The organism is Actinacidiphila yanglinensis (genome assembly GCF_900107965.1).
In the GTDB taxonomy this organism is placed as follows: Bacteria; Actinomycetota; Actinomycetes; order Streptomycetales; family Streptomycetaceae; genus Actinacidiphila; species Actinacidiphila yanglinensis.
In genome coordinates this window covers 1,969-117,311 of the sequence record NZ_FNVU01000006.1, presented here as the reverse complement: position 1 = coordinate 117,311, position 115,343 = coordinate 1,969, and the positions used below count along the sequence as shown (strand labels likewise).

The window sequence follows — 115,343 nt, the reverse complement described above, 5'->3', positions numbered from 1 at the left end:
CCTAGGCGTCCTTGAGTTCCGGCATGCCGCCCTCGGTCGTCTTCATGTCGATGACCGTGAAGTTCGCGCCCTGCGGGTCGGTGAGCGCCGCGAAGCGCCCGAACGGGCTGGTCATCGGGCCGAAACGGAGCTGCGCGCCGCGGTCGCCGGCCTTCTTCACCGCCACGTCGCAGTCGTCGACGGCGAAGTACACGTTGACGTACGCCGGGACCGTCGGCGGGAACTCGTCGCCCATCCTCATCCGCCCGAGGACCGGGTTGGAGGTGCCGTCGATGCTGAACACCTTGAAGTCGACGTGCTCGTCGGCCATCTGCTGCGCCCGGTACGGGAACGCCTCCTTGAGGAACCCGTCCGTGCTCGCGGTGTCGCGGGTGAAGAACTCCGCCCACGCGTAGGCGCCCGGCTCCCCGCGCTTCTCGAACCCCCTGTGCTGACCTGCCTGCCAGACGCCGAAGACGGCGCCGCCGGGCTCCTTCGCCAGCAGCATCGTTCCGAACTCGCCCACCTGCATGGGCTCCATCAGCAGTTCCCCACCGGCGGCCTTGACCTTGTCCGCCGTGGCCGCCGCGTCGGGAGAGGCCAGGTACAGGCACCACGCCGACTGACCCTCGGACCCGGGCATCGGCGGGACGACGGCCGCGACCGCCTTCCCGTCGGAGTACGCCTGCGTGTAGTTGCCGTACTCGCCGGCGGCCTCGCCGAACGTCCAGCCCAGCACGTCACCGTAGAAGCTCTTGGCACCCTCCAGGTCGGAGAACATCGCGTCCGCCCAACACGGCGTGCCTTCCGGGAAATCGGTCATGATCCAGACTCCGTTTGCTCGATCTCGCGTGGTTTCGGGGTGGCGTGGCGGTCGCCGCGCCCGCCGGTGGGCGGGTGCGGCGACCCGGACGTCTCAGGCCCGCGGCGCGGGCTCGATGTTCTGGTTGGCGCGGAAGAAGTTGTCGGGGTCGTAGGTGCGCTTGACCGAGGCGAGGCGGTCGTAGCGGTCCCGGTAGGTGGCCCGGACCCGGTCCTGGCCCTCCTCGGTGCCCATGAAGTTCACGTAGCCGCCGCCCATGGAGTGCGGGTGCAGCTCCTGCCAGTAGTCCGCGCACCACTGCCTGATCGCATCGGCGTTGGCCGGGTCCGGATCGATGCCGGCCACGACACCGGACCAGAAGGCGTCGCGGTAGGCCCAGGCGGCGTCCGGGTGGGCCCCGTGGGCGGCGCCGTCGACCGGGTACATGTGCATGGTCGACAGCCCGGTCGGGATGGCCGCGGCGTACTTGGCGTGCACCGCGATCGCCTCGTCGGTGATGCGGTCGAAGAAGTCGCCGCGCCAGTACCACTGCAGGCCCGGCGGCATCAGGCCGTCGAACATCGTCTGCACCGCCGGGTAGGGCATCGGCGCGGTGAAGTGGAAGGCCGGCGGGGCGGCCGTGCCCGCCACCGACAGCGCGTCCTCGGCGTGGTCCAGGTCCCCGGTCCAGCACCACACGATGCCGCACATGGCCTGCCCGTGGAGGGACTCCGGGAACGGCGGCGCGGGCGGGACGACGAGTTCGGCGAAGAAGCCGGTGAGCTCCTCGGGTGCCTGCGGCAGGAAGTCCCGGTACCAGCGCAGGACGTCGGGGAGCCGCTCCAGCGGCCACAGCGTGATGCCGAGGCCCACGGTGTCCACCGGGTGCAGCCGGAAGGTGAAGGAGGTGACGACGCCGAAGTTCCCGCCGCCGCCGCGCAGCGCCCACAGCAGGTCCGGGTGCTCCTCCTCGGTCGCGGTCACGAACGTGCCGTCGGCGAGCACGACGTCCGCCGCGAGCAGGCTGTCGATGGTCAGCCCGTACCGGCGGGTGAGGTGGCCGTGCCCGCCGCCGAGGGTCAGGCCGCCGACGCCGGTGGTCGACACGATGCCGGCGGGTACACCCAGGCCGAAGGCGTGGGCGGCGTGGTCGAGATCGCCCAGCAGGCTGCCGCCCGCCACTTCCGCGATCCTCGCGGCCGGGTCGACGCGCACCCCCCGCATCGGCGAGAGGTCGGCGGTGACGCCGCCGTCCACCACGCACAGCCCCGGCCCGCTGTGACCGCCGCCGCGTACCGCGAACGGAAGCCCCTCGTCGCGGACCGCGCGCACCGCGTCCCGCACGTCGCCGGCGTCCCGGCAGGGCACGACCGCGGCCGGCCGCCGGTCGATCATCGCGTTGTAGATGCGCCGGGACTCGTCGTACTCGGGGTCCTCGGGGCTGACGACCGGACCGCGCAACTCGGTCCGCAACGCCTCGACAGTAGGCGTGGCGTTCATCGTGACTCTCTCCTCGCGGAGTCCCGGTACGGTCCGTGACCCGTCCGGGCCGTCCCTGCGGTACGCCGGTGGTCAGCTGCATGCCGGTGCGGCAGCACCCGTCACGGGCGGCACTGCAACCGGGCGCCACAGGGCTGATACCTCCAGCGTCTCGCTTCCGCACGCTGATCGCATCCCGGCGGGGGAGGGGCCCCCGATCCGGCCCCGACCCGCGACGCACGAGCGGGCCGGCGGGTCCGAGGACCCGCCGGCCCGCCCGTCGGCGCGCCGCCCCGGTGGTGCGCCCGGGTGCGGTCAGGAGGCGGTGCAGGTCGGCGTGGGAACGGTGAACGCGCCGGAGGACGTGCCCTGCAGGCCGAAGGTGGTGGAGCCGGAATCCGCGAGGGCGCCGTTGTAGGAGAGGTTCCTGGCGGTCACGGTGCTGCCGCTCTGGCTGACGTCCGCGCTCCAGGCGCTGGTCTCCTGCTGGCCGCCGGGCCACGCCCACGACACCGTCCAGCCGGTGGTGGCGGTGCTGCCCGCGGTCACCGTGACGGTCGCGGTGAAGCCGGCGTCCCACTGGTTGTCGAGGTGGATGGAGGCGGTGCAACCTCCGCCCGTGGTCCCGCCGGTGGTCCCGCTGGAGGTGCCGGACGAGGTTCCGGACGTGGTGCCGCTGGACGTTCCGCTCGACGTGCCCGAGGAGGCGCCGGACGTGGTCCCGCTGGAGGTCCCGCTCGACGTGCCCGAGGAGGTACCGCCCGTGGTGCCGGTGCCGCCGAAGCCCGGCGCCTTGATCGAGGCGAGGTAGCCGTCCTTGACGGTGTCGACGGTCTGCCAGTCGTCCTTGAGGATGCCGCCGGTGTCCCCCGAGTCGGGGTTCCACGACCAGAAGGTCCAGCTGAAGCTGTCACCCCCGTAGGTGGCGGTCGGGCGCATGTAGTCCACCAGCGCCTTCAGCCACGTCTGGTCGGTGGTGGACTGCAGCGTGGTGCCGAACTCGCCGACCCAGACCGGGGCGATGTTCTGCTTGAAGAGGTAGCCCCAGTACTTGTCCCATATGCCGGGCATGTTCGCCGGGAAGGTCGGGTCGGTGAACCAGGTCTGCTGGGCGACGCTGGTGGCGTAGTCGTGCGCGGAGTACACCACGCGGTTCGCCACGTTCAGTTCGACCGGGTACTGCCCGGCGCCCATGAGGTTGCCGCCCCACCAGCCGGAGACGCCGTTGTAGGTCTGGATGCCCTCGACGAAGATCAGCAGGTTCGGGTTGACGCCGAGGACGGCGTCGCCGGCCCGCTCGGCGGCCAGCCGCCAGTCGATGCTGGTGTCGCCGCAGCCCCAGCAGGCCGGGTCGTGGGGCTCGTTGTGCAGGTCGATGCCGACCACGGCGGTGTTGCCCTGGTAGCGGGTGGCCAGTGCCTTGAGGTCGGTGATCCAGGTGCTCTCCGGGACCGACGCGGTGTACCAGAGCGCCGACTGGCCGCCGGCGTCGGGCCGGTGGCGGTCGAGGATGACGCGCAGTCCGATGGACCCCGCGTAGTCGACGATCCTGTCCATCACCTGAAGGGACGTCAGGCCCTCCAGATCCTGGTTCATGTTGTAGAAGTTGATGCTGTTCGGCGTCGTGCCCGGCTTGAAGATGTCGTCGCTGTAGGGCAGCCGGATGGTGTTGTACCCCAGCGACTTCATCTGGTCCATCATGCTCTTGTAGTCGCGCGACCAGAGCCCGTGCGGCGTGTAGTTGGCGGTCTCGAAGCCGAACCAGTTGACGCCCGCGATGCGTACGGGCTGGTTGTCCGCGTCGAGGATCTGGCGGCCGCTGGTGTGCCAGTAGCCGCTGCCGGCGGCGGCGGGCGCGGCGGCGGCGCGGGTGGACGCGGCGGCCGCCGTGGCGGGCGACTGGCCCAGGAGTGCGAGGGCCGCCATGAGGGCCGCCGCGAGGGCGGCGGCCAGTACCGCCCGCAGCAGGCGGGTCGATCGGTGGGGGCTCGTCGATGAGCCCGGGTGGGGGACCACGATGGCGATTCCTCTCGGTGGGGGGACGGAACGCTGTCGTGCGTGGCGATGGTGACGGGTACGCGAATGGGAGCGCTCCCATTCGCATGTAAGCGACGTCGACGGTGGGGCGTCAAGGGTCCGGACGGCTTCAAGTAGTGAAGCCGTGAGCGCCGTTGGGCCCGCGGTCGGCGCCGCGCGGGCCGGTGGCGGGGGGTGCCCGGGAGGCGGCTCCGCGGTCGCGGGGGATCGGCTCGTGCCTACCCCCTAGGCATACCGACCGGTCGGTACTACCCTCACCGGAACCTCGGCCGCGACCTCGCACATGCCCGGGTCCCGCACCCCCCTGGAGGAGCCGTATGTCCGCCACCCCGACCTCGTTCGAAGCCGACAGACCCGGCCCCGGCGCGCCCGGCGCCGGCCGCCGCGGCGTACTCACCCGGCTCTACCGGCGTGACCTGGTCGGCTATCCGCCCACCGCGCAGCGGATCGGCTGCCTCGCGATCGTGGTGCTCACCACGATCGTGCTCTACTACATGCTCTACGTGCAGTACGCGGTGGCGACGTCGATCATCACCCACTTCGGGATGACCTACCGCTACTTCGTGTGGGTGTCGGTGATCGGCAACGCCATCGGCGCCTTCGCGTCGCTGCTGGCCGGGCTGGCCGACCGCTGGGGCCGGGCGAACATGGTGGTCTACGGGCTGCTGGTCGCCTCGGTGCTGGTCTTCTTCGGACTGCCGAACGCGGGCGGCAAGGCCACCTATCTGGTGTTGTTCGCCCTGGTCAGCTTTGTCGAGGGGATCGTGCTGGTGGCCACGCCGGCGCTGATCAGGGACTTCTCCCCGCAGCTCGGACGGGCCACGGCGATGGGCTACTGGACGATGGGCCCGGTGATCGGCAGCCTCGTCGTCACGATGGTCACCAGCCACACCCTGGACAGCGCCGGCTGGCAGGACGAGGTGCGCTACTCGGGCATCGCGGGGTTCATCGTCTTCGTGGTCGCCATCGTGGCGCTGCGCGAACTCGCCCCGGCCGTCCGCGACCAGATCATGGTGAGCCTGCGCGACCGCGCCCTGGTCGAGGCCCGGGCGAAGGGCATCGACCCGGCCGCGTCCCGGCGCGGCGAGTGGCGGCAGATGCTGCGGCTGGACGTGGCCGGCTCGGCGCTGGCGATCGCGCTGTTCCTGCTGCTGTACTACGCCGCCGTCGGCAACTTCGTGGTCTACTTCGCCACCACCTTCGGCTACAGCGAGCAGCGCGCGAACGCGCTGGCCAACTGGTACTGGGCGGCGAACGCCATCGCCCTGGTGGTCGTCGGACTGCTCTCGGACCGGCTGAAGGTCCGCAAGCCGTTCATGGTGGTCGGCGCGGTCGGCTCGATCGTGGTCACCGCGCTGTTCGCCGCCCGCGCCACCCACCCGACCACCGACTACTACACCTTCGCCTGGCTGTTCATCGGGATCGGCGTCTTCAGCGGTGTCGCGTACGGGCCGTGGATGGCGGGGTTCACCGAGACCGTCGAGAAGCACAACCCGGCGGCGACCGCGGCGGGTCTCGCGGTGTGGGGCTGGACGGTGCGGATCGTGGTCGCGGTCTCCACGGCCTTCCTCCCGGTCCTGGTCACCTCGGTGACGCCGCTGGTCGACCACGGCGCGCAGGTCACCGCGGCCAACCAGCAGGCCGGGCCCGCGCTGGCGATCGTCAAGCAGCATCCGCAGCTGTTCGCGGAACTCGGCAAGTACCCGGCGGGCAAGGCGCCGGCGGCCCTGACCGCGCAGGCCGTCCAGCAGGTGGGGCCGGCCGACCTGGCCGTCGTGCAGAAGGCCCAGCCGCAGCTCGCGGTGCTCAACGCGTACGGCGCGAAGGTGCAGAAGGCGTCCGAGCACGGCCCCGGGCAGTGGCGGGACTGGTGGTGGATCTGCGTCGGCGGGCAGGTGCTGTTCGTGCCGTTCGTCTTCCTGATGGCCGGGCGGTGGAGCCCGAAGCGGGCCCGTGAGGACGCCGAGGAGCACGAGCAGCTGGTGGCCAGGGAGTTGGCCGCGCTGTCGGCCGAGCGGGGGTGAACGCGGGGGCCGCGGCGCGCCGTTCGGTGCGCCGCGGCCCTGTCCGGGCGGCCGGCCCTCGGTGGCCCGGCGGTCGCTCGCCGATGGCTCGGCAGTTGCCGGTTGGTCGGGGCCCGATCCGCGAAAGCCGCCGTTCGACGCGGGAGCGGCGACTACAGTTCACGATCATGACCGAACGCCCGTTTGAGGCACTGGGGTTGAGTGCCGACGCGGACCGGGCCTATCCGCTGCTGGTGGCGACCCGGGGACTCGCGGTCGCCGAACTGGCCCGCCAGTCCGGGCTGCCGGCGGAGGCGGCCCGCGCCGCCTGCCGGGAACTGGCGGCGCGCGGCCTGGCCCGGCGCGGCCTGGACGACCGCTGGTACCCGCTGCCGCCGCACGAGGGGCTGCTGCCGCTGCTGTCCCGCGCGCAGGAGCAACTGGTGCGCGGCCGGGAGCTGCTGGACCGGCTCGGCGTGGAGTACCAGCGGGTGCACGAGGGCCACCGGGTCGAGGAGGTGGTCCAGGCGGTGCAGGGCGCCTCCGCGGTGCGGGCGCGGCTGGACCGGGTGCGCCGGCATGCCCGGGAGGAGTTACTGGTCTTCGCCCGGGGCGGGGGTGAGGAACCGGGGCCGGACGCGCCCGGCGAGCCGCCGGGCGGCAGCGGTACGGGCGCCGCGGGCGGGTCCGCCGTCCGCTACCGGGTGGTGGTGGAGCGCGCCGACGTGGAGAAGGACCCCGACGGCGCCGACGGCGCCCTCGACGGGGTGCCGCCCGGCGCGCAGGTGCGTGTGGTCGACCGGCTGCCGGTCCGGCTGTGCGTCGCGGACCGGGCGGTGGCACTGGTCCCGCTCGCCGCCGACACCCCGCCGCCCGACCCCGTGATGCTGGTGATCGGCGCGAGCGGGCTGCTGGACGCACTGGTGATGCTCTTCGAGAGCGTGTGGTCCGGCGGGGTGCCGCTCGCCCGTTCCGGTTCCGGCCACGCGGCGCTCCAGGAACGGATTCTCGGGATGCTCGTCATGGGCAGCACGGACGCGGCCATGGCCCGCTCGCTCGGGGTCGCGGTCCGCACCGTCCAGCGCCGGATCGCGGCGATGCAGCACGCGGCGGGCGTCGACAACCGGATCCAGCTCGTCTGGCACGCGGCCCGCAGCGGCTGGCTGGACTGATCGGGCAAGGCACCCACGTCAAGGGCCTGTTGGTGTGGGTCCGGTGCCGGTCGGTGACGGGTGTGGTGAGGGTGCCGTGTGGGCACGGCGAGCCGGGTGGCGCGAAAGCGACCGCCCGTGGCACGGCAACGATGTCAGGTATCCGTCAATACGTAAAGGATTCCCATGGGGTGAGTGATGCACAGGTATACGCCAGCGGTTCGATCGGGCCGCAGCCGGCGTACGCCCGGCATCAGGACACGCCCAAGGGAGACCCACCTTGCGCATACCCTTTATCAGACGCGGCGTGGTCGCCGCCCTCGCCACCACCGCACTCGCGGCCCTCGGGCTGCAAGTACCGCTGGCGGCGACGGCGTCGGCCGCACCTCCGGCCGCATCCTCGGCCAAGTCACAGACCAGCGCGGTCCGTACCTGCGGCACCGCGAAGCCCGGACAGTTCTCCTGCTTCGCGTTGCGGCGCACGGACATCCCCGCCAAGAAGGGGGTGCAGCCGGACGCCACCATCCCGGACGGCTTCGGCCCCGGCGACCTCCAGAGCGCGTACGCGCTTCCGGCGGACGGCGGCGCGGGCGAGACCGTCGCCATCGTCGACGCCTACGACGACCCGAACGCCGCCGCCGACCTCGCCGTCTACCGGGACCAGTTCGGGCTGCCCGCGTGCACCGAGGACAGCGGCTGCTTCCAGAAGGTCAGCCAGCGCGGCGGCACGGACGACCTGCCCTCGCCCGACCCCGGCTGGGCCGGCGAGATCTCCCTCGACGTCGACATGGTCTCGGCCGTCGCCCCGAACGCCCACATCCTGCTGGTCGAGGCGGACTCGGCCAACTTCGAGGACCTGGGCGCCGCGGTGGACGAGGCGGTCGCGCTCGGCGCGAAGTACGTCTCCAACTCCTACGGCACCGGCTACGACTCGACCCCGGGCAGCGGTGAGGACCCCTCCGAGCTGACCTCGATGGACCCGTACTACGACCACCCGGGCGTCGCGGTGGTCGCGTCGTCGGGTGACGGCGACTACGGGGTGAGCTACCCGGCCGCCTCGCAGTACGTCACCTCCGTCGGCGGTACCGCGCTCGCCAGGGACACCGGCGCCAGCCGCGGCTGGTCGGAGTCGGTGTGGAACAACGCCTACGGCGGCCCGGGTTCGGGCTGCTCGCTCTACGAGCCCAAGCCCGGCTTCCAGACCGACACGGCCTGCGACAAGCGCGCGGTCGCCGACGTCTCGGCAGTCGCCGACCCGGAGACCGGCGTCTCGGTCTACCAGACCTTCGGCGGCGGCGGCTGGGCGGTGTACGGCGGCACCAGCGCCTCGTCGCCGATCATCGCGGGCGTCTACGCGTCGGCGGGCACGCCCGGCACCGGCACCTACCCCAACGCCTACCCGTACGCCCAGAGCGGCGCGCTCAACGACGTGACCACCGGGAACAACGGCACCTGCGACCCGGACGCGCTGTGCACCGCGGGTGCCGGCTGGGACGGCCCGACCGGCCTGGGCACGCCCAACGGCCTGGCCGCCTTCCGCAGCGGCCCGCACGGCGTGATCACCGGCAAGGTCACCGACCACGCCACCGGCGACCCGATCGCCGGAGCGACCGTCAAGGCCGGTGACCACAGCGCCACGTCGTCAGCCGACGGCACCTACAAGCTGGACATCCCGCCCGGCAGCTACGACCTGACCGCGTCGGCCTACGGCTACGCGAACGGCACCGTCAGCGGTGTGCAGCTCGATGACGGGGCCACCGTCACCGAGGCGTTCGCCCTGGACGCGGTGCCGAAGCAGACCGTCTCCGGCAAGGTCACCGACGGCTCCGGCCACGGCTGGCCGCTCTACGCGAAGATCACCGCGACCGGCGTGCCCGGCGGGCCGGTCTTCACCGACCCGACCACCGGCGCCTTCTCGCTGTCGCTGCCCCAGAACAGCTCCTACACGCTGCACGTGACCGCCGACTACCCCGGCTACCAGGCCGTGGACAAGACGGTCACCGTCGGCACCTCCGACCAGACGGCGAACGTCTCGGTGCCGGTCGACCCGGCCTCCACCGACGCGCCCGGCTACTCCGTCTCGTTGAGCGGCCCGACCGAGCCCTTCACCTCCACCACGGCCGCACCCGACGGCTGGACCGTCAGCAACGCCGACGGCACCACCGGCGGTTGGACCTTCGACGACCCCGGTAACCGGGGCAACCTCACCGGCGGCGACGGCGGTTTCGCCATCGTCGACAGCGACCACACCGGCCAGGGCCTGAACCAGGACAGCTCGCTGGTCTCGCCGTCCTTCGACCTGAGCGGCGACAGCAGCCCGGAGATCGGCTTCGACACCGACTACAAGTCGTTCTCCAACTCCACCGCCGACGTCGACATCTCGGCCGACGGCGGCACCACCTGGACCACCGTGTGGGAGCAGGGCAGCACGGCCGCCAACGGCCATGTCGACCTGCCGCTGACCGACTACGCGGGCAAGAGCGACGTCAAGGTGCGCTTCCACTACACGGGCAGCTGGGCCTACTGGTGGGAGCTGGACAACGTCTTCGTCGGGCAGCGCAGTTACGACCCGGTGACCGGCGGCCTGGTGGTCGGCAACGTCACCGACGCCAACACCGGCAACGGCGTCAACGGCTCCACCCTCACCAGCACCGACGCGCCCGGCGACCACACCACCACCGTGGCCACCCCGGACGACCCGAACGTCGGTGACGGCTTCTACTGGCTGTTCTCGCACAAGACCGGGAAGCACGCGCTGACCGCGGCGGCCTCGCACTACACCACCGCGACCGCCAACCCGACCATCTCGGCGGACGGCACCGTGAACGCCGATCTCAGCCTGAAGGCCGGGCAGTTGACGGTCACTCCGGCCTCGGTCGCCAAGACCGTCGCGTGGGGCGCGAGCGCCACGCAGAAGGTCACGGTGAAGAACACCGGGACCGCTCCGGCCACCCTCACCGTCGGTGAGACGCCGGGCGGGGTCACCGTGCAGGACAAGGGCGCGCCGCTGAACCTGATCAAGGGCAGCTACTCGCCGCTGTCGGACGCCGCGCACGCCGCCGCGAAGGGCGCCAAGCCCGCCGCGGGCAAGGCGGGGGCGACGGCCGACGCGGTGACCGCTGCGCAGGGTGCGGCCGGTGACGCCTGGCAGTCGGTCCCCGACCTGCCGGTCGCGACCGGCGACAACACGGTCGACAGCTGGCAGGGCACCGTCTACTCGGCGTTCGGCTTCACCGGCGTCAGTGACACCAGCGACCTGTACGCGTACAGCGCGGACTCCGGCGCGTGGACGAAGCTGGCCTCGGCCGCCGACACCCGCGAGTCGCCCGCGCACGGGGTCATCGACGGCAAGCTCTACGCCGCCGGCGGCTGGGGCCCCAGCGGCTCTCCCGACTCCAAGCTGGAGATCTACGACATCGCGTCCAATACCTGGACGACCGGTGCCGCCTCGCCCAAGCCGTACGCCGGTTCGGGCACCGCGGTGCTGGACGGCAAGCTGTACTCGGTCGGCGGCTGCACCGCGAACGCCTGCGGTACCACCGACGTGACCGCGTACGACCCGGCCAGCGACTCGTGGTCGACGCTCGCCGCCTACCCGGAGTCGGTGGCGTGGGAGTCCTGCGGCGCGATCGCGGGCAAGCTGTACTGCTCCGGTGGCACCACCGACGCCGGCAGCATCAGCCACGCCTACGTCTACGACCCGGCGGCGGACTCCTGGTCGCCGATCGCCGACCAGCCCACCGACGCGTGGGGCTCGTCCTACGCGGCGGCGAACGGCCTGCTGCTGGTCAAGGGCGGCGCCATCAACAACAGCGCCGCGCTGACCAACCAGACCTGGGCGTACGACCCGACCGCCAACTCCTGGAGCGCGCTGCCCAACGCGAACTCCTCGCTCTACCGGGGCGGCGGCTCGGTCGGCTTCTACGCGGTCGGCGGCCTGGTCGGCAGCGCGCCGGACGGCACCGCCGAGGTGCTGCCCGGCTACGACCAGACCGGCTCCTCGGACGTCACCTGGCTCTCGGAGAGCGCCGACACGGTGACGGTCCAGCCCGGCCAGAGCGCCACCTTCACCGCCACCCTGGACGCGTCGGTGCCCGAGATCACCCAACCCGGCACGTACACCGCCTCGTTGAGCCTCGGCAGTGACACGCCCTACCGGATCACGCCGATCGGCGTCTCGCTCACCGTGAAGCCCCCGGCCACCTGGGGGAAGATCACGGGCACGGTGACCGCCTCCGGCGGCGCCCCCCTCGCGGGGGCGACCGTCCAGATCGACACCTGGGCCACCCACTACACCCTCAAGACCGGCACCGACGGGAGCTACGGGCTCTGGCTCGACGTCCGTAACAACCCGCTCCAGCTGATCGTGGCGAAGGACGGCTACCAGCCGACCGTGGCCACCGTGAAGATCAAGAAGGGGGCCACCACGACGTCGAGCTTCGTGCTGCTCAAGGACTGAGGACCTGACGGTCCCGGTCGCCCCCGCCCCGCCCTCGATCCCGAGGGCGGGGCGGGGGCCCGCGCGGTCACGGCCCGGGGAGGCCGGTGACCCGCAGGGTCAGGTTCAGCCGGCCGGACGCGAGCCCGGTCGCCGGATCGCCGGTGCCGGGCCGCACCCGGGGCACGCCGTGGAAGGCGTAGCGGGACGGCCCGCCGAAGACGAAGAGATCCCCGGACTCCAACTCCACGTCGGTGTAGGGCCTGGTGCGGGTCTCGGTGTTGCCGAAGCGGAACACGCAGGTGTCGCCGATGCTGAGCGACACCACGGGGTCCCCGGAGCGCTCGTCCTTGTCCTGGTGCATGCCCATCGTGGCGGCGCCGTCGTAGAAGTTGACGAGTGCGGTGTCGGGCGCGTACGCGGCTGCGGCGGCCGGGTCCTGGTACGCCTCGGCGACGGCCGCACGGCCCAACTCGCCCAGCCAGCCGGGGAACTCCGCCACCCGGGCGCCGTTCACGTCGGACGCGTCGCGCGAGTAGGCGTACGGACGCCAGTGCCAGCCCACGCAGACCGTCTGCACCGACATCACGCCGCCGCGCGGGAGGCGGGTGTGCCGCATCGGCACCGGACCCCTCGCCCACTCCCGGCAGGCCGCCACCAGCTCGCGCTGACGGTCCGGGTCGAGCCAGCCCGGCACGTGCACCGCGCCCGGCGCGGGGCTGCTACGGGGCCTCGGCAGCAAGGAGTTCACGACGGGTCCCGCTCCTCCTGAACCTGCCGATCCCTCAGATGTTCCTGGGTGGCGGAGAGTTCGGCCAGCAGCACGCGGGCGGCCGGGTCGGGCTCGCCCGCGGCGATCGCCTCCACCAGCGCGGTGTGCGCGGCCTCGCCGTGCTCCTCGTCGTGCGCGCGCACGTCGATCAGGTCCAGCAGCGCCAGCAGGTTCTCCCGCAGCGCCGGCGCGAACTCCGCGAACAGGTCGGTGAGTACGGGGTTGTGCGCGGCGGCGACCACCGCGGTGTGCAGCGCGATGTCCGCGTCGATGAAGGCCGCGCCGCTCGCCCCGTAGGTGCCGTGCGCACCCTCGCCGTCGGCCGTCGCGTCCCCGCCGGCCCCCGCGTCCTCCTCGCCGGCCCCGCCCGCGGAACCGGCCGCCGCCTGCTCCGGGCCCGAAGCGGTGCGCGCCCCGGCCGCCGTGCGCAGGGCCAGGGCCGCCCGCAGCGCCTCCACGTCCTCGGGGGTGCGGCGCACCGCCGCGAGCCGGGCGGCCTGCACCTCCAGCATCGCCCGCACCTCGTAGACGTCGACCAGGGCAGCGCGCCGCAGCCGGGCCGGCCAGTCCTCGACCGGACGGGTGGCGATCACGAAGACCCCCGCGCCCTGCCGGGTCCGCACCATCCCGGCGCCGGCCAGCGCGCGCAGCGCCTCGCGCACGGTGGAACGGCCCACGCCGAGCAGGGTGGCCAGCGTGGTCTCGCCGGGCAGTTTCGTGCCCACCGGCCACTGCCCGCCGGTGATCTGCTCCCGCAGCCGCTCCGCCGCCTGCTCCACCAGCGGGCTGGGCCGCAGCGAACCGAGCGCCATCGCTGCCTCACCTCTCCGTTCCACCCCTCGGAGCCCTGACTCTATCGGTTCCGCCGACCTCTCAGCTTGTCTGAGGACCTGAGGGGTGACTAGGCTGTCCGCCATGACGCAGCGGAGCCTTCTTCTCGGCCGCCGCGGCGGGGCCTGATCCGACCGGCACCCCGCCGCGGGGTTTCGTGACGCCGGTCGACCACCGGCAACCACGAACGGAACGGCCCAGGATGACCACGCACACCGCAGACCACCCGACCGGCGGCGCCCGCCCGGGCGACCCGCACCCCTCCCCGCCGCGCGGCACCGGCAGCGGACCCGCCGCCACCGCGCTCCCGGCGCTGCGCACCCCGTCCGGGCCCGTACCCGACGGCGCGCCCTGGTGGAACCCGCAGCGGGGCAGCGCGATGCCCTCCCACCGCTACCGCCCCGCGCGGGAGCGGGTGGAGGTACGGACCGAGGGCGGACGCCACTGGCCCTCCCGGCGGATCGAGCACGCGCCGCTGTGGGTCCCGGTGGACCTGCGGGACGGCAACCAGGCGCTCGCCGAGCCGATGGACCCCGCGCGCAAGCGCCGGATGTTCGACGTCCAGGTCGCGATGGGCTTCAAGGAGATCGAGGTCGGCTACCCGTCCGCGAGCCGGGCCGACTTCGACTTCGTCCGGCACCTGGCGACCTCCGGCGCGGTGCCCGACGACGTCACCGTGGTCGTGTTCACCGCCGCCCGGGCCGACCTGATCGAGCGGACCTTCGCCGCGACCGAGGGGATGCCGCGCGCGGTGGTGCACCTGTACACCGCGACCGCGCCGGTCTGGCGCGAGGTCGTCATCGGCCGCGGCCGGGCCGAACTGCGCGCGCTGATCGAGGAGTCGGCCACCCTGATGGCCAGGCTCGCCGACCGCCGGCCCGGCGTGCGCTTCGAGTTCTCACCCGAGGTGTTCAACCTCACCGAGCCCGACTACGTCCTGGAGGTGTGCAACGGCCTGACCGCGCTGTGGGACGCGGCACCGGACCGGCCGGTGATCCACAACCTGCCGGCCACCGTGGAGATCGCCACGCCCAACGTCTACGCCGACCAGATCGAGTACATGCACCGCCACCTCGACCGCAGGGACGCGGTGATCCTCTCGGTGCACCCGCACAACGACCGCGGCACCGGTGTGGCCTGCGCCGAACTCGCCCTGCTCGCCGGGGCGCAGCGCGTCGAGGGCTGCCTGTTCGGCAACGGCGAGCGCACCGGCAACGTCGACCTGGCCACCCTTGCGCTGAACCTGCACACCCAAGGCGTCGACCCGATGCTGGACTTCTCCGACATCGACGGGATCCGCGCAACCGTCGAGTACTGCAACCGCCTGCCGGTGCACGGCCGTCACCCCTACGTCGGGGACCTGGTGCACACCGCCTACTCCGGCACGCACCAGGACGCCATCAAGAAGGGCTTCGAGCACCACGCCCGCCGGGCCGCCGAGTCGGGCCTGCCGCCGGCTCAGGCGCCGTGGGAGGTGCCGTACCTGCCGATCGACCCCGCCGACCTCGGGCGCGACTACGAAGCGGTGATCCGCGTCAACAGCCAGTCGGGCAAGGGCGGGATCGCCTACCTGCTCAAGGACCGCCACGGGCTGGACCTGCCGCCCGCGCTGCGCGCCGACTTCTCCCGGATCGTGCAGGCCGCCGCCGACGACAGCGGCGAGGAGGTCACCGCGAAGGAGTTGGGGGACCTCTTCCACGCCGCCTACCTCGCCCCCGCCGAGCACGGGCCACTCACCCTGGCGGACTGGCAGGCGGTCGAAGTCGCCCCGGGGCGGCACGAGTTCACCGGCACGCTGGACGGTGGAGCGGGCGGCCGCACGCTGCACGGCACCGGCAACGGTCCGCTCTCCGCCCTCGCCGACGGGCTGGCGCGCGCGGGTGTCCCGGTGCACATCGAGCACTACGCCGAGCACGCCACCGGGCCCGGCCCGCACAGTGCGGCCGTCGCCTACGTCCGGATCAGGGCGGGGGAGAGCGCCTGGTGGGGAGCGGGCCGGGACACCTCGGTGCTCACCGCCTCGGTCCGCTCGGTGCTGGCAGCCGTCAACAGGTCGCTGGCCGACGGTTCCTGACGGGATGTCATCTTCGTCGCCGGGGGACGGGGGGGCTCGCTCAGCGGTGCCGTACCGGCGTCAGCGACTCGCGGGTGACCGGATCGCCGCAGTGCGCGCAGACCAGATCGGCGTCCGCCACCTGCCCGCAGTCGTGCCGCAGGTCCACCGCGGGGGTGTCCACCGCCCACCGGTCGCCCCACCGCAGCAGGGAGAACATCAGCGGGAAGAGCTCCCGGCCGGCCCGGGTCAGGTGGTATTCGTACCGCGGCGGGTGCTCGCTGTAGCGGCGCCGCTCCACCACGCCCGCCTCCTCCAGCTTGCGCAGGCGGTCGGCCAGGATGTCGCGCGACGCCCCGGTGTAGCCCGCGATCCGGGCGAACCGGTGGACGCCGTACGCCATCTCGCGCAGGGCCAGCAGCGACCACCGCTCGCCGAGGATCTCCAGCGCCGCCGCGATCGAGCACGGCCGTACGGCCATGGGTGCCGCGGCCATGTCCAGCGCCCGGAGCTCCCCGGCCGCGCCGCCGGCACCGCCGACCGCCACGCCGGTCGCCTCCGCCGCCGTCACCGGGTCCGCACCGTCCGCCCGGTCCGCACCGTCCGTCGGGTCCGCCCCGGCCGCCGAAGCCACCGCTTCCGCCGCCGGGGCGTCGGGCGTGCCCTCGCGCGCCGCGGCGCCCTTCACGGCCGGCGGGGTCTCGTCTGCTCGCCTGTCCATGCTCCCAGCGTAGACCGGTCGGTTGTCCTTTCCTACCGACCACTGCTAGCGTCGGGTGGAGTCGGTAGGAAATCACAACACACTCCCGGCATCCACCGCGCCCGCCCCATCGCTCTCCCTGACGAGGCTTGCCATGACCACGCCCGAGACCGCCGCCGAGCCCGAGCCCGAGACCGATCCCGCCGAGCCCGGGACCGGGACGGGGCCCACGACCGGGAGGGAGCCCGGGACCGGGACCGGGAGTCCGGGCGATCCCGCGCAGCCCCCGCCGCCGTCCCCGGCCGAGCGGCGGCACGCGCTGCGGGTCCTGGCGCTGGGCAGCTTCGGCGTCTTCGTGGTGTTCCTCGACACCACGATCGTGAACGTCGGCTTCGAGACGATCAGCCGCAGCTTCCACACGACGACCGTGCACCTCGCCTGGGTGCTCAACGCGTACAGCCTCGTGTTCGCGGCGATGCTGATACCGGCCGGCCGGGTGGCCGACCGCTACGGCCGCAAGCGGGTGTTCCTGGCCGGCCTGATCGGATTCGCCGCGATGAGCGCGCTGTGCGGTGCGGCGCCCGACCCGGGCGTGCTCATCGCCGGCCGCGCCCTGCAGGCGGTCTTCGCCGCGCTCATCGTGCCGACCTCCCTCGCGCTGGTGCTGCCCGAGTTCCCGCCCGCGATGCGGAACGTCGCCGTCGGCACCTGGGGCGCGATGAGCGCCGTCGCGGCCGCGCTCGGCCCGACGCTCGGCGCCCTGCTGACGCAGTACGCCTCCTGGCGGTGGATCTTCCTGGTCAACGTGCCGATCTGCGCGCTCATCGTGGTGTTCGGCCGGCGGATGCTGCACGAGGCACGTGACCCGCAGGCGCACGGCATCCCGGACCCGGTGGGCGTGCTCCTGGTCGCCGCGGTGCCCGCGCTGCTCAGCCTGGGCATCATCGAGGGATCGTCCTGGGGATGGTCCGACGCCCGGGTGGTCGGCTCGTTCGTCCTCGGGGCCGCCCTGCTGCCGGTCTTCCTGCGGCGCACCGCGCGGGCCGCGCAGCCCGTCATGGACCTCTCGCTCTTCAAGGTGCGGCAGTTCAGCCTCACCAACGCGGCGTCCCTGCTGTTCGCCACCGCGTTCTACGCCATGCTGCTCGCCAACATCCTCTTCCTGCAGACCGCGTGGCACTACTCGGTGCTGCGGGCCGCCCTGGCCAGCGCGCCGGGACCGCTCGTCGTCGCGTTCGTCGCCCGCCACTCCACCCGGCTGGCCGGGCGGATCGGACCGCGCCCGGTCCTGCTGGCCGGTTCGGTCGTGTGGATCGTCAGCCTCGGGGCGCTCGCGCTCGCGGTCGGCGGGGGACCGCACTGGGCCACCCACTGGCTGCCCGCGTCCCTGGGCACCGGGCTGGCGATCGGGCTCAGCCTGCCCGTGCAGTCCGCCGCCGCGGTCGAGGGGCTGCCGCCCGCCCGCTTCGCGGTGGGCTCGGCGATCAACTCCAGCTTCCGGCAACTCGGGGCGGTACTCGGGGTCAGCGTGTTCGTCGCCATCCTCGGCACGCCGGCGGCCTCCACCCTGGTCACCACCTACCACCACATCTGGTGGACCCTGGCGGCCGTCGGCTTCGCCGCGGGCGTGCTCCCCTACGCGGTGCCGGTCCGGTCCCGGACGTAGGGACGCGACCGGCCGGGCCGGGTGCCCCGCCCGCCCGGGAGCCTCAGGCCAGCGCGGCGAGCAGGCGGGACAGCGGGCTGCCCAGCCCCCACCGCTCGGCGAGGTCCGACAGGACCCGGGGATGGGCCGGCCGGGAGGGCAGGACGGGGTCGAGGCCGGCGGGCAGCGGGACGTCGGTCGCGACCCGCACCACCCGCGGGGCGACGTCGAGGTACGCCGAGGCGGCCGTGATGTTCCGGCGCCGGGCCGGGGTCAGCTTGGAGAACGGCTCGGCCGCCGCGGCCCGGACGGCCGTGAGGTCGCCGTACTGGGTGATCAGCTCCGCCGCGGTCTTCTCGCCGATGCCCTTGACCCCGGGCAGGCCGTCGCTCGGGTCGCCGCGCAGGGCGGCGAAGTCGGCGTACTGGCTCGCCCGCACTCCGTAGCGCGCCTCGATGGCCCCCGCGTCGATCACGTCGCAGTCGCCGACGCCCTTGCGCGGGTACAGCACCCGCACCCGCCGTGCGTCGTCCACGAGTTGGAACAGGTCGCGGTCGCCGGTGACGATCGCCACCGGCGAGGCCGCGGCGGTGGCGAGGGTGCCGATCACGTCGTCCGCCTCGTAGCCGGGCACGCCGACCCGGGCGATGCCGACCGCGTCGAGCACCGCCTCGATCACCGGGACCTGCGGGGAGAGCGTGTCGGGCACCTCCTCGGTACCGGCCGCGGGGTCGGCGACCCGGTGCGCTTTGTAGGAGGGGATGAGGTCCACCCGCCACTGGGGCCGCCAGTCCGCGTCCATGCAGGCCACCAGCGAGGCGGGGGAGTGGTCGGTGACGAGCCGGGCGATGAAGTCGATCAGGCCGCGCACCGCGTTGACCGGGGTGCCGTCGGGCGCCCGCACCGACTCCGGGACCCCGAAGTACGCGCGGAAGTAGAGGCTGGCGGTGTCGAGCAGCAGCAGGTCACCGCCGGTGCGGTTGCCGCCGTCGGGCTTCTCGTTCGTCACGCGGCCAGCATGGCACGCCGCACCGACAGCCCGCCGTACCGTGGGACGGTGACCGAGCAGACCCCGATCCGCCCGGCGGTGCGCCGCGTGGTGTCCCTGGTGCCGTCCCTGACCGAGGCCGTGGCCGTCACCGCGCCCGGCCTGCTCGTCGGCGCCACCGACTGGTGCACCCACCCGGCGGGCCTGGACGTCGCGCGGATCGGCGGCACGAAGAACCCCGATGTGGCCGCGATCACCGCCCTCGCCCCCGATCTGGTGATCGCCAACGAGGAGGAGAACCGCCCGCCGGACCTCGACGCCCTGCGCGCGGCCGGCCTGCGGGTCCTGGTCACCGAGGTGCGCTCGCTGCCGCAGGCCCTCACCGAACTGCGCCGGGTGCTCGTCGACGGGTGCGGGCTGCGCCGGCCGGACTGGCTCGACGCGGCCGAGGCGGCGTGGCGCGACCTGCCCCCGGCGCGCCCGTACGCGGTCGGCGGCGCCGACCCCGGTGCACGCAGCCGCGCGATCGTCCCCGTCTGGCGGCGCCCCTGGATGGCGCTCGGCCGTGACACCTTCGCCGGGGACCTGCTCGCCCGCCTCGGGGTCGACCACGTGCTGGCCGGCCACACCGAGCGCTACCCGCGCTTCGATCCGGCCGATCTGCCCGCCACCGACCTCGTCGTGCTGCCGGACGAGCCCTACCGGTTCACCGCCGAGGACGGCCCCGAGGCGTTCCCGGCGCTGCCCGCCGCGCTGGTCAGCGGACGGCACCTGACCTGGTACGGCCTCTCGCTGGCCGAGGCGCCCGCCGTCCTCGGCGCGGCCCTGCGCGCGGCGCGTGCGGCGCACCCGGGGCAGCGGCCGTGAGCGGCGCCGTCGCGCGGAAAGCCGGCCGGGTCGCGGTGTGACCTGGATGTGACCCCCGTGCTTACGGGATTCTCATGCTGGGGTCATAAGGTGACGCCGTGACGACGACGACCCCGCCCGGCTGGTACCCAGAGCCCGGGCACACAGGCAACGGCCCCGCCCTGGAACGCTGGTGGGACGGGAACACGTGGACGGAGTACACCAGGACGGCACCCGTGCCGGCCGGCGTCCCCGCGAACGGGCAGCAGCCCTTCGGCGGCCAGCCCTCGTACCCGCCGTATCCCTCGGGTGACGTCATAGGCTCGCCCGGCGGCGGCCCCAGGCGCCCGCGCACCGTGGCGATCGCCATCGTGGTCGCGCTCGTCGTCATCGGCGGCATCGTCGCCGCGGTCGTCGCGGTGGGCAACAACGGCGACGACTCGGCGGACAAGAAGAGCAGCCCGAGCGTGACGCTGCCCGGTCGCAGCGGCCAGCCGCAGAACCCGCAGAACCCGCAGTCGCAGAACCCGGACGACCCGAGCAACCCCGGCGGCCCGGCCGGCCCCTCCGACGGGCCGGCGGTCGACATCGTCGACGGCATCAGCCTGCCCCTGCTGGACGGCTGGACCGGCGGCACCGCGCAGGACGGCAGCGCCAGCATCTCCACCGGCTCCTACACCTGCCCGAACGACACGAGCGGCGACCAGGAGTGCTCGCTCGGCGGCGCGTACTCCGAGCCCGCCAAGGCGCTGAAGCTCACCGCGACCACGGCCGAGGGCGTCGCCAAGGAGGACATCAAGGGCAACGCGTCCAGTTCCTACGGCGCGAGCACCTACGGCGCGACCACCTCGCACCAGGAGGTGGAGTCCAAGGCGGTCACGGTTGCCGGGCAGAAGGGCTACCTGGTCCGCTGGAAGGTCAGCACCAAGTCCGGCACGGACGGGTACGTCGAGTCGCTGGCCTTCCCGTCGCCGAGCGTCAGCAACCAGATCGTCGTGGTCCGCTTCGGTTTCGACATCTCCGGCAAGGCGCCCAAGCCCGCGGTCATCGACCAGATCACCCAGGGCATCAAGGCCGACTCCACCGGCGGGAGTTCCGGCAGCGGTTCCGGCGGTACCGGGGTCTGAGCCGGCGCACCCGCACGGCCGCCCCACCCGAGCAAGCGCACGCCTGAGCGGCCGACGGCCCGGGCATCTGACAGCCCGGGCCGCTCAAGTCGGCCTTACGGTGGCGGTTCCCCGGCCGGACGGGGAACCGCCACCGTGCCGTTCACAGGAGGCCGCTCACAGGAACGTCCGGCCCTCGCCGCGGTACGTCGGCACCTCCGAGGCCACCCGGTCCCCCTCGACGAGATGCAACCGGGCGAAGCGCTCGCAGAGCTCGCCCGCCTTCGCGTGCCGGAACCACACCGTGTCACCGATCAGCAGGTCGTCGGCGGCCGAGCCGAGCAGCGGCGTCTGCACCTCGCCGGGACCCTCCTGCGCGTCGTAGCGCAGCCCCTCCGGCAGGTACGGCACCGGCAGCCGGTCCGGGCCCGGCGCGCCCGAGGCGGGATAGCCGCCGCCGAGCACCGTGACCACGCCGACGCCGGGGCGGCGCACCACGGGCAGCCCGAACAGCGCCGCCGGGCGGCCCTGGAAGGCGGAGTAGTTGTCGAACAGCCGCGGCTGGTAGAGGCCGGAGCCGGCCGCGATCTCGGTGACCGCGTTCTCCGCCGCGGTGCTCTGCACGCTGCCGGTGCCGCCGCCGTTGACGAACTCCAGGTCGGGCACGACCGCCCGCACCGCCCGCACCGCCTCCGCGCGGCGGGCCGCCAGCTCCCGGCGGGCGGTGGACTGCATCAGCCGTATGGCCAGCGACCGCGCCGGGCGGCCCCTGACCGAGTCGCCGACGCCCGCGATGTGCCCTTCGTAGGCCATGATCCCGACCACCCGGAACCCCGGCCTGGCCTGCACCGCGCGGGCGGTCTCGGCCATCCGCTCCGGCGAGTGCAGCGGCGAGCGCAGCGCGCCGATCCGCACCCGGCCGCCCAACTTCCGCAGGCTGGTGTCGAGTTCCAGGCAGACCCGGACCGTCTCGGTGCCGCCCGCGCCGCGCGCCGCGTCGATCAGGTCGAGTTGCGCGGCGTCGTCGACCATCACCGAGACCGTCCGCGCCAGTTTCGGGTCGGCGGTCAGCTCGGCGAAGCTCTCGCGGTCGGCGGACGGGTACGCCGTGAGGATGTCGGTGAACCCGGTGCGGGCCAGCCACAGCGACTCGGCGAGGGTGAAGGACATGATGCCCTCGAAACCGTCGCGGGCCAGGACGCGTTCGAGCAGCGCGCGGCAGCGCACCGACTTCGAGGCGACCCGGATCGGTTTCCCGGACGCCCGCCGGACCAGGTCCGCGGCATTCGCGTCGAAAGCGTCCAGGTCGACGATCGCCAGCGGGGCCTCCAGATGCGCGGTGGCCCGGTCGAACCGGGCCCGATCACCAGTGCGTTGGGCCATGTACGCAGCCTGCCAGACGGACATACCGCGCGGTAGCCCCCTCGCTCCCGCCCCGTGGCCACCGCACGACGCGCCGACCCCGTAGAGTGACGCGCACATTGAACGGGAACGGTCACGAGGGAGCGCCGGTGAGCACCGGAGTGGACAACGGAAGCACCCCGCCCGCTTCCTTCCCCACCCTCCATCCGCATGCCGGGCGCCCGGCCGAACCCCCGCTGCCGCCCGGCCGGTCCGGCCGGCCCGCGCAGGGGACCCCGGTCACGCCTCCGCCGCCCGCCGCGCCGCCGCGGCCCCCCGTGCAGCCCCTGCCTCCGGAGGCGCCGCGCACCGCCCCGACGATCGGGGCCCCGCCCCCGCCCGCCGGACCGCCTTCCGTCCCCGCACCGGCCGCGCCGCCGAACGCCGCCGCGAGCTCGGCGATGCCGCCGGCCCCGGCGCGCCCGGCCTTCGTGCCGCCCGCACCGCCCGTGCCCCCGGCGCCTGTTGCCCGCCCGTTCCCGGAAGCGCCGGCCGCGCCGGTCGCCCCGCCCCGGGCCCCGGCCGTACCCCCGTCCGTTCGCCGGCCCGCTCCACGCGGCCGGCTGGTGCTGGCCGCCGCATGCCTGGTGGTCGGGCTCGGCCTGGTCGGCGGCGCCGTCGCGGGCGCCGTCATCACGCACGGCCCGAGCCGCCCGGCGCCGGTGGCCGACGGCAGCCCCCAGGCGTTCGCGCAGGCCCGCGACGTCTGGCGCAACACCCCGGTGGACAAGCTCTTCCCGCCCACCCTCACCGCGAAGGACGGCGGGCCCGGCGGCGCCGACCGCTCCTGGACCCGGCTCGGCGTCGCCGCGCCCGCGGGCTGCACGGGCGCCTTCGACCCGCTGCTGCAGCAGGTGTTGGCGCCGGCCGGCTGCGCCCGGCTGCTGCGCGCCACGTACGTCGACAGCACGTCGACCACCGTCACCACGGTCGGCCTGGTCGTCGCCTCCGGCCAGGCCCCGGCGATGAGCGCGCTCAACAAGCGGTGGAGCGCGCAGAAACTCGGCGAGCGCATCGACCTGATGCCCAGGCCGGTGGCCTTCCCCGGCACCCCGTCCGCGCACTTCGGTACGCACCAGCGCGGCAGTTGGGACGTCCAGGTCTCCGCGGACCTGCCGTTCGTCGTCTACGCGGTCAGCGGCTTCGCCGACGGCCGCACCGTCCCCCAGCCGCAGCCCGCGGACAAGGCCGACGCCCCGGGCGCCACCACCGCACCGGCACAGGCCGGTCTCGGGTTCGACTCCAGCGGCCTCGCCTCCGCCGTCGACGACCGCGTGCACGCGGCCGTCACCGCCCTCCTCCACCCGCCGACCACCGGCTCGGAGCACCACGGATGACCCCCGCCCGCGAACCCGCCCCCGTGCCCGCACCGCGCTCCGCCACGCCCGCCGCGGCGAACCGTCGCCGCCGGCGCGGTACCGGCCCCGCCGTCCGCGCCCTCGCCGCGCTCGCGGTCGCGGGCACGACGGTCGCGCTGTCCGCCGCGCCCGCTGCCGCGGACAGTGCGCGCGCCTCCGACTGGGCGCTGTCCGCGCTGCACGCCCAGCAGGCGTGGCGGACCACGAAAGGCGCGGGCGTCACCGTCGCGGTCCTCGACACCGGGGTCGACCCGACCCACCCCGACCTCACCGGCCAGGTGCTCCAGGGCAAGGACGAGGTCGGCTTCGGCGCCAAGCCCGGCGACTCGGTGTGGGCCAAGCACGGCACCGGGATGGCCGCGATCATCGCCGGTCACGGGCACGGCCCCGGCGACGGCGACGGCGTGCTCGGCATCGCCCCGCAGGCCCGCATCCTGCCGGTCCGGGTGATCCTCGAGGACAAGGACCCGCAGCGGCAGCGGGCCAGGACCAAGCGCGGCGACGCCCTGCCGGCCGGCATCCGCTGGGCGGTCGACCACGGCGCCGATGTCATCAACCTCTCGCTCGGCGACGACAGCGCCACCGCGGCCCCGGTCGCCGCCGAGGACGACGCGATCCGCTACGCGCTGAGCAAGGGCGTCGTGGTCGTCGCCTCCGCGGGCAACGGCGGTGACGCCGCCGACCGCTCCTCCTATCCCGCCGCCTACCCCGGGGTGATCGCCGTCGCTGCGGTCGACCAGCGCGGGGAGCATGCCTCCTTCTCCACGCACCGCTGGTACGCCTCCGTGTCCGCGCCCGGCGTCGAGGTGGTCATCGCCGACCCGGACCGGACCTACTACAGCGGGTGGGGGACCAGCGCGGCGTCCGCGTACGCCTCCGGGGCGGTCGCGCTCATCCGGTCCGCGTACCCCAAGCTCAGCCCGCTCCAGGTCAAGCAGGTGCTGGAGGACACCACGCGGGACAAGCCGAAGGGCGGGCGCAACGACGAGGTCGGCACCGGCCTGATCGACCCGGCGGCCGCGCTCGCGGCGGCCGGGAAGCTCAAGCCGGCACCGGTCCAGCCCGTCCCGGCGGCCTACCCGCACGCCTACTTCGCCCCCGGTCCGACCACCCCGGTCGCCCCGTCCTCCTCCCAGCTCCTCGCCAACGGCGCGGCCACCACCTTCGCCGCGATCGGCGCCGCCCTGATCGCCGTGGCGGCCCTGCTCTACTTCCGGGTCCGCCGCACCCGCTGATCGGGGCGCTGCCGGCAGGGGACCGCCCCGCGGGCGCCCGGCCGGAGCCGGGCAGTCGGCGCCGGATAGGGTGCCGTGGTGGCAGCGAAGAGCATTCCGGACCCCGGTTTCGCGGAGGACGACGGGTCGGCGGACGCGGCACTGACCGAAGCCCTGGCGGCGTACGCGGTGGGCGAGGCGTCGGACGCCGACGTGGTCGCCGCGCTGCACGGCGCGCGATTGCTCGTCCCGGTCGTCGCGGTGCTCGGCGAGGCCGAGACCGGGCCCGACGGCCTGGCCCGCGAGAAGAGCAGCGACATGGCGGTGCCCACCATCCAGGCGCCGGACGGCCGCAAGGCGCTGCCCGCCTTCACCTCGACCACGGCGCTGGCGCAGTGGCGCGCGGACGCCCGCCCCGTGGCCGTACCGCTGCACCAGGCACTCCAGGCCCTCGTGCACGAGAAGGCGGACACGCTGCTGATCGACCTGGCCGGACCGGTGGCCTACGAGCTGACCGGTGCCGCCCTGCGCGCCGCCGCGGCCGGCCCGGCCCGTACGCAGCCGCTGGCCGACCCGGAGGTGCGGGCCGCGCTGGCCGCCGCGGTCGCCGCCGAGCCGGGTATCGCCCGCGCCCACCTCACTCCCGGCGGCCCGGGCAGCGACGGCACCCTGACCCTGGTGCTGGCCGAGGGCGCGGACGCGTCGGCCGCCGCCAACCGCGTGGCCACGGCCCTGGCCTCGGACGAGACGCTGCGCGCGGCTCTGCTGCAGGGCCTCGACCTGGCGCTGCTCCCGCCGCGGGCGACCCCGCCCGGGGAGTCCCTCTTCGTCCGCTGACCGCCGGAGCGGCCCGCCCTCTCACCGCCTTCGCACGGCCGCCGTACGGCCGCCGTACGGCCGGCCCGCGATCCCGTTCCGGCGTCGTATATGTCCCGAGATGTGCGAATCACCCGTTGAGCCCACAATGCAAGGGCAAGGGTTGATCATTTCGAGGAGGCCCGATGGACCGGCGAACAATCACCGCGGCGGACCTGAAGAACTACCGCCCCACGGACACGCGCGTCCTCATCTGCGAGTTCCTCGGCACGCTCGTGCTCGTCTTCTTCGCGGTCGGCGCCGCGGTCCTGTCCGGCGCGTACCTGGGCACCCTCGGCATCTCGCTGACCTTCGGCTTCGTCCTGCTCGTCGTCGCGTATGCGATCGGGCCGATCTCCGGCAGCCACGTCAACCCGGCCGTGACGCTCGGCATGCTGCTGGCGCGGCGGATGGAGCTGCGCGCCGCGATCGAGTACTGGGTCGCGCAGTTCCTCGGCGCGATCGTGGGCGCCGCGCTCCTGCTGCTGGTCTCCGAGCAGGTCCCGGGCTTCCACCGGCACGGCGCCTTCGGCACCAACGGCTACGGGACCCGCTCGGCGGTCGGCATCAACATCTTCGGCGCGTTCGTCACCGAGCTGATCCTGACCTTCCTGGTGGTCTTCGTCATGCTCGCGGTGACACAGAAGATCGCGGTGGTCGGCTTCGACGGCCTGGCGATCGGCCTGTCGCTGGCCGTGGTCAACCTGATCGGCATCCCGCTCACCGGCACCGGCGTCAACCCGGCCCGCAGTCTCGCCCCGGCGCTGTTCGCGGGCAGTCCCGCCCTGACCCAGGTCTGGCTCTTCCTGGTGGCCCCGCTGGTCGGCGCCGCGGTGGCGGCGCTGGTCTACCAGGCGACCCACCCGGCGATGGCGGCGGCGAAGGCCGCCCGCGCCGCCGCGGTCGACGCCGAGAGCGCCGCCCGCACGAAGGAGGGCGACGCCTGACGGGCCGGCGCGCTCGTCAGCGGGAAACCCCGCGCTCGTCAGCGGCAGACGGAGCCTAGCCGTAGACCGGGCCGGTGAACTTCTCGCCCGGGCCCTGGCCGGGCTCGTCCGGGACCAGGGACGCCTCGCGGAAGGCGAGCTGCAGCGACTTGAGACCGTCCCGCAGCGGCGCCGCGTGGAAGGAGCTGATCTCGGTCGCGCTCGCCGAGACCAGCCCGGCCAGCGCCTGGATGAGCTTGCGGGCCTCGTCGAGGTCCTTGTGCTGGTCGCCCTCCTCGGCCAGGCCCAGGTTCACCGCGGCGGCGCTCATCAGGTGGACGGCGACCGTGGTGATCACCTCCACCGCCGGGACGTCCGCGATGTCGCGGGTCATGTCGTCGAAGTCGGGGCCCGGGGTGGGGGAGGAGGCGGGAGTGGGGACCGGTGCGTCGCTCATGGCCGCAACGATATGCCCCGTCCGGCCGATTACGGCCCCAGGGTCCGCACTGCTATGCTTAGTGAACGACCGGTCGGACATTCGCGTGCCCGGCCATCAAGTGGAGGCTCCGATCTCCCACCTGTTCGGCCCCTGGCCGACGGGTCCCGGTCAGACGGCTCCGGCCGGCGCGTCAGCGCCCGGCTTCCGCCGTCCGATGCGCCCCGCGGAATAACGCGGCGGTGCTCCCGGTTGTGAGGAGCCCGCCTGTGTGCCGTACGGGGCGTTTTTTGTCGCTCGGAACCGACGCACAGGGTAGTACGAGAGAGACGACCCAGAGCGCGGCTGTCGGCCAGTCAGTCGCGTGGTGCAACCGAGGAGGCCCCATCAGCGCCGAGCCCCGCATCAACGACCGGATTCGCGTTCCCGAGGTGCGACTTGTCGGTCCCAGTGGCGAGCAGGTCGGCATCGTGCCGCTTGCCAAGGCCCTGGAACTCGCGCAGGAATACGACCTCGACCTGGTCGAGGTCGCGGCGAACGCCCGTCCGCCCGTGTGCAAGCTCATGGACTACGGGAAGTTCAAGTACGAGTCGGCCATGAAGGCCCGTGAGGCGCGCAAGAACCAGGCGCACACGGTCATCAAGGAGATGAAGCTCCGGCCGAAGATCGACCCGCACGACTACGACACCAAAAAGGGTCACGTCGTCCGGTTCCTCAAGCAGGGCGACAAGGTCAAGATCACGATCATGTTCCGCGGCCGTGAGCAGTCCCGTCCGGAGCTGGGTTACCGCCTGCTCCAGCGGCTCGCGGAGGACGTCCAGGACCTCGGGTTCATCGAGTCGAACCCGAAGCAGGACGGCCGCAACATGATCATGGTCCTCGGTCCGCACAAGAAGAAGACCGAGGCCATGGCCGAGGCCCGCGAGGCCCAGGCAGCTCGCAAGGCGGGCCGCCAGGGCGACGCCGCGGACGACGATGACACCGCCGACGGCGACACCGCCGACGCGGAGGAGTCGTTCGAGGCCCCGGCCGACGCCGGCTGACGCCGCAGCCCGAGAAGTACCCCGAAACCGCCGCAGAACCGGGCGGCTTCGGGTGGTAATAGCAGGACTGACGCTCCCCGTACGCCCTCACCGGGCGCCCGGGAGGGCCAGCGACGAGGAGACCACGGCGCCATGCCGAAGAACAAGACCCACAGTGGTGCGAGCAAGCGCTTCAAGATCACCGGCTCCGGCAAGGTGCTCCGCGAGCGCGCGGGCAAGCGCCACCTGCTGGAGCACAAGCCGTCCAGCAAGACGCGCGCCCTGACCGGCACCGTCGAGGTGGCCCCGGCCGACGCCAAGAAGATCAAGAAGCTTCTCGGCAAGTGACCTGCGCGCCCCCGACCGGGGCGCGCGGTCCGATCCGGGACCCCCATCGCTTTCGGACCGCGTGACCAGCACCGCGGTCCCCTAGAAGGAGTTATCAAGTGGCACGCGTCAAGCGGGCAGTCAACGCCCAGAAGAAGCGCCGGGCGATTCTTGAGCAGGCCAGCGGTTACCGCGGTCAGCGTTCGCGCCTGTACCGCAAGGCCAAGGAGCAGGTCACCCACTCCCTGGTCTACAACTACAACGACCGCAAGAAGCGCAAGGGCGACTTCCGTCAGCTCTGGATCCAGCGGATCAACGCCGCTGCCCGTGCGAACGGCATCACCTACAACCGCTTCATCCAGGGTCTGAAGGCCGCGAACGTCGAGGTCGACCGGAAGATCCTGGCCGAGCTCGCGGTCACCGACGCGCCCGCGTTCGCCGCGCTCGTCGAGGTCGCGCAGAAGGCACTGCCCTCCGACGTCAACGCGCCGAAGGCCGCGTGACGCTGCGCTGGGCTCAGCCGTGTACGTGGGTCTGCGGGCGGGGTGCCCGCGGGCCCACGTATGTGTTTGCCCCTCGGGGCGGGGCGTTCGGTGCGTGACGGGACCTTGCGGTCCGCGGTGGCTTGTCGCGCGGTTCCCCGCGCCCCTTCGGGGCTCGTCCTCCGCGGTGGCCCGCGGGGCTTCTCGCGCAGTGCCTCGCAGCCCTTTGTCACTGACCTTTTTTGCGGAAGTAGCGTAGTCGCGTGAGTAGCGCATCCATGGATCTGACGTCGGTGCGTTCCGCGCGGGTGACCGCGGCCCGCAGGCTCGCCAAGCGCTCGTTCCGGGGGAAGGAGCGGCGCTTCCTCGCGGAGGGGCCGCAGGCGGTGCGGGAGGCGGTGGCGCACGCCGGGGGAGAGGCGGGGCGGACGCTGGTGGAGCTGTACGCCACGCCCGAGGCCGCCGAGCGGCACGCGGACGTGGTGGCGGCGGCCCGTGCGGTCGGCGCGCCCGTCCTGACCGCCACTCCCGAGGTGATCGCGGAGATGTCCGACACCGTGACCCCGCAGGGCCTGATCGGGGTCTGCCGGTTCGTCGACTCCCCCTTCGAGCAGGTGCTGGCCGCCGCGCCCCGGCTGGTCGCGGTCCTGGCGCACGTACGCGACCCGGGCAACGCCGGCACCGTGCTGCGCTGCGCGGACGCGGCCGGCGCGGACGCGGTGGTGCTCACCGACGCGTCGGTCGACCCGTACAACCCGAAGGCCGTACGCGCCTCCGCGGGCAGCCTCTTCCACCTGCCGGTCGCGGTGGGCGTACCGGTCGAGGAGGCCGTGGCGGGGCTGCGGGCGCAGGGCGTACGGGTGCTGGCCGCGGACGGCGCGGGGGAGCGGGACCTGGACGCCGAGCTCGACGCGGGCCGGATGCTCGGGCCGACCGCCTGGGTGTTCGGCAACGAGGCGTGGGGGCTGCCCGAGGAGACCCGGGCGCTGGCTGATGAGGTGGTGCGGGTGCCCATCCACGGCCGGGCGGAGAGCCTGAACCTCGCGACCGCCGCCGCGGTGTGCCTGTACGCATCCGCGCGGGCGCAGCGCGCACCCGCGGGGTGCCGCGGCATCACTCCGAGCTAGTAGGGTTGACCGCCCTGGGGGCCCTGAGAGGGGGGTGGCGGGCTTGGACGTGATGCCGCAGAACGGCATGCGCGGGACATCGGCGGACTGGGCCGCCTCCGTGCCTCCGCCCGGCCACGAGCCGCCCGCACCGCCGTCGCCGGACGGCGCGCTGGGCGCACTGGGCATCGACGCCGACGACCTGCCCGACGGGTTGGTGGTCGCCGACGAGCACGGCCGGGTGATCTGCTTCAACGCCGCGGCCGCCCGGATCACCGCCCTGTGCCCGAGCGACGTGCTCGGCCGCCCGGTGGACCAGGCGCTGCCCCTGGAGGACCTGGACGGCCGCCGCTGGTGGCAGCTGACCGACCCGTACGGGGGACTGGCGATCCGGGTCGCGCAGCCCGAGCGCAACCTGCTGCTGCCCGGCGGCCGCGAGGTGCTGGTGTCGGCCCGGTACGTGCGCCTTCAGCCCGGCGGGCCGGTGCGCCGGCTGGTGGTCACGCTGCGCGGGACCGAGGCGCGGCGCCGTACCGAGCGCTCGCACGCCGAGCTGATCGCAACCGTCGCGCACGAGCTGCGCTCCCCGCTCACCTCGGTCAAGGGGTTCACCGCGACGCTGCTGGCGAAGTGGGAGCGCTTCACCGAGGACCAGAAGAAGCTGATGCTGGAGACCGTCGACGCCGACGCCAACCGGGTCACCCGGCTGATCGCCGAGCTCCTCGACATCTCCCGGATCGACTCCGGCCGTCTGGAGGTCCGCCGCCAGCCGGTGGACATCGTCGCGGCCGTGCGCCACCACGTCGACGGCCACGTCGCGGCCGGGCAGAGCGCCGAGCGGTTCGCGGTGCGGGTGTGCGGGCCGCTGCCGGCGCTGTGGGCCGACCCGGACAAGGTCGACCAGATCCTGGGCAACCTGCTGGAAAACGCGGTGCGGCACGGCGACGGGACTGTCACCATCGAGGTGACCCGCGCCGCCGGCACCGGCGGCGACGACGATCGTACGACGGAGGGCACGGCAGTCACCGTGAGCGACGAAGGCCCCGGCATCCCCGAGGAGTCGATGGGCCGCGTCTTCACCCGCTTCTGGCGGGGGAGCAAGCGCGGCGGCACCGGCCTGGGCCTGTACATCGTCAAGGGCATCGTCGAGGCCCACGGCGGCACCATCAGCGTCGGGCGCGCGCCCGACGGCGGAGCCGAGTTCCGATTTATCCTGCCCGTCGGGGCCCCCGCGTATCTGGCCTGAGGGCCACCGGCCGTCATCCGGCCGGGCAGACCGCGGTCGAGCCGCCCCGGCGGGCGCCACCGCCTGTACCCGAGCGGGTGTGCCATGGCCGATAGACTCGGTCCTCGGCATGGGTCCGGTCGGGCAGATCCTCCCCCGGAGGCACCGCCTCGGGGTCACCGCCATGAGCACCGAATTCGGAACGGGAAGAGATGTCGGCACCGAACAAGTCGTACGACCCTGTGGAGGTCGAGGCGTTGCAGCCGCAACAGATCGAGCAGATGCGCGACGAGGCGCTGGCCGCGATCGCGGCCGCCACCGATCTGGACGCGCTCGCCCACGTCAAGACCGCCCACGCCGGCGGCGGCTCGCCGCTGGCGCTGGCCAACCGGGAGATCGGCGCGCTGCCGCCGCAGGCCAAGGCCGAGGCGGGCAAGCGGGTCGGCCAGGCGCGCGGCGCGGTCAACAAGGCGCTCGCCGCCCGCCAGGGCGAGCTGGAGGCCGAGCGCGACGCCCGGGTGCTGGTCGAGGAGGCGGTCGATGTCACGCTGCCCTACGGCCGGGCCACGGCCGGCGCCCGGCACCCGCTGGCCACCCTCAGCGACCGTATCGAGGACATCTTCGTCGCCATGGGCTACGAGGTCGCCGAGGGCCCCGAGGTCGAGGCGGAGTGGTTCAACTTCGACGCGCTGAACATCTCGGTGGACAACCCCGTCCGCAGCGAGCAGGACACCTTCTTCGTGGCCGCCGCCGACGGGTCCGAGGACAGCGGCATGGTGCTGCGCACCCACACCTCCGGCGTGCAGATCCGCTCGCTGCTGGAGCGCGAGCTGCCGGTCTACGTGATCGCGCCCGGCCGCGTCTACCGCTCGGACGAACTGGACGCCACCCACACCCCGGTATTCCGGCAGGTGGAACTGCTGGCGGTGGACGAGGGCCTGACCATGGCCGACCTGAAGGGCACGCTGGACCACATGGTGGTCTCGCTCTTCGGCGAGGGTATGACGACCCGGCTGCGGCCGAACCACTTCCCCTTCACCGAGCCGTCCGCCGAGATGGACATGCTCTGCTACGTCTGCCGGGGCGAGTCCGTCGGCAACCCCGACCGCCCCTGCCGCACCTGCTCCTCCGAGGGCTGGATCGAGCTGGGCGGCTGCGGCATCGTCAACCCGAAGGTGCTCATCGCCTGCGGGGTCGACCCCCAGAAGTACAGCGGCTTCGCGTTCGGCTTCGGCATCGAGCGGATGCTGATGTTCCGCCACAACGTCGAGGACATGCGAGACATCGTCGAGGGTGACGTGCGCTTCACCCTTCCGTTCGGGATGGAGATCTGATGCGGGTCCCGCTTTCTTGGCTGCGGGAGTACGTCGACCTGCCGGCCGGCACCGCCGGCCGCGACGTCCAGGCCAAGCTCATTTCCGCCGGTCTTGAGGTCGAGACCGTGGAGCAGGTGGGCGAAGGGTTGCAAGGACCGCTGGTGGTCGGCCAGGTGCTGACCATCGAGGAACTGGAGGGCTTCAAGAAGCCGATCCGGTTCTGCACGGTGGACGTCGGCAAGGCCAACGGGACGGGCGAGCCGCAGGAGATCGTCTGCGGCGCCCGCAACTTCGCGGTCGGCGACAAGGTCGTGGTGATCCTGCCCGGCGGCGTGCTGCCCGGCGACTTCCGGATCTCCGCCCGCAAGACCTACGGCAGGGTCTCGCACGGGATGATCTGCTCGGCCCGCGAGCTCGGCATGGGCGACGACCACGACGGCATCGTGGTGCTCCCGCCCGAGCACGAGGTCGGCACCGACGCGATCGGCCTGCTCGAACTCGTCGACGAGGTCCTCGACATCGCCGTCACCCCCGACCGGGGCTACTGCCTGTCGCTGCGCGGGGTGGCCCGTGAGACCGCGACCGCCTTCGGGCTGCCGCTGAGCGACCCGGCCCTCATCGACGTGCCCGGGCCCAAGGCCGGCGGGTACCCGGTGCAGGTCACCGACGAGGCCGGCTGCGACCGCTTCACCGCCCGCACCGTCACCGGCATCAACCACGAGGCGCGCTCGCCGATCTGGCTCCAGCGCCGGCTGCAGAAGGTCGGCATGCGGCCGATCTCGCTCGCCGTGGACATCACCAACTACGTGATGTTCGAGGTCGGGCAGCCGCTGCACGCCTACGACCGGACCCGGCTGAACGGCATGATCGGGGTGCGCCGCGCGGCGCCCGGCGAGAAGCTGACCACCCTCGACGGCGTCGAGCGGGTGCTGGACGGCGAGGATCTGGTCATCACCGACGAGTCCGGGCCGATCGGCCTGGCCGGCGTGATGGGCGGCGCGCACACCGAGATTGCCGACGCGGGCGTTCCCGGCGCCGACGGGAGCCCGGAGGCCGGCGCGGGCACCACCGAGATCGTCATCGAGGCCGCGCACTTCGACCCGGTGTCGATCGCGCGCACCGCCCGCCGGCACAAGCTCGGCTCCGAGGCGTCCCGCCGCTTCGAGCGCGGCACCGACCCGCAGGCCACCTCCGCCGCTGCGCAGCGCGCCGTGGATCTGCTGGTCCTGCTCGCCGGCGGCACCGCCGAGCCCGGCGTCACCGAGATCGCGGTGCCCGCCGAGCCGCGCACCGTCGCGATGGCCGCCGACCACCCCGACCGCGTCGCCGGCACCCGCTACGGCCGCGAGACCGTGGTGCGCCGCCTCCAGCAGATCGGCTGCTACGTCACCGGCTCGGACGACCTGATCGTCACCGTTCCGAGCTGGCGGCCCGACCTGTCCTTCCCCAACGACCTCGCCGAAGAGGTCATCCGGCTCGAGGGCTACGAGAACCTGCCCTCCACCCTGCCGCGGCCGCCGGCCGGCCGCGGCCTGACCGACTCGCAGCGGCTGCGCCGCCGGATCGGCCGCGCGCTGGCGGGCGCCGGCTACGTGGAGGCGCCGGCCTACCCGTTCGTCGGCACCGAGGCCCTGGATGCGCTGGGCCTGGACGCGGACGACCCGCGGCGCCGCGTCGTCACCCTCGCCAACCCGCTGTCCGACAACGAGCCGGCGCTGCGCACCACCCTGCTGACCGGGCTGCTCGCGACCCTGCGCCGCAACGACGGGAGGGGCAGTCACGACCTCGCGCTCTTCGAGACCGGCCTGGTCTTCCACCCCCGCGAGGGCGCCGGCACGCCGCCGCGCCCCCCGGTGGACCGCCGGCCCACCGACGAGGAGATCGCCGCGCTCAAGGCGGCGCTGCCCGACCAGCCGCGGCACGCCGCCGTGGTCCTCACCGGTGCCCGCGAGCCGGCCGGCTGGTGGGGCGCCGGCCGCCCCGCCGGATGGGCCGACGCGATCGAGGCGGCCCGTACGGTCGCGCGCGAGGCCGGGGTCGAGCTGATCCTGCGTCAGGACCAGCACGCGCCCTACCACCCGGGCCGGTGCGCCGCGTTCTACGCGGTCGCCGGTGACGGCACCGAGGTGCGGGTCGGGCACGGCGGCGAGCTGCACCCGCGGGTCACCAAGGCGCTCGGCGTGCCCGAGCGGACCGCCGCGATGGAGGTCGACCTCGACGTGATCGAGTTCGCCGGGGCGGGCCACCGTCCCAGCGGGCCGCGCGTGTCCACGTTCCCCGTGGCCACGCAGGACGTCGCGCTCGTGGTCGCCGCCGATGTCCCCGCCGCCGAGGTCGAGGCGGCGTTGCGCGAGGGGGCGGGCGAACTCCTGGAGTCGCTGCGGCTCTTCGACGTCTTCACCGGGCCGCAGATCGGTGAGGGGCGTAAGTCGCTGGCGTACGCGCTGCGCTTCCGGGCGCCGGACCGCACGCTCACCGCCGAGGACGCCTCGGCGGCTCGCGACGCGGCGATCGCCCGCGCCGCGGAGCGCACGGACGCCACCCTGCGCGGGTAGGAGTGCGGGCCGCCCGCCCGGTTCTCCCGGTGCGGGCGGCCCTGCCCAGGGCGGACCGGCTCCGGAGCGGCCCGGGTGGGGGCCGGCCCCCGTGCCCGGCGGCGGGACGGGTTCGTAATGTCCGGATTGGGTAGGTGTCGGGCTCACGGTCCCCGCGTCGCAGCGATCGGAGCGCCCTCATGGTGACGACCCCGCATCTCCACTCCCGCCCGAACCCTTCCGCGAAGGCGCCCCCGAACCCGCACCTGGCGGACGAGGGCCTGAGCGTTCCGGAGGACGCCATCCAGCGCCCCGGGCAGATGCCGCCGGCGGAGTCAGGTGTCTCCGACCTGGACGGACCCGAGCGCGAACCGCTCAGCCGGGGGTGGGCCGCGGCGCCGATCACCCTCATCATGATCGTGGTGGCGCTGTTCGTCGCGGGATTCCTCGGGTGGGCGATCGAGCTGATGGTCTGAGCGCCCGCGACTGCCGGTGACCGCCCGCGTGCACGCCGCGAGCCCGGGGCTCAGGAGTGGCTCGGGTCGCGCAGGTAGCGCAGGACCGCGAGCACGCGCCGGTTGTCGTCGGGGGCGGTCGGCAGGTCGAGCTTGGTGAAGATGCTGTTGATGTGCTTGCTCACCGCGTTCTCGGTGATCACCAGGGCGGCGCCGATCCCGGCGTTGGAGCGGCCCTCGGCCATGAGGGAGAGGACCTCGCGCTCGCGGGGGGTGAGCCGGGCGAGCGGCTCGTGGCCGCCGAGCCGGGTGACCATCGCGGCCACCACCTTGGGGTCCAGGATCGTCGCCCCGCCGGCCACCTGCCGTACGGTCTCCACGAAATCGGGCACGTTGCCCACCCGGTCCTTGAGCAGGTAGCCGATCGCGCCCTCGCCGGATCGCAGCAACTCGCGGGCGTAGAGCTGCTCGACGTACTGGCTCAGCACGACCACCGGCAACCCGGGGCGCTTCTCCCGGGCCTGGAGAGCGGCGACCAGTCCCTCGTTGGTGAAGGTGGGTGGCATCCGGACGTCGACGATCGCGACGTCGACCTCCTCGCGGTCCAGCACCCCCGCCAGAGCCTCCGGGTCGCCCACCGCGCCGGCGACGTCGAAGCCGTGCGCGCTCAGCAGCCGGGTCAGGCCGTCCCGGAGGAGGGCGAGGTCTTCGGCGATGACAACGCGCACGGTACCTCCATCGTCACCCGGGTCGGGCCCCCGGGCGGGCTGTCCACTGAGACGGTGCCGTCGAACACTTCCAGCCGGCGGGCCACCCCGCGCAGCCCCGTACCGGTACCGGGTGCGGCGCCGCCGGCGCCGTCGTCCCCGACGACGACGGTCAGGGTACCGGCACGGTGCACCAGGTCGACCCACGCGCGGGCGGCCCGGGCGTGCTTGACCACGTTGGCCAGGCACTCGGTGGTCGCGAAGTAGACCGCCGACTCGACCGGGGCCGCCAGGCGGCCGGGCACGTCGGCGGTCACCTCCACCGGCAGCGCCAGGTCCAGGGCGACCGCTTCGACCGCGCCGACGAGGCCGCGGTCGGCGAGCACCGGCGGCTGGATGCCCTCCATGACGGTGCGCAGCTCCTCCAGTGCGGTCAGGGTGGTGCCGCGGGCCTCCACGAGGAGTTCCGCCACGGCGTCCGGGTCGCGCGACAGCAGCTCGCTCGCCAGCCCGAGGTTCATCGCCAGCGACACCATCCGGGCCTGCGCACCGTCGTGCAGATCCCGCTCGATCCGCTTGAGTTCGGCGGCCTGCACGTCCAGCGCGCCGCTGCGGGTACGGCGCAGAGCGGCCACCCGCTCGGTCAGCTCCCGCTCCCGGGCCGGCGGCATCCGCTGCAGCCACCAGGCGTGCGCGAGCAGGGCCAGCGCCACCGCCGAGGTGGTGAACACCGGCCAGAAGAAGCCCCGTCCGGACAGCGCCCACACCGTCACGTCCAGCGCGACGTACACCGCGCTCAGCGCGGCCTGCACGGTGAACGCCCTGCCCCGGCCGGGGCGCGGCGGCCGGGCCAGCGCCCAGCGCAGGGCGTACTGCGTGGCGAGGACGACGCCCAGCCCGAACCACACCCAGCGCGGCCAGAAGTACGCCGGCCGGGTCGCCGTCCACGCGAAGGTGGCGGCGAGCCCGACCAGGACCGCGGCGGCGTCCTGCCACAGCAGCAGCGTGCCCCAGCCGGGCAGGCGGCGCGGCCGCCCGCCCGGCCGCAGGCCGCCCTGCTCGGCGGTCACGACGCCACCGCTCCGCGCAGCACCCCGACGGCGGGGGCCCGGGTGGATCGCCGGGCCGCGCCCAGCCCGGCGGCGAGGGTCAGGACCGCGACCCCGGCCACCACGGCCGGGCAGATCGCGAAGGAGGCGTCGGGCAGGGCCTTGTCGGTCACGGCCAGACTGTAGGGCACGATCGACATGAGTGAGGCGAGCAGGCCGAACAGCAGCCCGGTGACCAGCGTCAGTACGGTCTCCGCGGTGACCAGCCGGAGCACCTGCCGCGGGGTCGCGCCGGTCAGCCGCAGTTGCGCGAACTCCCGCCGCCGGGCGGTGGTTTCGGCCACGACCAGGTTCACCAGCATCACCGCGGCGAACACCGCGATCATGCCGACCACCACGTAGTTGAGCGTCGCGGTGCCCTTGTCGTCGGCGTTCATCACCGGATGCGCGGAGTTCCAGGTCGCCTGCATGGACAGGGTGCCGGCGGAGATCGCCGTGCACACCACGATCGGCATCATCGGGGTCGCCGCCCGCTGGAACCGCCGGCGCACCCCCAGCACGCCGAGCTCTCCGGGAGCGCCCAGGGCGCGAAGTACCGGGCCCAGCACGGCGGTTGATGCCCGAAGGAGTACCGGCGCCAGCAGCGCGAAGCCGATCGAGGACAGGATCGCGCCCTCGCCCGCGACGGACTGCGTCTGGAGCTTCCCGCCGTCCATCACGGTGGCGGTCAGTACCGCGCAGTTCGCGCCGGCCAGCACCAGCAGCACCCCGGCGACCAGCCGGAACCGGCTGATCCGGCGCCCGCCGGTGGCCGCGGCGAGCTGCGCGTCCCGCACCCGGCGGCGCGCGCCGCGCCGCGCGGTGACCCAGGCCGCGGTCAGCGCGGCGAGCAGGCAGCCGCCCGCCCCGACCGCGAGCGCCGCCGCGCCGAAGCGGTAGCCGACGCCGTGGTGCACCTGCCCGGTGTCCTGGAGGATGCGCAGCAGCGTGCAGCCGCCGCCGTAGCCGAACGGGATCGCGGCCAGCACTCCCGCGACGCCGACCAGCGCCACCTCGCCGACCACCAGCCGGACCGCCTGTCCCGGAGTGGCGCCCAGGCTGCGCAGCAGCGCGAGTTCGGAGGCGCGCTGCCGGGCGGCCACCGCCAAGGTGGTGCCGACCGCGGACGCCACCACGATCGCCCCCCAGCCGCCGACCACCATGGCCATGATGGTCAACGTGGTCCGGTCGGTGCCGTGCACGCCCGGGCCGCCCGCGGTGTCGAGCATCGACGCGAACGCCATCAGGATCGCCGCGCCGAGGAAGACCGACAGGAAGCCGGCGGTGCAGCCGCCCTGCCGGTGCCGTACGGAGGCGCGTGCCAGTCCGGTCGCCATCACGCCACCGCCTGCGAACCGACGTGCACCGCTTCGGCGTTGCCGTCCGAGCCCGAGCCCGAGCCCGTGCCCGCCGCCCCTGCGTCCAGCCGCGCCATCCGCCGGGCCACCTCGGCCGCGTCGGGGTCGGGCAGCTCGTCGACCAGGGCGCCGTCGGCCAGGAAGAGGACCCGACCCGCGTACGCGGCGGCGACCGGGTCGTGGGTGACCATGACCACCGTCTGCCCGAACTGCTCGACGCTCTCGCGCAGCAGGGCGAGCACCTGCCGGCCACTCGCGGTGTCCAGCGCGCCGGTCGGTTCGTCGGCGAAGAGCACCGCGGGCCGGCTGACCAGCGCCCGGGCGATCGCCACCCGCTGCTGCTGGCCGCCGGACAGCTCGGCCGGCTGCCGCCCGGCCAGCTCGCCGATGCCGAGCCGGTCCAGCACCGCCGCCACGTCGCCGCGCCGCGACCGCCGCCCCGCCAACCGCTGCGGTAGTGCCACGTTCTGGGCCACCGTCAGATACGGCACCAGGTTGTAGTCCTGGAACACGAAGCCGATCCGGGACCGGCGGAACCGGGTCAGTTCCGCCTCGCCGCCGCCCGGCAGTTCGTCGCCGCCCACCAGCACCCGCCCCGCGGTCGGCCGGTCGAGCCCGGCCGCGCACTGGAGCAGGGTGCTCTTGCCCGAGCCCGACGGACCCATCACCGAGGTGAACGTACCCGTCGCCAGGGACAGCGAGACGCCGTCCAGCGCGGTCACCGGCTGCCCCGCGCCCTCGTACACCTTCGTCACCGCCGAGAGCCGCAGCGCCTCGCGCCCGCTCCCTCCCGCACCGGCCGTACCGGCCGTCCGCGGACCGACCCCGTTGCCACGCATGGTTTCCGACCTCTCCTCGAAGTCCGTGTTCCCGTCGCGTCCGACGCTACGGACCGGGCACGCGCGGCGACATGAAGCCAGCATCCCGCTTCGGTGCTACAGAAAACCCCACCCTTCGCCGTCCCGCCGGTCTGCTTGCTGGAACGGAAGGGGGGAATGAGGTGATATGTGCGTAGCGGAAGGGTACGGACCTCGGCGAGGAGCATGGACGTGGCGGACGAGCAGACCGAGCAGGGAGACGGCGGGGGCGGCCCCGCGCAGCCGCCGCCCCGCACCGCGGCGCCCCGCCCGGACCCGCCGGCCGGTCCGGACGGGAGCGGGTCGACGCGGCGGGTCGAGGCGCTGGAGCGCGCGGAGGCCGCGGCCGACCGGGCGGAGATCGCCGCCGCGGTGCCGACCGACCTCGCGAAGGGGGAGGAGGCGGCCCGGCAGCCGGAGCGGGCCGCGCAGGCGGCGCGGCCGGCCGTGCCGACCGTCGTCGTGGACGACCTGCACGTGGTCTACCGCATCCACACCGCGGGTTCGGGGCACAGCAACGCCGCCACGGCGCTGGCCCGAATGGTGCTGCGCCGCGGCTCGCCCAACCTCCACCTCGTGCACGCCGTGCGCGGGGTGTCGTTCACCGCGTACCGCGGCGAGGCCATCGGCATCATCGGGTCGAACGGCTCGGGCAAGTCCACGCTGCTCAAGGCCATCGCCGGACTGCTGCCGGCCGAGCAAGGCCGCGTCTACACCGAGGGCCAGCCGTCGCTGCTGGGCGTCAACGCCGCGCTGATGAACGACCTGACCGGCGGGGTGAACGTGATCCTCGGCGGCCTGGCGATGGGCATGACGCAGGAGGAGGTCCAGGCCCGCTACCAGCAGATCGTCGACTTCTCCGGCATCAACGACAAGGGCGATTTCATCACGCTGCCGATGCGTACGTACTCCTCCGGCATGTCCGCCCGGCTGCGCTTCTCGATCGCGGCCGCGAAGAACCACGACGTGCTGATGATCGACGAGGCGCTGGCGACCGGCGACCGCGCGTTCCAGAAGCGCTCGGAGGAGCGGATCCGCGAGCTGCGCGCGGAGGCCGGCACCGTCTTCCTCGTCTCGCACAACAACAAGTCCATCCGCGAGACCTGCGACCGTGTCCTCTGGATCGAGAAGGGCGAACTTTTGATGGACGGTCCGACGGACGAGGTGGTCGATGCGTACGAGGAGAGCTGACGCATGAGCTCCCGTAGTGGCCGGTCGGGCGGTGGTTGAGCTCTTGGGTTGTTCTGTGGGATTCGGTGGGGTGGGGGTGGCCGGCCGCGGAGGGAGTGAGCAGGAAGATCGGCGGGGGAGGGGTGAGCTGACGCACGAGCTCCCGTAGTGGCCGGCCTTTTGGTGGGGTGGGGGTGGTCGGCGGCGGAGGGAGTGAGCAGGAAGATCGGCGGGGGAGGGGAGAGCTGACGCACGAGCTCCCGTACGCGCCGGTCGGCGGGGTCAGAGGTCGATCAGGGCGGGGAGTTCCGTCAGGGAGTCGACGCGGAAGTCCGCCGCCGCGATCAGCAGGGGGTCGTCGGCCCAGTAGTGGCCCCAGGGGCCGCGTCGCAGGTGGGCGGTGAGCAGGCCCGCCTCCTTGGCCGGGTGGATGTCCTCGGCCGGGTGGTCGCCGACGTAGAGGGTCTCGGCGGCGGGGGTGCGGGTCGCCTCCAGCAGGTGGGCGAAGAACGCCGGGTCGGGCTTGGCCGGCCCCCACTCGCCCGAGGTGGCGACGGCGTCCGCGGGCAGGTCGAGCGCGCGCAGCAACTGTGCGGTGCGCGCGGTCTGGTTGCCGGCCACCACCACCCGCACCCCCGCCTGCCGCAGCGCGGCGAGCGAGGGCCGGACGTCCGGGTAGAGGTCCGTCTCGTCCAGGTGATCGCCCCGACCGGATGCCTCCCGGGCCGCGTTGGCAGCGTCCATGTCGAGACCGGGCCGCAACAGCCGTATGGCGTCCGTGTGGTCCTCGCCGCGCGACACCACCGCTCCCACCAGCGCGGAGACGGTGTGCCGGGGGACGCCGAGCCAGTCGGCCCAACCGGCCCAGAAACGGGTGTCGGACACGAGGGTCTCGCCGATGTCGAGGGCGACGGCTTTGATCACGCAACCCACCCTAGATGCATACGGTCCGTGGCCGTCGAAGACCCGCGCCGCTCCGGGCGGCCGGCTGGAGCCGTTCGCCCCGCCCGGAATGCGGTGTTGACCGTTCAACTAAGGTATGCCTAACCTAAGTCGCCCGGTACGGGCGATCCACTGCCATCCCTCCTCCTCCTCCCAAGGACGACTTCGTCATGGCCTCATCCGGTCCGTTCCCCCCTGCCTCGCTCCTCGCCGGGCAGCAACCCTCCACCCCCCTCGGCCCGTTCGTGGACAGCGCGGTGGCCTGGACGACGTGGGTCACCCTCATGGGGTTCGTGGGCGTGACCGCCCTGGCGCTGCTGGCGGTCGGTCCGCCGGCCCGGCGGATCGGCGCGGACACGCTGGCCGCGGTGACCGCCCGGCTGGCCAGAACCGCGGTCGTCCTGGGCCTGCTCGCGGTGCCCGCCGTCCTCACCGACCTCGCCCACGGCGCGTCGCCGGACGGCGGCGCGGACTACGGCGCGGCGTGGAACCTGCTGTACGACGGCAGCAACGCGGGCCGGCTGTCGGGTCTCGAGGTCACCCTCGTCCTGGCGGGCGCCGTCCTGCTGGCCCCGCTGACGGTGCGCCGGGTGGCCGCGGGCCCGCTGCGCGGGTGGCTGCTGGGCGCCGGACTGGGCGCCGGCGCGGTCGCGTTGGGAACCACCAAGTTCCCCGACGCGGTGCCCGACGACTGGGGCCGCACCTCCTTCGAGACGGTCATGTGGATGCTGCACCTGCTCGGCGGCGGGATCTGGCTCGGCGGGCTGGCCGGCCTCGCGCTGCTCACCGTGCCCGGTGCGATATCCCCGGCGGACCGCGGCGCGTTCTGGTCCCCGGCGATCCGCCGCTTCTCCGCCGCCGCGATGAGCTGCGTCACTGCCATCGCCCTGTCCGGCCTGTTCCTGTACTGGGAGCATGTCGACGGCCTGTCCCAGCTGTTCAGCACGATGTACGGCCGGGTGCTGGGCGTGAAGATCCTCCTCTTCGGCAGCCTGCTGCTGCTCGGCGTCTTCAACCAGTTCTGGCTGCACCCGCGGGTCGACGCGCTGCGGGCCGGCGGTGACGAGCGCCCGCTGCGTACCCTTCTGGTCCGGGAGTTCCCCGTCGTGGTCACCCTGGAAGCGCTGCTCGGGATGACGCTGCTGTTCGTGGCTCCGTTCCTGCACGGCTCGGCCCGCAACCAGGCGTTCCAGGCGGACGCCGCCAAGCACTCCTCCGTGCCGGTGGACGCGCTGCCGAAGATCTCCGACAAGGCGGTCAGCGCGTCGACCTGGGTGTGGGGCAGCGCGGAGACCGTCCTGGTCGTCGCGGTCATGGTCGCCGGCTACCTCGCCTCCGGCGCGCTCGCCCGCCGCCGGGCGGCCCGCACGGCCGTCGCCGACACCACCCCGGGTGACCTCGTCGACGCCTGACCGGCGCGGACGGGGCGAGCCCCGCCCCGTGCAGCCTCACGTCCGGACGTGTCGCGCGGCCGTGGCGAGCCCCCTCAACGACGCGGTGCGGCAGGCTCTAAGGTTCACCGCAGAGCTTCGCCGCATCGCCCGGCGAGAAACGGGGGAACGCATGTCGGTGCCATGGAGCGGCCAGGGGCTGCCGCCCGCGGCTGCGGAGCGGATCGCCTCGGCCGAGGGGAGCGGGAGCTGGACCTCCGCGCTGTCCACCGGTGAGTTCGCGGCCGTCCGCTCGGCCGGATTCGAGCCGGTCGGCCAGGTGATGGGCTCCGCGGTCTTCCACATCGGGCGCAGCGGCAGGTTCTGGGGCTACTACGACTGCGAGTTCCGCAACGCCCGCTACGGCTTCCAGTTCGGCGACCAGGGCGCGGCCCCGATCGCGCTGTCCGGCGCCGGCAGTCCGACGCAGGCGCTGGTCGGCGTCTTCGAGCAGGCCAGGAGCACCGCGCTCGGACGCATGTCGGCGGAGTGCCGTGCGCTCGGCGGGGACGGCGTGGTCGCCGCCGAGCTGACCATGGCCCCGTTCGGCGGGCAGCCGAACTGCTTCGAGTTCAAGGTGATCGGCACGGCGGTCCGCGCCCGCGGCACCCAGCACGTCAAGCGGCCGTTCACCTCGCACCTGGACGGGCAGGGCTTCGCGAAACTGCTCAGCGCCGGGTGGGCGCCGGTGGAGCTCATCGTCGGCATGTCGATCGGGGTCCGGCACGACGACTACCGGACCGCGGCCCAGTCGTACTCCTGGGGGAACGTCGAGATGAGCGGGTGGAGCAAGCTGGTGCACGCGGTCCGGTCCGACGCGCGGGAGCAGCTCCTCCGGCAGAGCGACGTCCGGGGCGCCGACGGCATCGTGATGGCCGACAGCGAGCTGCGGGTGTGGGAGGAGGCCTGCCAGCGGGCCGGCAACTCCGAGCGGACCGACCACGTGGCGGAGGCGACGATGGTCGGCACCAGCATCGCGCGGTTCCGGGTCCGGCAGGAGCGGCCGCGGACGCTGTCGGTGATGCCCCTGGGCGACCGCGGGGCCAGGCTGCGCAGGCGGCTGGCGGCGGTGGAGTCCCGTCCCTACGGGGACAGCGCGGAGTACCGGCGGCTGGTCGAGGAGATCAGCGAGCTGGACGACTGACCCGGCCCGGTCGCCGGTGGCCCACGGCCCGGCGCGACCGATCCGATGACTGCTTCGAATCGCACGGTTGACGAGGGGTACGCACATGACGAACGAAGAGCCGAGCGCCGAGGGCGTTCCCGCCGACGCGATGCGCCGGCTGTCGGAACTGGCGCCCGGCCGGGCCGGGTCGATCTTCACCAGCGACCTGTCGGTGAACGAGTTCCTGCTCGTCCGCGAGGCGGGCTTCAAGCCGATCGGCCTGGTGCTCGGCAGCTCCATCTACCACGTCGGCATCCAGCTCGGCCGCTGGGGCAAGAACCAGGAGCTGGACACCCTGAGCCAGGCGATGTACCACGCCCGGGAGTTGGCCATGACCCGGATGGAGGCCGAGGCCGCCACCCTGGGCGCGGACGGCATCGTCGGGGTCCGGCTGACCGTGGAGGCGCGGGAGTTCGGCAAGGACGTCGCGGAGTTCATCGCGATCGGCACCGCCGTCAAGGGCGACGCCGCCCCTCCCGGCGGCGGCACCTGGCGCAACAACAAGGGCCAGCCGTTCACCTCGGACCTGTCCGGGCAGGACTTCTGGACGCTGATCCGCGCCGGCTACGCGCCGCTCGGCATGGTGATGGGCACCTGCGTCTACCACATCGCGCACCAGCGGCTGGGCGCGGTGATGTCCAACATGGGCAGGAACGTCGAGATCGAGCAGTTCACCCAGGCGCTGTACGACGCCCGCGAGCTGGCCATGGCCCGGATGCAGGCGGAGGCGGAGGCGCTGCACGCGGAGGGTGTGGTCGGGGTGCAGCTCAACGCGCACAACCACCGCTGGGGCGGCCACACCACGGAGTTCTTCTCGATCGGCACGGCTGTCCGGCCGCTGCGGCCCGACCACGAGATCGAACGGCCCACCATGGTGCTCAGCCTCGACGGATGACAGGCTCGGCGTCCGACGGCCGGACCGACCTCCCCACCTCGGGGACCAGACCGACTTCTCAACCATGGGGAACACGATGAGCGAGCACGATCCGTCCTCGGGGCCCGGCGACGACGCCGCGGACCCGGCGCCCGACGCCTCGATCGACGCGCTGGCCGCCGCGTTGCGCCGGGACGCGGCGGACCTGGAGATCTACGCGAAGGTGCTGACGGAGTCGCTGGCCGACGCCCTGCCGCCCGGCGCGGTGACGTCCGAGCGCAAGCGCAGTGTGGGCGACCGCCTCGCGGGGCGCGCGGGCCGGCTGGAGAGAATCGAAGTGGCCCTGGACGACCGGCGGTTGGTGCTGTCCTGGGCGCAGGGACGGCCGCAGGGCGAGGTGGTCACCGTCGTCCGCGGGGTGGTGCTGTCGCGCACGCCGGTCGCGCTGGACGCCTGGGCGGCCGAACTGGCCGTGGCCGTTGCCGCGCGGGCCCGGTCGGACGCCCGGGCCCGTGCGGCACTGGAGAAGCTGGTCCTGGGCGACTGACCGCGCCGACGGCCCCGGTCCCGTGTGTGCGTCGGGCCGGCCCGTCGAGGTGACGGGCCGGCCCGATCATGCGGTGCCGGACCCCGCGCCCGTCGGACGCGGGGCCGGCGCCGGACTCAGCGCAGGCGCGCCGCCTGCGAGGTGGGCAGCGCCGCCGCCGGTCCGCGGCCGTGGCCGGTGGCGCCGGCCGTGCCGCCCGCCGGGTGGTGGCCGCCGCCGGCCCCGTGCAGCGCGTGCGCCAGGGCCGGGAGGCCGCCGACGAGCGGCAGGTCGGCGCTGGAGCGGGACAGGTCGATGCTGATCGACGGCTTGGTGTCAGGGGCGACGATCAGCCCGTTGTCGGTGCCGGCCACGATCAGCGCGAGCCGGTGCCCGGCCGGGACGACGTGGTCGCTGGAGGCCAGCTGGACGGTGATCGTGTACGGCTTGCCCGGGGTGAGCGGCACGCCGTGCAGCGACGGGTCGTAGTGCCCGAGGTCGGCCCAGCCGCGGCTGAAGACCGTCTGCTGGACGTTCTCGGTGTCCGCCGCGGTGTCGAGGTAGCAGGCGCTGTCCCCGGACGTGCTCTCACCCCAGCAGGACCGGGTGGTCAGCGTGGTGATGCCCTCCTCCGCGGCCTCGTAGTCCCGGATGGTGGCCGGGCCGAGGTCGACCAGGACCGCGGACAGGTGGGCGCTGGTCGTGGACGCGCTCGCGGTGAGTGTGACGCTGCCGCCGCCCGACAGCCGCAGGTCGGAGGAGAGCACGCCGGTGGTGAAGGCCACCTTGTCGGAAGTCGCCTGGTCCGCCTGCGCGGCCCAGTCGTCCTCGCTCTGCGCCGGGTTGTCGGTGTAGGTCTCGGTGCCGCTTGCCGGCGGGGGCGCGGCGCTCAGCGTGCCGAGGCCGTTCGCGCTGCCCGGCGCGAGGCCGACCCGGGTGGCGGTGGTGCCCGCCGGAGGCCAGGCCGCGTCGGTGGTCCAGTGGTCGGGGGTGCGCTCGATGTCGGCCATCGGCTGGTTCTGGACGCCGTTGTCGACGCCCTTCAGGTAGTGGTCGAACCACTGGTGCAGGGTGTCGACCCAGGCGGACCGCCGGTAGTCGAACGGGTCGACGTGACTGGTCTGGGACAGCCAGATCTTGCGCTGGACCCCGTTCGCGGCGAGCGCGTCCCACCACTGGCCGAAGTTCTTGGTGCGCACGTTGAGGTCCTGCATCCCCTGCGCGACGAAGACGCTGGCCTTCACCTTGGCCGCGTCGGCGTAGTAGTCGCGCTGCTGCCAGGCGCTGGTCCAGTCGCCGTTGCGTGGCGCGCCGTCGCGCAGCGCCTGCTCCTCGGCGGAGCAGTGCGACTGGGCGCCGGAACTCTCCACCTCGGAGGCGAGCTCGTCGGGACCGCCGTCGTAGAGGGCGGCGCCCTGCGCGAAGTAGTAGTCGTACCAGGAGCTGATGCCGCTGATGTCGACGATGGTCTTCAGGCCCGCGACGCCGGTGGCCGCGACGCCGTTGGCGATGGTGCCGTCCCAGCTCTTGCCGATCATCCCGACCGACCCGTTGGACCAGCTCGCCGTCGCGGTGGTGCTTCCGGTGCGGGTGCTGTAGGCCGTGGCTCTGCCGTTCAGCCAGTCGATCACGGCCTTGGCCGACGTGATGTCGGAGGGGCCGCCGACGTCGATGCAGCCGTCGGAGCGGTCGGTGCCCGCGAGGTCGACGAGCACCACGGCGTAGCCGCGCGGCACGAAGTAGTTGTCGTAGTAGAGCGGGAAGCCCACCGGGTTCCCGCTCTTGTCGTACGTCTTGATCTGGCTCTCGTTGCCGCGGCCGCAGCAGGAGTAGTACGGGCTGGCGTCCATGATCACCGGGACCCGCTGGCCCGCCGCGGCGGGCTCCGAGGGCCGGATGATGTCCGCGGCGACCCGGTCGTGCTTTCCGTCGTGGTCGCTGTCGAGGCCGGTGTCGACCCAGACGGACTGGCGGATGGCGTGCGCGTAGGAGTCGACCGGCTGCGTGCCGGTGTCCCTCGGGCCCGGGCCGGCGTGTGCGGCGGCCGGGGCCAGGAGGGCGAGCATGAGGGCGGCGAGGACCGTCGCCACGACGGACAGCGGGTGGGTGCGGGATCTCCGCGGGTGTGACAGCACCCCGGGACGCTACCTCCTGACGCTGCCATGTCAACAGGTCGCATTCGAGCCAGCGGGTCGATTACCGGACAGCCGGCCGACGGATCTCCTGATCTCCCCGACGCTGTGTCGAGGTGTGGATGCCGCCTCGCCGTGAGAGGTTGCTCTGAGTCGTCGGACCGGGCCGGGGCGCGCACGGCGGACCGCCGCCCACCCGGCGGTCCTGCCGGTCGACGCCGTTCGACGCCGCTCGGAAGGTCCGGAACCGACGCCCATGGGATGCCTGCGATGAACGACCCCGGAGAAGTGGTGTTCGGCCTGGGCGCCGCGCCGGGCGCGCACCCCGGCACCGCGGTGGCCGTGCTCGACGCCGCGGGGAGGGTGACGGGCTGGACGCCCGAGGCCCGGCGGCTCCTCGGCCACGGCCCCGCACAGGTGACGGGACGGCCCGCCGCCGAGCTGCTGGCGGAGGGCGAGGGGAGCGCCCGCGAGGTGCTGGCCGCGGCGGTGGGCTCGCGCCGCACCCGGTCAGCGCGGGTCCGGGTCCGTCACCGGGACGGCCGGGTGATCCCGCTCGACGTCCGGATCAGCCCGCTGTCGGGGCGGGGCGCCGACGGGGCCGCCTGGCTGGTGCGGGCGGACGAGCCGGACGAGACCGCCCGCTCGCGGTGGAACGCGGCCGTGCTGGAGGCGATCCTGGTCCGCTCACCGGTCGCCGCGGTCGTCTGGGACCCGCAGCTGCGCTACCTGTGGGTGAACGAGACCCTCGCGCGTGAGAACGGGATTCCGAGCGGGCTGTGGCCGGGGCGCCGGATCGACGACGTGCTGCCCGGCATCGTGGACACGCCGCCGTTCGAGGCGGTGCTGCGCGAGGTGCTCGCCAGCGGCGTCCCGGTCCTCGGCTACGAGTACAACCGGCAGACCGCGGGGGACAGCCCGCACCACAAGCACACCTACTCCATCTCCTTCTTCCGGATCGACGACGCCGACGGCGTCCCGATGGCGCTGGCCGGCATGCGCGCGGACGTCACCGCCACCCGCCGGGCGCGGGCCCGCCTGGACCTGCTCAGCGAGGCCAGCACCCGCATCGGCACCACCCTGGACGTGCTGCGGACCGCCCAGGAACTGGCCGACTACGCCGTCCCGTTGCTGGCCGACTTCGTCACGGTCGACCTGTCCGAGGCGGTGCCGATCGGGGACGAGCCGCTGGCCCGGCTCGGCTCCGAGGCCGGCCGGACCGCCGTCTTCCGGCGCGGCGCCGTCGCCTCGACCCACCACGGGGCGGAGTCCCGCTGGGCGACGGGCGAGGCGATCTACGTCCCGCCCTCCTCGCCCTTCATCGAGGCGCTGGTCACCGGCCGGTCCGTGCTGCAGCCGGTGCTGGACCTCTCTCCGGGCAACTGGCTCGACGAGGACCCGGCACGCGCCGAGGTCATCCGTGCCACCGGCATGCACAGCCTGATGATCACGCCGATCCGGGCCCGCGGGGAGACCCTCGGTGTCGCCGCCTTCATCCGCCACGACACCCCGGCACCGTTCGAGGAGGACGACCTGCTGCTGGCGGAGGAACTGGTCGCCCGCGCCGCGCTGTGCCTGGACAACGCCCGCCGGTACGCGAGCGAGCGGACCGCCGCGCTGGCCCTGCAGCGCAACCTGCTCCCGCGCCACCTCGAAGGCGGCGGCACCCTGGAGGTGCGGTCGCGCTACCTGCCCGCGGACGTGGCCCACGGCGTCGGCGGCGACTGGTACGACGTGATCCCGCTGAGCGGCGCCAGGACCGCCCTGGTCGTCGGTGACGTGGTCGGGCACGGCATCAACGCGGCCGCCGCGATGGGGCGGTTGCGCACGGCCGTGCGGACCCTCGCGGAGCTCGACCCGGCTCCCGACGAGCTCCTGACGCTCCTGGACCGCACCGTCGCGCAGCTCAACGAGGAGGACCCCGACGCCGATCCCGGCTCGACCCTGGGCGGCACCTGCCTCTACGCGGTCTACGACCCGGTCCTGCGCACCCTGGACGTGGCCAGGGCCGGGCACCCCCCGCCCCTGCTGCTCGACCCCACGGTCGGGGTGAGCTTCCCCGATGTTCCGGCCGGCCTGCCGCTGGGCCTGGGGCCGGCGGTCTTCGAGACCTCGCGGATCGAGCTGTCCGAGGGGAGCACCGTGGTCCTCTACACCGACGGGCTGATCGAGACCCGGGACCACGACATCGACTTCGGCATCGCGCGGGTGGCCGGCGCCCTGACACCCCCGGACGGCCCGCTCGACGACCTGTGCTCGGCCGTGTGCGACACCTTCTCCACCCGCGGGCCGCTCGCCGACGACGCCACCCTGCTCATGGCCCGCCCGCGCTTCCTGACCCCCGACCAGGTCGCCACCTGGGACGTGCCCGCCGATCCGGCCGCGGTCGGCGCCGCCCGGGCGTCGGCGGCCGGCCGGCTGGCGGCCTGGGGGCTGCCGGAGCTGGTACCGGCCACCGAGCTGATCGTCGGCGAACTGCTCGCCAACGCCGTCCTGCACGGCGCCGCCCCCATCCGCCTGCGGCTGATCCGGCACACGGCCCTGGTCTGCGAGGTGTCCGACGCCGGACCCGGCCAGCCGCGCCCGCGTCTGGCCGAACCCGAGGACGAGGACGGCCGCGGTCTGACGCTCGTCGCGCGGTCGAGCCGGCGCTGGGGCATCCGCAGGACGTCCGAGGGCAAGACCGTCTGGAGCGAGCAGGCGCTTCCGGGTTCCTAGGGCCTGTCGTTCGGATCTCCGCGGCGTCGCGGCGCCCGGTCGCGCACCCCTGGTCCCCGAGCCGGCCGGGGGAGCGGCGGCCTCATGCGGCGAGCGTCACCTCGGTCCCCTCGGCGGGCTCGTGGTAGCGCGCCCAGATGCCGTTCAACTCCTGCTGGTAGTACAGCACGTGAAGGCTGAAGAGGCAGGCGAGGACCAGCCCGATCAGCGGGTTGCACGTCGGCTCCGCCCCGGCCGACCGCTGCATCCTCGCGATGCGCAGGCCGGTGTTGTAGACGGAGACGAACGGCGGCACGATCACCACCCAGCCGATCGTGATCGCCAGGACCGACAGGACCGGGTCGACCTCGATCCGGTCGTCGAAGTCCCTCGCCTCGCGGTTCACCTTGTAGTACCAGACCAGGTGGTAGATCCCCAGCGTCACCAACGGCCATACCAACCAGGCCATGAAGATGTTGCGGGTCTTGCCTGCACGACCGGTCATCGGACATCGCTCCCCGGATCCTGCGTGTGCGTGTGCGTCGTCAGGAGCGTGCCCCCGCCTCCGTGGATCCCGGGGGAGCCAGGGGCGCGGTCCTCTCCCTCCAGTCCAGCACCATCGGCCGGCGTCCGCGCGTCGAGGGCCGGCCGCCATGAGCCCCTGCCGGCGTCCGTCGCGGTTCGACACCGCGCGTCAGCGGGTGGCGGCCGGACTCCAGGAGTGGTGGAAGGGGTCGTCGGGGGTGATCGAGCCGCGCGGGACGGGTTGCCCGGTGCGGGCGGACTTGTAGAGGGCGGTGACGAACTCGGTGGTGCGGCGGGCGTCGGCGGTGGTGTGCTCGGGGGGCTCGCCGCGCCGCATCCGGGCGACCAGGTCCGCGAGTTGGGGTGCCTGATGGGCGGGGACGTCGGGGCCGATGGTGTCCCAGTCCGGCGCGGTCGGCGGGTGGTCCGGGGCGGGGGTGAAGGTCCAGTGCTCGTTGCGGTAGGCGTAGAGGTGCCGCAGTTCCACGCTGGCGCGGGCGCAGTCCAGCCGCAGGTACGACTCCTGGTGCGAGGACACGACGCTGTTGACGATCGAGGCCAGCGCGCCGCCGGAGAAGGCGACATGGGCGAGCGAGACGTCCTCGGTCTCGATGTCCCGGTCGACCGTGGCGACGCGCGCGCTGACCTCGGTCCAGTCGGGCATGAGCCACAGCAGCAGGTCCATGGCGTGGATGCCCTGCGTGACGGTCGCCCCGCCCAGCTCGGTCGCGCGCCTCCCGCGCCAGGGCGCGGCGTAGTAGTCGGCGCCCCGGTACCAGGTGGTCTGGCACAGCGCCAGCAGCGGTGGTCCGGCCGCGCCGCCGTGCAGGAGGTCGCGCACGTGCGCGGCGCCGGAGCCGGCCCGCCACTGGAAGACCGGCGCGCAGTACCGGCCGGTGGCCCGCTCGGCGGCCAGGATGCGGTCGTGGTCGGCGAGCGAGCCGCACAGCGGCTTCTCGCAGAAGACCCACGCACCCGCCTCCAGCGCGGCGACCGTCAGGTCGGCGTGGGTGAAGGAGGGCGTGCAGACGACCACCAGGTCCGGCCGCTCGGTGGCGAGCAGCTCCCGCGGGTCGCGGTAGCCGCGCGGGATCGCGTGCGTCGCGGCGAACCGCTCGGCCCGGCGCGCGTCGGCGTCGGCGACCGCCACCAGGTCGAGGTGCCCCGCCGACTCCAGCGCCCGGATCGCGGGCACGTGGGCGTCCCCGGCGATGCTGCCGGCACCGATGATCGCCGTACGGTACGGCCGCGACGCCGGTGGCACGGGTGACACCCTCTCCCCGGGACCGTCCTGCGTCCCGGCCCCGGGGCGGTGCACGGCGGTGTCCCGCGCGACCTCGCGCACGCGGTGGACGTTCCTCACGAAACTCCCTGCCTCCTCGTCCTGTTGGTGTCGCCGCCGTGCCGGATGCCGTACCGGCTACGGCGTCCAGCGGTAGAGCAGCACCTTGTTGTAGAGGTCGTCCTCGACCTGGACCAGGTAGTCGCCGTCGGCGCGCTTGGTCGCGGAGATGCCGTACGGCACGTCGACCCACCCCGAACGGTCCGTCGTGCCGATGATGGAACCGGCCTCCCAGGTGCCCACCGGGGAGCCGTCGGCGGCCTTCCACACCCAGACCTGGCCGCGGGTCTCGATGCCGGCCGCGAAGATGTAGTCGCCCGCGAAGGCCAGGCTCACCATCGTCACCACGATGGTCGCGTCGGTGTCCCAGGGCAGCAGCAGGGTCCAGGTCGGCGTGGTGTTGCCGGTGCTCCACTTGTCGTAGCGCACCAGGACCTTGCCGCACTCCTTCCAGTGCGCGTTGTCGAACAGCTGGTCAGGGGTGTAGCCGACCATGTACATCACGTCGGCGGCCACGTCGTAGTGCAGTCGCCGGACGACGTTGAACGGTGCGGGGAGCGCGATCGTCACCAGGCTCTCGTAGGTGTAGATCGGGTTGCCCTGGGCGTCGAAGCCCTGCAGCGGGTAGTGCCGCAGGTTGCGGTCGCCGCCCTCCCAGATGTCGCCGCGGTCGTCGACGTACCAGACCCAGCAGTTGCTGGGGGAGCTGGTGCCGTCGCCCGGCTGGAAGTACTCGCCGGCCTCGAAGGCGCCGTTGCCGCTCAGGTCGCGCCAGATCCACTGGCCCGTCGCCGGCTGGTTCGGCGGCCAGGTCGGGTCGTCGCCGTTCCAGCGCGCCTTGAAGATCGCGCCGGACGGCTTGGCGATCTCCCCCTGCATGCGGTAGATCAGCAGGTGCCCGCAGTACATGCCGGTGACGTACATGTACAGCGAGCCGTTCAGGCGTTTGAGGAACGGCGAGGTGGCGGAGTGGGTGTGGCCGGTCAGGAACAGCCGGGCGTCCTGCGGATAGGCGACGGAGTCCAGGGTGTAGCTGCGGAAGGTCGCGTTGCTGCCCGGCGCCTTGGTGTGGTCGACGGTGTAGTGGCACTGCTTGGTGTAGACCTCCACGCCGTCGGACGCCGGGTCGAAGTCGGCGGCGTCCACGAACGCGCTGCCCTGCAGCTGCCAGACCACCGCGCCCGCGGGCGTGAACTTCCGTATCCAGACGCCGAACTCGAACATCGCCACGTAGACGTTGCCGGCCGAGTCGCCGCCGACCCCGACGATGCCGAAGAACTTGTCCGCCGTGACCCGGCCGGGCGTCCCGGCCCCGATGCCGCCGGCCTGGCCGAGGCTGCGGGCCAGCGCGGGCGTTCCGGACAGGCCGGTGTACGTGTGCACCTGGCGCAGCGGGCCGTTGTCGCCGACCAGCAGGTCCCCGTTGACGTCGACCGCCAGTGAGGTGGGTATCCACGCGGCGGACGGTCCGCTGATCGTGCCGCCCAGCGCGGCGCCGGTGCCGGAGAAGTGCAGGATCTGCGCCGGCTTGGCCTGGTCGACGTGCCAGAAGTGCCCGTCGTTGGTGTCGCGGGTGATGTTCGCGACGACCCAGATGTCGCCGCCCGCGCCGATCGCCACCGAGCCGGGCTGGTTGACGCTCCAGGAGTGCTGCAGCGCGCCGGTGGTGGCGTCGAAGACCTTGACCAGGTTGTTCGTCCGGTCGGTGGCCACCACCTGGGTGTCCGAGGCCGCCGCCGCGGCCGGCGGGCTGCCGACGGCGAACGTCTGCGTGCTGATGGTGCCGTCCAGGCCGAAACGGGTCAGGCCGTTGCCCACGCTGAGGTAGACCGAGGTGCTGTTGACCGCCACCGCGTCGCCGTTCGCGCCGTGGCAGTTGCCGATGAGGTGGCCGTCCTTGTAGATGCCGGCGTAGTCCCCGGCCTCGTCCCAGAAGCTGACGGTGTAGACGGTGCCGTCGGCCGCGACGGCGATGTTGAAGACGAAGTCCTGCACCCACTCGGTGGCACCGGAGAAGGTGTTCCCCGTCCAGGACGTCACGACGTCGGTGAGGGTGGTGTCCAGGGCGGCGGCCGGCTGCGGGGCAGCGGCGGGACCCGCGGACCCACCGGCGGGCGCGGCGGCGGACGCCGCGGCGGCGGCGGTGGCCGGGATCGCCAGGGCCGTGCCCGCGACGATCGCGGCGTTGCGGCCGTAGGCCAGCAGTTGGCGGCGGCTGACGGCACCGGTGCGCGGTGCGGCTGGAGGCTGTGCGGGTTCCTGCTCGCTCATGGAAAGGGGTCCTTCGTCGTGGGGGGCGGCGCTTTTCGGGCCGGCCGGGTGTCGATCGAGTGACCGTTCACTTGACGCGACGCAAAGCTAGGTCCCGCCGCATGCGACGTCAATGGCTCCGTCCTCTTCCACTCTGCCGAGTGGGCGCCTAGGATGCGTCACACTGTCATGTGAACGGTCACTGAGAATCGAGGTCCCGCGTGTCCGACCGGCCGACCCTGCGGACCGTCGCGGCCGAGGCAGGCGTCTCCCACCAGACGGTGTCCCGGGTGATCAACGCCGACCCCACCGTCACCGAGGCGGTCCGGGACCGGGTGCTGTCCGCGATGCGCCTGCTCGACTACCGGCCCAGCGCCGGGGCCCGCGCCCTGGCCAGCGGCCGTACCGAGGTCGTCGGCCTCGTCCTCCCGCACAACCCCGGCTTCGCCTTCTCCAACGACCACCTGATCCGCCTGGTGCAGGGCGCCGACCAGGAACTGACCACGCGCGGCTACGGGTTGCTGCTGTCCACCCGCGAGGTGCCGGACGATCCGTCCTCGGCCTACCGGCGCTTCGTGCAGCGCCGCCAGGTCGACGGCCTGCTGGTGGAGGCCGGGGCCGGCGGCGAGTCGCTGACCGTCCTGCGCTCCGCCGGCTACCCGACGGTGGTGATCGGCTACACCGCCGAGGACCTCGTCAGCGTGCACCCCGACGACGAGGGCGGCGCCTACGCGGTGACCCAGCACCTGCTGGCCCTCGGGCACCGCCGGATCGCGGTGGTCAACGGCCCGCGGGAGAACGGGCTCGCGATGGCCGCGCGGCTGCGCGGGCTGCACCGCGCCTTCGCCGACGCCCACCGCGACGTCCCCGACGACCTCATGGAGCACGGCGACTTCACCGCCGGCTCCGGCTACGCCGCGGCGGAGCGCCTGATGGCCCGGGCCGACCCGCCCACGGCGATCTTCGCCTTCAACGACGGCATGGCGCTGGGCGCGCTGCGCCTGCTGCGCGCACACCGGCACGCCCTGCCCGCGGACGTGTCGGTGGCCGGCTTCGACGACACCGAGGCGGCGGACCTCGTCGACCCGTCGCTGACCAGCGTCAGCCTGCACAGCGTGGACGTCGGCCGGCGGGCCGCGCGCATCCTGCTCGACCTGCTCGACGGGCGGGCCCCGGCGCAGCGCGAGCACGTCATGCCCAGCACCCTCAAGGTCCGCGCGTCGACGGCGCCGCCGGGGGCCGCCCGCTGAACCGGCCCCCACCTGTACGCCCGAGCCCGAGCGCGAGCCCGTACGCCTGCGACTGCCCACCCCGACCCCGCACCGTGATCCCCGTACCGCGCCCGCCCGTCCGCACGGGCAGCACCCCTCCGCCCCGGAAAGGACCGCCGCACCGATGGACCATGCCCAGAGCCGGAGCCGTCCGGACTCCTGCGCCTACGTCGAGGACGTCTCGCCCGGCAACGGCCGGCTGCGGCCCCGCGCGTCGTTCGGTTCCGACGCATCCGCGCTCGACCTGGACGGCCGGTGGAGCTTCCGGCTCGCCGCCGGGCCGTACGACCTCACCACCGGGTTCGAGGACCCCTCCTTCGCACCCTCCGACGCCGGCGGCTGGACCCGCATCGCGGTGCCGTCGAGCTGGCAGATGGACGGCGTCCCCGGCCCCGGCCGCTTCGGCGCGCCCGCCTACACCAACGTCACCTTCCCGATCCCCGTCGACCCGCCGCGGGTGCCCGACGAGAACCCGACCGGGGAGTACCGCCGCACGTTCGAGGTCGAGGAGGGATTCGGCGGGGGAGCGGCCGTCCTGAGGTTCGAGGGGGTGGACTCCTGCTTCGCCGTCTGGCTCAACGGGCGACCGCTGGGCGACGGGAAGGGCAGCCGGCTGCCCACCGAGTTCGACGTCACCGACGTGCTGCGCCCCGGGCGCAACGTGCTGGCGGTCCGGGTGCACCAGTGGTCCGCCGGCACGTACCTGGAGGACCAGGACATGTGGTGGCTGTCGGGGATCTTCCGCTCGGTGCGGCTGCTGGCCCGGCCCGCCGGCGGGATCACCGACTTCTTCGTGCACGCCGACTACGACCACCGCTCCGGGGCCGGCACCCTGCGGATCGACGTCGAGGGCGAGGCCCGCCTCAGCATGCCCGAACTCGGCATCACGGACGCCGATCCGGCCGGGCCGTACACCCTGCCGGGCATCACGCCCTGGAGCGCCGAGCAGCCGCGGCTGTACGCCGGCGAGCTCGTGGCGGCGGGCGAACGGGTCCCGCTGCGCCTCGGGTTCCGCCGCATCGCGGTCGAGGACGGCGTGCTGACGGCCAACGGCGCTCCCCTGCTGCTGAACGGGGTCAACCGGCACGAGTGGGACCCGGTCAGCGGGCGGACGCTCACCCCCGAGACGATGCTCGCGGACGTGCTGCTGATGAAGCGCCACCACGTCAACGCCGTGCGGACCAGCCACTACCCGCCGGAGACGGCCTTCCTCGACCTCTGCGACGAGTACGGCCTGTGGGTGGTCGACGAGTGCGACCTGGAGACCCACGGCTTCTCCGAGAACGGCTGGCGCGGCAACCCCGCCGCCACTCCCGCATGGCGCCCCGCGCTGCTCGACCGCGCCGAGCGCATGGTCGAGCGGGACAAGAACCACCCCAGCGTGGTGATCTGGTCGCTCGGCAACGAGTCGGGCGTGGGCGAGAACCTGACCGCGATGGCCGCGTGGATACGCGCGCGCGACCCGGACCGGCTCATCCACTACGAGGGCGAGTGGGACGACTGCGCCTCCACCGACCTGTACTCGGCCATGTACGCCGACTACCCGGTGGTGGCCGCGATCGGCGTCGGGCAGGAGCCGCGCACCGGCGACCCCGCCAACGACGCCCGCCGCCGCGCGATGCCGTTCCTGCTCTGCGAGTACGCCCACGCGATGGGCAACGGCCCCGGCGGGCTGCGCCAGTACCAGGAGCTCTTCGAGCTGCACCCGCGGCTGGCCGGCGGCTTCGTCTGGGAGTGGATCGACCACGGCATCGCCCGGCGCGGCCCCGACGGCACCCTCCACCACGCCTACGGCGGCGACTTCGGGGAGCCGGTGCACGACGGCAACTTCGTCGCCGACGGCCTGCTGTTCCCCGACCGCACCCCGTCGCCGGGACTGCTGGAGTACGCGAAGGTCATCGAGCCGGTCCGGATCACCGCCCGCGTGGACGGCGGCGGCATCGACGTGCGCAACCTGCACCACACCCGCGACACCGGCTACCTGCGGTGGACCTGGCTGCTCGAAGTGGACGGCGAGCACGCGGGCGAGGGCGGGTGGGAGGTCACCGCGACCAGGGCCGGCGGGAGCGGCCGGGCGGACTGGCCCGAGACCCTGCTCAAGGCACTGGACACGGCAGGACCCGGGGAGCGTTGGCTGACCGTGACCGCGCGGCTCGACGCGGACGAGCCGTGGGCCGCGGCCGGACACACCGTCGCCTGGGCGCAGTTCACCCCGGACGCCGGCAGCACCCGTCGCACCGGGCAGCCCGGCGGCGAAGTCCCTTCCCCCACACCAGGGTCGGCGGCCCCGGCGGCCACCCCGCCGGCAGCGACCGCACCCGTCGTCCGGCGCCGCGGCAGCACCGTCACGCTGGGCGCCGGCGCGTTCGACACCGTGACCGGCACCCTGGTCCGCCTCGGCGGCCTGGTCCTGGACGGGCCGCGCGTCGACCTGTGGCGGGCCCCGATCGACAACGACCGCCGCTCGCCCCTGCTGGAGGCGTGGCGGCGGGCCGGCCTGCACCGGCTGCGGCACAAGGTCCTGGATATCGCGGCCGGCGAGGCGGGCCTGACGGTCCGCACGAGGATCACGCCGGCCGGCCTGGACCTGGCGCTGCTCGCGGACTACCACTGGAGCACCGCGGCCGGTAACCGGCTGGTGCTCACCGTGGACACCGCGCCGGCCGCGCCCTGGCCGGTCCCGCTGCCCCGGCTCGGCGTGGCGATGAGCCTGCCCGCCGCGCTCGACCGGGTGAGCTGGTTCGGCCTCGGACCCGGCGAGTCCTACCGGGACAGCCAGGAGGCCGTGCGCGTGGGGCGGTTCGCGAGCACTGTCGCCGCGATGCAGACCCCGTACGTGTATCCGCAGGAGAACGGCAACCGGCGCCATGTGCGGTGGGCCCGGATCACGGGTGCCGGTCCCGCCGGGGAGAACGGCCCGGGACTGGAGATCACCGGCAGCCCGTGGTTCGACCTCACCGCGAAGCCCTGGTCCACCGGGGAGTTGGCGGCCGCCCGGCACCCCTCCGACCTGCGGCCCGACGGCCGCACGCACCTCAACCTGGACCTCGAACACCACGGCCTGGGCAGTGCCTCGTGCGGCCCGCCCCTCCAGCCGCGGCATGAACTGGCCGCCGTTCCGGCCCGCTTCACGCTCGGCTTCGGCACGGTCGGGACGGAGGTGGACCACGGCATAGCGTGACACCCCCGATCCCGGCGGATGTATGATCGGGCCGACGAGACAACGTTGGCCGAACTCTCGGCGCCATGTTGCCGAGGGGACCATCACGTGAGCACATCCAGCCAGGACCAGGACCGGAGCGCGACCGCCCCGCGGCGGCCGACGATGACCGACGTCGCCCGCGAGGCCGACGTCAGCCTCAAGACCGTCTCGCGGGTGGTCAACGGCGTGTCCACCGTCGATCCGGAGATGGCCGCCCGGGTGCGCGCGGCGGTGGCGCGGCTGGGCTTCCGGCGCAACAGCATGGCCCGTGACCTGCGCACCCGCAGTACCTCCGCCACCGTCGGCCTGCTCATCGAGGACCTGGCCAACCCGTTCTACGCGGGCATCGCCGCGGCCGCGGCGCAGTGCGCCCTGGAGAACGACACCCTGCTGATCACCGCGAGTTCGGAGGAGGACGCCGACCGGGAGCGCAGGCTCCTGCTGCAGATGTGCGAGCGGCGCGTCGACGGGCTGCTGGTGGTCCCCGCCGGCAGCACCGCCGACCACGTCTACCTGCGCACCGAGATCGAGATGGGCACGCCCGCGGTGTTCCTGGACCGGCCGCCCACCAACGTGCGGGCGGACACGGTGCTGATCGACAACGCGGCGGGCGCGCGCTCCGCGATCGAGCACCTGACGGCCCGCGGGCACGAGCGGATCGGCGTGCTGTCGGACTGGCTGAGCATCCACCCGATGTCCGAGCGGCTGTCGGCGGCCGAGGCGGCGCTGGAGCGGGCCGGGGCGCCGTACCGGCCCGACCTGATCCGGTTCGGCCTGCACCATGTGCCCGACACCGAGGCCGCGGTCGAGGAGATGCTCACCGGGCCGCAGCCGCCGACCGCGCTGTTCGCGCTCAACAACCGCCTGACGCTGGGCGTGTTGAGCGCGCTGAACCGGCTCGGGCGGGACGTCGCCGTGGTCGGCTTCGACGACTTCGAGACCGCCGGACTGATGGCGTACCCGCTGACCGTGGTGTCCTACGACGCGCGCGCCATGGGCAGGATCGGCGCCGAGCTGCTCTTCGAGCGGATCGGCGGCGACGCGTCGCGGCCCCGGACGGTGGTCATCCCCACCACCCTGGTCGAGCACAGCGGCGCGGTCCGCCCGGCGCCGCCCGCCCCGGCACGGGACTGAGCCGGCCCGCGGCCGGCCGCGGGGACCCGCCCTGGCTGCGGACTCATCCCGCGAACGTGCCCGCCGGCACCCCGCGAAAGGCCGTGCACGGCAGGGCGAACACCGACCCCGCGAGCGGCTCCGTCCCAGGTCGCAGGCCCTCCGACGCCGAGGTGACGTAGAGCGTGCCGTCCGGCCCGAACGCGCAGGACGACGGCTGCGAGACGGGCAGCCGCAGGACGGCCAGGCACGTGCCCCGCGGGTCGTAGCGGCGGACCTCGCCCGCGCCCCAGACCGCGATCCACAGGCAGCCGTCCTGGTCGACGCACAGGCCGTCCGGCATGCCGTCGGCGCTGTCCCAGCGCAGCAGTTCGCGCACCGGTCCGAGCCGTCCGTCCGCCGGGTCGAAGGGTGCGGTGAGCACCACCCGCCGCACGCTGTCGGCCAGGTAGAACCGGCTGCCGTCCGGGCTCCAGCCCAGACCGTTGGGCAGGGTGAGACCGCGCAGCGCGGTGCGTACCCCGCCGGACGGGTCCCAGCAGTGCAGCGCGCCGCCGCCGTCGGCGAACGCGAGGGTGGTGCTGCCGGCCCAGAAGCGGCCGGCCGGGTCGCACTTCGCGTCGTTCATCCGCAGGTCGGGCGCGGGCAGCACCGGGTGGACGACGGTCAGCGCGAGCGACCCGCCGCCCGCGTCCGTGCCCGCGCCCGGACCCGTCCCGCCTGCCGTGCCGGGCGGGCCGATCACCCCCAACCCCGCGCCCACGGCGGCGACATACCCGCCCCGGTCGCGCACCGCGACCGCGCCCAGGCTCATGCCGACGCGGGCCGCGACCGACGGGGAGCCGGGGGCGCCGAGCGGGCTGCGGACCAGCACGCCGGCCGGGATGTCGACCCAGACCAGCTCGCCGGTGCGGTGGTCGACCACGGGACCCTCGCCGACCGCGGCGCGCCCGCGGGCGAAGAGTTCCGGGGCGGGGAGCGAACTCGCTGGTGACACGGGCGTCCTCCGGTCCTCACGAAGAGATTTCTCTGTGACTCGGGTGAAAACTCTAGGCAACGTTGTCTCGCGTGGCTAGGGTTCAGCACGACCGCCCGAGGAGGACGGCCGGGCCGGTGCGCTGGCCCGAATCCTCCTGCCATCGTGCGCGGTTGACGATCCGACAGGTGCCATGGCGCTTCTGACCAGGCACGAAGTCCTCAACTGCTGGTCAGGCCATGGTGTGTGCCCTGGCATGCCTGTCGTTCTCCGGAGAAGGCCCGTGCGGTTCCTGCTGTCCGGGTCGCTGGCCAACGTTGTCTCGCGGGACCGGGGTTGTCCCCGCACCGCGGAAAGGAGTGGTGATGGCCGAGTTCGCCGACCCGGCACGGCTGTGGGTCGCCCGTGACGCGCTGCACGTGCAGGGTGCCAGGGTCAGCCTGCTGACGGACGGCGCGCGGCTGAGCGTCGAGCCCGCCGGCGAGGGGGCGGACGCGGGGGCCGCGGCGGACGCCGGCCCGTTCCCGGTGCTGCACGTACAAGCCGGCGGCGCCGCAACGACCGTGCTGCGCCTGGACGTTCCGCTCGGCGACGCCGCCGGCTACTGGCACCCGGGGGCGGGCTGGGACCGCCACCTGGTGGCGGACTGGGCGAACCCGTGGCGCACGGTCGGCCTGGTCGACTCCGCGCCGCTGGGCTGCCTCTACGACACGGCGGGCCGGACACTGCTGGCCTTCGGGTCCGACCGGCTCGCGGCCACCACCCGGCTGCGGTTCGGCGTCGGCGAGGACTCGGGCCGCTTCGGCGTCTGGCTCGCGATGGACCTGCGCGCGGGGGAGTCCTGCCGGATCCGCCTCCAACCGCCCGGCCGCCCCTGGGCCGACGCCGTACGCGCGCTGACCCGCGGGCTGCCGGACGGCGGCGCCCTGCCCACCCCCGACGCGGCCCGCACCCCGGCGTACTCCACCTGGTACGCGATGCACCGCGACGTGACCGCCGAAGGGGTCGAGGCGGAGGCCGAACGCGCCGCGGCGGCCGGCTGCGGGGTGCTGCTGCTGGACGACGGCTGGCAGCGGCACGCGCAGGGCGCCGGCTACTCCGGCAGCGGCGACTGGACACCGGACCCGGTGAAGTTCCCGGACTTCGCCGCGCACGTGAAGGCCGTGCAGGGCATGGGACTGCGCTACGTGGCGTGGATCGCCCCGCTGCTGGTCGGCGAACGCACCGCGGCGCACCGGGAGATGGCCGCGTTCGCGCCGCACGCCATCGACCGGCTCGGTTGCCGGGTGCTGGACCCGCGCCGGCCGGAGGCGCGGCGGTTCGCCGTCGACTCCTGCGTCGAGCTGGTGCGCCGCTACGGGCTCGACGGGCTGAAGATCGACTTCCTGGACTTCGCGACGGCGTACGCGGACCGGGCGGGCGAGGGGGCCGGCAGCGATGACGGCGCCGGTGCCGGCGGTGGTGCCTCCACGGACGCCGGCACCGACGTCGCCACCGGTGCCGGCACCGTTCCGGAAGCGGCCGCCGGCGCCGGACCCGGGACCGTGTCCGGTGCCGGGCCCGGGGCCGATGTCGGCCTGGCCGTGCGGGAGTTGCTGACCGAGCTGCGGGACCGGCTGCGCGAGCTGCGCGGCGACGAGCTGCTGGTGGAACTGCGGCAGCCCTACACCGGCCCCGGCATGCACGGCTTCGGCAACCTGCTGCGGGCCGCCGACTGCCCGGCCGACGCCACGGCCAACCGGGTGCGCACCCTGGACGTCGGCGTGCTCGCCGGGACCGCCGCGGTCCACTCGGACATGCTCATGTGGGACCCCGGGGCCCCGGCGCAGGCGGCGGCCCGGCAACTGCACTCCGCCCTGTTCGCGACCCCGCAGATCTCGGTCGAGCTGGCCCGACTGCCCGCCGAGCAGCACGCGATGACGGTGTTCTGGCTCGACTTCTGGCGCACCCACCGCGACGTCCTGACCCGCGGCGAGCTGTGGACCGGTCGTCCCGACCTGCTCCACCAGACGGTGACCGCGAGCCTGGGACCGCGCGCCGTCATCGCCTACTACGCCGAGCACCGCATCGCCCCGATCCGCCTGGCGGGCCGTACCGAGGTGGCCCTGGTCAACTCCACGGCCGCCGCCGAGGTGGCGCTGGACGTTGAAGGACCGGGCGTCCGCGTCCGGTGCGAGGCCTTCGACGCCTGCGGCCGGCCCGCGGGTTCGGACCCGCGGACGCTGGGCCCCGGACTCACCCGGATCGCCGTTCCCCCCTCCGGCCTGTGCGTCCTCAGGCCGGAGTCCCCCGACGCATCACCGCGCTGAAGAGCCGACGACGGAAGAGGACCGACCGTGACCGACAGCCCCGCCAGATCCGACCGTTCCACCCCGGCAGCGCCGGCCCCCGCAGAGATCTCCCGCCGCAAGGTCATGGGCTACGGCGCCGCCACCATGGCCGCCGCCGCGGCCGCCGGCGCCCTGGACTGGGGTGTCGCGCCGGCCGCCGAGGCCGCCGCACCCGCGGGCGCCGCGGCACCGGCCGCCGCGGTGCCCGTGGTCGCCGCCGGGTTCTCCGACCCGACCGGGCTCTACCCGGTCGGGGGCGACGCCCCGGCGACCCCCGCCCTGCTGGTCGTGTTCAACCCCACGACGCCGCTGAGCGGTTCGGTGACCTGGTCGGTGTCCGCCCGCCTCGGCGCCGCGATCCGCGGCGGGACCACCGCGTTCACCGCCGCCGCGGGAACCGCGAGCACCACCACCATCGCGCTCGGCTCCCTCGACCCCGACTTCTACGCCGTCAAGGTCACCGTCACCGGCAGCGACCCGGCCGCCGCCCCGCTGCTCGACCAGACCCTCGGGCTCGGCGTGATCCGCCCGACGATCGCGGACCGGCGGCCGGACTCGTCGTTCGGGATGGGCATCCGGTCGGAGTCGTCGCCGGTCATCACCAAGCAGATCGCCCAGCGCATCGGCGTGAAGTGGACGCGCGGCATCGTCGCCGTCGAACCGGACACCGTCTCGCCCGCGCCGGGCGTGTTCTGGCAGCAGCCCGCGATCGACGCCGCCCGCGCCGAGGTCCAGGAGTGGAACAGCTACGGCATCGAGGCCCTCGGCAGCATCAACTACAACATGTCCTGGAACGTCGAGCCCGGCCCGGACGGCAAGCCGGTGCTGCTCTACCAGAACCGGCCCAAGGACCTGGCCGCGCACGCCGACATGGTCTACCACTCCATCGCGCCGCTGCAGGACCTGGTGCAGAACTGGGAGCTGTGGAACGAGCCGTGGGTGCACGGCTGGACCTGGATGACCGGCGACGCGCAGGACTACCGCGACATGTGCAAGCTCATCTGGGACCGGGTCAAGCCGGACTTCCCCGACGTCAATCTGATCGGCGGCGGATCGGTCACCTACAACCGCGACATCGTGTACGCCCAGGGGTCGAAGGACACCGGCTACATCGACGGCTCGGTGAACCACGCCTACGGCTACCCCGACCCGACGCAGTACGCGATGACCAAGACCCAGATCAAATTGGACCGGCAGTCGTCGCGCAGCAAGGGCCGCGGCGGCCAGTGGCAGACCGAACTGGGCAACGCCGAGTTCAACTTCACCGACGTGCCGGCCGGCCAGGCCCCCTACGGCGTGGCCCGCACGGTCGCCCCGACGTACCTGCTGCACATGCTCGCCGGCGTCGAGGAGGGCTCCCCGGTCCGGGCCTTCTGGTTCTCGCTGTCCTACGACAAGGCGTACTCCGGCGACGACTTCGACATCTACGACTACACCACGAGGACCCCGAAGCCCGCGGTCGTCGCCTACGCCACCATGACCGGCCTGCTGGAGGACTCCCGGATGGAGGGCGAGCTCTACCCGGACGCCAAGTCCACCTGGGGCTTCCTCTTCCGCGGCACCGACGGCAAGGGCCGCGCCGCCGTCTACTCCGACCAGCTCTACGACGGCACCGAGCAGCACCAGGCGGCCGGCTACTCCGGCACACTCACCCTGGACGGCGCGCGCGGCATCCGCGTCTACGACTACCTCGGACGCCGGCTCGCCGACGGCCGCTCCGCTCGGGTCACCCTCCCGCTGAACCCGTGGGAGGTCCTGTACTTCGACAGCGACCTGAGCCCCGCCGCGCTCAAGGCGGTGCTGACCAAGGGTGCGAGTTTCGACTACAGCACCCCGGTGAAGGTCAGCCTGCTGTCCTTCACCAAACCGCTGGATACCACCACCACCATCGAGGCCCGGGTGGAGAACGTCTCGCCGCAGCGGCTGGGCGCGCAACTGCGGATCACCCCGCCGTCCGGCTGGCAGGTGGCGCCGACGGTGTCGCCGGTGGTGGACCTCGCCCCCGGGGAGTCGAGGACGCTCAGCTTCCCGGTCAGGGCCTGCACGGCGGTCGACGAGAACCGCTACCCCGTCGGCTACGCGGTCACGGTGCCGGGACGGCCGGACCTGCAGCAGACCGGGACACAGGACGTCCAGGTCGCCTACCTGCCCTTCCGCTCGATCACCGTCGGCGGCAGCGCCAGCCAGTGGAACGACGTCGTCCCGGTGACGATGACCAGCACCACCGCGGCCGGTGACACCAGGTCCTACGCGTTCCAGGCCGCCTGGGACCACGCCTTCCTGTACGTCCGGGCGGTGGTCGAGGACGACGTCCAGCTGTCCCACGTGCCCTTCACCAGCAACGCGTACCTCTTCCCGTTCCAGGCGGACAGCGTCCAGCTGGCCTTCGACGCGCTGGCCGACAAGACCGAGGACCTGCTCGCGGGCGACGCGCACTACGAGAAGTGCCTGCGGTCGATCTCCCACCTGTACGTGGCGACCCTGGCCACCGGCGGCGTCTCCGAACTGCACCGGCAACTCGCGCCCGGCACCAACTACCAGACCTTCTACCCGACCAACGCGGTGCTCCCCACCCCGCTCGGCCCGCTCGACGCGAAGCCGGACAGCGGCACCGAGGGCCGCGTGCTGGTCTCCCGGGACGACACCGGCAAGCAGACCCGGTACGAGATCGCGCTCGCCTGGAGCCAGTTGCCCGAGCTGGCCGCCGCGGTACGGGCCGCCCGCCCCGGCACCGTCACCCCGGCGACGTTCGCCGTCCAGGTGACGGACGCCGGCACCGGCGGCCACGGCGCCACCTACTCGACCACCACCGCGGAGCCCCCGACCTCGGGCTGCTACAACTTCGCGCCGTTCTGGGGCACCGGCGCCCAGTTCGCCGGCGGGCGCGTGGACACCCGCTGGGGCATCGGCCGCTGAGCCGCACCCGGCGCGGGAACCCCCGCGCGCCTGACCCGCCCGACCCGCCTGACCCGCCCGACCCGTCCGGTCCGTCCCAGAACCAGGAGCCCCTCCCGTGAGCGACCCCGCAGCCGATGCCGGCGCACCGCCGCCGGCGCCCGAGCCCGTCGAGCCGCCGTGGGCGCAGCCGTCCGGCGTCCGCATCACCGGCGTACGGACCATCCTGACCGCGCCGGCCGGCACCACGCTCGTCGTGGTGCGGGTGGACACCAGCGAGCCCGGGCTCTACGGGCTCGGCTGCGCCACCTTCACCCAGCGCGCGGCGGCGGTCGCCACCGCGGTCGACGAGTACCTGGCGCCGCAGCTCGTCGGGCGCGACCCGGCCGACATCACCGACATCGTGTCGACCCTGCACGTGAGCGGCTACTGGCGCTCGGGCCCGGTGCTCAACAACGCCCTGTCCGGCGTGGACATGGCGCTGTGGGACATCAAGGGCAAGCAGGCCGGGCTGCCGGTGTGGCAACTGCTCGGCGGGCGCTGCCGCACCGCGGTGCCGCTGTACGCGCACGCCGCGGGGCGGGACCCCGAGGAGGTCACCGACGAGGTGCTGGCCCTGATGGCCGAGGGCTACCGGCACGTGCGCTGCCAGGTCGCCGTGCCGGGGGCGGGCACCTACGGGGCGCCGGCCGCCGCTGCCGCGGTCGGCGCCCACCGGCCGCTGACCGCCGACGCCTGGGACCCGGCGGCCTACCGGCGCGCGGTCCGCGGGCTGTTCGCGCACCTGCGCGAGCACGCGGGCCCCGAGGTCGAGCTGATCCACGACGTGCACGAGCGGGTGCACCCCACCGACGCCGTGCGGATCGCGGCGGACCTGGAACCGTACGACCTGTTCTACCTGGAGGACCCGGTCGCGCCGGAGGACATCGAGTGGCTGCGGGTGCTGCGCGGCCGCACCTCGACGCCGATCGCGATCGGCGAGCTGTTCACCAACCCCGCGGAGTACCGCCCGGTCGTCCAGGAGCGGCTGTGCGACTTCATCCGCGTGCACGTCTCCGCCATCGGCGGCATCACCCCCGCCTGGCGGCTGGCCCACACCTGCGAGCTGTTCGGCGTGCGCACCGCCTGGCACGGCCCGGGCGACGTCTCGCCGATCGGCCACGCCGCCAACCTCGCCCTCGACATGGCCGCGCCCAACTTCGGCATCCAGGAGCAGCACCTGTTCGGCCCGGCCGCGCAGGAGGTGTTCCCCGGGTGCCCCGAGATCCGCGACGGCCACCTGTGGCCGAGCGACCGCCCCGGACTCGGCGTCGACCTCGACGAGCACCTCGCGCACAAGTACCCGCCCCGGCCCGCGGCGCTGCCCGGTCAGGCATGGAAACCGCCCCGGCGGGCCGACGGCGCCCTCCAGCGCCCCTGACCCGAAGCCCCGCTCGGCCCGGCACCCCGCCTCCCCCTCTTCCCGCCGCCTCACCCAAGGAGCAACCCGCATGAGATCCCGTACATCCGTCACCCTGCTGGCCGCGGCCGCGTGCCTGTCGCTCGGCCTCACCGGCTGCAGTTCCTCCTCGTCCGGCGGCGGTGGCGCGACCACCACCCTCACGGTCGCGGAGTGGACCAACCCCGGCGCCATCCAGTTCACCGAGCAGCTCGACGCCAAGTTCGAGAAGGCCCACCCCGGGGTGAAGGTCAAGATCCAGCAGGCGCCCACCTCCAACGGCGCCTGGGGGACGCTGTGGAACAGCCTGCTGCAGTCCAAGTCCGTCGACGTGCTGGGCCTGGCCGCGCCCACCCAGGCGGGCTTCGCCCCCAGCTACACCAGCCTCAAGCCCGCCGGGGCCGCCGCCCTGATCCAGGCCGGGCAGCTGGTGGACCTCAAGAACGAACCGTTCATGAAGAACTACGACGCGACCGAGCAGGCCGCCGCGGTCGGGCACGGCGGCGGGGTGTACGGCGTGATGGCCGCGCAGTACGCCGCCGCGGGGGCGATCTGGTACAAGAAGGACCTCCTCGCCAAGTACCACTTGAGCGTACCGACCACGTTCCAGGAGTTCGTCGACGACTGCGCGCAGCTCAAGAAGGCCGGCGTCACCCCGATCTTTGTGTCCGGCAAGGACGGGATGCAGGGCGGCGTGTGGCAGGGCGTCGAGAACCAGGCGCTCATGGCGGGCAAGCCCGCCGCCGACTCGGTCAAGGTGTCCGACGACCGGGCCGACGCGTTCTGGAAGGGCACCCAGTCCTGGACCGACCCGGTCTACCAGGACGCGTCCGCGCGCTACGAGCAGGTCATGAAGTACATCGAGCCGAACGCGGCGGGCGTCGCCCAGCTGACCGCGCCCGGCGTCTGGGCGGCACGCGCCAATGACTACCCGTTCCTGCTGGACGGTTCGTGGGACGGGGCGGTCATCCAGAAGGCCAACCCCGGCCTCAAGCTCGGCTTCTTCACCATGCCGGGCACCGACACCGCCTCGGCCAACCGCGTCTCGCTGCGCCCGGACCTCACCTGGATGGTGCCGACCAGCGCGAAGCACCGGCAACTGGCGATGGACTGGCTGTCGATGTTCTCCCAGCCGGAGAACTACCAGCAGTGGCTGAAGCTGACCGGCTCGGTCTCCACCCAGCCCGCGGTGCAGAACACCGGCCTGGACTGGATGGACTGGCTCAACGGCCACATGGACGGCGCCTTCCAGCAGCTCGCCAACCCCTGGGTGCCCGCGGGCGCGCCCCTGGACGCGGCCGGGCCCGACTTCTACAAGCTGAAGCCGATCGGCGGTGACAGCGTCGACACCATCCTCAACCGCTCGGCCACCGCGTACCGCAAGTCGGTCAAGGGCTGACCCCCGCCGCCCCACCACGAATCAGGAAGGAGGCACGGCGTGGCACGCTGTCCCTTCGGAACCCAACGGACGCGGCGGTTCATCCCCTGGGCCAGCATCGCGATACCGGGAGCCGGCTGGCTGATGTTCGGGCTCTACCCGTCCCTGGCCACCATCCTCTACTCGTTCACCAGGTACTCCGGACTCCCCGGCACGCCACTGAACTACTGCGGCATGTGCAACTACCACACGGCCTTCACCTCCCTGCTGCCGCAGCTGTGGAGCGCGGTACGGGTCACGCTGATCTACGTGGTCGGCGTGACCGTGCTGCAGAACGCCATCGGCCTCGGGCTCGCCCTGCTGCTCAACCGGAGCGGCCGCTCCTACACCTTCTACCGGGCGCTGATCTTCATGCCGCAGATCTTCTCCGTCACGGTGGTCGGCGCGGTCTTCTCCCTGATGCTCGACCCCTACTCCGGACCGGCGGAGAAGGTCGTGCACAGCCTGTTCGGCATCAACTCCGCCTTTCTCGGGTCGAGTTCACTGGCCCTGCTGCTGGTGATGATGGTGAACGTCTGGATGTTCTCCGGCTACTCGATGCTCCTCTACATCGCCGGGCTGCGGAACATCCCGCGCTCGGTCTACGAGGCCGCGGCCATGGACGGCGCCGGGCGGCTGCGGGTGTTCCGGCACGTGACCTGGCCGCTGCTGGCCTCGGCCACCACCGTGAACGTCTTCCTCACCACCATGGCCACGCTCGGCGAGTACGCCCTGGTGCTGGTGCTGACCGGCGGCAACTTCGGCACCAAGACCCTGGGGCTCTACATGTTCCAAGCCGCGTTCGGCAGCGACAGCCAGCTCGGCTACGGCTCGATGCTGGCGATGCTCCAGTTCGTGCTGACGATCGTGATCGGCGGCGGCCTGCTGTACGTGCTGCGCCGGCGGGAGGTGGCACTGTGACGACGTTCCAGATGACCAAGGCGCCGAAGGCCCCGGAGGCGCCGCAGGCCACGGCCCCGATGCTGCGCCGGCTGGTGAGCGGCGCGCGGACCAGGGCGGCCGGGGTGAACCTGCTCTGCTTCGCCATCGCCGCCGGCCTGTTCGCCCTGCCGCTGGTCTACGTGCTGCTCCAGGCGTTCAAGACGTACACCGGCTTCCTGCAGGACCCCACCGGCACACCCCACCCGTGGACCACCGAGAGCTTCTCGGCGGCCTGGCAGCAGGGGCACTTCGGCCGGGAGATGGTCAACAGCCTGATCTACGCGGCCGTCCCCGACGCCATCACGCTCGTCCTCGGCGTCTTCCTCGCCTTCCCCATCTCCCGGGGCTACTTCAAGTACTCCAACGGGCTCTACACGTTCTTCATCTTCTCCGGCTTCCTGCCCGGCGGCCTGATCCCGCTGTTCATCGAGGCCCGCACCCTCCACCTGTACAACAGCCTGATCGGGTACCTGATCATGACCAGCCTGTCCGGCGCCGGGTTCTTCTTCTTCGTCGGCTACATCAAGGGCATCCCGCGCGAGATCGACGAGGCGGCGGCGCTGGACGGCTGCGGGTACATCCGGTTCATCTTCACGATCGTCATGCCGCAGATGAAACCGGCGCTGGCCACCTTCGGGATCTTCGGCTTCGTGCACGGCTGGAACAACCTGATCCTGCCGCTGGTGATGCTCTCCGACTCCGCGCTGTGGCCGGTCACCCGCGGGCTCTACTCGTTCTTCGGCCAGTACTCGCAGAACTGGCCGCTGATCGCGGCCGGCACCTTCATCGTGGCCGCGCCGATCATGGTGCTGTTCATCCTGCTCCAGCGCTACCTGGTCGAAGGCGTCGCGGGCGGCGCGTCCTTCGGCACCCAGGGCGTCGCGCCCGGCGCGTCCGGTGCCGGCGGCGCCGAGACGGGAGGGGGCGCGTGACGGCCCGCGTCACCGAGTGGCCGGCCGGCGGCGAGGAGGTGCGGTTCCTGCTCCGGGACCCGCTCGCCCATCCCGAGTTCTCCTGGCCCAGGACCCTGTTGCACTACCCGGTGCGGTGGGCGGCGCCCGCGGTGCGTGCGGAGCAGCTCCGGCTGCTGGACGGGACGGGCGCGCCGGTGCCGTTCCAACTCGCGCGGGTGGTGCGGTTCCCGGGGGAACCCGACGCGGGGGGCGGGGCCGAGGCAGGGGACGCTGCCGGGGCCGGGGAGCACCTGGCCGCGGCCACCGTCTGCTTCTTCGCCGACCTCCCCCCGGGCGGGCAGCACGCGTTCACGCTGCGCGCGGACCCGGCGCTGCCCCTGGCCGCGCCCGACCCGCCCGTCACCGTCACCCACGAAGGGGACGGCGCGGACATCGTGGTGGACGGCGGCCCGCTGCGGGTCCGGCTGCCGTCCCCTCGCCGCTCCACGACCGCGGACGTGCCCGGCCCGATCCGCCGACTCGACCGCGGGCGGGGCTGGGTGGGACGGTCGGTGCTGCGCGCCGGAGCCGAGCGCCTCCAGCGTCTCGACGTCCAACGGGTCGAGGACGGACCGCTGTTCGTCACGCACCGGCTGGACTACCGCTTCACCGGCGGCGCGCGGTACACCGCGACCGTACGCGTCCTCCAGGGCTGCGACTTCGTCGAACTGGCCGAGGAGGCAACCAGGTTCGACGCGGCGGGCGCCGCCTGGGAGCTGAACTGGGAGGGCTGCGCGCCCACCCACCGGTTCTCCTCCGCCTGGCCCTTCTCGCAGGACGCCGCCGACCACGCCGCCCCCGGCTCGCCGGAGCGCTACCACTGGCTCGGCATCGACGAGCCGATCGTCGTCGGCGACAGCGGCGAGGACCCGTCGTTCTCCGGACCCGGCGGCCGGGAGCGGCCGCGGGAGCGGATGGCCTTCACCGTCGGCCCCTACGCCCCGAGTTACGCCTGGGGCGTCAGGCCGCACGCGGCGTTCTGGGACAGGGACGGCGGCGACGCCATGGGCGTGTTCATCCGCGACCACGCCGGCTGGGACGACCATGAGTACGCCGGCTGGGCCTCCGCCGACACCCTCCAGATCCGGTTCCGGCACGACGGCGTCCTGCACTGGACCTGGCCGCTGCGCACCGGCACGCGCAGCACCGGCATCGCCTTCCACGACCACGCCCGCGACCTGGAGGTGCTGCGCGACCAGCGGGGGATCGCCCACCAGTCCACGTACGTACGCCACCTGCACCACTGGCAGGGCACGCTCAGCCTCGACCGGGTCAAGGACTGGCGCCTGACCTACAGCGGCAAGCGCCCCGAACCGCTCTGCCAGGAGGGTGAGTTCGCCGGCCCGGAGGAGTTCGTGGACGCGCTGCTGCACGGCCCCGAGGGCCCGCGGCTGATCGCGAACGGCGTGAACGACCTCGCCGGCTACCTCAACATCGGCCAGCGCCCGCTCTACGACCGGCTGCTGGACGGCTACGACCGGTTCGCCGACCGCCTCGACGCCCGGCAGCGCGAGCGCGTCGACGCCCTGCTGCTGCTCACCGGGTACGTCTCGGCGGGCGAGGAGATCGGCCCGTTGCGGCGCATGCTCGGCGGGCACCCCAACTTCCTGGCCGACGGCAAGGCCGCGCTGGCCTGCCTGGCCTGGCTCTTCCCCGAGCACGAGGCCGCGGGGGAGTGGCTGGACCGGTTCGAGAAGTTCTGCGAGCTGTCCGGGGTCTTCCACACCCGCCCGGCGCTGCCCTCCCGCCGCGCCCGGCCCGGCCGCTGGACCGAGAGCCTGTCCACCTACGTCTGGGCCTACCTGCGGCCCGCCGCCCAGGGCAACTTCCTGGGACGGCAGGCCGACGGGCGCAACCGCATGGCCACGCCGGAGATGGCGGCCCTCGGCGACTGGCTGGTCAACGCGCTGACCGCGCCCGTGGACGTCACCGGCACCGGCGAGCTGCGCCGGCTGCATCCCGCGCAGGGCGCGCACGCGTTCTGGCCGCGGCGCCCGCCCGTCGAGATGCGGCTGCTCGCCGAGGCGCTGCACCGCTTCCGCCCGCTGGTCGCCGAGCACCTGATGTGGGGCAGCGACCCCACCGCCCGGCGGCTGGACAGCCCGCCGGACGCGCCCGACCCCTGGCACGTCACGGTGCGCTCCGAAGGCAACCGCGGCACCAACCCCCGGCTGCGCAGCGCGAAGTACACCGGTTACGGCGTCACCCTGCGCGCCGACGTCGACCGGCCGAGCGAGGTCGCGGTCTTCCTCCAGCAGGTCGACCCCGGCCCCAACTACCGCTGGGGGATCGCCGACGGCAACGGCAACGGCCACCTCTACTACTACGCCGGCGGCCGCTCCTACAGCGGCCACGGCCCCGAGGACGCCGGCGACCGCCGGGTGCCCGACGCGACCTTCGCCACCTCCTGCGCGGTGTGGAAGGACGGTGCCTTCCGCGGCATCGGCGGCCACACCCTCGACCGGCCGATGTACGACCTGGGCGGGGCGCAGTACGCCGAGATCGTTCCCGACCCGGACGGCCCGGTCGGCGCGCTCCACCTCGGCCGCAGCGTCCTGCTCGTCGGCAGCGACTACCTCGTCACGTACGACGCCGTCGCGCCCGGCCAGCGGATGGTGTGGACGTGGTCGGTGCTGACCGAGGCGACCGGCCACGACGCCAACAGCTACGGCCACCTCCCCGAGGAGATGCCGTTCATCCATGTGGTGCGCGGCGTGCGGGAGGACGGCGCGCTCGACGGCACGTTCGCCACCGGTATCACCCGCGGCGTGCGGCTGGAGGGCAGCGCCGACGGCTCGGGGGGCAGCACGCTGGCCGTCGTCAGCCACCGCGACGACCTGGGCGTCGCCCCCGCGAGCAGCACCCCGTGGGGCGTCACGGTCCGCACCCCGCACAGCCTCGACCACGTCTTCCGCCACCAGGCGGCGACGCACTACGAGCCGAGGCAGGTGGAGTTCGCCGGAGACGACGGGCTGCGCTTCACCGGCACGGCCGGGGCGATCCGGCTGTTCGACGACGGGAGGCGCGAGTTGACGCTCTTCCACGGCAGCGCCGTGGGCACCGCGGACGTCCTGCTGACCACCGAGGACCCGGACCTGGGCATCAGCCTCGGCTACCGCGACCCGGGCGCGATCAGCGGTGTGTACGACGCGCCCGGTGACAGCGCGGTCACCCTGCACCTGCCCGGCGGGCTCGGCGACGGGGCCCGCTTCCACATCGACGGGGCCGCGCCGCCCCCGCTCGCCGCCTCGCACGACACGCTGCGGATGGCACTGCCGCGCGGCCGGCACCGCTGGGAGGTGACCGCGGGCCGGCCGGAGCCGATGCCCCCTCAGGTGGTGCGCACCGAGACCGTGCCCGGCGGCGCGGTGGTGCACTTCATCCCCGTCGCCGCCGCCGACGGCTACCTGCTCGAACTCAGCGCGGACGGCGGCCTGACGTGGACGGCGGCGGGGGAGACCACCGGCGGACCCGGCCGGCTCGACGGGCTGGCCGACGGCGCCACGTACCACGTGCGGGTCAGCGCCTGGAACGCCGACCGGCGCGGCGCCCCGGGCGCCGACTACCCGGTCCACGCCACCAGCCGCGCCCCCGACCCGCCGGACGGACTGCGGCTCCGGCTCGGCGCCGGCACCGTGACCGCCACCTGGGGCGAGGTGCTCGGGGCGGCCCGCTACCGGCTGTACCGGCGGCGCAGGGGCGACGCCGGATACGAGGAGGTCTTCGCGGGCACGGCCTTCGAGTTCGTGGACCAGGTGCCCGGGACCGTGCCCGCCCCCGGCGATCCCGGCGAGGCCGTCCCCGCGCGGGCGCCGGTGCACGAGTACGCGGTGGCGGCCGAGAACGGCAACGGCCTCGGTCCGCTGTCGCCCGCCACGGACACCGATCCCGGCAGCTGGCGGCACTGGTACCCGCCGGTGGAGCTCGCCTTCCGGCGCCACCACACCTACAACCAGCCGCCGTACGCGGCCGCCTCGGCGACCCCGCCGCCGTACGACGAGCAGCAGGCGCCGGCCCGGCTGCCGGACCACACCGGAGGACGGGAGCGGGCATGGTGACCCGCGAGCGCGTCCTGGTCACCGGCGCGGCCGGCCGCATCGGCCGGGCCCTGCGCCCCCGGCTGGCCCGACCCGGGCGCGTCCTGCGGCTGCTGGACGTCGCGGAGATCGCGCCGCCCGGGGAGGGCGAGGACGTGGAGGTGGTCCGGGCCTCCTTCACCGACCCGGACGCGATCGACGCCGCGTGCCGGGCCGTCGACGCGGTGGTCCACCTCGGCGGCCTCGCCGGGGAGGAGTCCTGGGAGCGGATCACGGAGGTCAACATCGACGGCACGCAACGGGTGCTGGAGGCGGCGTGCCGTCACCGGGTGCCGCGGGTGGTGCTCGCCTCCAGCATCCACGCCGCCGGGTTCCGCACCCGCGACGACGCGGCCGGCGCCGATGAGGTCCGTGACGCCACGGCCCGCGCCGACCCGCGCGCCGACCTGCCCGCCGACACCGCGCCGCGCCCCGACACGTACTACGGCGTCGGGAAGGCCGCGATGGAGGCGCTCGGGTCGCTGCACCACAGCCGGTTCGGCATCGACGTGTCGTGCTTGCGGATCGGCGCGTTCCGGCCGCTGCCGCGCGCGCCGGAGGACCTGGCCGCGTGGCTGTCGCCCGACGACGCGGGCCGGCTGGTGGAGGCGTGCCTGCGGGCGGAGCCGGCCGGCTTTCGGGTGCTGTGGGGGATTTCCCGCAACACCCGCCGCTGGTGGTCGCTGGCGGAGGGCGAGGCGATCGGCTACCACCCCCGGGACGACGCCGAGGACCACCGGGCGGCCCTCCTCGACTCCGGTGCGTTCGACGCGGCGGAGTTCGACCCGGCCGCCGCACGCAACGTCCGGGTCGGTGGCAACTTCTGCACCATGCCGCTCGGTTGAGGGCAGCAGATCCGTCGTGGGGGTGTACGGGCCGCCCGGCGGCGCACAACGTTGTCATCGGGGTCTCGGGGTCATCGGGTACGTGGCCGGAATCGGATCGGGAGAGGGAATGCATGGGTGAGGAACATGCCGGCCGTGTCGCGCTGGTGACCGGCGGATCGAGCGGGATCGGCCGGGCCGCCGCGGAACTGCTGGCCGCCTCCGGCGCGGCGGTCGCGGTCAGCGCGCTGGACGCGGCGGGCACCTACGAGACCGTCGCCGCGATCACGGCGGCCGGCGGGCGCGCGGTGCCGGTGGTCGCCGACGTCTCCGACCCGGCCGCGGTGGCCGGCGCGGTGGAGCGGGCCGTCCGGGAATTCGGCGGCCTGGACACGCTGGTGACCTCGGCGGGCATCCAGCGCTACGGCACCGTGGCCGACACCGACGAGAAGACCTGGGACGAGGTGTTCGCCGTCAACGTCAAGGGGGTGTTCCTGGCCGCCCGCGCCGCCGTGCCGCACCTGCGGCGCAGCCCGACGGGCGGCTCGGTGGTCGTGGTCTCCTCGGTGCAGGCACGCGCCACGCAGTCCAACGTGGCCGCGTACACCGCGGCCAAGGGCGCGCTGAACGCGCTGGTGCGCTCGATGGCGGTGGACGAGGCACCGTACGGCGTGCGGGTCAACGCGGTCTGCCCCGGCTCCGTCGACACGCCGATGCTGCGGCGCTCGGCGGAACTCTTCACCGACGGCAGCGAGGGCGCGGTGCGCGGCCTGCTGGACGACTGGGGCCGCGACCACCCGCTCGGGCGGATCGCGCAGCCGCGGGAGGTCGCCGAGGTGATCGCCTTCCTGGCCGGCACCCGCGCCGCGTTCGTCACCGGCGTGGACGTGTCCGTGGACGGCGGACTGCTGGCCTCGCTCGCCGTCGCGCTGCCGAGCGCCGCCCCCGAACCCCCGCTGGGAGGCTGACCGCCATGGCGATGCGCATCGCCCTCGGGCACATCGACGCCTACGACGACCGGATCGGCACATTCGCCCGCCAACTGGGCCTCAGCGGCCTCCAGTTCCACTCGCCGAGGGACCTGCCCGGCACCGGCGGCTGCTGGAGCACCGCCGAACTCGCGGCGCTGCGGCGCCGTTGCGAGGAGGCGGGCCTGCGGATCGAGGGGCTGGAGAACGTCCCCGCCGCGCACTTCTTCAGGATCCAGCGCGGGCTGCCGGGCCGGGACGAGCAGATCGACGGCTTCTGCCGGACGCTGCGCAACATGGCCGCGACCGGCTACGACCTGCTCGGCTACAACTGGCTGCCGACCTACGTGTGGCGCACCACGATGGACGCCCCCGGCCGGGGCGGCGCCGCCGTGACCGGCTTCGACCTCGACCGGGCGGCGGCGGGCAACGCCCTGGCGGGGTACAAGCTCACCCCCGACGAGCCGATCACCGAGCCGATCACCGCCGAGCAGTCCTGGGCGCACCACCAGTACTTCCTCGACGCCGTGCTGCCGGTCGCCGAGGCCGAGGGCGTCCGGCTGGCCCTGCACCCCGACGACCCGCCGGTCGAGGAGCCGCTGGGCGGGGCGACCCGCATCTTCACCTCGCCCGCGGCGCTCGCCGAGGCGTGGCGGCGCAGCGGCGGCAGCCCCGCGTGGGGGCTGGACCTCTGCCTCGGCACCGTCTCGGAGATGGCCGGCCAGGCCGCCGCCGAGGAGATCATCCGCACCCTGGGCCCGGCGGGCAAGATCTTCTACGTGCACTTCCGCGACGTGAAGGGCACCGTCCCCCGCTTCGCCGAGTGCTTCCTCGGCGAGGGCAACCTGGACGTCCCCGGCGTCGTCGATCTGCTGGACGCCGTCGGGTTCGACGGGTTCGTGATCGACGACCACGTGCCGGCCCTGGTGGGCGACGCCGGGACCTGGTCGGACACCTCCGCCGAGGCATACATCAGCCGCGGCAGGTCGTATGCGATCGGCTACCTCCAGGGGGTGCTCGATGCCCGCGGGCGCTGACGCCGCCGGACGCGCCGTGCGCGATCCGGCAGGACCCGCCCCGTACGGTCCGGGCGGCCGCGACCCGCACGCCGTGCCGCTGCGGCTGCACCACGACCCGGCCGCCGGGGTCCTGGTCGTCACGGCCGGCCGCACCGCCGTGGCCCGGTACGTCTACCGGCCCGACACACCCGCCGAGGAGTCGCCCAAGCCCTACTTCCACCCGCTGCGCACTCTGTCCGGCGCGCCGTTGGGGGTCCACCGGCCCTGGGACCACCGCTGGCACACGGGCCTGCAGTTCACCTGGTCGCACCTGTCGGGCGACAACTTCTGGGGCGGGCCCACCTTCGACCCGGCCGCCCCCGGCGACGGGTACGTGTGGCGGCGCAACCACGGCCGCCAGGTGCACCGCGGATTCGAGCGGTGCGACACCGCCGGCGCCGGCGTCGGCTTCCGGGAGCGCCTGGACTGGATCGCGGCGCGGGGGGAGCGGTGGATCGACGAGTCCCGCACGGTGCGCTGCCACGGCGTGGACGCTCACCGCGGCCTGTGGGTCCTGGACTTCGGCACCGCGCTGACGAACGTCCGCGGCGCGCCGCTGCACTTCGGAAGCCCCACCACCCGGGGGCGGCCCGGCGCCGGGTACACCGGGCTGTTCTGGCGGGGGCCGCGCGCATGGACCGGCGCGCCCGTGGTCGCCGCCGACGGCAGCGCCGGTGACGCGGTCATGGGCAGCCAGGCGCCGTGGGCCGCGGTCAGCGGCGAGCACGACGCCCTGGACGGCGGCGCGACCGTGCTGGCCTACGCGGGCACCTCATCCGCGCCCGCGCCGATCCGCTGGTTCGCACGCAGCGCCGAGTACGCCGCCCTCAACCCGTCCCCGGCCTTCGACACCGAGATCGTGCTGGCGGCCGGCGGCACGCTGCGGCTGGCCCACCGCTTCGTCTTCGTCGACAAGCGGACCGAACCGGCCGAACTCGCGGTGCTCGCCGCGGAGTTCGCGCCTCCGCCCGGCCTCTGAAGCGGACGCCCGGATCAGCGGTCGGCGAGCCACTCCACACCCGCGACCGTCGCCGGCACGGGCCTCCCGTCCCGGTCGACCAGGCGGGCCGCGGCGACCTTGACCGGTTCGGGCAACCTCGCGAGGTTCCAGGTGCCGCAGGGCAGCAGCGGCAGCCGCAGCGCGCCGCGCCACGGGGCGCCCGCGGAGTCCCGCACCTCGACGGTGGCGCCGCGCAGTTGCTCCAGGCGGGCGAGCGAGTCGCCCGCCCACAGGCCGCCGGTGTCGTAGGGCGGCACCCAGCCGCTGTCGGGGGGTTGGGGGCGGAAGCGCACGCCGGCCAGCGCGACGGGAACGGCGAAGTCCACCTCCGGACCGCGGCCGGCGACCCGGGTGGCGCCGGGCCCGCCGCCCAGCGGCGTGGGCCCGATCTCGTCCACCAGGTCGAGGAAGGCGTCGACGCCGTCCTGCCGCGCGCCGCCCCACAGCCGGTCGGCGAGCACCTGCCGGGTCCGCAGCGAGTACCACTCGAAGTACGCGTCGTCCACGTCCCCGGTCATGTCCGCCCACACGCAGTACTGGTAGCCGAGCAGCAGCGGGTGCCGCCGGGGCTCCCACTGCTCGTACAGCCAGCGCGGGTCGACCGAGCGTGCCCGGCGGTCGTCACCGGCGTAGCCGGGATAGGCGAGCGGGGTGATGTAGTGGCTGTCGAACGGCGTCGAGATGACGCGGTATCCCGAGTGCAGGAACCAGTCGATCTCGTTCTCCGAGTCGGACCAGGCGACGATGATCATGTCCCGTGAGGGGCTGGTGGTGCGCGGGCTGGTGCCCTCCCACCAGCTCCAGATCTCGGTCTCGCGGCCGTCGGCCGCCAGGAGCTTGCGCACCTCGTCGAGGTACTCGAGCAGCCCGTCGACCGCGTGGTAGGCGGGGTCGAGCTGGCGGGCGTGCTCCAGCAGCGTCGGCGAGCCCTCCAGCACCTCGCCGTCCTGCCACTCGTCCCCGCCGATGTGCACGCTGGGGCAGTCGAGGCCGTCGGCGACGGCCTTGACGAATCCGTTCAGCCAGCGGCGGTTGCTGGCCCGGGTGATGTCGACGGTCCACCCCTCGCCGGCCGGCGACTCGCCGAACTCGGAGGAGTTCATGGCGTGTTCGCCGGCCGGGAAGGCCAGTGCCGGACGGGCGCGGACGAACGCCGTGGCGTGCGAGGGCAGGTCGATCTCCGGCACCACCTCGATGTGGTGGGTGCGCCCCAGCCTGACGATCTCCTGGAGGTCGGCCATGCCGTAGGACTCCTCGGCGGCGATCCCGCGGTAGTCGGCGGCGTCCACCCGCACGCGCACCGCGTTCCAGTCCGTCAGGTGCAGGTGCAGCCGGTTGTACCGGCGCCATTCGAGGTCGTCGAGCAGGTCGCGGAGGTAGCCGGTGGACCAGTACCGGCGTCCCAGGTCCAGCATCGCCCCCCGCACCCGCTGCGCGGGGTAGTCGAGGGTGTGGCCCTTGGGGAGGTCGCGCGAACGCCGCAGCAACTGGATCAGCGTCTGCAACCCGTAGGCGACCCCGGCGCGGTCGCCGCCGGCGATGTCGATGCCGTCACTGATGCGGAACAGGTAGCCCTCCGACGGGAGTTGCGGCTCGATGCGTACGGAGAGGTGGCCCGGTGCGGGTTCCGCGCTGCCGGCCGACACCGTGAGTCGCGCGCCGGTGAGCCGGAGCAGTTCGGGCCGGTAGCGGGCCACCTCGTCGGCGGTCTCCGCGGTGACCTCGATACGGGCGTCGGCGGCGAGCGCCAGTACCCCTTCCTGGGCGATCCACTGCCGCAGCGCCGGTACCACCAAGGGGGCGTTCTCGTCCGGGACGGTGCCGATGGTCATGATGCCGCTCCTTCACGCCGTACGGGTTGCTGCCTGTGGTGTCCTCGACGTCCGCGCGCCTTTCCGTACGCCGTCGCCCCGCGCCGGCTCTCCCCGCGCTTCTGCTCCCGGCGCCCGATCCGTTGCTGACGCACCGTCACAACCGGTCGGCCGGTACGGCGTCGGGGCGGGAGGGGCGCAGCAGCCGGCGGGTGGTGGCCAGTCCCCAGTCGTCGAGTTCCGTGACGGCGTCGCTCGACGTGCGCAGCCCGGCCGAGCGCTCGACCCAGCGCGCCCACTGCTCCCGCTCCTCCATCGCCGGGGTGGCCAGCAGGCAGTCCGGGTCGTTGATCCAGAAGCGGCCGTGCTGCCACTCGCGCGCCCGGCCGGTCACGCGGGCGTTGCGCGAGGACGGCAGGGAGCTGTCCCCCGAGGGGTGGTCGAGCCGGAGGGCGGTGTCCGGGCTGACCCGCATCACGTCGACGAGGCCGAGGCTGGGAAGGATCGGCGCGCCGCATCCGAGGAGGTGCGCGTCGGGCCCGACGGCGTCGCGGATCGTGCGCAGGCCGCGGCGGTACACCTCGATCGGAGGCGCGGGTTCCGCGTGCGGACCGGGCAGCGCCCCGGCGTAGAGGAAGTCGAGCTTGTAGAAGGAGAAGCCCATGGCGCGGAACCGGCGGAAGACCGTCGTGAGGTGGTCGAGCGCGCCCGGGTGGGTCAGGTCGAGGGCGGCAAGGTCCTGTTCCCACCCGTGCCCGGCGTCGACGCCGGCCAGGAACCAGTCCGGGTGGTCGCGCCACAGCCGGCTGCCGTGCCCGGCGAGGAACGGGGCGGTCCACACGCCGGCCCGGCGGCCGGACGCGGTGATGTGCCCGGCCAGTGCGCCGAGGTCGCCGAAGCCGGGACGCGGGTCGAGCCAGTCGCCGATCCCGGCCTGGTAGCCGTCGTCGATCTGCACGATCCCCACGTCGAGGCCGGCGGGTTCGAAGCCCCTGAGCTCGTCGAGCACCTGCCGGTCGGTGACCGTGTCCCAGTAGCGGTACCAGCTGCACCACATGCTCCCGACGGGACGCGGCCGGGGCAGCGCGAGCCGCGCGACCAGGTCGTCGGCCCAGCGCGCGAGGGCTCCCGGGATGCCGTGGGAGCCGCTGTCGACCGAGGTCCGGACCGGGCCGTTCGCGGTGACGCGCAGGCCGCCGGCGGTGGCGGCGACCCGGATCGAGGCGACGTGGCGCCGCGGGTCCGGCGAGGAGACCACCGTCACCTCCGCCCCGGGCGCGGGCTGGACGGCGACCAGTCCCTCGCCCTGGAAGCCGGTCGCCGGCGGCGGCGTCTCGGCGGCACGCCAGTTGGTGATGTCCGCCTTCTCGAAGACCGGACGCGGGGACGTCGCGGTGCCGGGGTAGGTGTCCGTCGGGCTCCACGACTGCCAGCCGTGCTCGTAGACACGCGCCGCGTCCGGGTCGCACGCGATCTCGGCGACGAGCCGGAACCCCGCCGGTTCGCACGCGCCGGCCGCCCTCGTCATCGGCCCACTCCCACGGTCAGTCCCGACACGATCCGCCGTCCGAGCCATACGTAGGTGACGAGCACCGGGAGCACCATGATGCAGACGCCCGCGAACAGCCCGCCCCAGTTGGACGTGTACTGCATCGACGCGTAGAGCGTCAGCACGGACAGGCCCAGCGGGTCCCTGGCGTCGTCGGAGATGAACACCAGGGACAGGAAGGTCTCGCTCCACAGGCCCACGGCCGTCAGCAGGCCGGCCGTGATCACGCCCGGCTGCGCCAGCGGCAGCATGACCTGCGTGAACGTCCGCACCCGGCCGGCGCCGTCGATGGTGGCCGCCTCCTCGAGCTCGCTGGGCAGCGTCGAGAAGAACCCCGTGAGCAGGAAGATCGCGAAGGGCAGCGAACCGGCGACGTAGAGCAGCCCGAGGCTGGGCAGGCTGTCGACCAGGCTCAGGTGCGACATCCCGATGTAGGCGGGCACCACGATCGTCTGGGCCGGAATCCCCATCCCCATCACGAAGTACAGGGTCATCACCCGCGAGCCGAAGAAGACGAACCGGCTCAGCGCGTACGCCGCGGGGCAGGCCAGCACGAGGACGACCAGCGTGGAACCCCCGACCAGCAGGATCGAGTTGACGAACGCGCGGGCCAGGTCGGAGGCGTTCCACACGTTGCCGTAGTTCGACCACTCCGGATGGGTGGGCGGCTGCCACGGCGAGTCGAAGACCTGGCCGCTGTTCTTGAGCGACGCGAAGACCATCCAGAGGAACACGGCCAGGTTGAAGAGCACCCAGGCCCAGGTGATCAGGCGGCCGAGCAGGGAGACCGGGCCCAGCCGGTCGCCGCGGCGGCGGATGGGCCGCCGCCGTCCGGGCCGCGAGGAGGGTGCCAGGGCCGGGGCGGAGCCGGCCGGCGCTGCGGTCGTCATCAGAACTCGATCCTCTCGCGCCGCATGAGCCGCTGGATGAGCAGGACCAGGACACCGATGATCACCAGCATGATCACCGCCATCGCGCACGCCCGGCCGAGTTCCGGCTGACCGGAACCGGCGAAGCCGGTGTAGTAGACGTAGAGCGCGGCGGTCCAGTTGGTGGCGGACGGCGGGGTGCCGACGCCGGTGAAGGCGTAGATGAACTCGAAGGTCTTCATGGCGTTGATCACCCACAGCACCGCCATGATGCCGACCACGTCCCACGACAGCGGCAGCGTGATCAGGCGGAACTTCTGCCAGCGCGTGGCACCGGCGAGGTCGGCGCTCTCGTAGTAGTAGGGCGGGATGCGGTCCACCCCGGCCAGCAGGATGGTCACGAAGAACCCGGTGAACATCCACCCCATGCCCGTCATCATCATGGGGAAGATCAGCTCGGGCCCGAGCCAGACCTGGGTCAGGCCGCCGAGCCCGGCCTGGCGCAGCGAGGTGTTCACCAGGCCGCGCGTCGGGTCGAGCATGAAGCCCCAGACGATCGCGATGATCACCGGGCTGACCAGGTAGGGGAAGAACAGGACCGCGCGGACGAAGCCCCGGGCGCGCATCTCACGCATCGTCATGGTGAGCACGAAACTCGCCACGAACACCGCGATGCCCACGAAGAACAGCACCTTGAAGGTGTTCTCGAAGGACGAGCGGAACGCCGCGTCGTGCACCGCCTCCCGGAAGTTGCGGAGCCCGATCCAGGTCGGCCTGTCGCCGGTGCCGCTGTAGCGGAAGAGGCTCAGCACCACCGACGCGATCGCGGGAGCCACGTAGACCCCGGTGTAGACGACGAAGGCCGGCAGCAGGAACAGGAGGACGGCCCGGCGGCTGCCCGCTTTCCGGGCAGGCGCCGCGGCCTTCGCCTCGCCACCCGCCAGCACGGAGGCGCGTCTGATGCTGATGGTCACGGCTCAACTCCAGGGGTCAGCTGTGGGAGGCCCAGTAGCTTCGGCTCGCCGAGACGAGCCGGTCGACGAAACCGGCCGGGGTGGTCTCGCCGAAGAAGAGCTTGTCGTCGTTGACGTCGAAGACGTTCGTCCAGTAGCCGGCGTGCTCCGAGGCCGCGCCGCCGAGGTACCGGGCGATCGCCGGTGCGGCGGCCAGCTGCTTCTGCACGCTCGTGAGGACCGCCGGAGCCTTGATGTCCGGGCGTGAGGTGATGTTGTTCGCCTGCGTCGAGATCCCGGACAGCCGGCTCTTGTTCATGAAGTACGCGATGAACTTCGCCGCGCCGGTGGGGTTCTTGGCCTTCGCGAGGATGCCGAAGCCCAGCGACTGGTCGTCGACCGACATCTGCCCGCCCGGTACGGAGGGAAAGGTCACCGAGTCGTACTGGAAACCGGATGCCGCGTAGGGCTTGGTGTCGGCGGGTGCCCAGCTGCCCATCAGCAGGTACAGCGCCTTGTTCTTCGCCCACTCCTGCTGGCCCGCGGGCAGCTTGCTGCCCTGGTAGCCGGAGAGCATGAAGCCCTTGCCCTTGACCAGGCGCTGCAGGTCCGTCGCGGCCGCGAGGAACCCGGGGTCCTTCCACATCTGACCGGTTCTGTCGCCCGTCGCCTTGAGCAGCCAGTCGGGCCCGAGATGGCGCATGGTGAGTTCCGACAGCCAGTACGCGTTGTAGTCGGGGATCGTGCCGTCGTCGGCCGCGCACGCGATGCCGTGGGCCACGGCCTTCTGACAGGTGCTCAGCAGCTGGTCGAAGGTCGTGGGCGGGGTGGCGCCGATCTTCCGCATCATGGCGTCGTTGAACCACAGCGAGGTGACCAGGGTCTCGTAGGGGACCAGCGCGTACTGGCCGGCCTTGTCCTTGAGCGACGCGGTCGAGGAGGCGGGCAGCACCTGCGCGATCGTGCGGCCCTCCCCGGGAACGGTCTGCGCGTAGACGGAGTCCAACCCGCGCAGGACGCCGGAGTCGGCGGCGGCGATCAGGTTCTCCGACGAGTCGTCGACCAGGTCCGGGACGTTCGAGGTGTTGTTCGCCGTCTGGACCTTCTTCATCACCTGGCGTCCGGCGAACTGCACTCTGACCTTGATGCCGGTGTCCTTGGTGAAGGAGTCGACGGCCTGCTGGAGGATCTTCTGCTGGGGCTCTCCCTTGTTCCAGGTCGACCAGTAGGTGATCGTGTGGGCGTCCTCGGTTCCCAAGGTTCCGCTGGAGCCGCACGCCGTCAGCGCGCCGGCCAGCAGCATCGCGGCCGAACAGACGGCAGAGAATCGTGCACAACGTCGGATTCGCACTGGTACCCGCCTACTTCCCTGTCACGCACGCTGACCTGATGGCGCGCGGGACGAGGGGGGCCCGGTGCCGTGACGTCACGATCGGGCTCGCGGTCCGCGCGTTCGCGTCGCCGGCCGGGCGACCCCGGCCGACGGTGAATGCAGCGTCGACTGTGAATGCAGCGTTGACTGTGAAGCGCTCACCGCTGCGAGCTCGGACAGCGGACGGCTTGTTCTCCGCACTATGCCCGGGAGGCTAGACTCGTGTCCATAAGAAATCGTATTTTATTTTTATCGGCAGTACGGGGTCGCCAGGTCCACCGTTCGCTGCCGTACGACATGGAGGCCCTATGACCGCGCCGCTGCCGCGTGGCCTGCACGGTCAGGTGGTCAACGAACTCGGCATCCGCATCATGTCCGGCCGGCTGCCCCCGGGCGCGACCCTCGATCTGGCGGGTCTGGAGGCGGAGTTCGGCATCAGCCGGACCGTGCTGCGCGAGTCGCTGAAGGTCCTCACGGCCAAGGGCCTGGTCGCCGCCCGCCAGAAGCGCGGCACCTACGTGACCGACCCGGCGCGGTGGAACACCCTCGACGCCGACGTGCTGCGCTGGCGGCTCTCCCAGCAGCCCACCGACGCGCTGCTCGACCAGCTCACCGAGATCCGGCTGGTGATCGAACCGGGCCTGGCCGCACTGGCCGCCCTGCGCCGCGACGAGCACGACCTCGCCGCTATGGACGCCGCCCTCGCCGCCATGCGCCAGGACGAGGACGAGCCGTCGCAGGTCGTCGAGCACGATGTCGTCTTCCACCGGGCGGTGCTGCGGGCCACCCACAACGATCTGGCGACCAGTCTCGACACCGTCATCGACCAGGGCATCCGGCAGGGCTACCGGCTCGCGGACGACCCCGGTCCCGAAGGCGGTCCGCTGCCCACGCGCCGGCGACTGCTCGACGCGATCCGCGACCGCGACGCGACGGCCGCCGAGCGGGCGATGCAGCGGTTGATCACCGGCGACCGCAGCAGTCCCATGACGCGCCGTCAGGGCGTGGGCGGCTTCCGCGGTTCGGGCGGCTCGGGTGACTCCGGCGGCCCCAGCCGCTCGCGTGACTCCGGCGACTCCCGCGACGACCCGCCGAGCGGCGACTGAGGAAGCGAGGGGAGGCGGCGGGGCCATGTGGACGCAGATACCGGAAGCGGACCTGCTGAGCGCCGGCCGGTTCGAGGAGCACCGGAGCCATACCGTCCACCGCGCGCACGGCGCGCGGAACTGGATGGTCAGCCTCACCGTCTCCGGGGCCGCCGAGTACCTCGCCGGCGTCCGCCGCCTCACCACCGGCCCCGGCGACCTGGTCCTCATCACCCCGGGCACGCCCCAGCACTACCGGGCCCGCGGGGACGACCCGTGGGGCTACTGGTGGACCCACTTCCAGCCCCGCCCCAGCTGGTTCGACTGGCTGCGGATGCCCGAGTTCGCCCCCGGGCTCAGCGTCGCCCGGCTCGGGACCGGGGAGGGGCTGTGCCGCGCGGACGCCGCCTTCGCCCGCGTGCACCGCAACGCGATGTACGCCACCGTCGACGCCCCGCAGGGCCGCGTGCCCGTCGCCCGCGGACCGCGGCACGGCGGCTACGCCACCGAACTCGCCCTGAACGGCATCGAGGAACTGCTGCTGATGGCGGCCGTGGAGCACGCGTCGCGCGCCACCGCGGTGCCGGACCCGCGCGTGCGGCGGGTGCTCGACCTCATTACCGCGGACCCCGCGGCGCCGCTCCGCGTCGACCGGCTGGCGCGCGAGGTCGCCCTCTCCTCCTCCCGGCTCGCGCACCTCTTCCGCGCCGAGACCGGCGACTCCATCGGCAACGTGGTGCTGGCCGCGCGGCTGCGGCGCGCCGCGACCCTGCTGGAGACCACCGGGCTGCCGGTCGGGCGGATCGCCGCCGAGGTCGGCTTCGCCTCTCCCTACTACTTCAGCCGCCAGTTCCGGCACCGCTTCGGGATGCCGCCGACGACCTACCGCTCCGCCCGCGGGCGCGCCTGACGCCTCGGGTGACCGGGCCGGAACGGCCGGCCGACGTGGCAGCGAACAGTGCGCGGCGCCTGCTCGACTCCCGCTCCACGGCAGCAGGTTCCGGCAAATCCGCGACCGATCGCTGCATGGCCGCCCCGGACGGCGGCTGCAGAGCATCGGCGGCACCGCCTCACCGCCCCGCCGCCTCGCCGACCCTCGGGGAGACCCAGTGCATCCGTCCGACCGCCCCGTCCCGCGCGGTTCCCTCGCGCGTGCCTCCGTTCCGCGCCGCTCGGTCCTCGCCGCCGGGGTGGCCGCGGCCGCCGCCGTCGGCACCGCCGCCCGCGCCACCCCCGCCGCCGCCGACCCGCTCTCGACCCATGGCTACGTCGACGTCCAACTCGTCAACATCACCGACCTGCACGGCTACATCGCCCCGCCCGCCGCGAGCGAGGGCGGCACCATCCCCGACCCGCTCGGCGGCCCGCCGATCGTCACCGGGGGAGCCGCGTACCTCGCCACCCACCTCAAGCGGATCCGGGAGAGCCACGCCAACTCGCTGTTCTTCTCCGCCGGCGACAACTTCTCCGGATGGGCCTCCTACGCCGACACCCAGAACAACGAGCCCACCATCGAGGTCCTGAACGCCATGGGCCTGCAGTTCTCCTCGCTGGGCAACCACGAGCTGGACAAGGGCATGGACTTCACCATGAACCACATGGTGCGCGGCGGGCACTACCCCTACGACGCGCCCTACGAGAGCTTCCCGCTCTCGACCGGCCGCCGCTTCCAGGGCGCCGACTGGACGTACCACAGCGGCAACGTGGTGCGCCGCGCCGACGGCAGCCGGCTGCTGCCGTCCTGGAACATCGCGTACGTGCGCGGGCCCGGCGGGCGCCGGCTGCCGGTCGGCTTCATCCACATGACGGTCGAGGGCTGCGTCGAGGGACCCGGCTTCAACTGCTCCTACCAGCCCACCCTCCGGACCACCGACCTCGTCGAGAGCGCCGACCGGTCCGCCGCCGAGCTCAAGGCGCGCGGCGTCAACGCGCTGGTCGTCGTCATGCACGAGGGCGGCTACGCGGGCGACGACTACAACTCCGGCAGCAACCCCACCGGGCCCGCCTTCGACCTCGCGGCCAGGGCCGATCCCGACATCGGGGTGATCGTCACCGGCCACTGGCACTGCCGCTTCAACATGATGGTCAACGACCCGAACGGGATGCCCCGCCCGGTCGTCGAGGCCGGCTACTACGGCCAGCTGATCAACGAGATCAACCTCAAGCTGGACGCGCGCACCGGCAGGATCGTCCGCGAGCTGACGACGTCCACCAACCACGCCGTCACCCGCGACGTCCCGCAGGACGCCGAGATCGCCGACATCGTGGCGTACTGGACCGCCCGTTCGGCCACGCAGGACGCCACCCCGCTCGCCCGCCAGACCGGCGACCTGACCCGCACCGCGAACGCTTCGGGCGAGTCCACGCTCGGCAACCTGGTCGCCGACTTCCTGGTCTGGGAGTCCACCCAGTACGCCGAGAAGGGCGCCGCCCGCGCGCCCCGCCCCGCCGACCTCGCCGTCCTCCCGAGCAAGCCCCCCAAGGCACGCTCCGCCCTCGGCGCCGACCTGCCGTACGCCAAGAGCACGACCGCGGGCGACGAGGACGGCGTGATCACCTTCGGCGAGGCCTGGAAGGCGTACGGTTTCGACAGCCCCAACATGTCGGCGACGTACACCGGTTCGGCCATCCACGAGGCGCTCGAGGAGCAGTGGCAGACCGCCGCCGACGGCAGCGTGGGCTTCTACCCGCTGGCTGTCTCCAGCGAGGTCCGGTACGTCTACGACACCTCGAAGCCGGTGGGCTCCCGGGTGGACCCGGCGAGGGTCACCATCAAGGGGAAGCCGCTCGACCTCGACGGCAGCTACCGGCTGGCGACCAACGCCTACACGATGCTCGCCTACGACGGCTACGACGCGCTGACCACGTACACGGACCCGGTCCGGCACAGCCTCGACCACGAGGGCTTCGTCCGCTACCTGCGCACGAAGAGGACCGTCACCCCGCCGCCGCTGGGCAGGGCCGCACCCGCGTAGACCCCGCCACGGCCGCGGCCTCATCCCGGCCGCGGCCACCGACCCCCGGGGACCGCTCGCCTCCCGGTGGGTCATCTCCCGGCGAGGAGGTCGCCGGGCAGGCCGAGGTGCCGGTGCAGCGCCTGCCGGCCGGCGGGCGTGACGGCGACGGCGCGCGTGCTGCCGACGCGGGTGATCCAGCCCGCGTCGAACGCGTGCCGGCACAGCGCCGCGCCGACGGCGCCGGCCAGGTGCGGGCGGCGTTCGGTCCAGTCCAGGCACGGCCGCACCGAGGGCCGGCGGGTGCCGGGCGGGACGCCGATGCCGAGATCGGCGAGCCAGGCCGCCCCGGCGCCGGTGAGCCCGAGCCCGTGCGCGGGATCCAGCAGCCCCCGCCCGATCATCGCGTCGGTGACGGCGACCCCGACGGCACCGGCGAGGTGGTCGTAGCAGGTGCGGGCGTGCGCCAGGGCCCGGCGGCGCCCGTCCGCGGACAGGGAGCGGGGAGCCGGCCGGTGCTCGGGCGCCAGCGAGGCGAGGCTCTCGACGAGTTCGGCGACCTGCGGCCCGGCCAGGCGCACGTAGCGGTGCCGGCCCTGCCGCTCCTCGGTCAGCAGGTGCCCGCGGACGAGCGCGTGCAGGTGCTCGGTCGCGGTCGAGGGCGCCACCCCGGCATGACGGGCCAGCTCCGTCGCCGTCCACGCCCGGCCGTCCAGCAGGGCCAGGCAGAAGGCCGCCCGGGTGCCGTCCGCCAGCAGCCTGGCCACCGCGGCCAGGTCGGGGCCGGCGCCGCGCGTGCGTCGCGTGTCCATGCGGTCCATTGTCGGCCCGGGACACTTCGGCGCCCGCCGAAACGTCCCGACCCCAGACTCCCCGTCATGGACACTGCACCTTCCGGCACCCGCCCGGCGGCGGCCCCCGCTGCCCACGTGGAGATCGCGCCCAGCATCCTGTACTTCGGGACGCCGGTGGTGCTCCTGTCGACGGAGAACGAGGACGGCTCCTTCAACCTCGCCCCGATCTCCTCGGCGTGGGCCCTCGGGCGGACGGTCGTCCTCGGCCTCGGCCGCGACGGTCAGACCGCGCACAACCTCCGCGCCAGGCCCGACCTGGTGATCAGCCTGCCGGCTCCCGGGCAGTGGCGGGCCGTGGAGCGGCTGGCGCCGCTGACCGGCCGGAACCCGGTGCCCGCCACCAAGGCGGAGGGCTGCCGCTTCGAACCGGAGAAGTTCGCTGCGGCCGGCCTGACCGGCGTGCCCTCCCGCCACGTCCGGCCGCCGCGCGTCGCCGAGTGCCCCCTCCAGCTGGAGGCCCGCGCCGAACGGGTCCGGCCCGGCGCCTCCGGGGACTTCGTCGTCGTCGAGGCCGCGGTCCGCACGGTCCACGCCGACCCCCGCGTCGTCGTCCCCGGCACCGACCACATCGACCCCGCCGCCTGGAGCCCCCTCGTCTACAACTTCCGCCACTACTTCGGCCTCGGCCCCGAACTCGGCCACTCCTACCGCACGCAGACACCCCGAACCCCGGGAATCCCGGCTGCCCCCCGGTGACGCGGAATGCTGCCCCGGACATCAGCGTTTGCCTTCGAATGACCGATTCGTACGAGAACGGGGCCGGCGCCGCGGCAGACGGCGGGACGGCCCGCGAGCGCCTGCTGCGGGCGCGTGCCGCCGCCGACGAGCAGATCGCGGCTCTGAGCCGGGACTACGAGGGCATCGTCGCGTCGAACGCCCTGGCGGCGGTCGACGACGAGCACGACCCGGAGGGTTCGAGCACCGCGTTCGAGCGCGCCCACGTCGCGTCCCTGCTCGCCCAGGCCCGCGAGCACCTCGCCGCCATGGACCGGGCCATGGAGCGGCTCGGCCGGGGAGAGTACGGCCGCTGCGAGGTCTGCGGCGAGCCGATCCCGGCCGAGCGCCTCGAGGTGCTTCCGGCGACGTCCACCTGCACCCGCTGCGCCGCGGCCCGCACCCGCTGACCCCGCCACCACCGGGCGCAGGGTCTCCGGGAGGTCCCGGAGCCTCAGAGCGCCCCGGTGCCCGGCGGGATGCGGCGGCGGGCGAGCTGGTTGCCCAGGCCGGTGGCCGCGGCGCGGACCGCGTCGACGTGGCCCTCGGGCCGGAACCGGGTGGTGGGCCCGGACACGCTGATCGCCAGGCTCGTGCGGCCCTCCGGGGCGGGAACCGGCGCGGCCACGCAGAGCAGTCCCGCGGTGGACTCCTCGTGCTCGAAGGCGACCCCCGTCTCGAGGGCGGTTTCGAGCTGGCGCCGCAGCATCCCCGCGGCCACGACCGTGTGGGGCGTGCGCCGTTCGAGGGGGCCGCCGAGCACCTGCCGCCGCACCTCGGGGCCGGCGTGCGCGAGCAGGACCTTGCCGATGGCGGTGCAGTACAGCGGCATCCGCCCGCCGGTGCGCGAGGGGCTGGCGGCCTGGCGGTGGCCGCCGATCTTGGCGAGGTAGACGACGTCGGTGCCGTCGCGGACGCCGAGGTGCACCGTCTCGTGGGTGCGCTCGTAGAGGTCCTGGAGGAAGGGCATCGCCAGTTCCAGCAGGGTGCGCTCGGTGGAGGCGCGCAGGCCGAGCTCGAACAGCCCTCCCGACAGGCGGTAGCCGTACGGGTCGCGGTCGAGGAGGCGGTGCCGCACGAGCGCGTTGGCGATGCGGTGGGCGGTGGTCTTGGGCAGTCCGGTGCGGCGCGCGAGTTCGGCGAGGCCGAGGACGTGGTCGTCGCTTCCGAACGCACGAAGGAGGGCGACGGCTCTGCCCAGGACCGTGTCCTGCTCCTCTTCCACGGGAGGAGGGTATCCCCGCGACCCGGGCGTCCCGGTGGGCGGACCGACGGGAAGGTGCGTTCCGCTCAGTGGAACGCCGTGCTGGTGGCGGGCACCGGGCCGCTGCGACCGTGGCCCGCATGAGCCCTCCACCCGTGACCGCCGACGCCGTCGCCACCGCGGCCGAGCGGCTCCTTTCCGCCCGGTCCTGCGGCGTCCCGTGCGCGCCCGTGCGGGACCTGATCGGCCGCGACGACGTGCGCGCGGCGTACGCGGTCCAGCAGCTCCTGACGGGGGCGCGGGTGGCCGGCGGCGGCCGCGTGGTGGGACGCAAGATCGGCCTGACCTCGGCGGCGGTCCAGGCCCAACTGGGCGTGTCCCAGCCGGATTTCGGCGTCCTCTTCGACGACATGCGGTTCCCCGACGGCGCCCTGGTGCCGGCCGGTTCGGTCCTGCAGCCCCGCGCCGAGGCGGAGATCGCCTTCGTACTGAAGGAGGACCTCGTCGAGGGCGACCTGTCGCCGGCGCAGGTCCGGGGCGCGATCGACCACGCCGTCGCGGCGATCGAGATCTGCGGCAGCCGCATCGAGGACTGGGACATCAGCTTCGCCGACACGGTCGCCGACAACGCCTCGGGCGGCGCGTTCGTACTCGGCCAGGACCGGATGGACCTCGGCGGGTTCGCACCGCGCGACGCGGTGATGTCACTCCGGATCGACGGCGCCGAGGTGTCCACCGGCACGGGGGCGGACTGCATGGGAGATCCACTGGCGGCCGTGCGGTGGCTGGCCCGCCAGGCACGCGAATGGGGGGAGCCCCTGCGCGCCGGCCAGGTGATCCTGTCCGGCGCGCTCGGCCCCATGCGGCCGGTCCGGCCCGGGAACACCGTCCAGGCCACCGTGGCCCCGCTCGGCACGGTCACCTTCACGCTCGGCACCGCCGCCACGCCCGGCACCCCCGGCGGGGCGGCGCGATGACGGCCCGGACGAAGGTCGCCGTCATCGGCTCCGGCAACATCGGCACCGACCTGATGATCAAGGTGATGCGCGCGTCGCAGCACCTCGAAATGGCGGCGATGGCCGGGATCGACCCCGCCTCCGACGGGCTCGCGCGCGCCCGCCGGTTCGGCGTCGCGACCACCGCGGAGGGCGTCGACGGCCTGATCGAGCTGCCCGGGTTCGACGACATCGGGATCGTCTTCGACGCCACCTCCGCGAAGGCCCACGCGTACAACGCCGGCAGGCTGCGGCCCCTCGGCAAGCGGCTGATCGACCTCACACCCGCCGCCCTCGGGCCGTACGTCGTCCCGGCGGTCAACCTCGACGCGCACCTCGACGCGCCGGACGTCAACATGGTCACCTGCGGCGGCCAGGCCACCATCCCGGTCGTGGCCGCGATCTCCCGTGTCGTGCCCGTGCCCTACGCCGAGATCGTCGCGTCGATCGCCAGCAGGTCGGCCGGCCCCGGGACGCGCGCGAACATCGACGAGTTCACCGAGACCACCTCGGCCGCGATCGTCCGGGTCGGCGGCGCCCGGCGCGGCAAGGCGATCATCGTCCTCAACCCGGCCGAGCCGCCGCTGATGATGCGGGACACCGTCTTCGCACTCGTCGACGCCCCGAGCCCCGCGCTGCACGAGGAGATCCGGCGGAGCGTCGGGGAGATGACCGGCGACGTGGCCGCGTACGTACCCGGCTACCGCCTCAAGCAGCAGGTCCAGATCACGCCGATCGCCGGGGATCAGCCGGTGCACACGCTGCTCCCCGCGGGCGTCCCCCGCCCCACCCACCAGGTGTCGGTGTTCCTTGAGGTCGAGGGTGCCGCGCACTACCTTCCGGCCTACGCGGGGAACCTCGACATCATGACCTCCGCCGGTCTCCAGGTCGCGGAGCGCATCGCAGCCCGGAGGGCCCAACCGTGAGTACGCCGATCTTCGTCCAGGACGTCACCCTGCGGGACGGCATGCACGCCGTACGCCACCGCATCGGCCCCGAGGACGTCCGGCGGATCGTCGCGGCGCTGGACGACGCGGGTGTCGACGCCATCGAGGTGGCCCACGGCGACGGCCTCGCCGGCGGCTCGGTCACCTACGGGCCCGGCTCCCACAGCGACTGGGAGTGGATCGAGGCCGCCGCGTCGGTGATCAGGAACGCGCGGCTGACCACCCTGCTGCTGCCCGGCGTGGGCACCGTGAACGATCTGAGGCGGGCCCACGACCTCGGCGTCCGCTCGGTCCGCGTGGCCACCCACTGCACCGAGGCCGACGTCGCGGCCCAGCACATCGCCGCGGCCCGCGAGATCGGCATGGACGTCTCCGGCTTCCTGATGCTCTCCCACATGGCGCCGCCCGAGGAACTGGCGGAGCAGGCACGGCTCATGGAGTCCTACGGCGCCCACTGCGTCTACGTCACCGACTCCGGCGGCCGGCTGACCATGAAGGACGTCGCGGCCCGGGTCCGCGCCTACCGCGACGTGCTCGACCCGTCGACCGAGATCGGCATCCACGCCCACGAGAACCTCTCGCTGTCGGTGGCCAACTCCGTGGTCGCCGTGGAGAACGGCGTCCGCCGCGTCGACGCCTCGCTCGCCGGCCACGGCGCCGGCGCCGGCAACTGCCCCATCGAGGCGTTCGTCGCGGTCGCGGACCTCTCGGACCTCACGCACGGCTGCGACCTCTTCAAGCTCCAGGACGCCGCCGACGACCTCGTCCGCCCTCTCCAGGACCGCCCCGTCCGCGTCGACCGCGAGACCCTCACCCTGGGATACGCCGGGGTCTACTCGTCGTTCCTCCGCCACGCGGAGAACGCCTCCGCCCGCTACGGCGTCGACGTCCGCGCCATCCTCATGGAGTGCGGCCGCCGCCACCTCGTCGGCGGCCAGGAGGACATGATCATCGACATCGCCCTCACCCTCGCGGCCCAGCAGGCCGCCTGACCGCCCCGCGCCCTCCGCCCGCCCACGGAGGGCGGTTTCGGGGCGGCGCCCTGCGGAGGCGCGGCCGGGTCGAGCGGGATCGGCCGGAACATCTCCGGCTCCTCGCCCGGGAAGAGGGCCGTCGGGCCGTAGAGCCGGTCCACGCACGCGTAGTCGTCGGTGCCGCGGGCCCCCAGCAGCGCGTTGCGCCGCAGGCGCGCCGGGCCGTCGAGGTGCCACAGCCTGTCCCACGCCCGCGAGGTGGTCACCACCCGGCGGCAGTGCTCGGGGCGGACGGCCTGGTAGGCATCGAGGGCGGCGGCCCAGTCGACCGCGCCGCCGGCGCCGCGGTTGCGGGCGGCGTGCTCCGCCAGCAGCCAGCCGTCCTCGATCGCCATGATCGCGCCCTGCGCGAGGTACCGCAGCGGCGGGTGGGCCGCGTCCCCGAGCAGGGCGATGCTCCCGCTCACCCACGTCGTGATCGGGTCGCGGTCGTACATCCGCCACCACTTGTCGCGCCACAGGTCGGCCAGTCCGTCCCGCACGACACCCCCGACCTACGCCGTCGCCAGCGTCGACCACGCCCTGCGGCCGGCCACGATGCTCCCGCTCGAAGGCACGCTGAGAGCGGCCGACGCGGCCGAACGGCTCGGCGTCGCGCAGTCGACCGGGCACCGGCTGCTCCAGATGCTCGTCCACCGCGACTTCGCGATGCCGGACGAGACGCGCACCTACCACGCCGGCCCGGTCCTCGAACTCGCCGCGCACTCCCTCTCGCGGACCGCGCTGCTGCGCGCCGCCGCGCTCCCGCACATGCACACGCTCGTCGACGCCGCGCGGGAGTCGTCGAACCTGGCCCTCCGCAACCGCGCGACGGCACGCTTCATCGCGTCGGTCGAGTGCGACCAGATCCTCAAGGCGGCTCGCGCGAGGGCATGGTCTTCCCGGCCCACCGCACCACCGGCGGACTGCTGCTGGCGGAGCTGACCCCCGCCGAGCTGGAGGAGACCTACGGCAACGCCACGGCCGAGGAGGCCGAGCGCCCGCGCCTCGCGGAACCGCGGACCGAACCGGCCCGCATCCACAAGCAGGGCTTCGCGGTCAACCAGGGCCGCTCGGAGCGCGGACTGGTCGCGGTCGGCGTGCCCGTGCGCGACCCCGGCGGCACCGCCGTCGCCGGTCTCTCCCTGTCGATGCCCTCCGTCCGGTACGAGCGGGCCCGTCTCCCCGCCCTGGTCGCCACCCTGAGCCGCAGCGCGGCCGCGATCAAAGCGGGACTCGCGCCCGCCCAGTGATGAGTGCCCCTGCGGCGGTGTGTGCCCGGCGATGAGCGGCGCTCCGCCCGCACCTCACCAGACCGGGCGCAACGGCGGGAGCGCGTCACCGGCCAACGTCCGGATGATGGCGGCGAGTTCGGCGCGCGGGACCTGCCCGCCCGCTTCCTGGAGCCGCCGGGTCAGTTGCGCCTCCAGGTCGTGCAGGACCCGCCCGGCCACCGCGAGGTGCTCCAGCGCCTTGTCGGTCAGGACGACGAGCTTGCGCCGGCCGCCGGCCGGATGCGGCCGGCGTGCGACGTAGCCCCGCTTCTCCAGGTCGTCGATGATCTGGCCGGCGGCCTGCTTGGTGACGCCGAGTTCCTCGGCCAGCTCGCTGCTGGTCGCGCCGGAACCCCGCAGCACCTGGAAGACCATCCCGTGGACGGGGCGCAGTTCGGCGTAGCCCGCCGCGTCGAGTCGGCCCACGAACTCGCCGAGGACCAGCTGGAAGGCCATCCCCAGCAGGAAGGTGAGTTCGGTCCGCTCGAGCGGGTCGCGGGTCTCCATCGGTCCATCTTGACACATCTGTGTAAAGCCACTTTACTCCCTCACGAGTAAAGCCACTTTACACAGGAGTCCTCATGAACGTGATCAGCGAGAGCGAGCAGCGCACCACCACGACCCCGGCCGGTTCGATGTTCGGCCTGGCCGGACCCAGCCAGGGGAGCAGCGAGGTCAGCACGTGGCGGGTGGAGTTGGGGGCGAACGCGGGTACGCCGGTGCACATCATCGACCGCGAGCAGGTGTGGATGCTGGTGTCGGGCGAGATGGCGGTCGAGCTGGAGGGGGAGACCGGCTCGGTCAGGGCCGGTCAGGCGATCGTCGTGCCCGCCGGCGCCGTGCGGCGGCTGGCGTCCGTGGGCGGCCCGGCGCAGGCGCTGGTCGCCATGCCCGTCGGCGGCAAGGCGATGCTGCCCGGCGGCGAGGAGAGGATCCCGATTCCGTGGGCCGAGTGAGATCCCGGGCATCAACGGGACCGCTCCGCAGCGGTGTCGGGGGTAGCCGGCGGTGGATGCGGTGCCCGCCGCCGAAACCCGGTTGCCGGGCGGGAGTTCCGGCTGCTGGACTGGGGCGGTGGGCGCTGCGATCACTGATGACATGAGGGCGACGTTTCGCCGGCAGGGCTACCTCGTGGTGCCGGACGTGCTGACTCCGGGGGAGGTCGCCGCCGGGCGCAAGGAGGTCGCGGCCATGCTGGCGAAGCAGCCTCCCGCCGAGGGGCACGTGGGGCCGCACTTCGTCTTCCGGAACTTCGGCGACCGGGGCCATCCGCTGCTCGACTTCTTCCTCCGCACCGGAATGGGGGAACTGGCGGGGCAGTTGCTCCGGGAGGGCCTCGCGATCCAGCCGCCGGAGGGCGTGCAGGTGGCCACCACGATCCCGCCGTGGCCGTACCGGCCGGGCGGGCCCCATGTCGACGGGCTGTCACCGACGGAACCCGACGGCCGGCCGGGCACGTTCAGCCTGCTCGCGGGTGCGTGGCTCACCGATCACACGACACCCGGGCGGGGCAACCTGTGGGTGTGGCCGGGCACCCATCTCCGGTTCGGCGCCTACCTCGCCGAGCGGGGAGCGGACGCGTTGCGACGGGTCGACGACATGGCCCCGGGGCCGTATCCGAGGATCGAACTCGGCGATCCGGTGCAGGTGGTCGGTCCGGCCGGCAGCGTCCTGCTCGCCCACTACCTGCTCGCGCACAACATCGGCGACCACGACGGCCCGGCCGACGACGAGCGCCGGGAGACCCTGTACTACCGGTTGCACGCCGAAGGCCACCGCGACCGGTGGCGCGAGGTGGTCACGGCGCCCTTGAGCGAGTTCGGCTGAACCGGGCGGGGAGGCTACGAAGGCCCCCGGGGGCCGGTGCCCCGGGGGCCGGCCGGCAGTGCCGGAGGTCCGGGGGGAAACGGCCGAAGCCCGGGGGCCTTGGCGGAGGGGGTGCCGAGGTGGCTACGCGGTGCGGGGGACCGCGACCGCCTCGTCCGTGTCGCGTTCCGGCAGCTGCTGCACGGTCAAGCTGATGGTGACATCGTGCAGGGGGCGTCCGCTCGCGTGCCAGACGGACAGCGTGTAGGGGCTGAAGGGGTAGTGCGCACGGAACTCGGGTACCTCGACACGGCCGTGCACGAGGCCGTCGGCCGAGGAGGCCAGCCCGGACTGGGCCGGCACGTCGCCGTACGACCGCAGTACCTCGTACATCGGCGCGGGAACGGCGATGTCCTGCTGCTCCGCCTTGTGGGTGAGCCCGGCCCGGAACACCGCGGCCGCGGCCATGTCCAGTTCGGTCACCCTGTCGAGTTCGGCGCGGTCCGGGAGCGGACGTCCCTGCTCGGTGAGCGCCTCGTACAGGAAGTCCACGGCGTCGCGCGCATGCCGGGCGGCGCGGTCCTTGTCGCTCACCATCCGGCGCAGTATCGCCTGGTAGTGGATCTCCTCCTGGATCATCGACCGCCCGGCGTGGCCGTAGATCGTCTTGGAGTCGAAGTTGTCCGGGTCGCGCCACGCGCGCTCGTAGTCGGCCATCAGCCAGGCCACGACCGGGTCCTCGACCTTCTCGCGCAGGAAGGTCTCGAGCAGTTGGAGCAGATCGACTGTGCGCGCCCCCGAGGTTTCGGCGAGCACCCGCAGCGTGCAGCGCAGCAGGCACTTGTGGAAGAGCGTCAGCGGCAGCCGATGGACGATCCCGGTGAGCCAGTCCTCGAACGGCATCCGCGCGTGCTCGGTCACCACATCGGAGAAGAGGTCCGTGCTGCCCGGGTCGCAGGGCATGTGCGTGGTCTTCAGACCGTGCTCGTCGCGGAACCGCTCGTGGGTGTAGTCGGTGTTGTTCAGCAGGAACAGCGGGTAGACGACGGGTGAGCCGCCGGAGGCTATCGCTTCCTCTATGCCCTCGAGGAGCGATACGAGGGTCTCACCGGGCAGGCCCCAGATGAGGTCGGTGTAGGTCGGGATGTCCAGGGCGCGGAACTGGGTCTGCATGCGGCGGTAGTGCGACACCCGGATGTTCTTCCGGTTCGCGATCTGCAGCACCTCGGTGTTGAAGGACTGCGCGGACAGCGTGATGGCTCCGGTCAGCCCCGCCTTGTACAGGATGCCGGCGATCTCCACGACGCGGCCGTTGGTGTTCTTCGCCCAGTTGGTCATCACCAGCAGCCGCTTGTTGTAGCGCCGGCACATCTCCACCACGTGGTTGGCGATCTCGACGTCGCGGGCGAGCATGCCGAAGTTGGCGTCGGCGATGAACATCCGGGTGTTGTCGGCGCAGACCCGGATGATCCGCTCCAGCTCCATCTTGATGCGTTCCATCGAGAACTGGCGGACCCGGGAGTTGGTCGCCCCGGTTCCCCAGTAGCAGAAGGAACAGGAGTACGGGCAGCCGCGGTTGGTCTCGTACACCAGCATCTGGGACTGCGCGATGTCCTCGTCGGACCAGACGTCACCCTCGAACGGCGAGGGCAGTTCGTCGAAGTCCGCGATGCGTTCGGCCTCGGCGGTGGTCTCCACCTCGCCGTCGCTGCGCAGGAAGCTGATGCCTGGGACCTCGGCCAATTCCTTCTCGGCGGCGGCCCGTTCCTCGTGGCGCAGGAAGACGGTCAGCAGGTCGCGGAAGCGGATCTCGCCTTCGCCGTGGACGAGGACGTCCACCCAGGGCGCTTCGGCGAACACGGCGTCCTGCTGGTGCGACACGTCGTTGCCGCCGAGCACGATGCGGCAGTTCGGCCAGCGCTCCTTGACCCTGCGGGCCAACTCCGTTGAGCTGGCACGGTTCCAGTAGTACACGGTGAAGGCGACGGCCAGGGGGTTGTCCAGGGCGTCCAGCACCTTGGCGCAGGCGCCCTCGAAGGCGTCCCCGGCCTTCATGTAGACGTGCTTGGTGAAGGAGCAGCTCGCGGCGATCTCCGGGACGGCCTGGGCGGCTGCCTGGATGTAGCCGAGTACGGCGCTGTAGCGGACGCTTGGCATCACGGTCAGGTCGACCAGATGCACTTGGCGCCGCTCGTCGAGGGCAGGGGCCGAGGCGAGCCCGGTCGACAGGTCGGCTGACGTCATTTCATATTCCACTCGGTAGTCGGGTGCGTGGCCGATTGGGGGTAGAACCCGCCGGCCGGCCGTGCGGGCGGGCCATGCGGCGCCCCACCGTTCCCCTGCCTGACAGCCGGCCGCCGGCCGGTGGACCCGGAGTCTGGCGATCAGGCGCGGATTCATCAAGGAGCGCAGCAGCAACAGTAGTTGGTGAGGCCGCTCGGAAAGCCGCGACACCCGCTCTTGGGCGCACCAGACACCGGATCCTCAAATCCGTTGTGGCGTATGGGAGTTGATGTCCTTGTTGCCCAGTCGGCAGGGGTGAGCGGGCCGGCTGTCGCTGGGTGATCAGGCGGCAGTCGAGCGTGAGGAGGCTTGATGGGGTGTCGGCTCTGCGTTCCCCGCGGATGCGCGGTCGCTTGATGCCGTGGGGCCAGGCCGTGCCGTGGCGGAACGCCCTTGCGCCGCCGGCGATGCCGGCGGCGTGAGGGTGCGGGTGACTCGGCGACGTTCCCGAGGTCGCGCGGGTCAGGCTGCGGGCTTCGCCACTTCCGCTTCGGCGGCACGGGCGAGGCGCTCGACCCAGTCCTGGTGGTAGCGGTACAGCGCTCCGGGGTGCTTGCGCCCGAGTTCCTCGACGAAGAAGGGGCCCTGCTGCGTTTCCTCGGTCAGTACGTGACAGCCGTCGTCCGTGGGTGTGATGACCCAGCCGTGGTACGCGCTCGAACCCGTTTCGTCGCCGTCGACCGTCGTCTCCCACGCGAGCCTGGTGAACGGCTCGTACTCCGTCACGTGGAGAGCCATGGGAAATCCCACCGTCACCCGGCTGAACCTGGTCCCCAGAACCAGTTCCGAATCGCCGGCCAGTATCCTGACGCGGTCCTCGGGGGGGAAGTAGCTCGACCAGTTCTCGGCGTCGACGAGCAGCTGCCAGACCACTTCGGGTGGTGCCTTCACGTCGATGTCATTGAGCGCGTAGAGAGCCGACGTTCTCGGGTCGTACCGGTCGGGCCATATCACCTTGTCGTACATCGTCCGCCTTTCCTTTCCGGCTGTTCCGCTGAGAGCACTTGGATGCGCCTGGCGAGTCAACCGGCTTGATTCTCACGCTCGGTCGCCACCTTGGCGAGCGCCGCGAGAAGGTTCTCGTGCGTGCGCCAAAAGACTTCGGGGTCCTGCTTCGCCAGTTCGATCCAGAGCGGACCCCGCATCGTCTCCTCGGTCCAGAGATGGCTTCCCTTCGGCGTGGGTGTGATGATCCAGGCGTGGTAAGCCCTGGATTCTTCGGACGCCTTGGGGTAACCGCCCCAGGCGATACGCGTCGTGGGCTGGAATTCCTGTACGGAGGCAAAGACGTCCTGGCCGGCCAGGTTGGTCTCGAATCGCGTTCCGAGGCGGAGCGAGTCATGGCCGTCAAGCAGCGCGACATCCCCGACGCCCGGGTAGAAAGTGGGCCAGGTGCGAGGGTCCACGAGCAGGGACCATATCGTTTCCGGAGAGGCGTCGACCTCCAGCTCGTTGGTGAAATGGATGGGGGAGCGACTGGGAGTCATGGCCTGCGGCCAGTTGATCGCCTCGAACATGAAGATCTCCGAACGTTGGACCGCTCCCTGGCGGTCATGGATGCATGACGATGGATACGCATCGCCGGTATGTCATCGAGTGGAAAAGTCGCAGTCCGGCGTCTTCGACGTCGCGGTCTGCCTCGTCGTCGACGTACGAGCGTCATCGGCGTACGAGCTGCTCCGCCGCGCTCGCTGCTCGTGCGCTTCGCCGTACCAGGCGGGCCAGAACAGTGGCGCGCGCCGGTTGAGGGTGGAGGGGGCTTCAGGCGCGGCCGGCGGCAACGGAGTTCCGCACAGCGTCCAGGCCGGCGGCATGGTCAACGATGGGCTGGTATCCGAGCTCGGTCACGGCCTTGTCCGTGCGCAGGGTGCACTCCTGCCCGAGGAACCATCGCGCCGGGACGGGGACCTGGCCGGCGGCGGTCTCGGCGTCCATGTCGGGGATCGCGACATCGACGCCGTAGATCTCGAACTGGGTCCCCAGGAACTCGCGGAGGGTGACACGGTGCCGGTCGGTGACGAAGTAGGCCTGACCCGGCCGGCCGCGCTGCCATCCGAGCACGAGTCCCTCGACGGCGTTCTCCACGAACGTGACGTCGGTCGTGTGCCGGCCTCCGTCGATCCAGGCGAACTGTCCCGCCTTCGCAGCCGCGGCCAGGCCCTCGACGAGGAAGCTGTCGGGGCCCCACACGAACCGCGGGCGAATCGACACCGTGGCGAAGCCCGGGGCGTTCGCGTCGAGCACGATCTTCTCTGCCACGGCCTTCGTGGCACTGTAGGCGGCCTGCGAGTCGGGCCGTAGCGGCGCGGTCTCGTCGATGTCCACGAGCGGCGCGCCGGCCAGAAGCGCGGCTTCGCTGCCGCAGTGGACGAAACGCGCGACGCGAGCGTGGCGAGCAGCGTCGACGGCTGCCTGGGTGCCGCGAACCGTCACCAGTTCGTGGCGTTCACGATCAGCGGTGACATCCGTCTCGGCGGCGAGGTGGAAGACCACATCGCTGCCCGCCACGTCGTTCCGCCACGTGAGCGGCTCGGTCAACTCGCCCCTCACGGGCTCCGCGCCCAGCGCCGAGATCTTCGCGGCCGATGCCTCACTTCGCACCAGAACACCTACCGAGTGCCCCGCGCCGAGGAGCCGACGTACCAGTACCTGGCCGATGAACCCGGAACCGCCGGTAACGAACACATGCGCCATGGGCCTCTCCTTCGCTCTGTGTGAGCCCCTCGCCGGACCCGACGAAACGGTCTCGTGGGTGAGAGCAACCAGGGGCTCGGATGGCTTCCCTCGATCACCGTCATGCTTCGAAGGCTTGCGATAAGATTTATGGATGGCTTCTCTGCGGGCGTTGGAATGCCTTGTGGCCGTCGCGGACTCCGGATCGATCACGCAGGCCGCGCTGCTGCTGCATTCGTCGCAACCGGCTGTCTCCCATCAGCTCGCTTCGTTGGAACGCGAGACCCGAACGGTCCTGCTGCGCCGCGAGCCTCGGGGGGTCAAGCTCACTTCCGCGGGGCGTGCCGCCGTCGCGGATGCCAGACGGGCGATCGAAGCGGCCGCATCCGCGGTTCGGTCGGCACGTGCGGCGGGTCAAGCGGCCGGGGGCGTCCTGCGGCTGGTCTGCGCGCAGAGTCTCACGGTGCCGCTGCTCGCTGCGGTCATCCGCCAGTGGCATCGCCGCTACCCGGAGGTCGCGATCACGCTGCGCGAGTCCACGGCGATGGACGAGGCACTCGGCCTCGTCGACTCCGACGAGGTCGACGCGGCAGTGCTGACGGCTCCCTCGGCCGGCCGCTTCACGATCACCGCCGTGGCGGAGGAGGAGATCGTGGTGGCGACACCCGCCGACCATCCGCTGGCCGGGCGGCCGGCCGTACGCCTTGAGGATCTCGAAGGCGTGCCGCTCGTCCACTTCGCCCCGGACAACGGCCTCAGCGCCTGGCTCGACCAGTCCTTCGCCCGCGCGGGAGTCCACCCGGAGACGGTGATGCGGACGTCGGTGACCGCGACGGCACCGCAACTCGCGGCCGCCGGACTGGGCGTCGCCGTGTGTCCCGTGAGCGCGGTCAGCCACGGCTTTCCGGGAGCGGTGCGATCCTTCTCCCCGCGGTGGGTCAGGCAGCTGGTGGCGGTGACGTCCACGGAACCGGACCCGCTCGTCGCACGTTTCGTCGGCGATCTGCGCCGCCACGGCATGAGTGTGCCGCGCGATGTGCGGGATCAGCTCGCCCGGGGCGGCCTTCCGGACGAGGCACCACCCACCCCCGCCGGGGCGGCCCGTCCTGGAGCAGATCAGGAGCCGGCCTGAACCACAGCGGCGGGTCGGCTCCCTGCCCGTGCGGGTGGACGTGTCCGGCCGAACCCCGTCCCTCGTCCACTGCCCGCTTGAGAGAACACCCTCGTCGGGTCAGGATCCGCTGTCGCAGGGGGACTTGGGTTCGGCATTCCTGAGCCGGACCAGTCCGTCGTGATCCTCCGAGCCGGGCACGGCGTGGTAGATCACCAGCCGCAGTGCGTCGGGGCCGTCGATGGCCAGGTTGTCCCGGGTCAGGGTGAGCTCACCGACCAGGGGATGGGCGAACCGGACCGGAGGCCGATCCACCATGTTGACGACGGCGTGGCCTTCCCACCGTTCGCGAAAGCGGGTGTCGCGCGCCGACAACGCGTCGACCAGTTCGCTCGTGCGCTGATCGCCCGCACCGGCGGCGATCGAGGTGCGGAACGAGGCGACCAGGTGATCGGCGACCAGCTCCCAGTCGGCGAACAGCGCACGCTCGTCCGGATCGAGGAACACCGACAACAGGCGGTTCCGGCCGGGCCGCAACGCCGGCGAGAGCGCGCGGGCCACGGCATTCGACGCGAGGACGTCGAGATGCGCGTCCTGCACGAAGGCCGGCAGGTCCAGCGTCTCCACCAGCCGTCCGACGCTGGCCGGGACGGCCACCAGCCGGGCGTCGTCCACGTGGCTGGTCGGCGGCCGACCCAGTGCGCGCAGGTGTGCCGTCTCGGTCGGGCCCAGCCGCAGTGCACGCGCGAGGGACTCCAGCACCTGCTCGGACGGATGCCGGTCCCGGCCCTGTTCCAGGCGCAGATAGTAGTTCGCGCTGATGCCGGCGAGCAGTGCGACCTCTTCGCGACGCAACCCGGCCACGCGACGCGGTCCGAGTCCCTCCAGCCCGACAGCGTCCGGCGAGACTCGTCCGCGGCACGTGCGCAGGTACGCCCCGAGCAGGTTGTTTCGGTGCACGCCACGCATCCTAAGCGTGGGTGACCCTGTCACTCCCAGGGAGAGCAGGGGTCAGCATGCCTCTCGGGCATCTCCGTAGCGTCTGGTGGAGAACGGGCACACCACACTGCTGGAGAAGGGAAACGTGCGATGCCGGACACCGAAGGCCCACGCGTCATCGCGGTCGAGGAGCACTTCGCGACCGCTCGGTTCTGGGAGCGGACGGCGGACCAGCCGGCGTTTCCCGGCGAGGATGCCGAGCGTGTGTACTCCCGCAGTTTCATCGCCAACGAGTTCATCAGCCGGCGGCTGACGGATCTGCGGACCCGCCTGGAGGAGATGGACAGGACAGGCGTCGACGTGTCGGTCCTCAGCCTCAATCCTCCCGGTGTCCAACTCTGGTCCGACACGGCGATGGCGACGTCGCTGGCGCGGGAGATGAACGATGCGCTCGCCGACATCGTCGCCTGCAACCCGACCCGGTTCGCCGCGCTCGCCGCCGTCGCGCCCCAGGATCCCGAGGCGGCGGCCGAGGAGATCCGGCGCGCCACCGGGACGCTGGGGTTCGGTGGCGTGCTGATCGGCTCGCACACCGGTGGGCGATATCTGGACGAGCCGGAGTCCGAGCCGATTCTGGCCGCCATCGAGGAGACCGGCAGCACGCTGTACCTGCATCCGCGGATGCCGAGCCCGCAGATGCTGGCCCCCTTCCATCCCTACGGCCTGCAACAGGCGATCTGGGGCTTTCAGGCCGAGGCCGCCACGCACGCGATGCGCCTGATCCTCAGTGGCGCCTTTGACCGGCACCCCGACCTGCGCCTGGTCCTCGGCCATCTCGGCGAGGGCATCCCGTACTGGCTCTGGCGTACCGACAATCTCCACGCGAAGACGTACGCCTGGGCGCGCGACGTGCTCGACATGGTCAGGCTCGAACTCAGGCCCAGCGAGTACTTCCAGCGCAACATCTGGATCACCACCAGCGGCATGTTCGACCACGACGCCCTGGACTACTGCCTGGCCAAGGTCGGTGCCGAGCGGGTGTTGTTCGCGATCGACTACCCGTACGAGGACAGCGACGTCGCCACCCGGTTCCTGGCCGAGGCGAACCTCGACGACGACCAGCGGGCGGCCATCAGCCACCGCAATGCCGAGCGACTGTTCCGCGTGCCGCCGGCCGCATGACAGCGCCGCTGCCGGACGTGCCCGACAGCGGCCGGTCGAGGTCCGGTTCCGGTACGGGTACCGTGCCGTGACCGTGGTGGTTCCGTTGCCGTCCGCCGAGCAGGGTCCCCGGCCCTGGGCTAGTGCGGCGCGACCGCGAGTGCCTCGGCCAGGGTCATCGGCGGGCGGCCGATCAGGCGGCGCAAGTCGCCGGAATCGGTGTACATCTCGCCGCGGCTCATGCCGAGGTCGGCGTCGGCGAGGACCTCCGCCAGCTCGGCGGGCACGCCCGCGCCTGCCAGTACCCGGGCGAACTCGGCCACCGGGAGGTCGGCGTAGGCGACCTGTTTCCCGGCTGCGGCGGAGATCGCGGCGGCGAGCTCGGTCAGCGTGAAGGATGCGTCGCCGCCGAGCTCGTACACGGCGCCGGTGTGGCCTTCGGCAGTGAGGACGACCGCCGCGGCCTCGGCGTAGTCGGCGCGGGACGCGGCGCTGATCCGCCCCGAGCCCGCGGCGCCGACCACGGCGTTGTTCCGCAGGATCCGGGGCAGTTGGCCGGTGTAGTTCTCCAGGTACCAGCCGTTGCGCAGCAGCACACTCGGGATCCCGCGGTCCCGCAGGGACTGCTCGGTCTCGCGGTGCGTGGCGCCGATGACGGTGGTGGCCGTGTCCGCGTGCGTGGTGCTCGTGTACGCCACCAGCGCCACGCCCGCGGCCAGCGCGGCGTCCATCACCCGGCGGTGGTGGGCGACCCGTTCGCCCACGGGGACCGAGGCCGAGATCAGCAGCAGTCTGTCCGCCCCCGCGAAGGCCTCGGACAGGCTGTCGGCGTCCGCGAAATCGGCGCGGCGCACCGTGACGCCTCGGTCGGACAGGTCCTTGATCCTGGCGATGTCCCGGCCGGTCGCGATGATGTCCGCGGCCGGGACCTCGCGCCGCAGCAGCGCCTCGACAGTGAGCCTGCCCAACTGGCCGGTGGCTCCGGTGACGACGATCGACATGAGGGTCATTCCTTCCTTCCGCGCGTGCCTCGCGCGCCCGTCGCGGTGTGTCCGCGGCGGGATGGAATCCAGGCTGACCTGCACACTCTCCGTTGGGAAGTAGCCACTTTTTGGTACGGTACTGACCCGAACGAAAGCATCGAGGTGAGCCGTGTGGAGGCTGTCGAGAACGCGACCGGGCCGATGGCGTCCTTCGATCCGTACGAGCGCGGTTGCCCGTCGCGGGACCTGCTCGACCGGATCGGCAGCAAGTGGGCGGTCCTCGTGCTGGGCGAGCTCGGCCGGAACGGGGCCTCCCGATTCGGCCGGCTCCGGCAGGCGCTGGCGGGCGTGAGCGAGAAGATGCTCACCCAGACGCTGCGCACCCTCGAACGCGACGGGCTGGTCAGCCGGACCGTCCACCCCGAGGTGCCGCCGCACGTGGAGTACGAACTGACCTCCCTCGGCCAGACGTTGCGGGAACCGCTGAAGGCACTCACGGAGTGGTCGGTGCGGTACATCGAGGACGTCATCACCGCCCGCGGGGAGTACGACACCCGCACCGGCCGCCCCCGGTAAGCAGCGGCGGCCGGAGGCGGCCTCGCCGGACACCGGCACCGCCCACAGCCGGATCGGCAACAGCCCGCAGAACGGCGCCGGCGCCGCCGCCGGTCCGACCGTCAATGCGGCCCACGCCTACGGCGACATCAGGGTCCGCAGCCCGTGACGGCCGGCGAACCGCCGTTGGACGGTGTGGTGTGCGAGGTGTTCGTGTCGTATCGGAAGGTCGCGGCACGAAGGGAATGGGGGCGCGGGGAATGCGTATTCCGATTTCTGCGTGTACCAACCTTAAGGCGCCGCGTTCGCTCCCGGGCGCTCCGCCATACGGCTGACGTCACCCCGAACCGCTTGATGGCGAGACCGCTCAGATGGGTTAATCCGGGCATCTGCTTCTTTGGGCGGTGATCCACGGAGCATACGAAAAACCCCTCGATCGGGAGCAGTTGAATCCCCGTCGGGAGTCACGTCCGATGTCCTCGCGCGTGACGGTTCATGCGGGACCGCATCACAATCCGCGCACGTCACGAGGCCATCGAACGAACCACCTGCCAGTGGTTGTTGTGACGTCGGTGTGCACCTTTTCGGGATGTCCGCGGATCTGAACGCCCCTGTCACTGCTCGGAACAGTACCGCATTCCGAGCGAGGAGGAACAGCTCATGCCAATTACCCCCAACCAGGGCCCGAGTGGCGGAGGAACTCTCGTCACCATCACGGGCACCAATTTGAGCGGCACCACCGCCGTTCACTTCGGCACCCGTTCGGCGACCTCCGTCACCAACGTCTCGCCCACCCAGGTCACCGCCGTCTCGCCCGCGGGCAACGGAGCGGTCGGCGTCACCGTGACCACGCCCGGCGGAACGAGCAACCCGGTCTCGTTCTTCTACGTCGGCGCGCCCTTCAAGCAGTCGCTCAGCCCGGCCACGGGCACGACCGCGGGCGGCCAGACGGTCACCATCAACGGCACCGGCCTGGCCACGGCCTCCAGCGTGGCCTTCGGCGCCAACAGCGCGACGCCGACGGTCGTCTCGGACAGCCAGATCACCGTCACGGCGCCGGCCGGGACCGCCGGTTCCGTCGGTGTCACCGTCACCACCGCGGGCGGGAGCAACAACGGCCTCACGTACACGTACGTGGCCGACCCGACGCTGACCGCGATCGCCCCGACGTCGGGACCGGCCTCGGGCGGCACCTCGGTGATCCTCACCGGCACCAGCCTGACCTCCACCACGGGGGTCACCTTCGGCGGCACCCCCGCGTCCTTCGGCGTCCTGTCCGACACCTCGGTGGCGGTCGTCACGCCTGCGGGGGCGGCGGGCGCCGTCGACGTCGTGCTGACCAACGAAGCCGGCAGCGACACGCTGGACGAGGGCTACACCTACCTGGCAGGCCCGGACATCTGACGGACCATCAAGGGCGCGGTGTCCCTCTCCCCGCCGTGCGGGGAGGGGCCCGACCCCACCAGGACACCGCGCCCGCTTCCCCGCGGCCCCCGGCCCGCCCCCTGGGCCGGGGGCCGTCCACCCGCCTCGCCGTCGGCCGTGCGCAGGAGACGGCCCGGCCGGTTCCCGCACGCCACACGCCACATGCCTGCGCAGGGATCACGGCGAGTGCCTGGGTTGCCGCTTTCGGCCCCGGCCCGACCGGGCCGACCACACCCCTTGGAGTCACCGTGGCCCCTCCCGTCCTCACCTCGGTCGTACCCAACACGGGTCCGGCGGCGGGCACCAATCCCGTGACCTTGAACGGCAGTCAGTTCACCGGCGCCACCGCCGTCACCTTCGGATCGGCGGCCGCCCTGTCGTACACGGTCACCAGCCCCTCGGCGATCTCCGCGACGGTCCCGCCCGGCACCGGCGCGGTCAACGTGACCGTGCGCACGCCCTCCGGACTCAGCAACGCGGTCACCTACACCTACGCGCCGGCGCCGACCCTCACCTCGATCGCGCCGTCCCAGGGCCCGGCGTCCGGCGGGACCACGGTCGTCCTCACCGGCACCGGTCTGACGGGGGCCACCGCGGTCACCTTCGGCGGCACCCCCGCGACGTCCTTCACGGTCAACTCGGCCACCCAGATCACCGCGGTCACCCCGGCCGGCACCGGCGCGGTACCCGTCACCGCCACCACCGTCGGCGGCACCACGGGAGCGGTGTTCTTCTACTACCTCAACGCCCCCTCGCTGCTGTCCCTCGCGCCGTCCCAGGGCCGGGCGTCCGGCGGGACCACGGTCGTCCTCACCGGCGCCGGTCTGACGGGGGCCACCGCGGTCACCTTCGGCGGCACCCCCGCGACGTCCTTCACGGTCAACTCGGCCACCCAGATCACCGCGGTCACCCCGGCCGGCACCGGAACGGTGGCCTGCACCGTCATTGGACCCGGCGGCACCAGCAACACCGTCTTCTACACCTACCTGGCAGCGCCGGTGCTCACGGCGCTCTCGCCTGCGCAGGGCCCGAACGGAGCCGGCGCCAGCGTGACCCTGACCGGCACCGGGCTGACCACGACCACCGCCGTCCTGTTCGGTTCCACGACGGCGGCGTTCACCGTGGTCTCGGACACGACGGTGGTCGTGCTCGCCCCCGCGGGCGCCGCCGGATCGGTGGCGGTGGGGGTGACGACGGCCGCCGGCGCGAGCAACACGCTCAGCTATCTGCGAGTGGCGCCTCCCGTGATCTAGCCCGAACCCGCAGCCCCCTGCCTGCAGATGGGCGCACGGCGCTGTTTCCGGACCGGCCCATTCGAGCGAGCCGATCGCCCAGGAGGGTCTGGTCGGGGCCACACCTCCCCGAAATGCTGTGAAAAGCGAATTAATGTCACGCTTCGAACAGTCAGGACAAAACTACTTGACGGTCCTATCGAGGAGGCTCACCCGTGATTCCCTGGCGCGAACGACGTGTACGACGTGCACGACGCGAGCACAAAGCCGCCTTCCTGGTCGCCGCGGCGGCCGCCGCCGCTGTGGTCGCCCTCGCCCCGTCGGCGGCCGCTGTCGATACGTCGTCAACCACGGTGGAGGCGTCACCCTCGTCGGCGACGACCGGGCGCCTGGTGGTGCTGGACGCAACGGTGACGTGCACTTCCGACCCGAGCACCGGACTCGGCGTGTCGTTCTTCGACGGCGACAACCTCCTTGCCACCGCGCCCGTCTCGACCGACGGGCAGTCCTTCCTGACCACCGGCTTCACCACCACCGGCACACACATCATCACCGCCACCTTCAACGGCGACGCCGGCTGTGGAGCGTCGCACGCCACCACCGACGTCACCGTGTCCCGGGCCGCCGCACCTCCGTCGAACAACCCGGGCTGCCTGCTGTGCGGCCTGATCGACTACCACGTCGGAGACATCCACAACGAGATCAACATCAACAGCCACAACACAACGAACATCGGTATGCCCAGCGCCCGTTGGTAGACGCACACATCGGCAGACGCACAAAGGGGGCGCCACGGACCCGGGGCGCCCCCTCGCCCGCCGCGACCGGCGGGTTGCACCTGCTGACCGGCGGACGCTCGCCTTCGGTCTCGGGCAGAACCGATTATTTGTCCGTTCCCCTGAGTGCCTGGGGCGAGGTGGTGAATCTCCGCCAGACCGGGGCGCGGTAGTCGACGCCGAGGAAGTTCTGGAAGTCCCAGTAGACGCCTCCTTCAAGCCGGCCGTACCCATCGCTCGGACGGACGGGACTGTTGAGAGGGTCGTGCTCGTTCTCCCAATCGATGTCCTCGTACCCGGGGTCGTCGATGCTGTAGTGGGTCAGATAGCCCCGGGCATGCTCGATATCCAGATCCAGAGCAGGGAATTGGGCCAGCAGGAGGTCGGGGCGCCCCTGGCACGGAAGATCGCCGAAAAACGAGCCAATGATGCCAGTCTCCTGCTGGAACTGGTCGATCGCTCTGCCGTGGTGGAACAGCTCGCAGCCCCAGAAGTCGTCGTCGTAGATGAAGACCAGCAGCCCCGGGCAGTCGTAGGCGCGTGAAACGCGAAGCTGGGCGCGTCGGCGCAGGTCCCACTCCCAACCCCGGGTCCATTGCAGCACGGTCCAGTCGCCGCGCCGCTCGTGCAGGGCGTACGAGTCGAGGTTGACGTCGTGAACGTCCTCCCGTTTGAGCGTGTGCTCCTCCTGGAGCCAGAACTCCTCCAACGCGGCGTACACCTGCTCGTGATCGACGCCGTAGAACAGATTGACGCGCTCGAATGTCCCCATGTGTGCCCCCCGAGGCATGTGGTCGGCGCCGACGGCTGGCGCTCTCGCCTGGCAGTGTCGCAGCCGCCCGGCTGGAGCCGGTGACCGGTCCGCTGGCGACGTCGGCCGATGCTGCGGATGCCGAGACCCGCCACGCACCCATGAACTGCACACACGCGCCTGCCCAGAACGCCCGGATAACCAGCGCAGCTACTCCCTCCGCGGCAGCGAAACGGACATCACCTCACATCCCGCCCTCTGAGAGGTGGTCATCGGCACAACGCCGCTGCACTCAGGCGGGAACCGTCTCCAGCAGTGCGCGAGTCTCGGCGACCACCCGGGCGTTGAACGCCGGGTCGTGCACCTGTGCCGAGCCCCGCATCGGACGTCCTTTCTCGTCGTAGTAGATGCCGGTGGCGTCCGACGTGTTGGTGAGTACCCGGGCGATCATGCGAGCAGCGGTGCGCGGGTTGGTCCAGTACTTGATGAGCGGGGCCAGTGGTGAGAGCACGTATTTCGACAGCAGACGCAGGAACCGGTTGGCATCCCGGCCGAGATTCGTGCCGGGGGCGAAGCCGGGCTCGATGGCGTTGAACCGCAGCCGGGGTGTCTCGCGGGCGAAGGCGAGCACCGTTGCCAGGTTGCACTGCTTGGACGTGGCGTAGGCGTCCGCGCCCGCCAGTTTCGAGCCGCCGGGCTGCCACTCGCCCCGGGCGCTCGCCTCAGCGGAGATGTACCGGGCGCCGCGGAAGCCGGCCATGGTGGCGGGCTTGCGCTCCGGATCCTCCACGGCCGAGACGACGAACACCACCTGCGTGCCGTCTGCGAGATGGGGCACGAGCGTTTCGGTGAACACGAAGGGCCCGAGATGGTTGGTCGCGTAGGCGATGTCCCAGCCGAGGGCGTTCCTGCCGGGCCGGTTGGGGAAGATGCCGGCGTTGTTGAGCACGCCGGCGATCGGGAGGCCGAGTTCGATGATCCGAGCGGCGGCGTGCCTCACGCTGGTCAGGTCCGAGAGATCGCAGACGACCGGCACGGCCTTTCCGCCTCTTGCCTCGATGCCCTTGCGCGCGGCGTCGAGCTTGGCGGCATCGCGCCCGACGAGCACGACGGTTCCGTGCCGGGCGAGTTCGCGGGCGGTACGGCGGCCGAAGCCGGAGGTCGGGCCGGTGATGACGTAGGCCTTGTCGGGCATGGCGCTCCTTTGCCGTCTGACTGGTCAGTCATTAATGGTCGTGCGTGGGTGGCAGGTGTTCCGCACGGGCGGGTCAGCCGATCATGCGCCAGAGCGCGTCGAAACCGGCCTGCTTGTGCGCGTCGGCGTGATCCGGGTCGCCGATGATGTAGTCGATGGTGGCCTCCGCGAGGGCATTGCACAGCGTGAAGACCAGAGCCGCTGGGGCGTCGCGCATCGGGCCGTTCGCCCGGCTGCGCTCCAGGATCCCCCCGATGCCCGTCATGGCATGGCTCGCGGACTCGTGGGTGGACGCCGTGATCTGGTCGGAGACCTGGAGTTGTGCCAGTGTGCGGCGCTTCTGGGGATTGGCCGTCGCCCAGTCCATCCATCGCGACCACATGTGCAGCATCTGGGCGCGCTCGTCGGTGGCGCGCAGGCCGCCGAGTGCGGCTGCTCCCATCTCGCCCTTCAGCTCCAGGTAGAGCTGGTTGAGCAGATCGGCCTTGGTGTCGAAGTAGGTGAAGAGCGACCCGTTCGAGACGCCGGCCTCCTTCGCGATCGCCGCCGTCGCCGCCCCGAGTCCCTGGGCGGCGATGATCCGCGTGGCGGCGGCCATGATCGCCGCGCGTTTGTCGTCGCTCCTCGGCCTGGGCATGAGGACAGTGTGTAGGAGAGTGGCCAGTCAGTCAAATGACGGGAGTCGCTCGCCTCGCCGTGCGGAGACGTCCCGGCTCATGGTGCTCACGGCATCCCGGCGAGCTACCGGGCGAACGGCTCGACCAGGCGGTGACGGACCGGCTGCGGACACATCAATGGCGGCATCGATGCATCCGATGCCGCCGGCGGTGACTGGACACCGTCCGCGTATCCGCCCATGACGCGAACGCCGACTGATGCGACGAGCGGAGCCGGGCGGAGACCCGCGTGCTTACGGACGGTCGTCGCGCTTGAGGGATTCCATCGCGTGGTCGTCCTCCTCGATGAAGCGCTCGTCGTTCCGGTCCTTTGTCTCGTCGGCCTCGTGAGCGCCCCGCTCCGTCTCGCGGCGGTCCGACTGGGCAGCCTTTCGTGCCTTGTTCTCCTCGTCCTTGGACTTGCGCATATCGCTCACCCTCCCGGTGAATGCGTATCCGTCCAGCCTATGACGGGGATTCCCCGGCCGCGCGCCAGGTCCGGCGGGACGACATCACCGGCGCGGTCCGTCCTCGGAAGGGACGCTGGTGTTGCGGGTGGATCCGCTGGGGTAAGCGGGGTCAATGAGGCGGCCGATATGGCGCGTCCGGGCCCGGCGTGAGGGTGCGACGCGGTCCGCGGCGCCCTGCCGGGGTGACGGTGGAGGGAGGGTGGTGCGATGCGGGTCGACGAGGTCTTCATGGGCGATCCGGGAGACATTGCCGCGGCGCGGCGTGCGGCGGCGGAATGGGTCGGACGCATGAATGTCGGCGGGGCGCTCATGGATGGCCGGGTCGCTGATGACGTCCAACTGGTGGTGAGCGAGCTGGTGACCAACGCGGTGAAGCATGCCGGTGGACCGTGCGGCCTTGAACTGCGTGCCGTCGACGGCACGGTGGAGATCACGGTGTGGGACACGTCCGCGCTCGGCGTGACCGTGAGGGACCCGGATCCGCTGCGGGTCGGCCAGCACGGGCTGGAGATCGTGCGGAAGCTCTGCCACGACTTCGTGGTGGCGGTCACGCCTTCGGGGAAGCGGATCACCGCGCGGATGGCGGTGCGGCCGAGCGCCGTGTGAGCAACTGCCCCGGGCCGTTGGCCCGTCGGCTCGCGGCGGGGCGGGCCCGATCCGGACGTCTACTTCTCGGTGAGCATTCCGGAGCGGAGGTTTCCCAGCAGGCGGGTGAGCAGG

Annotated in this window: 96 protein-coding genes; 58 read left to right on the top strand and 38 right to left on the bottom strand. The window is 72.9% G+C overall.

Annotated elements, in window-relative coordinates:
* Position 1: 1 nt before the first annotated feature.
* From C4U44_RS15545 to C4U44_RS15535, 3 genes are all read right to left on the bottom strand, one after another.
* A complete protein-coding gene (locus C4U44_RS15545; RefSeq protein WP_103886386.1) occupies positions 2-802 on the bottom strand; it encodes a VOC family protein in 801 nt (266 codons plus the stop codon).
* A 93-nt stretch (positions 803-895) separates the two neighbouring features.
* Entirely contained in the window at positions 896-2,281 is a 1,386-nt protein-coding gene (locus tag C4U44_RS15540; protein ID WP_103886385.1) for an FAD-binding oxidoreductase, read from the bottom strand.
* A 294-nt stretch (positions 2,282-2,575) separates the two neighbouring features.
* On the bottom strand, positions 2,576-4,186 hold the full coding sequence (locus C4U44_RS15535; RefSeq protein ID WP_103886720.1) for a cellulase family glycosylhydrolase: 1,611 nt from the start codon (positions 4,184-4,186) through the stop codon (positions 2,576-2,578).
* 428 nt (positions 4,187-4,614) lie between these two features.
* Here C4U44_RS15535 and C4U44_RS15530 point away from each other — a divergent pair, with 428 nt between their 5' ends.
* The 3 genes from C4U44_RS15530 (at position 4,615) to C4U44_RS15520 (ending at position 11,910) form a co-directional block, all read left to right on the top strand.
* Positions 4,615-6,321 (top strand): MFS transporter, encoded by a 1,707-nt coding sequence (locus C4U44_RS15530; protein WP_103886384.1) that lies wholly within the window; start codon positions 4,615-4,617, stop codon positions 6,319-6,321.
* Positions 6,322-6,488: 167 nt separating this feature from the next.
* Positions 6,489-7,472 carry a helix-turn-helix domain-containing protein gene (locus tag C4U44_RS15525; protein ID WP_103886383.1) on the top strand — a complete coding sequence of 328 codons (984 nt, stop codon included), beginning with the start codon at positions 6,489-6,491 and terminating at the stop codon, positions 7,470-7,472.
* 259 nt (positions 7,473-7,731) lie between these two features.
* Positions 7,732-11,910, top strand: a complete 4,179-nt coding sequence (locus C4U44_RS15520) for a carboxypeptidase regulatory-like domain-containing protein (RefSeq protein ID WP_235032110.1) — start codon at positions 7,732-7,734, stop codon at positions 11,908-11,910.
* A 67-nt stretch (positions 11,911-11,977) separates the two neighbouring features.
* Here the strand turns inward: C4U44_RS15520 and C4U44_RS15515 are convergent, their stop codons facing one another.
* Both C4U44_RS15515 and C4U44_RS15510 read right to left on the bottom strand, forming a co-directional pair.
* Positions 11,978-12,640 (bottom strand): alpha-ketoglutarate-dependent dioxygenase AlkB family protein, encoded by a 663-nt coding sequence (locus C4U44_RS15515; protein ID WP_103886381.1) that lies wholly within the window; start codon positions 12,638-12,640, stop codon positions 11,978-11,980.
* Positions 12,637-13,473, bottom strand: coding sequence for a FadR/GntR family transcriptional regulator (locus C4U44_RS15510; protein WP_103886380.1), 837 nt, complete (start codon positions 13,471-13,473; stop codon positions 12,637-12,639). Before C4U44_RS15510 ends, C4U44_RS15515 begins: the two co-directional genes overlap by 4 nt.
* Before the next feature lie 398 nt (positions 13,474-13,871).
* On the opposite strand from C4U44_RS15510, the gene leuA reads away from it, so the two are divergent.
* Entirely contained in the window at positions 13,872-15,566 is a 1,695-nt protein-coding gene (gene leuA, locus C4U44_RS15505) for a 2-isopropylmalate synthase (RefSeq protein WP_103886719.1), read from the top strand.
* 40 nt (positions 15,567-15,606) lie between these two features.
* On the opposite strand, the gene C4U44_RS15500 is transcribed toward leuA, so the two are convergent.
* Complete coding sequence (locus C4U44_RS15500) at positions 15,607-16,266, bottom strand: winged helix-turn-helix transcriptional regulator (protein WP_235032109.1); 660 nt, start codon at positions 16,264-16,266, stop codon at positions 15,607-15,609.
* 133 nt (positions 16,267-16,399) lie between these two features.
* Between C4U44_RS15500 and C4U44_RS15495 the strand changes: the two genes are divergently transcribed.
* Positions 16,400-17,911 carry an MFS transporter gene (locus C4U44_RS15495; RefSeq protein WP_103886379.1) on the top strand — a complete coding sequence of 504 codons (1,512 nt, stop codon included), beginning with the start codon at positions 16,400-16,402 and terminating at the stop codon, positions 17,909-17,911.
* Between the two features lie 43 nt (positions 17,912-17,954).
* Here C4U44_RS15495 and C4U44_RS15490 read toward each other — a convergent pair whose 3' ends face one another.
* On the bottom strand, positions 17,955-18,851 hold the full coding sequence (locus C4U44_RS15490; protein WP_103886717.1) for a 5'-3' exonuclease: 897 nt from the start codon (positions 18,849-18,851) through the stop codon (positions 17,955-17,957).
* A gap of 96 nt (positions 18,852-18,947) precedes the next feature.
* On the opposite strand from C4U44_RS15490, the gene C4U44_RS15485 reads away from it, so the two are divergent.
* Together C4U44_RS15485 and C4U44_RS15480 are read left to right on the top strand one after the other, a co-directional pair.
* Entirely contained in the window at positions 18,948-19,745 is a 798-nt protein-coding gene (locus C4U44_RS15485) for a helical backbone metal receptor (RefSeq protein WP_235032108.1), read from the top strand.
* Positions 19,746-19,843: 98 nt separating this feature from the next.
* Positions 19,844-20,851 carry a DUF2510 domain-containing protein gene (locus C4U44_RS15480; protein WP_103886378.1) on the top strand — a complete coding sequence of 336 codons (1,008 nt, stop codon included), beginning with the start codon at positions 19,844-19,846 and terminating at the stop codon, positions 20,849-20,851.
* 156 nt (positions 20,852-21,007) lie between these two features.
* On the opposite strand, the gene C4U44_RS15475 is transcribed toward C4U44_RS15480, so the two are convergent.
* Positions 21,008-22,213, bottom strand: coding sequence for an amino acid deaminase/aldolase (locus tag C4U44_RS15475; RefSeq protein ID WP_103886715.1), 1,206 nt, complete (start codon positions 22,211-22,213; stop codon positions 21,008-21,010).
* Between the two features lie 584 nt (positions 22,214-22,797).
* Here C4U44_RS15475 and C4U44_RS15470 point away from each other — a divergent pair.
* The 4 genes from C4U44_RS15470 (at position 22,798) to C4U44_RS15455 (ending at position 26,605) form a co-directional block, all read left to right on the top strand.
* A complete protein-coding gene (locus tag C4U44_RS15470; protein WP_235032107.1) occupies positions 22,798-23,568 on the top strand; it encodes a hypothetical protein in 771 nt (256 codons plus the stop codon).
* On the top strand, positions 23,565-24,824 hold the full coding sequence (gene mycP / locus C4U44_RS15465; RefSeq protein WP_103886377.1) for a type VII secretion-associated serine protease mycosin: 1,260 nt from the start codon (positions 23,565-23,567) through the stop codon (positions 24,822-24,824). The genes C4U44_RS15470 and mycP overlap by 4 nt, the downstream gene beginning before the upstream one ends.
* 78 nt (positions 24,825-24,902) lie before the next feature.
* Positions 24,903-25,640, top strand: a complete 738-nt coding sequence (locus C4U44_RS15460) for an SseB family protein (RefSeq protein ID WP_103886713.1) — start codon at positions 24,903-24,905, stop codon at positions 25,638-25,640.
* A gap of 164 nt (positions 25,641-25,804) precedes the next feature.
* Positions 25,805-26,605, top strand: a complete 801-nt coding sequence (locus tag C4U44_RS15455) for an MIP family channel protein (RefSeq protein ID WP_103886376.1) — start codon at positions 25,805-25,807, stop codon at positions 26,603-26,605.
* A gap of 55 nt (positions 26,606-26,660) precedes the next feature.
* Here the strand turns inward: C4U44_RS15455 and C4U44_RS15450 are convergent, their stop codons facing one another.
* Entirely contained in the window at positions 26,661-27,041 is a 381-nt protein-coding gene (locus tag C4U44_RS15450) for a DUF1844 domain-containing protein (RefSeq protein ID WP_103886375.1), read from the bottom strand.
* A gap of 365 nt (positions 27,042-27,406) precedes the next feature.
* Between C4U44_RS15450 and infC the strand changes: the two genes are divergently transcribed.
* From infC to C4U44_RS15405, 8 genes are all read left to right on the top strand, one after another.
* Entirely contained in the window at positions 27,407-28,063 is a 657-nt protein-coding gene (gene infC, locus C4U44_RS15440; RefSeq protein WP_103886711.1) for a translation initiation factor IF-3, read from the top strand.
* Between the two features lie 132 nt (positions 28,064-28,195).
* Positions 28,196-28,390, top strand: coding sequence for a 50S ribosomal protein L35 (gene rpmI, locus C4U44_RS15435; protein WP_103886374.1), 195 nt, complete (start codon positions 28,196-28,198; stop codon positions 28,388-28,390).
* A gap of 98 nt (positions 28,391-28,488) precedes the next feature.
* The gene (gene rplT, locus C4U44_RS15430; protein ID WP_103886373.1) at positions 28,489-28,872 is read left to right on the top strand and encodes a 50S ribosomal protein L20; all 384 of its coding nucleotides are present in this window, start codon (positions 28,489-28,491) and stop codon (positions 28,870-28,872) included.
* 257 nt (positions 28,873-29,129) lie between these two features.
* On the top strand, positions 29,130-29,978 hold the full coding sequence (locus C4U44_RS15425; protein ID WP_103886372.1) for a TrmH family RNA methyltransferase: 849 nt from the start codon (positions 29,130-29,132) through the stop codon (positions 29,976-29,978).
* Between the two features lie 52 nt (positions 29,979-30,030).
* Complete coding sequence (locus tag C4U44_RS15420) at positions 30,031-31,203, top strand: sensor histidine kinase (RefSeq protein WP_407642847.1); 1,173 nt, start codon at positions 30,031-30,033, stop codon at positions 31,201-31,203.
* A gap of 191 nt (positions 31,204-31,394) precedes the next feature.
* Positions 31,395-32,516, top strand: coding sequence for a phenylalanine--tRNA ligase subunit alpha (pheS, locus tag C4U44_RS15415; protein ID WP_103886371.1), 1,122 nt, complete (start codon positions 31,395-31,397; stop codon positions 32,514-32,516).
* Positions 32,516-35,053 carry a phenylalanine--tRNA ligase subunit beta gene (pheT, locus tag C4U44_RS15410; RefSeq protein ID WP_103886370.1) on the top strand — a complete coding sequence of 846 codons (2,538 nt, stop codon included), beginning with the start codon at positions 32,516-32,518 and terminating at the stop codon, positions 35,051-35,053. Before pheS ends, pheT begins: the two co-directional genes overlap by 1 nt.
* 179 nt (positions 35,054-35,232) lie before the next feature.
* Positions 35,233-35,508 (top strand): DUF6480 family protein, encoded by a 276-nt coding sequence (locus tag C4U44_RS15405; RefSeq protein WP_103886369.1) that lies wholly within the window; start codon positions 35,233-35,235, stop codon positions 35,506-35,508.
* Positions 35,509-35,558: 50 nt separating this feature from the next.
* Here the strand turns inward: C4U44_RS15405 and C4U44_RS15400 are convergent, their stop codons facing one another.
* The 4 genes from C4U44_RS15400 to C4U44_RS15385 are packed head-to-tail and all read right to left on the bottom strand — an operon-like array spanning position 35,559 to position 39,479.
* Complete coding sequence (locus C4U44_RS15400; protein ID WP_103886368.1) at positions 35,559-36,215, bottom strand: response regulator; 657 nt, start codon at positions 36,213-36,215, stop codon at positions 35,559-35,561.
* Complete coding sequence (locus C4U44_RS42510; RefSeq protein WP_235032106.1) at positions 36,167-37,264, bottom strand: sensor histidine kinase; 1,098 nt, start codon at positions 37,262-37,264, stop codon at positions 36,167-36,169. The genes C4U44_RS15400 and C4U44_RS42510 overlap by 49 nt, the downstream gene beginning before the upstream one ends.
* Complete coding sequence (locus C4U44_RS15390) at positions 37,261-38,619, bottom strand: FtsX-like permease family protein (RefSeq protein ID WP_103886367.1); 1,359 nt, start codon at positions 38,617-38,619, stop codon at positions 37,261-37,263. The genes C4U44_RS42510 and C4U44_RS15390 overlap by 4 nt, the downstream gene beginning before the upstream one ends.
* On the bottom strand, positions 38,619-39,479 hold the full coding sequence (locus C4U44_RS15385; protein ID WP_103886366.1) for an ABC transporter ATP-binding protein: 861 nt from the start codon (positions 39,477-39,479) through the stop codon (positions 38,619-38,621). Before C4U44_RS15385 ends, C4U44_RS15390 begins: the two co-directional genes overlap by 1 nt.
* Before the next feature lie 465 nt (positions 39,480-39,944).
* On the opposite strand from C4U44_RS15385, the gene C4U44_RS15380 reads away from it, so the two are divergent.
* Positions 39,945-40,688 (top strand): ABC transporter ATP-binding protein, encoded by a 744-nt coding sequence (locus C4U44_RS15380; protein ID WP_200823286.1) that lies wholly within the window; start codon positions 39,945-39,947, stop codon positions 40,686-40,688.
* 261 nt (positions 40,689-40,949) lie between these two features.
* On the opposite strand, the gene C4U44_RS15375 is transcribed toward C4U44_RS15380, so the two are convergent.
* Entirely contained in the window at positions 40,950-41,591 is a 642-nt protein-coding gene (locus C4U44_RS15375) for an HAD family hydrolase (RefSeq protein WP_235032105.1), read from the bottom strand.
* A gap of 188 nt (positions 41,592-41,779) precedes the next feature.
* On the opposite strand from C4U44_RS15375, the gene C4U44_RS15370 reads away from it, so the two are divergent.
* The 4 genes from C4U44_RS15370 (at position 41,780) to C4U44_RS15355 (ending at position 45,625) form a co-directional block, all read left to right on the top strand.
* On the top strand, positions 41,780-43,021 hold the full coding sequence (locus C4U44_RS15370; protein WP_103886365.1) for a CopD family protein: 1,242 nt from the start codon (positions 41,780-41,782) through the stop codon (positions 43,019-43,021).
* A 151-nt stretch (positions 43,022-43,172) separates the two neighbouring features.
* Entirely contained in the window at positions 43,173-44,183 is a 1,011-nt protein-coding gene (locus C4U44_RS15365) for a heavy metal-binding domain-containing protein (protein ID WP_103886364.1), read from the top strand.
* 85 nt (positions 44,184-44,268) lie between these two features.
* The gene (locus tag C4U44_RS15360; protein ID WP_103886363.1) at positions 44,269-45,099 is read left to right on the top strand and encodes a heavy metal-binding domain-containing protein; all 831 of its coding nucleotides are present in this window, start codon (positions 44,269-44,271) and stop codon (positions 45,097-45,099) included.
* 76 nt (positions 45,100-45,175) lie between these two features.
* The gene (locus tag C4U44_RS15355; protein WP_103886362.1) at positions 45,176-45,625 is read left to right on the top strand and encodes a hypothetical protein; all 450 of its coding nucleotides are present in this window, start codon (positions 45,176-45,178) and stop codon (positions 45,623-45,625) included.
* 116 nt (positions 45,626-45,741) lie between these two features.
* Here C4U44_RS15355 and C4U44_RS15350 read toward each other — a convergent pair whose 3' ends face one another.
* Positions 45,742-47,670 carry a Xaa-Pro dipeptidyl-peptidase gene (locus C4U44_RS15350; RefSeq protein WP_103886706.1) on the bottom strand — a complete coding sequence of 643 codons (1,929 nt, stop codon included), beginning with the start codon at positions 47,668-47,670 and terminating at the stop codon, positions 45,742-45,744.
* Positions 47,671-48,006: 336 nt separating this feature from the next.
* Between C4U44_RS15350 and C4U44_RS15345 the strand changes: the two genes are divergently transcribed.
* Positions 48,007-50,454: a SpoIIE family protein phosphatase gene (locus tag C4U44_RS15345; RefSeq protein WP_103886361.1), complete on the top strand. Its 2,448-nt coding sequence runs from the start codon at positions 48,007-48,009 to the stop codon at positions 50,452-50,454.
* Positions 50,455-50,536: 82 nt separating this feature from the next.
* Here C4U44_RS15345 and C4U44_RS15340 read toward each other — a convergent pair whose 3' ends face one another.
* From C4U44_RS15340 to C4U44_RS15330, 3 genes are all read right to left on the bottom strand, one after another.
* Entirely contained in the window at positions 50,537-50,938 is a 402-nt protein-coding gene (locus C4U44_RS15340; protein WP_103886360.1) for a DUF4234 domain-containing protein, read from the bottom strand.
* A gap of 189 nt (positions 50,939-51,127) precedes the next feature.
* Positions 51,128-52,222: a Gfo/Idh/MocA family protein gene (locus C4U44_RS15335; protein WP_103886705.1), complete on the bottom strand. Its 1,095-nt coding sequence runs from the start codon at positions 52,220-52,222 to the stop codon at positions 51,128-51,130.
* 156 nt (positions 52,223-52,378) lie between these two features.
* On the bottom strand, positions 52,379-54,571 hold the full coding sequence (locus C4U44_RS15330; RefSeq protein WP_103886359.1) for an NHL repeat-containing protein: 2,193 nt from the start codon (positions 54,569-54,571) through the stop codon (positions 52,379-52,381).
* A 200-nt stretch (positions 54,572-54,771) separates the two neighbouring features.
* Between C4U44_RS15330 and C4U44_RS15325 the strand changes: the two genes are divergently transcribed.
* The 3 genes from C4U44_RS15325 to C4U44_RS15315 all read left to right on the top strand — a co-directional run bounded on the left by C4U44_RS15325 (position 54,772) and on the right by C4U44_RS15315 (position 60,157).
* Positions 54,772-55,800, top strand: coding sequence for a LacI family DNA-binding transcriptional regulator (locus C4U44_RS15325; protein WP_103886358.1), 1,029 nt, complete (start codon positions 54,772-54,774; stop codon positions 55,798-55,800).
* 145 nt (positions 55,801-55,945) lie between these two features.
* Positions 55,946-59,002, top strand: a complete 3,057-nt coding sequence (locus C4U44_RS15320; RefSeq protein ID WP_103886357.1) for a glycoside hydrolase family 2 TIM barrel-domain containing protein — start codon at positions 55,946-55,948, stop codon at positions 59,000-59,002.
* Between the two features lie 87 nt (positions 59,003-59,089).
* Entirely contained in the window at positions 59,090-60,157 is a 1,068-nt protein-coding gene (locus tag C4U44_RS15315) for a LacI family DNA-binding transcriptional regulator (protein WP_235032104.1), read from the top strand.
* Between the two features lie 43 nt (positions 60,158-60,200).
* On the opposite strand, the gene C4U44_RS15310 is transcribed toward C4U44_RS15315, so the two are convergent.
* Positions 60,201-61,133, bottom strand: a complete 933-nt coding sequence (locus C4U44_RS15310; RefSeq protein WP_160145037.1) for an SMP-30/gluconolactonase/LRE family protein — start codon at positions 61,131-61,133, stop codon at positions 60,201-60,203.
* 344 nt (positions 61,134-61,477) lie between these two features.
* On the opposite strand from C4U44_RS15310, the gene C4U44_RS15305 reads away from it, so the two are divergent.
* From C4U44_RS15305 to C4U44_RS15255, 11 genes are all read left to right on the top strand, one after another.
* Positions 61,478-63,421, top strand: coding sequence for a glycoside hydrolase family 36 protein (locus C4U44_RS15305; protein ID WP_160145036.1), 1,944 nt, complete (start codon positions 61,478-61,480; stop codon positions 63,419-63,421).
* Positions 63,422-63,448: 27 nt separating this feature from the next.
* Positions 63,449-66,358 (top strand): sugar-binding protein, encoded by a 2,910-nt coding sequence (locus C4U44_RS15300; protein ID WP_103886353.1) that lies wholly within the window; start codon positions 63,449-63,451, stop codon positions 66,356-66,358.
* A gap of 97 nt (positions 66,359-66,455) precedes the next feature.
* The gene (locus tag C4U44_RS15295) at positions 66,456-67,757 is read left to right on the top strand and encodes an enolase C-terminal domain-like protein (RefSeq protein ID WP_103886352.1); all 1,302 of its coding nucleotides are present in this window, start codon (positions 66,456-66,458) and stop codon (positions 67,755-67,757) included.
* A 70-nt stretch (positions 67,758-67,827) separates the two neighbouring features.
* The gene (locus C4U44_RS15290; protein WP_103886351.1) at positions 67,828-69,174 is read left to right on the top strand and encodes an ABC transporter substrate-binding protein; all 1,347 of its coding nucleotides are present in this window, start codon (positions 67,828-67,830) and stop codon (positions 69,172-69,174) included.
* A gap of 39 nt (positions 69,175-69,213) precedes the next feature.
* The gene (locus C4U44_RS15285; protein ID WP_200823269.1) at positions 69,214-70,113 is read left to right on the top strand and encodes a carbohydrate ABC transporter permease; all 900 of its coding nucleotides are present in this window, start codon (positions 69,214-69,216) and stop codon (positions 70,111-70,113) included.
* Positions 70,110-71,066: a carbohydrate ABC transporter permease gene (locus C4U44_RS15280; RefSeq protein ID WP_200823268.1), complete on the top strand. Its 957-nt coding sequence runs from the start codon at positions 70,110-70,112 to the stop codon at positions 71,064-71,066. The genes C4U44_RS15285 and C4U44_RS15280 overlap by 4 nt, the downstream gene beginning before the upstream one ends.
* Positions 71,063-75,145: a fibronectin type III domain-containing protein gene (locus C4U44_RS15275; RefSeq protein WP_103886350.1), complete on the top strand. Its 4,083-nt coding sequence runs from the start codon at positions 71,063-71,065 to the stop codon at positions 75,143-75,145. Before C4U44_RS15280 ends, C4U44_RS15275 begins: the two co-directional genes overlap by 4 nt.
* A complete protein-coding gene (locus C4U44_RS15270; RefSeq protein ID WP_235032103.1) occupies positions 75,139-76,008 on the top strand; it encodes an NAD-dependent epimerase/dehydratase family protein in 870 nt (289 codons plus the stop codon). The genes C4U44_RS15275 and C4U44_RS15270 overlap by 7 nt, the downstream gene beginning before the upstream one ends.
* A gap of 113 nt (positions 76,009-76,121) precedes the next feature.
* The gene (locus C4U44_RS15265) at positions 76,122-76,955 is read left to right on the top strand and encodes an SDR family NAD(P)-dependent oxidoreductase (RefSeq protein ID WP_103886349.1); all 834 of its coding nucleotides are present in this window, start codon (positions 76,122-76,124) and stop codon (positions 76,953-76,955) included.
* A 5-nt stretch (positions 76,956-76,960) separates the two neighbouring features.
* Positions 76,961-77,992, top strand: coding sequence for a mannonate dehydratase (locus C4U44_RS15260; RefSeq protein WP_103886348.1), 1,032 nt, complete (start codon positions 76,961-76,963; stop codon positions 77,990-77,992).
* Positions 77,976-78,992 (top strand): DUF6807 domain-containing protein, encoded by a 1,017-nt coding sequence (locus C4U44_RS15255; RefSeq protein WP_103886347.1) that lies wholly within the window; start codon positions 77,976-77,978, stop codon positions 78,990-78,992. The genes C4U44_RS15260 and C4U44_RS15255 overlap by 17 nt, the downstream gene beginning before the upstream one ends.
* A gap of 14 nt (positions 78,993-79,006) precedes the next feature.
* Here C4U44_RS15255 and C4U44_RS15250 read toward each other — a convergent pair whose 3' ends face one another.
* From C4U44_RS15250 to C4U44_RS15230, 5 genes are all read right to left on the bottom strand, one after another.
* The gene (locus C4U44_RS15250; protein WP_103886346.1) at positions 79,007-80,845 is read right to left on the bottom strand and encodes a family 20 glycosylhydrolase; all 1,839 of its coding nucleotides are present in this window, start codon (positions 80,843-80,845) and stop codon (positions 79,007-79,009) included.
* A 136-nt stretch (positions 80,846-80,981) separates the two neighbouring features.
* Positions 80,982-82,352, bottom strand: coding sequence for a glycoside hydrolase family 36 protein (locus tag C4U44_RS15245; RefSeq protein ID WP_107503989.1), 1,371 nt, complete (start codon positions 82,350-82,352; stop codon positions 80,982-80,984).
* A complete protein-coding gene (locus tag C4U44_RS15240; RefSeq protein ID WP_103886345.1) occupies positions 82,349-83,263 on the bottom strand; it encodes a carbohydrate ABC transporter permease in 915 nt (304 codons plus the stop codon). The genes C4U44_RS15245 and C4U44_RS15240 overlap by 4 nt, the downstream gene beginning before the upstream one ends.
* A complete protein-coding gene (locus C4U44_RS15235) occupies positions 83,263-84,216 on the bottom strand; it encodes a carbohydrate ABC transporter permease (protein ID WP_103886344.1) in 954 nt (317 codons plus the stop codon). Before C4U44_RS15235 ends, C4U44_RS15240 begins: the two co-directional genes overlap by 1 nt.
* Before the next feature lie 16 nt (positions 84,217-84,232).
* Positions 84,233-85,498: an ABC transporter substrate-binding protein gene (locus C4U44_RS15230; protein WP_103886343.1), complete on the bottom strand. Its 1,266-nt coding sequence runs from the start codon at positions 85,496-85,498 to the stop codon at positions 84,233-84,235.
* 377 nt (positions 85,499-85,875) lie between these two features.
* On the opposite strand from C4U44_RS15230, the gene C4U44_RS15225 reads away from it, so the two are divergent.
* From C4U44_RS15225 to C4U44_RS15215, 3 genes are all read left to right on the top strand, one after another.
* Positions 85,876-86,673, top strand: coding sequence for a FadR/GntR family transcriptional regulator (locus C4U44_RS15225; RefSeq protein ID WP_103886342.1), 798 nt, complete (start codon positions 85,876-85,878; stop codon positions 86,671-86,673).
* 25 nt (positions 86,674-86,698) lie between these two features.
* A complete protein-coding gene (locus C4U44_RS15220; RefSeq protein ID WP_103886341.1) occupies positions 86,699-87,562 on the top strand; it encodes a helix-turn-helix domain-containing protein in 864 nt (287 codons plus the stop codon).
* Positions 87,563-87,761: 199 nt separating this feature from the next.
* On the top strand, positions 87,762-89,627 hold the full coding sequence (locus tag C4U44_RS15215; RefSeq protein ID WP_103886340.1) for a bifunctional metallophosphatase/5'-nucleotidase: 1,866 nt from the start codon (positions 87,762-87,764) through the stop codon (positions 89,625-89,627).
* Between the two features lie 71 nt (positions 89,628-89,698).
* On the opposite strand, the gene C4U44_RS15210 is transcribed toward C4U44_RS15215, so the two are convergent.
* The gene (locus C4U44_RS15210) at positions 89,699-90,427 is read right to left on the bottom strand and encodes an ArsR/SmtB family transcription factor (protein WP_103886339.1); all 729 of its coding nucleotides are present in this window, start codon (positions 90,425-90,427) and stop codon (positions 89,699-89,701) included.
* Positions 90,428-90,484: 57 nt separating this feature from the next.
* Between C4U44_RS15210 and C4U44_RS15205 the strand changes: the two genes are divergently transcribed.
* Complete coding sequence (locus C4U44_RS15205) at positions 90,485-91,156, top strand: flavin reductase family protein (protein WP_103886338.1); 672 nt, start codon at positions 90,485-90,487, stop codon at positions 91,154-91,156.
* Between the two features lie 38 nt (positions 91,157-91,194).
* A complete protein-coding gene (locus C4U44_RS15200; RefSeq protein ID WP_103886337.1) occupies positions 91,195-91,584 on the top strand; it encodes a TraR/DksA family transcriptional regulator in 390 nt (129 codons plus the stop codon).
* 44 nt (positions 91,585-91,628) lie between these two features.
* Here the strand turns inward: C4U44_RS15200 and C4U44_RS15195 are convergent, their stop codons facing one another.
* Positions 91,629-92,399, bottom strand: a complete 771-nt coding sequence (locus C4U44_RS15195; RefSeq protein ID WP_103886336.1) for an IclR family transcriptional regulator — start codon at positions 92,397-92,399, stop codon at positions 91,629-91,631.
* A 119-nt stretch (positions 92,400-92,518) separates the two neighbouring features.
* Between C4U44_RS15195 and C4U44_RS15190 the strand changes: the two genes are divergently transcribed.
* The 3 genes from C4U44_RS15190 to dmpG are packed head-to-tail and all read left to right on the top strand — an operon-like array spanning position 92,519 to position 95,312.
* On the top strand, positions 92,519-93,355 hold the full coding sequence (locus C4U44_RS15190; protein ID WP_103886335.1) for a 2-keto-4-pentenoate hydratase: 837 nt from the start codon (positions 92,519-92,521) through the stop codon (positions 93,353-93,355).
* Positions 93,352-94,299, top strand: coding sequence for an acetaldehyde dehydrogenase (acetylating) (locus C4U44_RS15185; RefSeq protein ID WP_103886334.1), 948 nt, complete (start codon positions 93,352-93,354; stop codon positions 94,297-94,299). The genes C4U44_RS15190 and C4U44_RS15185 overlap by 4 nt, the downstream gene beginning before the upstream one ends.
* The gene (gene dmpG, locus C4U44_RS15180; protein WP_103886333.1) at positions 94,296-95,312 is read left to right on the top strand and encodes a 4-hydroxy-2-oxovalerate aldolase; all 1,017 of its coding nucleotides are present in this window, start codon (positions 94,296-94,298) and stop codon (positions 95,310-95,312) included. The genes C4U44_RS15185 and dmpG overlap by 4 nt, the downstream gene beginning before the upstream one ends.
* On the opposite strand, the gene C4U44_RS15175 is transcribed toward dmpG, so the two are convergent.
* Positions 95,195-95,836: a hypothetical protein gene (locus tag C4U44_RS15175; protein ID WP_456052174.1), complete on the bottom strand. Its 642-nt coding sequence runs from the start codon at positions 95,834-95,836 to the stop codon at positions 95,195-95,197. The two genes, dmpG and C4U44_RS15175, sit on opposite strands and share 118 nt — an antisense overlap.
* Positions 95,837-95,891: 55 nt before the next feature.
* Between C4U44_RS15175 and C4U44_RS42505 the strand changes: the two genes are divergently transcribed.
* Positions 95,892-96,278 carry a helix-turn-helix domain-containing protein gene (locus tag C4U44_RS42505; protein WP_235032102.1) on the top strand — a complete coding sequence of 129 codons (387 nt, stop codon included), beginning with the start codon at positions 95,892-95,894 and terminating at the stop codon, positions 96,276-96,278.
* Positions 96,227-96,586: an IclR family transcriptional regulator domain-containing protein gene (locus tag C4U44_RS42500; protein ID WP_235032101.1), complete on the top strand. Its 360-nt coding sequence runs from the start codon at positions 96,227-96,229 to the stop codon at positions 96,584-96,586. The genes C4U44_RS42505 and C4U44_RS42500 overlap by 52 nt, the downstream gene beginning before the upstream one ends.
* A gap of 54 nt (positions 96,587-96,640) precedes the next feature.
* Here C4U44_RS42500 and C4U44_RS15165 read toward each other — a convergent pair whose 3' ends face one another.
* Positions 96,641-97,114, bottom strand: coding sequence for a MarR family winged helix-turn-helix transcriptional regulator (locus tag C4U44_RS15165; RefSeq protein WP_103886332.1), 474 nt, complete (start codon positions 97,112-97,114; stop codon positions 96,641-96,643).
* A gap of 74 nt (positions 97,115-97,188) precedes the next feature.
* Between C4U44_RS15165 and C4U44_RS15160 the strand changes: the two genes are divergently transcribed.
* Together C4U44_RS15160 and C4U44_RS15155 are read left to right on the top strand one after the other, a co-directional pair.
* Positions 97,189-97,563 carry a cupin domain-containing protein gene (locus C4U44_RS15160; RefSeq protein WP_103886331.1) on the top strand — a complete coding sequence of 125 codons (375 nt, stop codon included), beginning with the start codon at positions 97,189-97,191 and terminating at the stop codon, positions 97,561-97,563.
* A 142-nt stretch (positions 97,564-97,705) separates the two neighbouring features.
* On the top strand, positions 97,706-98,434 hold the full coding sequence (locus C4U44_RS15155) for a phytanoyl-CoA dioxygenase family protein (protein WP_103886330.1): 729 nt from the start codon (positions 97,706-97,708) through the stop codon (positions 98,432-98,434).
* A 123-nt stretch (positions 98,435-98,557) separates the two neighbouring features.
* Here C4U44_RS15155 and C4U44_RS15150 read toward each other — a convergent pair whose 3' ends face one another.
* The 4 genes from C4U44_RS15150 to C4U44_RS15135 form a co-directional block, all read right to left on the bottom strand.
* Complete coding sequence (locus C4U44_RS15150) at positions 98,558-100,657, bottom strand: radical SAM protein (RefSeq protein ID WP_160145035.1); 2,100 nt, start codon at positions 100,655-100,657, stop codon at positions 98,558-98,560.
* 501 nt (positions 100,658-101,158) lie between these two features.
* Positions 101,159-101,662, bottom strand: coding sequence for an SRPBCC domain-containing protein (locus C4U44_RS15145; protein ID WP_103886328.1), 504 nt, complete (start codon positions 101,660-101,662; stop codon positions 101,159-101,161).
* A gap of 56 nt (positions 101,663-101,718) precedes the next feature.
* The gene (locus C4U44_RS15140; RefSeq protein WP_103886327.1) at positions 101,719-102,213 is read right to left on the bottom strand and encodes an SRPBCC domain-containing protein; all 495 of its coding nucleotides are present in this window, start codon (positions 102,211-102,213) and stop codon (positions 101,719-101,721) included.
* A gap of 244 nt (positions 102,214-102,457) precedes the next feature.
* Positions 102,458-103,390, bottom strand: a complete 933-nt coding sequence (locus tag C4U44_RS15135) for an NAD-dependent epimerase/dehydratase family protein (RefSeq protein ID WP_103886326.1) — start codon at positions 103,388-103,390, stop codon at positions 102,458-102,460.
* 133 nt (positions 103,391-103,523) lie between these two features.
* Here C4U44_RS15135 and C4U44_RS15130 point away from each other — a divergent pair, with 133 nt between their 5' ends.
* Positions 103,524-104,501 carry a LysR family transcriptional regulator gene (locus C4U44_RS15130; RefSeq protein WP_103886325.1) on the top strand — a complete coding sequence of 326 codons (978 nt, stop codon included), beginning with the start codon at positions 103,524-103,526 and terminating at the stop codon, positions 104,499-104,501.
* 99 nt (positions 104,502-104,600) lie between these two features.
* Here the strand turns inward: C4U44_RS15130 and C4U44_RS15125 are convergent, their stop codons facing one another.
* A complete protein-coding gene (locus C4U44_RS15125) occupies positions 104,601-105,440 on the bottom strand; it encodes a helix-turn-helix transcriptional regulator (protein ID WP_103886324.1) in 840 nt (279 codons plus the stop codon).
* Between the two features lie 129 nt (positions 105,441-105,569).
* Here C4U44_RS15125 and C4U44_RS15120 point away from each other — a divergent pair, with 129 nt between their 5' ends.
* Complete coding sequence (locus C4U44_RS15120) at positions 105,570-106,601, top strand: amidohydrolase family protein (protein WP_103886323.1); 1,032 nt, start codon at positions 105,570-105,572, stop codon at positions 106,599-106,601.
* A gap of 119 nt (positions 106,602-106,720) precedes the next feature.
* Here C4U44_RS15120 and C4U44_RS15115 read toward each other — a convergent pair whose 3' ends face one another.
* Positions 106,721-107,590, bottom strand: coding sequence for an SDR family oxidoreductase (locus tag C4U44_RS15115; RefSeq protein ID WP_103886322.1), 870 nt, complete (start codon positions 107,588-107,590; stop codon positions 106,721-106,723).
* Positions 107,591-107,734: 144 nt separating this feature from the next.
* Here C4U44_RS15115 and C4U44_RS15110 point away from each other — a divergent pair, with 144 nt between their 5' ends.
* From C4U44_RS15110 to C4U44_RS15095, 4 genes are all read left to right on the top strand, one after another.
* On the top strand, positions 107,735-108,139 hold the full coding sequence (locus tag C4U44_RS15110; protein ID WP_200823266.1) for a winged helix-turn-helix transcriptional regulator: 405 nt from the start codon (positions 107,735-107,737) through the stop codon (positions 108,137-108,139).
* 639 nt (positions 108,140-108,778) lie between these two features.
* The gene (locus tag C4U44_RS15105) at positions 108,779-109,522 is read left to right on the top strand and encodes an IPT/TIG domain-containing protein (RefSeq protein ID WP_103886321.1); all 744 of its coding nucleotides are present in this window, start codon (positions 108,779-108,781) and stop codon (positions 109,520-109,522) included.
* Between the two features lie 269 nt (positions 109,523-109,791).
* Positions 109,792-110,796, top strand: a complete 1,005-nt coding sequence (locus C4U44_RS15100; RefSeq protein ID WP_103886320.1) for an IPT/TIG domain-containing protein — start codon at positions 109,792-109,794, stop codon at positions 110,794-110,796.
* A gap of 194 nt (positions 110,797-110,990) precedes the next feature.
* Positions 110,991-111,533 (top strand): Ig-like domain-containing protein, encoded by a 543-nt coding sequence (locus C4U44_RS15095; RefSeq protein WP_235032100.1) that lies wholly within the window; start codon positions 110,991-110,993, stop codon positions 111,531-111,533.
* A 124-nt stretch (positions 111,534-111,657) separates the two neighbouring features.
* On the opposite strand, the gene C4U44_RS15090 is transcribed toward C4U44_RS15095, so the two are convergent.
* The 4 genes from C4U44_RS15090 to C4U44_RS41525 all read right to left on the bottom strand — a co-directional run bounded on the left by C4U44_RS15090 (position 111,658) and on the right by C4U44_RS41525 (position 114,581).
* On the bottom strand, positions 111,658-112,323 hold the full coding sequence (locus tag C4U44_RS15090) for a hypothetical protein (RefSeq protein WP_103886318.1): 666 nt from the start codon (positions 112,321-112,323) through the stop codon (positions 111,658-111,660).
* Positions 112,324-112,594: 271 nt separating this feature from the next.
* Positions 112,595-113,497: an SDR family NAD(P)-dependent oxidoreductase gene (locus C4U44_RS15085; RefSeq protein WP_103886317.1), complete on the bottom strand. Its 903-nt coding sequence runs from the start codon at positions 113,495-113,497 to the stop codon at positions 112,595-112,597.
* Positions 113,498-113,570: 73 nt separating this feature from the next.
* On the bottom strand, positions 113,571-114,134 hold the full coding sequence (locus tag C4U44_RS15080) for a TetR/AcrR family transcriptional regulator (protein ID WP_103886316.1): 564 nt from the start codon (positions 114,132-114,134) through the stop codon (positions 113,571-113,573).
* A 273-nt stretch (positions 114,135-114,407) separates the two neighbouring features.
* Positions 114,408-114,581: a hypothetical protein gene (locus C4U44_RS41525; protein WP_160145034.1), complete on the bottom strand. Its 174-nt coding sequence runs from the start codon at positions 114,579-114,581 to the stop codon at positions 114,408-114,410.
* Between the two features lie 249 nt (positions 114,582-114,830).
* Here C4U44_RS41525 and C4U44_RS15075 point away from each other — a divergent pair, with 249 nt between their 5' ends.
* Positions 114,831-115,229: an ATP-binding protein gene (locus tag C4U44_RS15075; protein ID WP_103886315.1), complete on the top strand. Its 399-nt coding sequence runs from the start codon at positions 114,831-114,833 to the stop codon at positions 115,227-115,229.
* Positions 115,230-115,343 lie beyond the last annotated feature (114 nt).

What these genes read in the sequence shown, in the direction of transcription:
- C4U44_RS15545 (WP_103886386.1), bottom strand. Translation starts at nt 802, where the DNA reads ATGACCGATTTCCCGGAAGGCACGCCGTGTTGGGCGGACGCGATGTTC.
- C4U44_RS15540 (WP_103886385.1), bottom strand. Translation starts at nt 2,281, where the DNA reads ATGAACGCCACGCCTACTGTCGAGGCGTTGCGGACCGAGTTGCGCGGT.
- C4U44_RS15535 (WP_103886720.1), bottom strand. Translation starts at nt 4,186, where the DNA reads ATGGCGGCCCTCGCACTCCTGGGCCAGTCGCCCGCCACGGCGGCCGCC.
- C4U44_RS15530 (WP_103886384.1), top strand. Translation starts at nt 4,615, where the DNA reads ATGTCCGCCACCCCGACCTCGTTCGAAGCCGACAGACCCGGCCCCGGC.
- C4U44_RS15525 (WP_103886383.1), top strand. Translation starts at nt 6,489, where the DNA reads ATGACCGAACGCCCGTTTGAGGCACTGGGGTTGAGTGCCGACGCGGAC.
- C4U44_RS15510 (WP_103886380.1), bottom strand. Translation starts at nt 13,473, where the DNA reads ATGGCGCTCGGTTCGCTGCGGCCCAGCCCGCTGGTGGAGCAGGCGGCG.
- leuA (WP_103886719.1), top strand. Translation starts at nt 13,872, where the DNA reads ATGCCCTCCCACCGCTACCGCCCCGCGCGGGAGCGGGTGGAGGTACGG.
- C4U44_RS15500 (WP_235032109.1), bottom strand. Translation starts at nt 16,266, where the DNA reads ATGGACAGGCGAGCAGACGAGACCCCGCCGGCCGTGAAGGGCGCCGCG.
- C4U44_RS15495 (WP_103886379.1), top strand. Translation starts at nt 16,400, where the DNA reads ATGACCACGCCCGAGACCGCCGCCGAGCCCGAGCCCGAGACCGATCCC.
- C4U44_RS15475 (WP_103886715.1), bottom strand. Translation starts at nt 22,213, where the DNA reads ATGGCCCAACGCACTGGTGATCGGGCCCGGTTCGACCGGGCCACCGCG.
- mycP (WP_103886377.1), top strand. Translation starts at nt 23,565, where the DNA reads ATGACCCCCGCCCGCGAACCCGCCCCCGTGCCCGCACCGCGCTCCGCC.
- C4U44_RS15455 (WP_103886376.1), top strand. Translation starts at nt 25,805, where the DNA reads ATGGACCGGCGAACAATCACCGCGGCGGACCTGAAGAACTACCGCCCC.
- C4U44_RS15450 (WP_103886375.1), bottom strand. Translation starts at nt 27,041, where the DNA reads ATGAGCGACGCACCGGTCCCCACTCCCGCCTCCTCCCCCACCCCGGGC.
- rpmI (WP_103886374.1), top strand. Translation starts at nt 28,196, where the DNA reads ATGCCGAAGAACAAGACCCACAGTGGTGCGAGCAAGCGCTTCAAGATC.
- C4U44_RS15425 (WP_103886372.1), top strand. Translation starts at nt 29,130, where the DNA reads ATGGATCTGACGTCGGTGCGTTCCGCGCGGGTGACCGCGGCCCGCAGG.
- C4U44_RS15420 (WP_407642847.1), top strand. Translation starts at nt 30,031, where the DNA reads ATGCCGCAGAACGGCATGCGCGGGACATCGGCGGACTGGGCCGCCTCC.
- pheS (WP_103886371.1), top strand. Translation starts at nt 31,395, where the DNA reads ATGTCGGCACCGAACAAGTCGTACGACCCTGTGGAGGTCGAGGCGTTG.
- pheT (WP_103886370.1), top strand. Translation starts at nt 32,516, where the DNA reads ATGCGGGTCCCGCTTTCTTGGCTGCGGGAGTACGTCGACCTGCCGGCC.
- C4U44_RS15405 (WP_103886369.1), top strand. Translation starts at nt 35,233, where the DNA reads ATGGTGACGACCCCGCATCTCCACTCCCGCCCGAACCCTTCCGCGAAG.
- C4U44_RS15390 (WP_103886367.1), bottom strand. Translation starts at nt 38,619, where the DNA reads ATGGCGACCGGACTGGCACGCGCCTCCGTACGGCACCGGCAGGGCGGC.
- C4U44_RS15385 (WP_103886366.1), bottom strand. Translation starts at nt 39,479, where the DNA reads ATGCGTGGCAACGGGGTCGGTCCGCGGACGGCCGGTACGGCCGGTGCG.
- C4U44_RS15370 (WP_103886365.1), top strand. Translation starts at nt 41,780, where the DNA reads ATGGCCTCATCCGGTCCGTTCCCCCCTGCCTCGCTCCTCGCCGGGCAG.
- C4U44_RS15365 (WP_103886364.1), top strand. Translation starts at nt 43,173, where the DNA reads ATGTCGGTGCCATGGAGCGGCCAGGGGCTGCCGCCCGCGGCTGCGGAG.
- C4U44_RS15360 (WP_103886363.1), top strand. Translation starts at nt 44,269, where the DNA reads ATGACGAACGAAGAGCCGAGCGCCGAGGGCGTTCCCGCCGACGCGATG.
- C4U44_RS15355 (WP_103886362.1), top strand. Translation starts at nt 45,176, where the DNA reads ATGAGCGAGCACGATCCGTCCTCGGGGCCCGGCGACGACGCCGCGGAC.
- C4U44_RS15350 (WP_103886706.1), bottom strand. Translation starts at nt 47,670, where the DNA reads ATGCTCGCCCTCCTGGCCCCGGCCGCCGCACACGCCGGCCCGGGCCCG.
- C4U44_RS15345 (WP_103886361.1), top strand. Translation starts at nt 48,007, where the DNA reads ATGAACGACCCCGGAGAAGTGGTGTTCGGCCTGGGCGCCGCGCCGGGC.
- C4U44_RS15340 (WP_103886360.1), bottom strand. Translation starts at nt 50,938, where the DNA reads ATGACCGGTCGTGCAGGCAAGACCCGCAACATCTTCATGGCCTGGTTG.
- C4U44_RS15330 (WP_103886359.1), bottom strand. Translation starts at nt 54,571, where the DNA reads ATGAGCGAGCAGGAACCCGCACAGCCTCCAGCCGCACCGCGCACCGGT.
- C4U44_RS15320 (WP_103886357.1), top strand. Translation starts at nt 55,946, where the DNA reads ATGGACCATGCCCAGAGCCGGAGCCGTCCGGACTCCTGCGCCTACGTC.
- C4U44_RS15305 (WP_160145036.1), top strand. Translation starts at nt 61,478, where the DNA reads ATGGCCGAGTTCGCCGACCCGGCACGGCTGTGGGTCGCCCGTGACGCG.
- C4U44_RS15290 (WP_103886351.1), top strand. Translation starts at nt 67,828, where the DNA reads ATGAGATCCCGTACATCCGTCACCCTGCTGGCCGCGGCCGCGTGCCTG.
- C4U44_RS15270 (WP_235032103.1), top strand. Translation starts at nt 75,139, where the DNA reads ATGGTGACCCGCGAGCGCGTCCTGGTCACCGGCGCGGCCGGCCGCATC.
- C4U44_RS15265 (WP_103886349.1), top strand. Translation starts at nt 76,122, where the DNA reads ATGGGTGAGGAACATGCCGGCCGTGTCGCGCTGGTGACCGGCGGATCG.
- C4U44_RS15260 (WP_103886348.1), top strand. Translation starts at nt 76,961, where the DNA reads ATGGCGATGCGCATCGCCCTCGGGCACATCGACGCCTACGACGACCGG.
- C4U44_RS15255 (WP_103886347.1), top strand. Translation starts at nt 77,976, where the DNA reads ATGCCCGCGGGCGCTGACGCCGCCGGACGCGCCGTGCGCGATCCGGCA.
- C4U44_RS15250 (WP_103886346.1), bottom strand. Translation starts at nt 80,845, where the DNA reads ATGACCATCGGCACCGTCCCGGACGAGAACGCCCCCTTGGTGGTACCG.
- C4U44_RS15245 (WP_107503989.1), bottom strand. Translation starts at nt 82,352, where the DNA reads ATGACGAGGGCGGCCGGCGCGTGCGAACCGGCGGGGTTCCGGCTCGTC.
- C4U44_RS15240 (WP_103886345.1), bottom strand. Translation starts at nt 83,263, where the DNA reads ATGACGACCGCAGCGCCGGCCGGCTCCGCCCCGGCCCTGGCACCCTCC.
- C4U44_RS15230 (WP_103886343.1), bottom strand. Translation starts at nt 85,498, where the DNA reads ATGCTGCTGGCCGGCGCGCTGACGGCGTGCGGCTCCAGCGGAACCTTG.
- C4U44_RS15225 (WP_103886342.1), top strand. Translation starts at nt 85,876, where the DNA reads ATGACCGCGCCGCTGCCGCGTGGCCTGCACGGTCAGGTGGTCAACGAA.
- C4U44_RS15220 (WP_103886341.1), top strand. Translation starts at nt 86,699, where the DNA reads ATGTGGACGCAGATACCGGAAGCGGACCTGCTGAGCGCCGGCCGGTTC.
- C4U44_RS15210 (WP_103886339.1), bottom strand. Translation starts at nt 90,427, where the DNA reads ATGGACCGCATGGACACGCGACGCACGCGCGGCGCCGGCCCCGACCTG.
- C4U44_RS15205 (WP_103886338.1), top strand. Translation starts at nt 90,485, where the DNA reads ATGGACACTGCACCTTCCGGCACCCGCCCGGCGGCGGCCCCCGCTGCC.
- C4U44_RS15200 (WP_103886337.1), top strand. Translation starts at nt 91,195, where the DNA reads ATGACCGATTCGTACGAGAACGGGGCCGGCGCCGCGGCAGACGGCGGG.
- C4U44_RS15190 (WP_103886335.1), top strand. Translation starts at nt 92,519, where the DNA reads ATGAGCCCTCCACCCGTGACCGCCGACGCCGTCGCCACCGCGGCCGAG.
- C4U44_RS15185 (WP_103886334.1), top strand. Translation starts at nt 93,352, where the DNA reads ATGACGGCCCGGACGAAGGTCGCCGTCATCGGCTCCGGCAACATCGGC.
- C4U44_RS42505 (WP_235032102.1), top strand. Translation starts at nt 95,892, where the DNA reads ATGCTCCCGCTCGAAGGCACGCTGAGAGCGGCCGACGCGGCCGAACGG.
- C4U44_RS42500 (WP_235032101.1), top strand. Translation starts at nt 96,227, where the DNA reads ATGGTCTTCCCGGCCCACCGCACCACCGGCGGACTGCTGCTGGCGGAG.
- C4U44_RS15165 (WP_103886332.1), bottom strand. Translation starts at nt 97,114, where the DNA reads ATGGAGACCCGCGACCCGCTCGAGCGGACCGAACTCACCTTCCTGCTG.
- C4U44_RS15160 (WP_103886331.1), top strand. Translation starts at nt 97,189, where the DNA reads ATGAACGTGATCAGCGAGAGCGAGCAGCGCACCACCACGACCCCGGCC.
- C4U44_RS15155 (WP_103886330.1), top strand. Translation starts at nt 97,706, where the DNA reads ATGAGGGCGACGTTTCGCCGGCAGGGCTACCTCGTGGTGCCGGACGTG.
- C4U44_RS15150 (WP_160145035.1), bottom strand. Translation starts at nt 100,657, where the DNA reads ATGACGTCAGCCGACCTGTCGACCGGGCTCGCCTCGGCCCCTGCCCTC.
- C4U44_RS15145 (WP_103886328.1), bottom strand. Translation starts at nt 101,662, where the DNA reads ATGTACGACAAGGTGATATGGCCCGACCGGTACGACCCGAGAACGTCG.
- C4U44_RS15140 (WP_103886327.1), bottom strand. Translation starts at nt 102,213, where the DNA reads ATGTTCGAGGCGATCAACTGGCCGCAGGCCATGACTCCCAGTCGCTCC.
- C4U44_RS15135 (WP_103886326.1), bottom strand. Translation starts at nt 103,390, where the DNA reads ATGGCGCATGTGTTCGTTACCGGCGGTTCCGGGTTCATCGGCCAGGTA.
- C4U44_RS15130 (WP_103886325.1), top strand. Translation starts at nt 103,524, where the DNA reads ATGGCTTCTCTGCGGGCGTTGGAATGCCTTGTGGCCGTCGCGGACTCC.
- C4U44_RS15120 (WP_103886323.1), top strand. Translation starts at nt 105,570, where the DNA reads ATGCCGGACACCGAAGGCCCACGCGTCATCGCGGTCGAGGAGCACTTC.
- C4U44_RS15115 (WP_103886322.1), bottom strand. Translation starts at nt 107,590, where the DNA reads ATGACCCTCATGTCGATCGTCGTCACCGGAGCCACCGGCCAGTTGGGC.
- C4U44_RS15105 (WP_103886321.1), top strand. Translation starts at nt 108,779, where the DNA reads ATGCCAATTACCCCCAACCAGGGCCCGAGTGGCGGAGGAACTCTCGTC.
- C4U44_RS15090 (WP_103886318.1), bottom strand. Translation starts at nt 112,323, where the DNA reads ATGGGGACATTCGAGCGCGTCAATCTGTTCTACGGCGTCGATCACGAG.
- C4U44_RS15085 (WP_103886317.1), bottom strand. Translation starts at nt 113,497, where the DNA reads ATGCCCGACAAGGCCTACGTCATCACCGGCCCGACCTCCGGCTTCGGC.
- C4U44_RS15080 (WP_103886316.1), bottom strand. Translation starts at nt 114,134, where the DNA reads ATGCCCAGGCCGAGGAGCGACGACAAACGCGCGGCGATCATGGCCGCC.
- C4U44_RS41525 (WP_160145034.1), bottom strand. Translation starts at nt 114,581, where the DNA reads ATGCGCAAGTCCAAGGACGAGGAGAACAAGGCACGAAAGGCTGCCCAG.
- C4U44_RS15075 (WP_103886315.1), top strand. Translation starts at nt 114,831, where the DNA reads ATGCGGGTCGACGAGGTCTTCATGGGCGATCCGGGAGACATTGCCGCG.